Annotated in this window: 98 protein-coding genes, 1 tRNA gene and 1 pseudogene; 44 read left to right on the top strand and 56 right to left on the bottom strand. The window is 33.2% G+C overall.

Annotated elements, in window-relative coordinates:
• Positions 1 to 129 precede the first annotated feature (129 nt).
• The 3 genes from dprA (at position 130) to DFQ09_RS14240 (ending at position 8,617) form a co-directional block, all read left to right on the top strand.
• Entirely contained in the window at positions 130 to 1,233 is a 1,104-nt protein-coding gene (dprA, locus tag DFQ09_RS14250) for a DNA-processing protein DprA (protein WP_115811494.1), read from the top strand.
• An 811-nt stretch (positions 1,234 to 2,044) separates the two neighbouring features.
• Positions 2,045 to 5,329: a T9SS type A sorting domain-containing protein gene (locus DFQ09_RS14245; RefSeq protein WP_115811492.1), complete on the top strand. Its 3,285-nt coding sequence runs from the start codon at positions 2,045 to 2,047 to the stop codon at positions 5,327 to 5,329.
• Positions 5,330 to 5,422: 93 nt separating this feature from the next.
• A complete protein-coding gene (locus tag DFQ09_RS14240) occupies positions 5,423 to 8,617 on the top strand; it encodes a T9SS type A sorting domain-containing protein (RefSeq protein ID WP_115811490.1) in 3,195 nt (1,064 codons plus the stop codon).
• A gap of 90 nt (positions 8,618 to 8,707) precedes the next feature.
• Here DFQ09_RS14240 and trpS read toward each other — a convergent pair whose 3' ends face one another.
• Positions 8,708 to 9,676: a tryptophan--tRNA ligase gene (gene trpS / locus DFQ09_RS14235; protein ID WP_115811488.1), complete on the bottom strand. Its 969-nt coding sequence runs from the start codon at positions 9,674 to 9,676 to the stop codon at positions 8,708 to 8,710.
• A gap of 279 nt (positions 9,677 to 9,955) precedes the next feature.
• Between trpS and DFQ09_RS14230 the strand changes: the two genes are divergently transcribed.
• Complete coding sequence (locus DFQ09_RS14230) at positions 9,956 to 10,720, top strand: lysophospholipid acyltransferase family protein (RefSeq protein ID WP_115811486.1); 765 nt, start codon at positions 9,956 to 9,958, stop codon at positions 10,718 to 10,720.
• A 59-nt stretch (positions 10,721 to 10,779) separates the two neighbouring features.
• On the opposite strand, the gene DFQ09_RS14225 is transcribed toward DFQ09_RS14230, so the two are convergent.
• The 6 genes from DFQ09_RS14225 to DFQ09_RS14200 all read right to left on the bottom strand — a co-directional run bounded on the left by DFQ09_RS14225 (position 10,780) and on the right by DFQ09_RS14200 (position 18,482).
• Positions 10,780 to 12,363, bottom strand: a complete 1,584-nt coding sequence (locus DFQ09_RS14225) for a hypothetical protein (RefSeq protein ID WP_115811484.1) — start codon at positions 12,361 to 12,363, stop codon at positions 10,780 to 10,782.
• Positions 12,364 to 12,365: 2 nt separating this feature from the next.
• Complete coding sequence (locus DFQ09_RS14220) at positions 12,366 to 12,911, bottom strand: RNA polymerase sigma factor (RefSeq protein WP_115811482.1); 546 nt, start codon at positions 12,909 to 12,911, stop codon at positions 12,366 to 12,368.
• 24 nt (positions 12,912 to 12,935) lie between these two features.
• Positions 12,936 to 13,385, bottom strand: coding sequence for a hypothetical protein (locus DFQ09_RS14215; protein WP_115811480.1), 450 nt, complete (start codon positions 13,383 to 13,385; stop codon positions 12,936 to 12,938).
• Positions 13,386 to 13,485: 100 nt separating this feature from the next.
• Entirely contained in the window at positions 13,486 to 14,490 is a 1,005-nt protein-coding gene (gene recA / locus DFQ09_RS14210) for a recombinase RecA (RefSeq protein WP_040757350.1), read from the bottom strand.
• Positions 14,491 to 14,746: 256 nt separating this feature from the next.
• On the bottom strand, positions 14,747 to 16,051 hold the full coding sequence (locus DFQ09_RS14205; RefSeq protein ID WP_147298353.1) for a hypothetical protein: 1,305 nt from the start codon (positions 16,049 to 16,051) through the stop codon (positions 14,747 to 14,749).
• Between the two features lie 22 nt (positions 16,052 to 16,073).
• On the bottom strand, positions 16,074 to 18,482 hold the full coding sequence (locus DFQ09_RS14200) for a TonB-dependent receptor (protein ID WP_115811476.1): 2,409 nt from the start codon (positions 18,480 to 18,482) through the stop codon (positions 16,074 to 16,076).
• Positions 18,483 to 19,163: 681 nt separating this feature from the next.
• Here DFQ09_RS14200 and trhO point away from each other — a divergent pair.
• The 7 genes from trhO to DFQ09_RS19120 all read left to right on the top strand — a co-directional run bounded on the left by trhO (position 19,164) and on the right by DFQ09_RS19120 (position 26,252).
• Complete coding sequence (gene trhO, locus DFQ09_RS14195; RefSeq protein ID WP_115811474.1) at positions 19,164 to 20,231, top strand: oxygen-dependent tRNA uridine(34) hydroxylase TrhO; 1,068 nt, start codon at positions 19,164 to 19,166, stop codon at positions 20,229 to 20,231.
• A gap of 140 nt (positions 20,232 to 20,371) precedes the next feature.
• Positions 20,372 to 21,589, top strand: a complete 1,218-nt coding sequence (locus DFQ09_RS14190; protein ID WP_115811472.1) for a PSP1 domain-containing protein — start codon at positions 20,372 to 20,374, stop codon at positions 21,587 to 21,589.
• A complete protein-coding gene (locus DFQ09_RS14185; protein WP_115811470.1) occupies positions 21,573 to 22,076 on the top strand; it encodes a gliding motility lipoprotein GldH in 504 nt (167 codons plus the stop codon). The genes DFQ09_RS14190 and DFQ09_RS14185 overlap by 17 nt, the downstream gene beginning before the upstream one ends.
• 5 nt (positions 22,077 to 22,081) lie before the next feature.
• A complete protein-coding gene (locus DFQ09_RS14180; protein ID WP_115811468.1) occupies positions 22,082 to 24,439 on the top strand; it encodes a penicillin-binding protein 1A in 2,358 nt (785 codons plus the stop codon).
• Between the two features lie 92 nt (positions 24,440 to 24,531).
• The gene (locus DFQ09_RS14175; protein ID WP_115811466.1) at positions 24,532 to 25,233 is read left to right on the top strand and encodes a CoA transferase subunit A; all 702 of its coding nucleotides are present in this window, start codon (positions 24,532 to 24,534) and stop codon (positions 25,231 to 25,233) included.
• A gap of 2 nt (positions 25,234 to 25,235) precedes the next feature.
• On the top strand, positions 25,236 to 25,889 hold the full coding sequence (locus DFQ09_RS14170; RefSeq protein WP_115811464.1) for a CoA transferase subunit B: 654 nt from the start codon (positions 25,236 to 25,238) through the stop codon (positions 25,887 to 25,889).
• 237 nt (positions 25,890 to 26,126) lie between these two features.
• Positions 26,127 to 26,252 carry a hypothetical protein gene (locus tag DFQ09_RS19120; RefSeq protein WP_257018517.1) on the top strand — a complete coding sequence of 42 codons (126 nt, stop codon included), beginning with the start codon at positions 26,127 to 26,129 and terminating at the stop codon, positions 26,250 to 26,252.
• Here DFQ09_RS19120 and DFQ09_RS14165 read toward each other — a convergent pair.
• Positions 26,247 to 27,938, bottom strand: coding sequence for an ABC transporter ATP-binding protein (locus tag DFQ09_RS14165; protein WP_115811462.1), 1,692 nt, complete (start codon positions 27,936 to 27,938; stop codon positions 26,247 to 26,249). The genes DFQ09_RS19120 and DFQ09_RS14165 overlap by 6 nt on opposite strands.
• Positions 27,939 to 28,103: 165 nt before the next feature.
• Here DFQ09_RS14165 and DFQ09_RS14160 point away from each other — a divergent pair, with 165 nt between their 5' ends.
• Positions 28,104 to 32,102, top strand: a complete 3,999-nt coding sequence (locus tag DFQ09_RS14160; protein WP_115811460.1) for an immunoglobulin-like domain-containing protein — start codon at positions 28,104 to 28,106, stop codon at positions 32,100 to 32,102.
• A gap of 56 nt (positions 32,103 to 32,158) precedes the next feature.
• Here DFQ09_RS14160 and DFQ09_RS14155 read toward each other — a convergent pair whose 3' ends face one another.
• The 4 genes from DFQ09_RS14155 to DFQ09_RS14140 form a co-directional block, all read right to left on the bottom strand.
• Positions 32,159 to 32,872: a 3'-5' exonuclease gene (locus DFQ09_RS14155; RefSeq protein ID WP_115811458.1), complete on the bottom strand. Its 714-nt coding sequence runs from the start codon at positions 32,870 to 32,872 to the stop codon at positions 32,159 to 32,161.
• A 62-nt stretch (positions 32,873 to 32,934) separates the two neighbouring features.
• A complete protein-coding gene (locus DFQ09_RS14150; protein ID WP_115811456.1) occupies positions 32,935 to 34,074 on the bottom strand; it encodes a serine hydrolase domain-containing protein in 1,140 nt (379 codons plus the stop codon).
• 126 nt (positions 34,075 to 34,200) lie between these two features.
• Positions 34,201 to 34,689, bottom strand: a complete 489-nt coding sequence (locus tag DFQ09_RS14145) for a methylated-DNA--[protein]-cysteine S-methyltransferase (RefSeq protein WP_115811454.1) — start codon at positions 34,687 to 34,689, stop codon at positions 34,201 to 34,203.
• Between the two features lie 8 nt (positions 34,690 to 34,697).
• On the bottom strand, positions 34,698 to 35,816 hold the full coding sequence (locus DFQ09_RS14140) for a CNNM domain-containing protein (protein WP_115811452.1): 1,119 nt from the start codon (positions 35,814 to 35,816) through the stop codon (positions 34,698 to 34,700).
• A 136-nt stretch (positions 35,817 to 35,952) separates the two neighbouring features.
• Here DFQ09_RS14140 and DFQ09_RS14135 point away from each other — a divergent pair, with 136 nt between their 5' ends.
• The gene (locus DFQ09_RS14135; protein WP_115811450.1) at positions 35,953 to 36,681 is read left to right on the top strand and encodes a GLPGLI family protein; all 729 of its coding nucleotides are present in this window, start codon (positions 35,953 to 35,955) and stop codon (positions 36,679 to 36,681) included.
• 37 nt (positions 36,682 to 36,718) lie between these two features.
• Here the strand turns inward: DFQ09_RS14135 and DFQ09_RS14130 are convergent, their stop codons facing one another.
• The 5 genes from DFQ09_RS14130 to hemB all read right to left on the bottom strand — a co-directional run bounded on the left by DFQ09_RS14130 (position 36,719) and on the right by hemB (position 41,052).
• Complete coding sequence (locus DFQ09_RS14130; RefSeq protein WP_115811448.1) at positions 36,719 to 37,126, bottom strand: Lrp/AsnC family transcriptional regulator; 408 nt, start codon at positions 37,124 to 37,126, stop codon at positions 36,719 to 36,721.
• 216 nt (positions 37,127 to 37,342) lie between these two features.
• Positions 37,343 to 38,209: a hypothetical protein gene (locus DFQ09_RS14125; protein ID WP_115811446.1), complete on the bottom strand. Its 867-nt coding sequence runs from the start codon at positions 38,207 to 38,209 to the stop codon at positions 37,343 to 37,345.
• Positions 38,210 to 38,229: 20 nt separating this feature from the next.
• Entirely contained in the window at positions 38,230 to 38,925 is a 696-nt protein-coding gene (locus DFQ09_RS14120) for an Ig-like domain-containing protein (RefSeq protein ID WP_115811444.1), read from the bottom strand.
• A 129-nt stretch (positions 38,926 to 39,054) separates the two neighbouring features.
• A complete protein-coding gene (locus tag DFQ09_RS14115; protein ID WP_115811442.1) occupies positions 39,055 to 39,948 on the bottom strand; it encodes a hypothetical protein in 894 nt (297 codons plus the stop codon).
• 111 nt (positions 39,949 to 40,059) lie between these two features.
• Positions 40,060 to 41,052, bottom strand: a complete 993-nt coding sequence (gene hemB / locus DFQ09_RS14110; protein ID WP_115811440.1) for a porphobilinogen synthase — start codon at positions 41,050 to 41,052, stop codon at positions 40,060 to 40,062.
• Positions 41,053 to 41,163: 111 nt separating this feature from the next.
• On the opposite strand from hemB, the gene DFQ09_RS14105 reads away from it, so the two are divergent.
• The gene (locus DFQ09_RS14105) at positions 41,164 to 43,800 is read left to right on the top strand and encodes a DEAD/DEAH box helicase family protein (protein WP_115811438.1); all 2,637 of its coding nucleotides are present in this window, start codon (positions 41,164 to 41,166) and stop codon (positions 43,798 to 43,800) included.
• Positions 43,801 to 43,989: 189 nt separating this feature from the next.
• On the opposite strand, the gene DFQ09_RS14100 is transcribed toward DFQ09_RS14105, so the two are convergent.
• The 7 genes from DFQ09_RS14100 to hemA all read right to left on the bottom strand — a co-directional run bounded on the left by DFQ09_RS14100 (position 43,990) and on the right by hemA (position 51,463).
• Entirely contained in the window at positions 43,990 to 44,376 is a 387-nt protein-coding gene (locus DFQ09_RS14100; protein ID WP_115811436.1) for a YchJ family protein, read from the bottom strand.
• A gap of 76 nt (positions 44,377 to 44,452) precedes the next feature.
• Positions 44,453 to 45,355, bottom strand: a complete 903-nt coding sequence (gene hemF / locus DFQ09_RS14095) for an oxygen-dependent coproporphyrinogen oxidase (protein ID WP_115811690.1) — start codon at positions 45,353 to 45,355, stop codon at positions 44,453 to 44,455.
• Positions 45,356 to 45,998: 643 nt separating this feature from the next.
• On the bottom strand, positions 45,999 to 46,562 hold the full coding sequence (locus DFQ09_RS14090) for a GNAT family N-acetyltransferase (protein ID WP_115811434.1): 564 nt from the start codon (positions 46,560 to 46,562) through the stop codon (positions 45,999 to 46,001).
• Positions 46,562 to 47,332, bottom strand: a complete 771-nt coding sequence (locus DFQ09_RS14085; RefSeq protein WP_115811432.1) for an EI24 domain-containing protein — start codon at positions 47,330 to 47,332, stop codon at positions 46,562 to 46,564. Before DFQ09_RS14085 ends, DFQ09_RS14090 begins: the two co-directional genes overlap by 1 nt.
• Positions 47,333 to 47,405: 73 nt before the next feature.
• The gene (gene hemE, locus DFQ09_RS14080) at positions 47,406 to 48,434 is read right to left on the bottom strand and encodes a uroporphyrinogen decarboxylase (RefSeq protein ID WP_115811430.1); all 1,029 of its coding nucleotides are present in this window, start codon (positions 48,432 to 48,434) and stop codon (positions 47,406 to 47,408) included.
• A 208-nt stretch (positions 48,435 to 48,642) separates the two neighbouring features.
• Complete coding sequence (gene hemC / locus DFQ09_RS14075) at positions 48,643 to 50,223, bottom strand: hydroxymethylbilane synthase (protein WP_115811428.1); 1,581 nt, start codon at positions 50,221 to 50,223, stop codon at positions 48,643 to 48,645.
• Positions 50,216 to 51,463, bottom strand: coding sequence for a glutamyl-tRNA reductase (gene hemA / locus DFQ09_RS14070; protein WP_115811426.1), 1,248 nt, complete (start codon positions 51,461 to 51,463; stop codon positions 50,216 to 50,218). The genes hemC and hemA overlap by 8 nt, the downstream gene beginning before the upstream one ends.
• Before the next feature lie 210 nt (positions 51,464 to 51,673).
• Between hemA and DFQ09_RS14065 the strand changes: the two genes are divergently transcribed.
• Positions 51,674 to 52,573 carry an AraC family transcriptional regulator gene (locus DFQ09_RS14065; RefSeq protein ID WP_115811688.1) on the top strand — a complete coding sequence of 300 codons (900 nt, stop codon included), beginning with the start codon at positions 51,674 to 51,676 and terminating at the stop codon, positions 52,571 to 52,573.
• A 3-nt stretch (positions 52,574 to 52,576) separates the two neighbouring features.
• Here DFQ09_RS14065 and DFQ09_RS14060 read toward each other — a convergent pair whose 3' ends face one another.
• From DFQ09_RS14060 to DFQ09_RS14050, 3 genes are all read right to left on the bottom strand, one after another.
• Positions 52,577 to 55,249, bottom strand: coding sequence for a carboxypeptidase-like regulatory domain-containing protein (locus DFQ09_RS14060; protein ID WP_115811424.1), 2,673 nt, complete (start codon positions 55,247 to 55,249; stop codon positions 52,577 to 52,579).
• Positions 55,225 to 56,001, bottom strand: a complete 777-nt coding sequence (locus DFQ09_RS14055) for a GLPGLI family protein (protein ID WP_115811422.1) — start codon at positions 55,999 to 56,001, stop codon at positions 55,225 to 55,227. Before DFQ09_RS14055 ends, DFQ09_RS14060 begins: the two co-directional genes overlap by 25 nt.
• Positions 56,002 to 56,390: 389 nt before the next feature.
• On the bottom strand, positions 56,391 to 59,909 hold the full coding sequence (locus DFQ09_RS14050; RefSeq protein WP_115811420.1) for a TraB/GumN family protein: 3,519 nt from the start codon (positions 59,907 to 59,909) through the stop codon (positions 56,391 to 56,393).
• A 311-nt stretch (positions 59,910 to 60,220) separates the two neighbouring features.
• Here DFQ09_RS14050 and hemH point away from each other — a divergent pair, with 311 nt between their 5' ends.
• From hemH to DFQ09_RS13995, 13 genes are all read left to right on the top strand, one after another.
• Positions 60,221 to 61,258, top strand: coding sequence for a ferrochelatase (hemH, locus tag DFQ09_RS14045; protein ID WP_115811418.1), 1,038 nt, complete (start codon positions 60,221 to 60,223; stop codon positions 61,256 to 61,258).
• Positions 61,258 to 62,607 (top strand): MATE family efflux transporter, encoded by a 1,350-nt coding sequence (locus DFQ09_RS14040; protein WP_115811416.1) that lies wholly within the window; start codon positions 61,258 to 61,260, stop codon positions 62,605 to 62,607. The genes hemH and DFQ09_RS14040 overlap by 1 nt, the downstream gene beginning before the upstream one ends.
• 4 nt (positions 62,608 to 62,611) lie before the next feature.
• A complete protein-coding gene (locus DFQ09_RS14035; protein ID WP_115811414.1) occupies positions 62,612 to 63,160 on the top strand; it encodes a CopD family protein in 549 nt (182 codons plus the stop codon).
• A gap of 205 nt (positions 63,161 to 63,365) precedes the next feature.
• Positions 63,366 to 64,775 carry a sensor histidine kinase gene (locus tag DFQ09_RS14030; protein WP_115811412.1) on the top strand — a complete coding sequence of 470 codons (1,410 nt, stop codon included), beginning with the start codon at positions 63,366 to 63,368 and terminating at the stop codon, positions 64,773 to 64,775.
• Positions 64,776 to 64,830: 55 nt separating this feature from the next.
• The gene (locus DFQ09_RS14025; RefSeq protein WP_115811410.1) at positions 64,831 to 65,613 is read left to right on the top strand and encodes an enoyl-CoA hydratase/isomerase family protein; all 783 of its coding nucleotides are present in this window, start codon (positions 64,831 to 64,833) and stop codon (positions 65,611 to 65,613) included.
• Between the two features lie 160 nt (positions 65,614 to 65,773).
• On the top strand, positions 65,774 to 67,822 hold the full coding sequence (locus DFQ09_RS14020; RefSeq protein ID WP_115811408.1) for a tetratricopeptide repeat-containing sensor histidine kinase: 2,049 nt from the start codon (positions 65,774 to 65,776) through the stop codon (positions 67,820 to 67,822).
• Between the two features lie 97 nt (positions 67,823 to 67,919).
• The gene (locus tag DFQ09_RS14015; protein ID WP_115811406.1) at positions 67,920 to 68,576 is read left to right on the top strand and encodes a response regulator; all 657 of its coding nucleotides are present in this window, start codon (positions 67,920 to 67,922) and stop codon (positions 68,574 to 68,576) included.
• A 384-nt stretch (positions 68,577 to 68,960) separates the two neighbouring features.
• Positions 68,961 to 69,125 (top strand): hypothetical protein, encoded by a 165-nt coding sequence (locus DFQ09_RS18970; RefSeq protein ID WP_161624675.1) that lies wholly within the window; start codon positions 68,961 to 68,963, stop codon positions 69,123 to 69,125.
• A gap of 2 nt (positions 69,126 to 69,127) precedes the next feature.
• Positions 69,128 to 70,282 (top strand): DUF4369 domain-containing protein, encoded by a 1,155-nt coding sequence (locus DFQ09_RS14010; RefSeq protein ID WP_115811405.1) that lies wholly within the window; start codon positions 69,128 to 69,130, stop codon positions 70,280 to 70,282.
• Positions 70,283 to 70,863: 581 nt separating this feature from the next.
• Complete coding sequence (locus DFQ09_RS18965) at positions 70,864 to 71,037, top strand: hypothetical protein (protein WP_181897190.1); 174 nt, start codon at positions 70,864 to 70,866, stop codon at positions 71,035 to 71,037.
• Between the two features lie 312 nt (positions 71,038 to 71,349).
• On the top strand, positions 71,350 to 71,730 hold the full coding sequence (locus DFQ09_RS14000) for a hypothetical protein (protein ID WP_115811401.1): 381 nt from the start codon (positions 71,350 to 71,352) through the stop codon (positions 71,728 to 71,730).
• Between the two features lie 602 nt (positions 71,731 to 72,332).
• The gene (locus DFQ09_RS18960) at positions 72,333 to 72,497 is read left to right on the top strand and encodes a hypothetical protein (protein ID WP_181897189.1); all 165 of its coding nucleotides are present in this window, start codon (positions 72,333 to 72,335) and stop codon (positions 72,495 to 72,497) included.
• A 311-nt stretch (positions 72,498 to 72,808) separates the two neighbouring features.
• Positions 72,809 to 73,885, top strand: coding sequence for a PA0069 family radical SAM protein (locus DFQ09_RS13995; RefSeq protein ID WP_181897188.1), 1,077 nt, complete (start codon positions 72,809 to 72,811; stop codon positions 73,883 to 73,885).
• A 65-nt stretch (positions 73,886 to 73,950) separates the two neighbouring features.
• On the opposite strand, the gene DFQ09_RS13990 is transcribed toward DFQ09_RS13995, so the two are convergent.
• Both DFQ09_RS13990 and DFQ09_RS13985 read right to left on the bottom strand, forming a co-directional pair.
• Positions 73,951 to 74,508 carry a hypothetical protein gene (locus tag DFQ09_RS13990; protein WP_147298352.1) on the bottom strand — a complete coding sequence of 186 codons (558 nt, stop codon included), beginning with the start codon at positions 74,506 to 74,508 and terminating at the stop codon, positions 73,951 to 73,953.
• A 394-nt stretch (positions 74,509 to 74,902) separates the two neighbouring features.
• Entirely contained in the window at positions 74,903 to 75,460 is a 558-nt protein-coding gene (locus DFQ09_RS13985) for a hypothetical protein (RefSeq protein ID WP_115811397.1), read from the bottom strand.
• 343 nt (positions 75,461 to 75,803) lie between these two features.
• Between DFQ09_RS13985 and DFQ09_RS13980 the strand changes: the two genes are divergently transcribed.
• Both DFQ09_RS13980 and DFQ09_RS18955 read left to right on the top strand, forming a co-directional pair.
• A complete protein-coding gene (locus tag DFQ09_RS13980) occupies positions 75,804 to 76,676 on the top strand; it encodes an AraC family transcriptional regulator (RefSeq protein ID WP_115811395.1) in 873 nt (290 codons plus the stop codon).
• Positions 76,677 to 76,692: 16 nt separating this feature from the next.
• Positions 76,693 to 76,866, top strand: a complete 174-nt coding sequence (locus DFQ09_RS18955; RefSeq protein ID WP_179349838.1) for a hypothetical protein — start codon at positions 76,693 to 76,695, stop codon at positions 76,864 to 76,866.
• A gap of 6 nt (positions 76,867 to 76,872) precedes the next feature.
• Here the strand turns inward: DFQ09_RS18955 and DFQ09_RS13975 are convergent, their stop codons facing one another.
• The 5 genes from DFQ09_RS13975 to DFQ09_RS13955 all read right to left on the bottom strand — a co-directional run bounded on the left by DFQ09_RS13975 (position 76,873) and on the right by DFQ09_RS13955 (position 80,316).
• Complete coding sequence (locus DFQ09_RS13975; protein WP_115811393.1) at positions 76,873 to 77,535, bottom strand: HD domain-containing protein; 663 nt, start codon at positions 77,533 to 77,535, stop codon at positions 76,873 to 76,875.
• A 9-nt stretch (positions 77,536 to 77,544) separates the two neighbouring features.
• Positions 77,545 to 78,525, bottom strand: coding sequence for an acyl-ACP desaturase (locus tag DFQ09_RS13970; protein WP_115811391.1), 981 nt, complete (start codon positions 78,523 to 78,525; stop codon positions 77,545 to 77,547).
• A 20-nt stretch (positions 78,526 to 78,545) separates the two neighbouring features.
• Positions 78,546 to 79,283 carry a lysophospholipid acyltransferase family protein gene (locus tag DFQ09_RS13965; RefSeq protein ID WP_115811389.1) on the bottom strand — a complete coding sequence of 246 codons (738 nt, stop codon included), beginning with the start codon at positions 79,281 to 79,283 and terminating at the stop codon, positions 78,546 to 78,548.
• Positions 79,284 to 79,364: 81 nt separating this feature from the next.
• A complete protein-coding gene (locus tag DFQ09_RS13960) occupies positions 79,365 to 79,775 on the bottom strand; it encodes a BrxA/BrxB family bacilliredoxin (protein WP_115811387.1) in 411 nt (136 codons plus the stop codon).
• 136 nt (positions 79,776 to 79,911) lie between these two features.
• Positions 79,912 to 80,316 carry a hypothetical protein gene (locus tag DFQ09_RS13955; RefSeq protein ID WP_115811385.1) on the bottom strand — a complete coding sequence of 135 codons (405 nt, stop codon included), beginning with the start codon at positions 80,314 to 80,316 and terminating at the stop codon, positions 79,912 to 79,914.
• Positions 80,317 to 80,447: 131 nt separating this feature from the next.
• Here DFQ09_RS13955 and DFQ09_RS13950 point away from each other — a divergent pair, with 131 nt between their 5' ends.
• Positions 80,448 to 81,236 carry a TerB family tellurite resistance protein gene (locus tag DFQ09_RS13950; protein ID WP_115811383.1) on the top strand — a complete coding sequence of 263 codons (789 nt, stop codon included), beginning with the start codon at positions 80,448 to 80,450 and terminating at the stop codon, positions 81,234 to 81,236.
• Between the two features lie 286 nt (positions 81,237 to 81,522).
• Here DFQ09_RS13950 and DFQ09_RS13945 read toward each other — a convergent pair whose 3' ends face one another.
• The 7 genes from DFQ09_RS13945 to DFQ09_RS13915 form a co-directional block, all read right to left on the bottom strand.
• Positions 81,523 to 82,683 carry a metal ABC transporter permease gene (locus DFQ09_RS13945; protein ID WP_115811381.1) on the bottom strand — a complete coding sequence of 387 codons (1,161 nt, stop codon included), beginning with the start codon at positions 82,681 to 82,683 and terminating at the stop codon, positions 81,523 to 81,525.
• Complete coding sequence (locus DFQ09_RS13940; RefSeq protein WP_115811379.1) at positions 82,676 to 83,803, bottom strand: metal ABC transporter permease; 1,128 nt, start codon at positions 83,801 to 83,803, stop codon at positions 82,676 to 82,678. Before DFQ09_RS13940 ends, DFQ09_RS13945 begins: the two co-directional genes overlap by 8 nt.
• 99 nt (positions 83,804 to 83,902) lie before the next feature.
• A complete protein-coding gene (locus DFQ09_RS13935; protein ID WP_115811684.1) occupies positions 83,903 to 84,295 on the bottom strand; it encodes a VOC family protein in 393 nt (130 codons plus the stop codon).
• 74 nt (positions 84,296 to 84,369) lie between these two features.
• Entirely contained in the window at positions 84,370 to 85,143 is a 774-nt protein-coding gene (locus DFQ09_RS13930) for a metal ABC transporter ATP-binding protein (RefSeq protein WP_115811377.1), read from the bottom strand.
• A 266-nt stretch (positions 85,144 to 85,409) separates the two neighbouring features.
• Positions 85,410 to 86,321: a metal ABC transporter solute-binding protein, Zn/Mn family gene (locus DFQ09_RS13925; RefSeq protein WP_115811375.1), complete on the bottom strand. Its 912-nt coding sequence runs from the start codon at positions 86,319 to 86,321 to the stop codon at positions 85,410 to 85,412.
• A 77-nt stretch (positions 86,322 to 86,398) separates the two neighbouring features.
• On the bottom strand, positions 86,399 to 86,869 hold the full coding sequence (locus DFQ09_RS13920) for a thioredoxin family protein (protein WP_115811373.1): 471 nt from the start codon (positions 86,867 to 86,869) through the stop codon (positions 86,399 to 86,401).
• 13 nt (positions 86,870 to 86,882) lie between these two features.
• A complete protein-coding gene (locus DFQ09_RS13915) occupies positions 86,883 to 89,183 on the bottom strand; it encodes a TonB-dependent receptor (protein ID WP_115811371.1) in 2,301 nt (766 codons plus the stop codon).
• A 99-nt stretch (positions 89,184 to 89,282) separates the two neighbouring features.
• On the opposite strand from DFQ09_RS13915, the gene DFQ09_RS13910 reads away from it, so the two are divergent.
• Both DFQ09_RS13910 and DFQ09_RS13905 read left to right on the top strand, forming a co-directional pair.
• Positions 89,283 to 89,939, top strand: a complete 657-nt coding sequence (locus tag DFQ09_RS13910) for a metal-dependent transcriptional regulator (protein WP_115811369.1) — start codon at positions 89,283 to 89,285, stop codon at positions 89,937 to 89,939.
• 124 nt (positions 89,940 to 90,063) lie between these two features.
• Positions 90,064 to 90,873 (top strand): DUF6503 family protein, encoded by an 810-nt coding sequence (locus DFQ09_RS13905; RefSeq protein WP_115811367.1) that lies wholly within the window; start codon positions 90,064 to 90,066, stop codon positions 90,871 to 90,873.
• A gap of 373 nt (positions 90,874 to 91,246) precedes the next feature.
• On the opposite strand, the gene feoB is transcribed toward DFQ09_RS13905, so the two are convergent.
• From feoB to DFQ09_RS13885, 3 genes are all read right to left on the bottom strand, one after another.
• A complete protein-coding gene (feoB, locus tag DFQ09_RS13895; protein ID WP_115811363.1) occupies positions 91,247 to 93,346 on the bottom strand; it encodes a ferrous iron transport protein B in 2,100 nt (699 codons plus the stop codon).
• Positions 93,339 to 93,566, bottom strand: coding sequence for a FeoA family protein (locus DFQ09_RS13890; protein ID WP_179349824.1), 228 nt, complete (start codon positions 93,564 to 93,566; stop codon positions 93,339 to 93,341). Before DFQ09_RS13890 ends, feoB begins: the two co-directional genes overlap by 8 nt.
• A 97-nt stretch (positions 93,567 to 93,663) precedes the next feature.
• Positions 93,664 to 94,344, bottom strand: coding sequence for an SCO family protein (locus DFQ09_RS13885; protein ID WP_115811359.1), 681 nt, complete (start codon positions 94,342 to 94,344; stop codon positions 93,664 to 93,666).
• Between the two features lie 84 nt (positions 94,345 to 94,428).
• On the opposite strand from DFQ09_RS13885, the gene DFQ09_RS13880 reads away from it, so the two are divergent.
• The 9 genes from DFQ09_RS13880 (at position 94,429) to DFQ09_RS13840 (ending at position 104,733) form a co-directional block, all read left to right on the top strand.
• Positions 94,429 to 96,369: a M1 family aminopeptidase gene (locus DFQ09_RS13880; RefSeq protein ID WP_115811357.1), complete on the top strand. Its 1,941-nt coding sequence runs from the start codon at positions 94,429 to 94,431 to the stop codon at positions 96,367 to 96,369.
• 95 nt (positions 96,370 to 96,464) lie between these two features.
• Positions 96,465 to 97,808: an RIP metalloprotease RseP gene (gene rseP, locus DFQ09_RS13875; protein ID WP_115811355.1), complete on the top strand. Its 1,344-nt coding sequence runs from the start codon at positions 96,465 to 96,467 to the stop codon at positions 97,806 to 97,808.
• Between the two features lie 233 nt (positions 97,809 to 98,041).
• Positions 98,042 to 98,115 (top strand) — tRNA-Asn (locus DFQ09_RS13870).
• Positions 98,116 to 98,279: 164 nt separating this feature from the next.
• Positions 98,280 to 98,579, top strand: coding sequence for a GIY-YIG nuclease family protein (locus DFQ09_RS13865; protein ID WP_115811353.1), 300 nt, complete (start codon positions 98,280 to 98,282; stop codon positions 98,577 to 98,579).
• Positions 98,580 to 98,967: 388 nt separating this feature from the next.
• Entirely contained in the window at positions 98,968 to 102,189 is a 3,222-nt protein-coding gene (locus DFQ09_RS13860; protein ID WP_115811351.1) for an Eco57I restriction-modification methylase domain-containing protein, read from the top strand.
• Positions 102,190 to 102,314: 125 nt separating this feature from the next.
• Positions 102,315 to 103,316: a virulence RhuM family protein gene (locus tag DFQ09_RS13855; protein WP_115811349.1), complete on the top strand. Its 1,002-nt coding sequence runs from the start codon at positions 102,315 to 102,317 to the stop codon at positions 103,314 to 103,316.
• Entirely contained in the window at positions 103,313 to 103,453 is a 141-nt protein-coding gene (locus tag DFQ09_RS13850; RefSeq protein ID WP_115811347.1) for an AbiH family protein, read from the top strand. Before DFQ09_RS13855 ends, DFQ09_RS13850 begins: the two co-directional genes overlap by 4 nt.
• Positions 103,454 to 103,554: 101 nt before the next feature.
• On the top strand, positions 103,555 to 103,887 hold the full coding sequence (locus tag DFQ09_RS13845; protein WP_115811345.1) for an AbiH family protein: 333 nt from the start codon (positions 103,555 to 103,557) through the stop codon (positions 103,885 to 103,887).
• 45 nt (positions 103,888 to 103,932) lie between these two features.
• Positions 103,933 to 104,733, top strand: a complete 801-nt coding sequence (locus DFQ09_RS13840; protein WP_181897187.1) for an AbiH family protein — start codon at positions 103,933 to 103,935, stop codon at positions 104,731 to 104,733.
• 476 nt (positions 104,734 to 105,209) lie between these two features.
• On the opposite strand, the pseudogene DFQ09_RS19220 reads toward DFQ09_RS13840, so the two are convergent.
• A pseudogene (locus DFQ09_RS19220) lies at positions 105,210 to 106,276 on the bottom strand (Fic family protein).
• 473 nt (positions 106,277 to 106,749) lie between these two features.
• Positions 106,750 to 107,703, bottom strand: coding sequence for an NAD-dependent epimerase/dehydratase family protein (locus DFQ09_RS13830; protein ID WP_115811340.1), 954 nt, complete (start codon positions 107,701 to 107,703; stop codon positions 106,750 to 106,752).
• A gap of 171 nt (positions 107,704 to 107,874) precedes the next feature.
• Here DFQ09_RS13830 and DFQ09_RS13825 point away from each other — a divergent pair, with 171 nt between their 5' ends.
• Positions 107,875 to 108,402 carry a hypothetical protein gene (locus DFQ09_RS13825; protein WP_115811338.1) on the top strand — a complete coding sequence of 176 codons (528 nt, stop codon included), beginning with the start codon at positions 107,875 to 107,877 and terminating at the stop codon, positions 108,400 to 108,402.
• Positions 108,403 to 108,469: 67 nt separating this feature from the next.
• Here the strand turns inward: DFQ09_RS13825 and DFQ09_RS13820 are convergent, their stop codons facing one another.
• Positions 108,470 to 109,186, bottom strand: a complete 717-nt coding sequence (locus DFQ09_RS13820; protein ID WP_115811336.1) for a hypothetical protein — start codon at positions 109,184 to 109,186, stop codon at positions 108,470 to 108,472.
• 94 nt (positions 109,187 to 109,280) lie between these two features.
• Complete coding sequence (locus tag DFQ09_RS13815) at positions 109,281 to 110,090, bottom strand: Rossmann-fold NAD(P)-binding domain-containing protein (protein ID WP_147298351.1); 810 nt, start codon at positions 110,088 to 110,090, stop codon at positions 109,281 to 109,283.
• A 119-nt stretch (positions 110,091 to 110,209) separates the two neighbouring features.
• On the opposite strand from DFQ09_RS13815, the gene DFQ09_RS13810 reads away from it, so the two are divergent.
• Positions 110,210 to 110,695 carry a CBS domain-containing protein gene (locus DFQ09_RS13810; protein ID WP_115811332.1) on the top strand — a complete coding sequence of 162 codons (486 nt, stop codon included), beginning with the start codon at positions 110,210 to 110,212 and terminating at the stop codon, positions 110,693 to 110,695.
• 8 nt (positions 110,696 to 110,703) lie between these two features.
• On the opposite strand, the gene DFQ09_RS13805 is transcribed toward DFQ09_RS13810, so the two are convergent.
• The 8 genes from DFQ09_RS13805 to DFQ09_RS13770 form a co-directional block, all read right to left on the bottom strand.
• Positions 110,704 to 111,054: a hypothetical protein gene (locus DFQ09_RS13805; protein WP_115811330.1), complete on the bottom strand. Its 351-nt coding sequence runs from the start codon at positions 111,052 to 111,054 to the stop codon at positions 110,704 to 110,706.
• A gap of 40 nt (positions 111,055 to 111,094) precedes the next feature.
• Positions 111,095 to 111,739 carry a spermidine synthase gene (locus DFQ09_RS13800; protein ID WP_115811328.1) on the bottom strand — a complete coding sequence of 215 codons (645 nt, stop codon included), beginning with the start codon at positions 111,737 to 111,739 and terminating at the stop codon, positions 111,095 to 111,097.
• A gap of 37 nt (positions 111,740 to 111,776) precedes the next feature.
• Positions 111,777 to 112,043 (bottom strand): hypothetical protein, encoded by a 267-nt coding sequence (locus DFQ09_RS13795; RefSeq protein WP_115811326.1) that lies wholly within the window; start codon positions 112,041 to 112,043, stop codon positions 111,777 to 111,779.
• Between the two features lie 125 nt (positions 112,044 to 112,168).
• A complete protein-coding gene (locus DFQ09_RS13790; RefSeq protein ID WP_115811324.1) occupies positions 112,169 to 112,879 on the bottom strand; it encodes a DUF4488 domain-containing protein in 711 nt (236 codons plus the stop codon).
• 214 nt (positions 112,880 to 113,093) lie between these two features.
• The gene (locus tag DFQ09_RS13785; RefSeq protein WP_115811322.1) at positions 113,094 to 113,588 is read right to left on the bottom strand and encodes a hypothetical protein; all 495 of its coding nucleotides are present in this window, start codon (positions 113,586 to 113,588) and stop codon (positions 113,094 to 113,096) included.
• A gap of 54 nt (positions 113,589 to 113,642) precedes the next feature.
• Positions 113,643 to 113,861, bottom strand: a complete 219-nt coding sequence (locus DFQ09_RS13780) for a hypothetical protein (protein WP_115811320.1) — start codon at positions 113,859 to 113,861, stop codon at positions 113,643 to 113,645.
• A gap of 292 nt (positions 113,862 to 114,153) precedes the next feature.
• Complete coding sequence (locus DFQ09_RS13775; protein WP_115811318.1) at positions 114,154 to 114,516, bottom strand: hypothetical protein; 363 nt, start codon at positions 114,514 to 114,516, stop codon at positions 114,154 to 114,156.
• Between the two features lie 196 nt (positions 114,517 to 114,712).
• Positions 114,713 to 115,240, bottom strand: coding sequence for a DUF6933 domain-containing protein (locus tag DFQ09_RS13770; protein WP_115811316.1), 528 nt, complete (start codon positions 115,238 to 115,240; stop codon positions 114,713 to 114,715).
• Positions 115,241 to 115,343 lie beyond the last annotated feature (103 nt).

Genomic DNA, 115,343 nt, shown 5'->3' with positions numbered 1-115,343 from the left:
GAGTGCCAGGTTGAGCGCAGTCGAAACCTGTTTTAGTAGTTAATGATAAATAGTTTATACTCAGGCTTTTTAAGATAATAATATTTATATTCGTAACAGATGATGTTTTATTTAAAGTAGTAATGCGCAATGACAGATCAACAACTTATTTACGCTTTAGCCTTACAACACGTACCTAAAATAGGTGCTACAACGGCCAAGAAACTCATTAACCATTGCGGATCTGCTGAAGCGGTTTTAAAAGAAAAGAAATCTAAAATTTTAAAAATTGATGGTATTGGTACGGTTACGATTCAAGGTCTTTTTGATAAAACCCATTTAGAACAAGCCGAACAGGAGTTGAAATTTATTAAGGACAACAACGTCGTTACTCATTATTTTACAGAAGACACCTATCCCGAACGTTTAAAACATTGTATTGATGGCCCTATTGTATTATTTCAATCTGGGAATATTAATTTGAAGCAACAACGCATTATAAGTATTGTTGGGGCTCGTAAAATAACCACTAGTGGCATCGCCTTTTGCGAAAAATTTGTAGAAGCGATGTCTGCATTTAATCCCATAATTGTTTCTGGTTTTGCATACGGAACGGATATTACAGCGCAGAAAGCGGCTGTGAAGCATAATTTGCAAACTATTGGATGTTTAGCTCATGGTCTCAATCAGATTTATCCAAAAGTTCACAAAAAGTACGTTGCGGATATAGAAAACCATGGGGGCTTTTATACCGATTTTTGGAGTACCGATGTATTTGACAGAAACAATTTTTTAAAACGAAACCGAATTATAGCAGGTTTAAGCGAAGCTACAATCGTCATAGAATCTGCAGAAAAAGGAGGGAGTTTAGTTACAGCCGATATAGCAAATTCTTATAATAGAGAAGTCTTTGCTGTGCCAGGTAGAACCACGGACAGCCAAAGTGTGGGGTGTAATAATCTCATTAAATTTCAGAAAGCACATTTATTATCCAACCCCTTAGATGTACCTTATATATTGAATTGGGAATTAGACTCAGATAAAAAACCAGCGGTTCAGCAACAACTATTTGTAGAGTTAGAACCCGATGAAAAAATCATATATAATTTTCTAAAGGTGAATCACAAAACAATGCTAGATGTTATTGCCTTACGGTGTGAAATGCCAACCTACAAATTAGCCGGACTATTACTTAATATGGAATTGAAAGGTGTTGTTAGACCTTTGCCAGGAAAGTTATTTGAAGCCATCTAATTTTACTAAAATTTATCGGTCCGCAATTAGAATGTCAAACATTATACAATAACTATATATTATATTTACAAACATAAACCGTTGATTTTGAGCGGTGTTTGTTTATGGTAGATTTTTCCTTTTTTATCACTGATAAAGTTATAGTTCGTTTCCATTATTTATTTTGTTATTATTGGTGTAAATTACTACAAATTTACTCTTTATCGTATTTTTTGTGCTTTTTATCGTGATTTTATTTGTTTTATTAAAGTTTATTTTATAATATTTGCCTTCCCTCAAAGAATATTTATCCTTCCCTCAGAGACATACATTAAATAGTACGATTTCATCAAATGAAATTTATTTGTTAAGACTTAATAATGATACAACTTATGAGGTTCCAATTTATACATCTTTCAAAACAGTTGAATGCATTGCAATATGTTGTATCTGCCTTTTGTCTTAGATTTCGCTGTATTGTAAGGGTGAAGATTAATGATAATGTATATCTGGCAAAAGTCAAAACTAATTACTATGTGGAGCATAGAACGTCCTCTACTAAAAAAATATTAAATAATCTAAAAATAACTATTAAAATAAAGGCAAAAAAACGTATTTTTTTTGACCTTAAAACACACCGATTGTGTGAGTTACAATGTTAAATAGTGCACTTGAAGGGAAATTACCTACACATCAACTAATATTTTTTGTGTATCCCTTAGACTGCAGCATTTTTGCAGTGTTAAACCCAAATTTACACTGAATAGATATTTATCACTAGGCTTAGTCTTGATGTTAATGTCAGTTCAAAAGAATTATAATAAAATAACCTATGAATACAATTTTATCTTTCGTCTCATCTAAAAAAGTAATGACTACGTTTTTACTTTTTATTGGTTCATTATCTTTTGCTCAAATAGTTGTTTCAAATGTTTTTCCAACTCGAGTAACAAAGAGTAGTATTGTAACTCTTACTGGAGGTACTGGATTTACAAATTCTACAACTGTTTCTTTGTTCGGTATTTCCACTGGTTCAGTTAAAGCGACTCCAGATGGTACGGAGTTAAGTTTTCAAATTACTGCAGATAATACGACTAGTTTTCCAAGTGATTTAATAGTAGGAGGGCAAAATGTTTACATAGGCTCAGTTAGTTCAGCAAATAAAGTTAGAATTAATTTCATAGCTGCTAAGAAGAAAAGAAATGATGTGTCAACATCGGATTCTGAATATTTTGATTTAGTTACTGAAATTTTTACTAATTGGGATCACGATGGTCAAGGTTATTGGCGGTCTTCAAGCTATTTATATAATGACACATCTACTTACCCTAATGATTATCATGAGTTAATAGGCTTTACGTATAATGGAATAACTTATTCTACTGGAGTCGATGATGCTAAGCTTTCAAGTATAAGTGGTTTAACAATCGACAATGAGACATTTAAGGCATATTCTACAAACGGAATTACAGGAACAATTAATTCTGGAGCTAATTTTATAGCTACAGCCGATTTAGTAGATGGAAAGGTTAATGAGGGTTCGGTTATTGAATCAGCTAATATTTTAGATTTAACCGTTTTTCAAGTAATGATTGATGGAGTTAATGGTTTGGAGTTAGGTACAGGAGTAACTAACTATAATAATACGGCCTCTATTCGTTTTTTTAGTGGAAACGGACAAGTTGGTGCTATTAGTGATGGTATACCAGATTTATTAATTACTCAAATAGCAGATTCTGGTAGTTGGGATACTTATTATTACGCAGATGATGAGGGTAATGTTATAGGGACACCTATAAAATTGTATTTAAATAATTCTGAAAATAATCAAGGGAGATGGCAATTAGATTTATATAAACTTCCTAGTGGAGTAGATATTAATACAGCAGTGCCTCAATCTAGAACGTTTGGGAGTAATGAAAGTAGACTAATTAAATTGGTTGCCTTGAATTTAGAGGATTTCGATTTAAATGCTGCTAACATTGGTGCCGTAAAAAATATTAATTCTGTTGCAGGTGGTTCTGCAGATATGGCCTTTATTGCCTATAATCAATCAGCTTTTGATATTAAGGCGCCCATAGCATCACCATTGTTACCTAGGTTTGTTTGTAAAGCTGATGGTTTTACTGATATCACTTTTACTATTGAAGCAGGTATAGATGATGATGCAGGTGGCAGAATATATCCACCTAATATTAGTGATCCAGATTTAGATATGAAATACCAGTGGAAAAGGAATAACACAGACATCACTGGTGAGACAAGTAGCTCATTAACTGTTTCTGATGTAACATCTACGGAGCTGGGAACTTACAAGGTTCAGGTTTATAATAATAAAGGTGGGTCTATAATTTTACCTGTGACTATAAGTGAAGGAGGCACGCCTTATTATTGGAATGGTACAGTTTGGAGTTCTCCATATGAGACAGGGTCAGTTACAGTGGCGCCAAAAGAGAGAAGTCTTATTTATACTGGAGATTACAATAAGGCAGGAAATTTAGTAGGCTGTGACTGTTTAGTTGCTTCTGGTTCTGATGTAATAATTCCTGAAGGATCAAAGATGGTACTATACAACGAGTTAACTGTAGAACCAGAAATCGTAGAGGTTACTGATTTAGATGAAGAAGGGAATGAAATAATCCTTGTGAATCAGGTGCCTGCAGCAACTTTCACCATAGAAGATGATGCCAGTTTAGTTCAAATTAATGATGTAGAAAATAGTGGGAAAATTAAAGTAAAACGCGTATTGGATGCAAGTGAAATTAATCAATACGATTATGTGTATTGGGCGTCTCCCGTAGCAAATTTTAATATCTCAGGAATTTCCAATACACCAACATACCAATGGGATGTTGATGCCGTAAGTAATGATACAGGTGTAGGTAATTGGGTATCTGCGGCTAGCTCTATGATGACTCCAGGAGAAGGTTATATCGTTAGAGTGGCTAATAGTCAATTAAGTGGTTTTACAACCGAATTTTATGGGGAACCAAATAATGGACCGTTTAGTGTTGATGTTTTTAAATCAACGGGTAATTATCATGAAAGTAGTTGGAATTTGATAGGTAATCCTTATCCTTCAGCAATAGATGCAGAAACCTTTTTAACTGCTAATACAAATCTTGAGGGACGTGTAGATATATGGACGCATGATACAGGTCTGTTTGATGTTACTGGTGCAGCCGATCCATTTTACGATGATTTTGGAGTGAATTATGGGGATCAATATATTACTTTCAATAGTACAGGAACTTCAACTCCAGATCCATCTAACACATTTAATGGTAAAATTGCTTCAGGACAAGCCTTTTTTGTAAGAGTTGAGGATACGGCACCAAGTTCACCTTCTGTAACTTTTACTAATGCAATGCGCCATGATAATTATAAGGCTCATAATAACGATGAATTTTACAGAGGAACAGTAGATACTTCTGTAGCTCAAGAAAAGCAATTAGTATGGCTGAGCTTAGCAAATGAAGATAATCATGCTATGAGTACATTAATTGGTTATGTAGAAGGTGCTACTGAAGGAAAAGATAGACTTTACGATGCATATACTAATAACGAAGGCTTCAATTTATATTCTCTAATTACAGAAGACGAAAAATTAGTGATACAAGGATTGCCTTTACCATTTGTGGATACTAATACAGTGCCTTTAGGTGTTGAGTTAACACAAAGTGGAATTTATACTATTGCTATTGGTAACGTAAAGGGAAGTTTATTTGTAGATAGAGAACAAGCGATTTATTTAGAAGATACCTATACAAATGTAACTCACGATTTAAGAGCATCTCCTTATACGTTTACAGGGGAAGCGGGTGAATTTAACGATCGTTTTGTTTTAAGATATACACCATCTGTAACGCTTTCTGTAAATGAGAATTCTGCTTTAAATACTTTTGCTTATGTTAGTAATGCGATGTTTCATGTAAAGTCTAATAGTAACTTAGACGCTATTGAAATCTTTGATATGAATGGTAAACAAATTATAAACTACACTATAGAAGACAATACAAATTCATTCGATACACAATTTGCATTCGCAAATGGTATTTATATCGCGGCCATAAAACTAGATAATGGCAGTGTGGTAACTAAAAAGCTAATTAATTAATAGTTACAAACTCATTTAATTTTTCACAACAATTTTAATCTTTAAGGCATGTTAGTCTATCAACTAACATGCCTTATAACTAAACCTTAATGTATGAACTCAAAAATTACTTTAAACTTTAAAATGCTTAAATCCATTAAGTTGACGGCTTTGCTAGTGCTGTTAACAGTATCAAATGGCTTAATAGCACAAACAGAACTTGTATCTCAAGTTTTTCCAACACGGATTACAACAAACTCTCAAATTACAGTATTAGGTACTGGGTTTACAGAAAGTACCTCAGTTAGTATAAGTGGTATAAGTATTAATAATGCGAGTATTACTTTAGTTAGTGATACGGAAATGACTTTTAAAATTTCACATACAGGATCCGTTGATACTTCAGGTGAACTTATGTTAGCCGGCACTACAACAGGTCAAAACATGGAATACGTGAGTCCTACTCCAAAAACATTAAGAAATGGTACGGAGAGTAACGTGACTAAAATAACTGAAATCTTTACAACGTATAATGGGTTTTGGAGATCATCACAATGGAAAGCAGATCCTACCAATAATAGTTTAAAACCAAATACAAGTCATGATGTGTTGGCTTTTACTTATAACGGAGTAACGTATTCTACAGGTGTTAACGATCAGTTGCTTACAGATAATGGTGTTACGTTTAGTTCACAATTATTTTATGCTTATACCACTAATGGTGTTGACGGTATAACACACCCCAACAATTATTTAGCCATGGCAGATATGATTGATGGACAAGCGGGAGAAGGAACAGCAATAACATCTCCAGAAATTAGTGGAACTACCGTGTTCGACGTTATTACTGATGGTGTAAACGGTTTAGATATTGGAACTGGTATTACCAACTTTAATGCTACTGCTGATGTTGAGTTTTTTAGTAGTGGAGGGCAATTAGGAGCTTTGGAAGATGATATTCCAGATTTCTTAATTTCACAGATTGCTGCAGCGGGTAGTACAGATATTTATTATTATGCAGATGCTGACAAAAATGTTGTAGGGAGACCTATAAAAATAACCATTACAGAAGAAACTGATAATGACGGAGATGCATTATTGGCAAAATGGAGACTTGACTTATATAGCTTTTTACCTGGTGTTAATTACGGAATTGCGACTCCTACAGTAAGATCATTTTCTAATAATGAGGAAAGACCATTACGTATGGTAGCCTTTAAATTTGAAGATTTTCAAATTGATGATACTAATATTATTGATATCAACAACATAAATATGGTTGCTGGTGGTACTGCCGATCTTGCTTTTCTTGCCTATAATAGAGGGTCTTTTGATATAAAAACACCTGTAGTTACAGAATATCCATTAGCGAGATATGTATGTAATTTACCAAGTGATTCTAGTATTACATTTTCTGCAGTTGCAGAAGTTTCTGGTAACGCTACTGGTGCGCCAGAAGAAACATTATCTTACCAATGGTCTAAATACAATGAACCAATTCTTGGTGCTAATAGTAGTACATATACCATTCCTGGTAGCGTAGATGCAGAAAGCATAGGAAGCTATAAATTAAGAGTAACTAATGCTTTTGGATCTGTTGTAGTACCTGTAAGCTTATCAATAGGAGGAACTCCTGTATATTGGAATGGTTCTGAATGGCAATTACCTTTAGTTTATGAAAATGCAGGGATCGTAGTTGAGCCTAAAGATAGAGGTTTAGTGTTTTCTTCTAACTATAATAGCTCTGGTGATATTGAAGGTTGTGATTGTTTAGTACCTGCAGGTAGTAATGTAACCATCGATTCTGGATCTACACTTAAACTTTATGGTGAAGTCACTGTAGAATCTGGTGCGTCATTAACGTTTGAAGATGGTGCAAGTTTAATTCAAACTAAGATCGTTTCAAGTAACGAAAATAGCGGGTTAATTAAAGTGAAACGTAATGTTACAGATTTACATAATAACGATTATGTATTGTGGTCATCACCTGTAGCTAATTTTGATGTATCTAATGTTACAGCTCCACATACAGCTAATGCTTTTAATTGGGACGTAAATACACCTAATGCAAATGGTGTTTCTGGTGATTGGATGCTCACAAGTGGCACAATGAGCGCTGGTTTAGGCTATGCTGTAAATGTACCAACTGAATTTGTTTCAACTGGATTTACTGCTAGTTTTGTAGGAAAACCAAATAATGGTGATATTTCTGTAGATGTTTTTAAATCAACAGGAAATCAGCCTAACCCTGAAGCTAGACATAGAAACCTTATTGGAAACCCGTATCCTTCTGCAATTAGTGCAGATCAGTTATTAGCCGATAATACGCTATTAGAAGGTAATGTAAAACTATGGGCGCATAATACAGCAATCCCAAATACGACAACACCTTTAACGAGTTCTGCTTACCAAGATTTGAACTACAGCTATGGCGAGCAATATGTAAGCTATAATTTTACAGGTGCTAACCCACCAGAAAGTACAAATGGTTTTATTGGTTCTGGTCAAGGATTCTTTGTACAGGTTGATGAAGGTGCAACTGAAGGTTCAGTAACATTTACAAACGCTATGCGTTCTGATGATGCTGATGTAGCACATGATAATTCTGAATTTTACAGAGGAACAAACGATGCTCAAGATTTAGAAAAGCATTTAGTTTGGTTAAGTTTAATTGATGCTACAGATGTTTCTGCAAGTACTTTAGTTGGTTATGTAGATGGAGCCACTTTAGGAAAAGATAGACTTTTTGATGCCTATTCTGATAACAACGCAATGCGTATCTATTCTATGGTTAATAATGAAGAAATGGTTATTCAAGGTCGTCCTTTACCATTTGAAAATGCTGATGTAGTGCCATTAGGAGTTGAATTACCAGAAAATGGTATTTTTAAAATTGCTATTGGTGATTTAGATGGTAGTGTATTTGCGGATACTAGTGTAGGTATTTACCTTGAAGATACGGTTCTAAATACAGAACATGACTTAAGAGAATCTCCATATGCTTTCTCTGGAGTACAAGGGAAAATTAATGATAGATTTAACTTGCGTTATATAATGTCTTTATCAATTGATGACAATGAAATGTCTAACACTTTTGCTTACGTAAAAGATGGTATATTAAATGTAAGATCTGGTACTGTAATTAAAGATGTTAAAGTATATGATATCAACGGAAGACAAGTCGTTTCTTATGCATCTAACAGTCAGAATAATACGTTGAGTGAAAGCTTCCAGTTTTCTAAAGGTGTTTATTTAGCAACGATTACTTTAGAAGGTAATGTTACTGTAACTAAGAAAATTATTAATTAAGGATTAATTCACTTAATTGCTGAACTAAAAAGACCTCTATTAAACTAATAGAGGTCTTTTTTATTTGAAATTTTTAAAAACTAGAATTGATTAATACCCAACCTTTTTTCTAACACGTTGTAAAACGTCATCAGCAACTAGCTTTGCTTTAGCAGCACCTTTAGCCAAAGCAGCATCAACCTCTTTAAGATTAGTCATATAATAATGGTAACGATCTCTTTGCTTTTCAAAACGTTCTACAACCAGCTCGTATAAAGCTTGTTTAGCGTGACCATAACCGTAATTTCCTCCTTCATAATTGGCTTTCATTTCTGCAATTTGAGCATCAGAAGCTAATAAACTATAAATTGCAAAGCAGTTACATGTAGCCCAGTCTTTTGGTTTTTCGAGAGGTGTGCTATCGGTTTCAATCGACATTATTTTTTTGCGTAATTGTTTGTCTGGTAGAAATATATTGATAAAATTACCACGACTCTTACTCATTTTTTCACCGTCTGTACCAGGAATAAGCATACCGCTTTCTAATATTTTTCCTTCAGGTAATACAAAAGTTTCACCCATTTTAGCATGAAAACGAGACGCCACATCACGTGTCATTTCAATATGTTGTAATTGATCTTTTCCAACCGGAATAATTTCAGCATCATACAACAAGATATCTGCAGCCATTAACATTGGGTAGGTAAACAATCCAGAATTCACATCCTCTAAGCGGTCTGCCTTATCTTTAAATCCATGGGCTAAGGTTAAACGTTGGTAGGGAAAGAAACAACTTAAATACCAAGAGAGTTCTGTTACTTGTGGAATATCACTTTGTCTATAAAACACGGTTTTTTCAATATCTAACCCAAAAGCGAGCCAAGTTGCAGCAACAGAATACGTGTGGTTTCTCAATTCATCTGCATCTTTAATTTGTGTTAATGTATGCAAATTAGCAATAAATAAAAACGATTCGTTATTAGCATCGTTTGCCATTTCTATTGCTGGTAAAATAGCACCTAAAATATTTCCTAAATGTGGTGTGCCTGTACTTTGTATTCCTGTTAGTATTCTTGCCATAATATGACCTGCGAAAGCAGGTATCTCTTTAAATTAAACTTAATTAATAAGCAAAGGTAAATTTTTTAGTAGACTATAAGAAGGCATTCAGAACTCATTTGTATTTTTTGTGTTTAAGCGAAAATTAGGAATTTTAAAGTTAAATGAAGACTTTTTTTAGATTGCATAGCATGGCTACGGAATTATAGAAAAGACAAAATGTAATTTTAAAAGCGCAATTATTTAGCAAATAGAAAAAGTATAAATGAGTTCTTAATTTAATTAACTAGTTTTGGTGCTATGGCATTTTTTAAATATCCATTTTGGCTTTTATATCGTATTTGGTTCTACATTTTGGTAGCCATTCCGATTATTATAATGTTTCCTTTGTTGATTATTTCTATTTCTAGAGAGGAATGGTATCCGTATTTTTTTAAGTTAGCGCGTATCTGGTCTAAGTTTATTTTAATAGGAATGGGCTTTGGCTATAAAATCACAAGAGAAGAAACACCTGATCCTAATAAAAGTTACATGTTTGTGGCCAATCATACTTCTATGGCAGACATTATGCTAATGTTGGTGGCAGTTAAAAATCCATTTGTGTTTGTAGGGAAACAAGAATTGGCAAAAATCCCACTATTTGGATTCTTTTATAAGCGTACTTGTATCTTAGTTGATAGAAGTAGTTCTAAAAGCAGGCAAGCTGTGTTTTTAAGAGCACAACGCCGTTTAAAACAAGGAGTAAGTATTTGTATTTTTCCGGAAGGAGGAGTGCCAGAAGAACATATTTTATTAGATGAATTTAAAGATGGAGCGTTTCGTTTAGCGATTAACCATCAAATACCTGTAGTGCCAATTACGTTCTACGATAATAAAAAACGCTTTTCATATACGTTTTTCAGTGGAAGTCCTGGTAAAATGAGAGCAAAAATACATCAGTTTTTACCAACGAATGGTTTAGCTACGGCAGATACTAAAGCGTTAAATGAAAAATCTCGGACTTTAATTTGGGATGAATTGAGTCTTAGTGAGATCACAAAAAAAAGCCACCCTAACCAAGAGTAGCTTTTGTTATTATTGCTTTTTCATAGCATATTACTAGCAATAACCTAACTTAAATTAACCTAAAACTTAAAACTTAATCCTGTATACACCCCAATAAAGAAAGGTTTAAAATCTCCTGTTGTATTATTGAAGGTATTTATTTGATATTTAAATGTGGGTTCAAGATTTAGATTCCATTGTTTAGAAAGGGTGTAATCCATACCTAAACCAAAATTGGCACTAAAACTCGTATCATTAATATTGTTGGCCTCTCCAATTGAAGTTGTGCTTCCGTTGATATCGGCATAAATTTCATTTTCACTTAAAAAGAAGGTACTAAAGCCTCCGATAACATTAATTCCAAATTTGGTATCTAATAATCTATACTCTAATTCTAAAGGAATTTCTATAAAGCCAAAACGCTGATCTATTTCCCCTATAACTTGAGTATTGAATAATTCTGGTGTAGAAGACATATTCATCAGTTTAGCACTCATAAAAGAAACAGGCTGCGCGTCTGAGTTAAAAGAGATATTACTAAAAGAAGCGTCAAGACCTCTAGAAGCTGTTTCTGTCCCTGTATAAGCAAATACGTCTGAAGTAGTTTGATTAAGTTGAACACGGTTAACACCAGCTCTAATTTTTAGTTTTTTAGAAACAGAGTAACTACCAGCAATACCATAGCTTATATTAACATCCGAACTTTTATTGTTTTTATTAAACTGTTGATCTAAAGAAGAACCTTTGCCAAAGGAATTAAAATAAACAGGCGCAACATTTGGGGCGATACTCCACTTGTTTTGTTCATCTTCTTTTGCTTCTTTATCTATAATTTTGTTGTTTTCTGCAATAGCATTTTCAATGCTCTGTTGTTCTGGTATTTTAACTATTACATTCTCAGGTTCAGCATCATTTGTTTTATTTGTTTCAGAACTATCTGTTGCTGATTTTAATATTTTAGATGTTGAATTTTCTGTTAGAGCAGTGTTGCTTTCTTCAATAGTCTTTTTAATAGCAGATTTTTGTTCTGCTTCGGATGCCAATTGTGTTTTGCTACCTGTCTTTAAATTAGAATGAGACGTTTTAGTTTGATTAGCCACTTTTACATCTGTAGCCTTATCAGTAACTGAGGATGTATTGTTTTGCCTCTCAGTTGTATTTCTTAGTTCTTTATCAGTGTTATTAGCAACAGTATTCGATTTTTGATTCGAATTTTTAGGAGTTGTTAATTGATTTGATGGTTTCGTATTTTGAGAAGTTTCATTTTCAGAACTATTTACATTAGATTCTTGTTTTGTTTCAGAATGAGAATCCACAATCTGAGTGTTTTCGTCTGTAACTATTTTAAGATCGTTCTGGTTTTTAATTGATAAAGAATTTGAATTTTCTTCTTCTGATGTGTTGTTTGAATCTTCCGTATTGACAATAGGAAACTCTTGAGATTTATTGTCGTCTGAATTATATAAAGTGATACCAACAGTGAACAATAACGTAATTGCAGCTGCAACTCCTCCGATTTGCCACCAAAGTGCAATAACTCTGCGCTTTTTCTTTTTATTAGGAAGGCTTTCATTTATACGATCCCAAAGCGCATCATTAGGTGCGACCTCAAAATCTTTAAACTTTTCTTGAAAAAGCCGATCTATGTTTTTCTTATCACTCATTGTTATAAACTCTGCGACTTTGAACTCGCGTTGTAGGTTTCAATCTTTTCTTTTAAAATCAATCTTGCTCGTGCTAAATTAGATTTTGAGGTGCCTGTTGAAATTTGAATTAATTCACTAATTTCAACATGAGAATAGCCATCTAAAACATATAAATTGAACACCAATCGATATCTGTCTGGTAAGTCTTGAATAATTTTTAATAAAAAATCAATACTCACGTTATCATCATTGAGATCTACAGAAACATCTTCAATATTGTCTTCATTAGTAATATCATAGACTCCAACATCTTCTCTGTAGCGTTGCAATGACGTATTAATTGCAATGCGTTTTAGCCAACCTTCAAAAGAACCTTTATTCTTATACTGCCCTATTTTATTAAAAATAGTTAAAAATGCATCATGCAGGTTATCTTCTGCTTCTGCATAATTTTTAGAGTACTTAAGACAAAGCGAAAATAATTTACTTGCATATTGCTTGTATAATTGGCTTTGAGCTTGTACATCTTGTTTAATACAATTTTCTATGAGCTTGTCTAAACTCACATTAGTTAAGGGATTAATTAATAATTAGTCTAACTGGGTGCTAGTAGAAGTGGGTCTTTCAGCGAGAACAGGCACCTCTACTAAATAATAGATATCTTCTCCTTCCTCATCTACTCCCTGGTAAAATTTAAATAAATATGTTTCGTTTGCTCTGGTTTCAAAATTTAAAGTTACAGTAACCGATTCTTCTTCTTCAACACAAGAATTATCTGAGTAAACGGAATTAATTATAGCTACAACCCGTTCATTTTCATTAATATCGTAATAAAAATTATAAAATTGGTAACAGGTAGAAGGGCGATTGTAAGTTATTAGAATTTCATAGCGTTCACCAAAGACAAAATACTCTGGTATTTCAACACTTTCTATAGGTATAATTTCTGTGCCAATAAAATTAGTGTCATCATCAAGACTACATGACGTAAATATTGAGGTGAAAATTAAGGTTAAAACTAAAAGGGCATATCTTTTCATAATTAAAAATAATCAATTTCACCTTGTAGATGTGAAAAACGCAAAAGGGTTGCGTCTAAAACTAAAAAAATCCTGAAATAATCAGGATTTTTTTAATTTTCTATTTAGATTCTTTAATCAGCGTTCTAACTTTTGCTTCTAGTTCGTCCATAAGATCCGGATTATCTTTAATAATCATCTTCACGGCATCTCGTCCTTGACCAAGTTTTGTGTCACCGTAGCTAAACCAAGACCCACTCTTTTTAACGATTTCGTGCTCTACAGCTAAGTCTAATACTTCACCTACTTTAGAAATACCTTCACCATACATAATGTCAAATTCTGCCAATCTAAAAGGTGGAGCCACTTTATTTTTAACTACTTTAACTCTGGTCTTATTACCCATTACGTTACTATCGCTATCTTTAATTTGCGTAGATCTTCTAATGTCTAAACGTACAGAAGCGTAGAATTTTAAGGCATTACCACCAGTAGTCGTTTCTGGATTACCGAACATTACACCAATTTTTTCACGTAATTGGTTAATAAAGATTACGGTACAATTTGTTTTGCTAATCGAAGCTGTTAATTTTCTAAGTGCTTGAGACATTAAACGTGCATGTAAGCCCATTTTAGAATCTCCCATTTCACCTTCAATTTCACTCTTAGGTGTTAAGGCTGCAACAGAATCAATTACCACTATATCAATAGCACCAGATCTAATTAAGTTATCTGCAATCTCTAAGGCTTGCTCTCCGTTATCTGGTTGAGAAATAATTAAATTATCAATATCTACTCCTAACTTTTCAGCATAGAAACGATCAAAAGCGTGTTCTGCATCAATAAATGCAGCAATGCCACCTGCTTTTTGAGCCTCTGCAATAGCATGAAGTGTTAAGGTTGTTTTACCAGAAGATTCTGGTCCATATATTTCAATAACACGGCCTCTTGGATAGCCACCAACGCCTAAAGCAATATCTAATCCTAATGAGCCAGAAGGTATAGCTTCAACATCTACAACAGCTTGATCGCTCATTTTCATTACTGTTCCTTTTCCGTAAGCTTTGTCTAACTTGTCTAAAGTTAATTTTAAAGCTTTTAATTTTGCATCTTTTTCGCTACTCATATGTTCTTTTTTCTTAGAATTCTTCATTAAATAATTATTCAAAAATACCACTTATTTTAATTAATAACATTTCTCGTTTCAAATTACTACAAATGAAAGTGATGATTTTTTCGACTATTTAAGACTTTAGAAGACGTAATAGTATTAACTAACTCTTTTTGCCATAAAAAAAAACCAGAGTAAATACATACTCTGGTTTTTTCTATTGAAACAGTTAGCCTAATCTCAGGACTATAGGTTGACTATGTGTTTGGGTTTAGAATAACCCAATGTATGAGGCATCTGTTGTTCCTGTTTGCAAGGTCGCACCTTTAGTGTAACCATCTGCACTTGTAGAACTAGGGTCAAAAATATAAACATTACCTACACCTCCTAAAGAGGCTAAGGCCATATATAATTTACCGTCAATTACGCTAGCCCATTGGTACTGACGCAACCATAAATCTAATGGAATATTCATTTTAATAGCTGTTTTATTATACACATCAACACGTACAACATCCCAATTAGAACTTTCATTATCTCCTAAATCGGTATTTAAAACAGGAATATAGCCGATTCCGTTACCTACATAAAACCAACCTGTATTAGCTTCTGCATTATGACCTAAAAGTGATTTAATATCAAATTTACCATATGATGAATCATAAGCTCCATTACTAATTTTCATAATTGAAGCATCTCCAGCTGTTATTAATTGATAGGTATCTCCTAACTCATCTTTATGAGATACAGGTGTTCTGTATCCATTGGTAGAGCCTTGTGCTAATGTTGAGACAATACTAGTTTCGTTTTCTAAAGAAGGATAATCTACGACTAAAGTTTCTACATTGTCATAGACCATTGTGCCATTTTCACCAGTTAAAGCATCATAAAAATTCTTAGCAACACCATAGTATAATTTACCATTAGTGATAACAGGAGCATCAATACGAAAAGTATAAATACCTTCTGTAGAATTATCTTCGTTATAAGGAAACTCAAATGAGGCATTCTCTAAAACACTCATCGTATTTAAATCTACACGTGCTAAAGTCACTGTCGCTTTAGTTCTAATGTAAGGAGATGTTTCATCTGCTGGATCTTCATAGATGTTTTCTGTAGTTACATTGTGTAACATGGCGTAGTTATCATCTATTTTAGTCCAACGTGGATATAAAGTTCCCATAACAGCCTGGATATCGGTTGTTAAAAGTAGGTCGTAGTTTTGTCCGCTGATATAGTCGTATTTAGCAATATCTCCACCACCATAATTTAAATTATAAACAGTTTCACCATCATTAGAAGTGTATACACGTGCTGTACGCGTAGACGGAACCTCTCTACCAAAACCATTAAAAGTGAAGGTTTTATTAGGGTCATTAAGTTCTTCTACTGTAGTACCTTGTATATAGGTTTCAGATTCACCTGTAGGACTAGAACCAATCACCAAGTGGTACGGTCTGTAATTAGATTCTGAAGGCGTTGACGATGTAGTGTCATCCTCACTACATGAAAATGTTGCTAAAGATAATGCCGATACACAGGCAATATTTAGAATAGATTTAATATTGAAATTCATAATTTTTAATTTAAAATTGTTTTTATAAAATTGTAAATGAAATTTTGCCATAAAACCCTCTTCCTGGTTTTTGTAGCGCGTAATTGTCGAATAACTGATTGTTTAATATGTTCTTGACATCAAAACTTAGAGACACTTTGTTTTTAGGAAATGTGTAAGCAAAACCTGCATCAAAAGAAACTTGAAATGGAATCACTATTTTTCCTGAGCCACCAAGGACACTACTACCTCTAAAAAAATCGTGTACATATAATAAATTAGAATAGGTAGACAGTCTAGATCCTTTTTGAATAAAATCCTGTGTATTGAATTTTATGTTATAGTTCATTGTAAAATAAGGTGTGTTGGCTAGTCTTTCGTAGCTTGGAGTAATTGGGTTTCCATTTACATCATAGGTTACGTTATAATCTCTAGCATTAAAAAATGAAGAGTTGGCACTAAAAAAAAGCCTTTCCTTAAAATTATAGTTTAATGTAAAATCAACCCCTTCTGTGTATATTTTTCCAACGTTTGAATTTTCAAAAAATTCCTCATTACTACCTGTCGGAAACTGCATAATTAAATCGTCTGTGTCTCTAATAAATAGATTCGCTGTGATTCCAAACGTATGGGCTTTCAACTTTAAGTTATCATAGGTAAATCCTAGATTGTAGTTGTTGCTGTGCTCTGGTTTTAAATTCAATGCAGGATTTAAATTGGCAGCAACATTACCAAAGACTTCACTAGCTTCTGGTAAACGAATGGCTTTTTCTGCAGACCCAAATACAGTTAATTTAGGAGAGATTGAATACGAAATGGAACCACCAAAACCAAAATCGTTAGAAGTGATATTATTTTCTTCAATAATAATAGTTGAATTTGACGTGTTAGAAGATCGCGTTCGTAGTTTAGATGTTCTATCCATATAGTACGATTTTCCAAAAACTGAAGTTCTTAGTTTTTCATCAAAGGCACTATTTTCAAATGAAAGTGTTAATATCGATTTTAGATATTTGCGTTCTTCTTTTAGTGCATTTTCTGCAGCAGGAAGCATGGGGTCATCAGAATCTCGTGTAAAGGTGTTTAATAAATGATTTAACTGAATGGTGTTATTATCATTGATGCGGTAGGCCACATTGGTACGTGTGTTAATAGTTTCGTCAATATCCTTCTGTAGTGTTGGGTCGCCTGCTTCTGCGCCTGTTGCCCAAACATCAGGGTCATTGTAATAACTGGTAGGATAACCTAACCAACTGTACTGGGTTGCAATAGTATCTATGGTTTTTCTATTGAGACGCGAATACGATGCAAAAGCACTAACATCTAAGTTTTTAAGAACTTCTTTTTTTGCATAATCTAGACTATACATCTTGGTGTTCTGCTCTGTAAATCGGTTACCATATACAATTTCCATTGTGGCACCAGTTTGAATTTGTTGATCCATATTAGAAAGCAATACACCTGCTAATAATTTATCTGCCCAAGAAACGTTTGTATATCCAAATTCAGCTTTACCACCTTGAGATCTGTAGCGATCATGAAAACGTTTCGCTCTAATAAAAACATCAGGTGTTCCGGCAGAAAGCGCTACTGCAACTTGGTCTCCCCAAACTTCATAATCATTATCGGCATAGTTTACAAAGGCAGAACCTCTAGCCGTGAAGCCATTTTTGTTATTTCTGTACCCGCCATTAATATCTGTACGGTAAGTTCCAAATGATCCTGCAGAAACAGACGCTTTTAATTCATTTTTGGTAATATCATTTAGCACAACATTGATAGCTCCACCCATGGCATCATCAGATAAATGTGGAGGTACAACACCTTTGTAAACTTCAATACGTTTAATTAAAGAAGGAGGAATACTGTTTAATGAAAATGAGGGTCCAAAATTCCGAATTGGAACTCCGTCAATAAAAACTTTTACGGAATTACCAGTCATTCCGTTTAAGTTATAATGTGCATGAGATCCTAAACCACCAGACTGACGCACTCTAACACCAGCAGATTGATCTAACAACTCGTTAACTTGTATCGATTGAATTGCCGCTTCTTTGGTTTCTATAACATTAACTGCAAATCCTTTTTCTTCAATTTTTTGTTGAATGGTTTTAGATCTTACAACAACTTCATCTAAGGCTGAAACTTCTAAAGTAACATTAAGTTCTTGGTTTTTTGATGCTAAATCTACTGTTACGGTTTTGGGTATGTCATTTAAGGAATAGAAGGCTACAGTGTATGTTCCGTATGGGATATCTTTAAAGCTATAGCTACCATTTATATTAGAGTTGGTTTCTTTCGAGATGGCATTCCCATTTAATACAATAAATGTAGAAACAGCAGGGTCATTAGAATTGTATTTTACCTTTCCATAGAAACTTCCATTCTGACTAAAGCCAATGATGCTAAAAGCTAGGAATAAAAAAATAGAAAATATTTTGAATTGGGACACGATTAAAATTTTGGCAAAAATATCCTTATTTATATTTATTCCAAATAAAAATAGCCATTATTTTCATTTATTTTAATGATGCGATAAGAGCCTCTAAAATTATAAAGCAATATTTATTCTCTACTGATTTTTAAGATAACTGATTTGCTAGTTCTACGGAAGTCTATACGAGATAATTATGTGCTAGCTATTAATACAAAAAAAAGAAATCATATTTTTTAGTTTTTTTGACGCAACCATTTTACACTTTTTGCATCTACTAAATGAAAAAGGAAATGATTGCTATGATTACCCTTAAAAAGTTGAGTTATTTTTCTGCTTTTTAACATAAGCTAGTAAAGCATTAGGTGTTTCAGTTATCGTTTATTATCCCTCAGTAACTGATAAGCCGATGTAGATTAACTTTTTAATTTGTTTTAAGTTGGTAAGTTAATCTAGTAAAGCACTTTGAAATATTCAAGGTGCTTTTTTTGTGCTTATTTTGAAGCATTTTCAGTAAAAACAATACCTTTGTATTAATGGAATATAAGATTAAGATAGAAGTTGCTCGTTTTTAGAATGATCCTTTTAACTTAAGAATGATTGTAATTTAATTACAGTCTAGTCTTGTTTCTTTGCCCTTAAAGCGAAGCGGTCTTATGTCTTTTTATTTAATTCTTTAACCTTAAAAATTAGTATAGCATGCAACTGTACAATAACTTAAGTGCAAAAGAGAGAGCAGAACTTATTGAACAAGCCGGAAAAGAACGCTTAACAATCTCTTTCTACAAGTACGCCAAAATTAATAATACCGAAATTTTTAGAAATCACCTATTTCTTGCTTGGGACCAATTAGAGGTTCTTGGAAGGATTTACGTGGCTAATGAAGGTATCAATGCTCAGCTTTCTGTACCTGCAGAAAATTTTGAGCCATTCAAAAACCATTTAGACACCATTTCTTTTTTAGAAAATGTAAGATTAAATATTGCCGTTGAGCACGATAATTTTGCCTTTTTAAAGTTGAAAGTTAAAGTGCGTAACAAAATAGTCGCAGACGGTTTAAACGATGCATCTTTTGATGTGACTAATAAAGGAGTCCACGTTAATGCTCAAAAGTTTAATGAGCTTATTGAAGATCCAAACACCGTTTTGGTAGATATGCGAAATCATTACGAAAGTGAAATCGGCCATTTTAAAAATGCCGTAACACCAGATGTAGATACGTTTCGTGAATCTTTAGATTTAATTGAAGAAGACTTAAGAGAACATAAAGAAGATAAGAAACTTGTAATGTATTGTACTGGAGGAATCCGTTGCGAAAAAGCAAGTGCCTACTATAAGCATAAAGGTTTTAAAAACGTATTTCAATTAGAAGGTGGTATCATTAACTACGTGCGTCAAATTGAAGCTGAAGGTTTAGAAAATAAATTCTTAGGTAAAAACTTTGTGTTCGACGAAAGACGATCAGAGCGTATCAGTGATGATGTAATTGCGAATTGCCACCAATGTGGAAATCCTGCAGATTTACATACCAATTGTGCTAATGAAGCGTGTCATTTACTATTTATTCAATGTGAAGACTGCAAAGAAAAAATGGAAAATTGTTGTTCTACAAATTGTATGGAGATAAACCAATTACCTTTCGAAGAGCAAAAAACATTGCGAAAAGGGCAAGGTAATAGTAATGATATTTTCAAAAAAGGGCGTGCAGATCATTTGCCATTTAAAAAGGATTTGCGCAATATTTTTGAAACTATGAAACCTAAATAGGCCGTGCTTTCCTCCGTTATATTTGCTTCTGAAATAACAATGCTATAAGAAGTCCATAAATAGTTTTATCTTTACTCATTAATTATTTACGAATCCTATATCTAGGCTTTTATTAGTCTAGGTTTAATATATAAAATTTTATGGCTTGTAACAGTTGCTCAACTGGAGAAGATGGCCAACCAAAAGGATGCAAAAGCAATGGAACTTGTGGTACAGACAGCTGCAATAAACTTACTGTTTTTGATTGGTTAGCTAATATGTCACTACCAAACGGACAAGAACCCTTTATTGGTGTCGAAGTGCGTTTTAAAAACGGCAGAAAACATTATTATAAAAATACCGAAAATCTTACGTTAAGTATAGGAGATATAGTGGCAACACAGGCAAAATCTGGTCACGATATTGGTATGGTAACGCTTACTGGTGAATTGGTAAGTATACAAATGAAGCGCAAAAAAGTAAGACTTGATGACGCTGAAAATGTATTAAAAATATATCGAAAAGCATCGCAAAAAGACATCGACATTTGGTCTGCCGCTAGAGATAGGGAAGAACCAATGAAGGTTAAAGCGCGTCAATTTGCTATAGATTTGAAGCTGAAAATGAAAATTTCAGATATAGAATTTCAAGGAGATGGCAGCAAAGCTACATTTTACTACACAGCAGAAGAGCGTGTAGATTTTAGAGAGTTAATTAAAGTCTTTGCACGTGAGTTTAGAACGCGTATTGAGATGAAGCAAGTTGGTTTTAGACAAGAAGCGGCACGGCTCGGAGGAATTGGTTCTTGTGGTAGAGAATTGTGTTGTTCTACATGGTTAACAGATTTTAGATCTGTGAGCACTTCAGCAGCGCGTTACCAGCAATTATCTTTAAACCCTTTAAAATTGGCAGGACAATGTGGAAAATTAAAATGTTGTCTTAATTACGAGTTAGATTCTTATTTGGATGCGCTAAAAGCGTTTCCTAAAACGGATACTAAATTATATACTGAAAAAGGAAATGCGGTTTGTCAAAAAACAGATATTTTCAAAGGTTTAATGTGGTATGCTTATGAAGGAGAATGGATGAATTGGCACATCATTACTACAGAACAAGCTAATGAAATTATTAAGAAGAATAAGAATAAAGAAAAAGTAGCAAGTTTAGAAGAATACGCTGTAGAGCATATTCAAGACACTAAAAACGAGTTTGAAAACGTTGTAGGGCAAGATAGTTTAACACGTTTCGATAATCCAAAATCGAATAAGAAACGTAAAAACAATAAGAGCAATCAAAATAACAACAAAAACAAAACTCGAAATCGAAACCGCAATCAAAATTCTAATGCAAAGCCAAAGCCAAATGCTAAGAAAAGTTAATGGGTTATTTCTTGTAATTATCAGTTGTTTTTTATTCACAAGTTGCGACTCTAATGCTGTATTTGACACTTACAAATCAGTGCCAGACCAATGGCATAAAGACTCGGTAGCGAGTTTTAAGTTTAAAGCACCAGACACCTTAAAGAATTATAACTTATATGTTAATTTAAGAAATACTAATGCTTATAAATTTAGTAATCTATTTCTTATTGTAGACATTGACTATCCTAACGGAAAGGTTGTAAAAGATACTTTGGAATATAAAATGGCAGCACCAAATGGTGAACTTTTAGGTACTGGATTTTCAGATTTAAAAGAAAATAAATTATGGTTTAGAGGTTTCAATCAACCTTTTAAATTTAGTGAAGAAGGTGAATATACGGTCAACATTCAACACGCTATGCGAAATAATGGTGTTGTTAATGGCGTAGAGAATTTACAAGGTATAACAGATATTGGTTTTAGAGTAGAACAAGCTCAAAAGTAGTGAATATGGCAAAAAAGAAAACAACGAAATCTAAATCAGAAACATTAGATTTTTCAAAATATGTACGTTGGTTTTGGATAGTATTTTTAGGTGGCATCTTAGCTGTCGTGTTAGTGTTTTTATTAGCCTCTTGGGGAGTTTTAGGAGAAATGCCAGACTATACAAGATTAGAAAATCCTGAAACAAATTTAGCTTCAGAAATAATATCGTCTGATGATCAAACATTAGGTAAGTTTTATTTTGATGATAACAGAACTCCAATTGGTTATGAAGATTTACCAAAAAACTTAGTAGATGCCTTAATTGCTACAGAAGATGTACGTCATTATGAGCATTCTGGAATTGATGGACGTGGTACACTTAGAGCTTTTGTCTTTTTAGGAAGTAAAGGTGGTGCAAGTACAATTTCACAACAGTTGGCTAGACAATTGTTTATTGGAGTTAGAGATAAAGATAATACGACCAATGCTATAATTCAAAAAATACAAGAATGGGTCATAGCCATTCGTTTAGAGCGTCAATACACAAAGGAAGAAATTATTGCCATGTATTTTAATATCTATGATTTTGGTAATAACGGTGATGGTATACGTTCTGCATCTCGTATCTATTTCGGAAAAGAACCAAGAGACTTAGATGTTAAAGAATCAGCAATGTTAGTTGGTATGTTTAAGAATTCTTCTTTATACAACCCAAGACCACATAAGAATCCTGTAGGTGTTAGAAATAGGCGAAATGTTGTCTTAGCTCAAATGGCTAAATACGATTACATCACAGAAACTGAAAAAGATTCGCTTCAAAAAACAGAATTAGATTTAAATTATTCACCTGAATCACATAGAGAAGGGATTGCGACATATTTTAGAGAATACCTAAGGGGTTTTATGAAAGATTGGGCAAAGGATGATAAGAATAGAAAACCAGATGGTGACAAGTACGACTTGTATACTGATGGACTTAAAATTTTTACAACTATAGATTCGCGTATGCAGCAATATGCTGAAAACGCCGTAAATCAACACATGCCAAGGTTACAAGCTGAATTTGATAATCAGAATACGCCAGAGCGCAATAAAACAGCACCTTTCTTAGATCTTAGTACTGTTGAGGTTAATAAATTGATGAGTGACGGCATGAGACGTGGTGAGCGTTGGAGAATTCTTAAAAAACAAGGAAAGTCAGATAAGGAGATTGAAGCGTCATTTCAAAAACCAACGGAAATGAGAGTTTTTAAATGGATAGATGGTGATGCTAGTGAGATAGATACCATTATGAAACCTATAGATTCTATGCGTTATTATAAATCGTTTTTACGCACAGGAATGATGTCTATGGATCCACAAACGGGTCATGTAAAAGCTTGGGTCGGAGGTATGAATTATAGACATTTTCAATATGATATGGTGAAACAAGGAAAACGTCAAGTTGGTTCTACGTTTAAACCTTTTGTTTATGCTACGGCAATCGATCAATTACAGTTATCTCCTTGCGATATATTTCCAAGAGCCCCAATTACAATTGAAGCTAATAAATTTGGAAATCCAGAACCTTGGACCACTAAAAATTCTGATGGTAGCTATTCTGGTGAGCAATCGCTAAAAGACGCTTTAGCCAGTTCAACAAATACAATTACAGCGCGTTTAATGAATGAGGTTGGGCCACAACCTGTTGTAGAGATGGCTAGAAAATTAGGGGTTACATCAGAGATTCTGCCAGTTCCGGCTATTGCATTAGGAACAGCAGATATCAGTGTTTATGAGATGGTGGCAGCCTATTCTACATTTGCCAATAAAGGGGTTTACAATAAACCGGTGATGGTAACACGTATTGAAGATAAAAATGGTACCATTCTGTACCAATTTGTTCCTGAGAGTAAAGATGTGTTAAGTGAAGAAGTTGCTTATGTAACTGTAAATCTTATGGAAGGTGTTACAAAAGCGGGTTCCGGAGGACGTTTAAGATCTAAAGGGGTAGATAAGTACAATCAAATGTATAGAGAAGTCATGACGGGGTATCCTTATGATTTACAAAATCCAATTGCAGGTAAAACGGGTACTACGCAAAACCAAAGTGACGGTTGGTTTATGGGTATGGTGCCAAATTTAGTTACTGGTGTCTGGGTTGGTGCGGAAGATAGAGCTGCGCATTTTAGAACTATTACTTATGGCCAAGGTGCTTCTATGGCATTGCCAATTTGGGGGTTATACATGAACGCTTGTTACGCAGATGAAACCTTAGAAGTCTCTAAAGGACAATTTGAAAAACCTTCAAATTTAAAAATTGATATTGACTGTACAGCTAAAGACGAAGGAGATATTCTTGACGAGTCTGATGGTGTCGATAATATAGAATTAGATTTCTAGTGACCCAGAATGGTCATACCCTTCTTTTATGACTATTAATTATAAATTTAGGACTTAGTTTTGTATTTTTCAAAAGCAAAATTTTTCTAACTATGATTAATAAAAAAGTGGACAATATTTCTGAAGCCCTAAAAGGAGTCAGTGATAATATGACCTTTATGTTCGGTGGTTTTGGCTTATCTGGTATTCCAGAAAATGCTATTGCCGACCTCGTAAAACGTAATATAAAAGGACTAACCTGTATTTCTAATAATGCAGGAGTCGATGATTTTGGTTTGGGTTTATTACTACATCAAAAGCAAATCAAAAAGATGGTCTCATCTTATGTTGGAGAGAACGATGAGTTTGAACGACAAATGCTTTCGGGCGAATTAGATGTTGAATTAATTCCTCAAGGTACATTAGCGGAACGTTGCAGAGCAGCGCAAGCAGGATTTCCTGCAATATATACACCTGCTGGTTACGGAACAGAAGTTGCAGAAGGTAAAGAAACTCGAGAATTTGATGGAAAAATGTATGTGTTAGAACATGCTTTTAAAGCCGATTTTGCCTTTGTAAAAGCCTGGAAGGGTGATGCTGCTGGTAATTTAATTTTTAAAGGAACAGCTCGTAATTTTAATCCGGTAATGTGTGGAGCAGCAAAAATAACAGTTGCTGAGGTTGAAGAGTTAGTGCCAGTCGGAGAGTTAGATCCTAATCAAATTCATATACCAGGCATATTTGTACAACGCATATTTCAAGGTGAGATGTACGAAAAGAGAATTGAGCAACTAACGGTAAGACAAAAAGCATAGTTATGTTAGATAAAAACGGAATAGCAAAACGAATTGCAAAGGAAGTACAAGATGGTTACTATGTTAATTTAGGTATTGGTATACCAACATTGGTAGCCAATTATGTAAGAGATGATATCGAAGTCGAATTTCAGAGTGAAAATGGTGTTTTAGGAATGGGACCATTTCCTTTTGAAGGAGAAGAAGATGCAGATATCATTAATGCAGGAAAACAAACCATAACAACCTTACCAGGGGCTTCATTTTTTGATTCAGCAATGAGTTTTGCTATGATTAGAGGACAACATGTTGATTTAACGATACTTGGTGCCATGGAAGTGTCAGAAAATGGTGATATAGCCAATTGGAAAATTCCAGGTAAAATGGTTAAAGGTATGGGAGGTGCTATGGACTTAGTGGCGAGTGCAGAGAATATAATTGTAGCTATGATGCATACTAACCGAGCTGGTGAGTCTAAGTTGCTTAAAAACTGCTCATTACCATTAACAGGAGTAGGCTGTGTAAAGAAAATAGTAACAAACATGGCGGTTATAGAAGTAACATCAAAAGGGTTTAAACTTTTAGAACGCGCACCGGGAGTCTCTGTAGATGACATCAAAAATGCAACAGAGGGAGCGCTAATTATTGAAGGAGATATCCCTGAAATGAAATTGTAGATAATGTCATTATAAAAAATTAAAGCCGCTAATTATAGCGGTTTTTTTGTGAGTAAATTCCTCATATCATATGTTAAATGTTAAAAATAAATGTATTTCATCGATTTATAGTGTATTTAGACAGATAAAACAAAAATATGTTTCATATTGCAGTCCCCAAATAGACCTATTATTAACCTGATTTAACATAAACCGAGATTTACCTTTTTGCCCCAAATCTACCATAAATTCCTGCTTATGAAAACTCAAACAAATTTACCAGAACCTATTTTAAATGAAGATTACCAATTTTCAGCATTAGAAAACACTTTGGAGTTAGTCTCAAATGTTTTAAAATTAGCAAAAAGAGTATTCATGCTATAATCCTTTTGGGATAGCATGAATAAGTTTTTTTGTGTAAGCTTGCTTCGGAGCGCTGTAAATTAGATCTGCATCTCCAATTTCTTCAATTTTACCTTGATTCATTACTAATAACTGATCTGCCATATATTTTACAACGGCCAAGTCGTGCGAAATAAATATATAGGTAAACCCAAATTGGGACTTTAAATCATTCAATAAATTTAAAACTTGTGCTTGTACAGAAATGTCTAAAGCCGAAACTGATTCGTCACAAACTATAAGTTGCGGTTCTAAAGCAATTGTCCTTGCAATACCCACACGTTGACGTTGCCCTCCAGAAAATTCATGAGGATAACGGTCAAAAGCAGAGGCGTCTAGACCTACTTTTTCTAAAATATCAATTACTTTTTCTTTCCGTGCTTTATTAGAGGTTCCGATGTTGTGAACCGTCATAGGTTCTAAAATGGCATTACCAACAGTTAAACGCGGATTTAAAGAAGCGAAAGGATCCTGAAATATAATCTGAATATCTTTTCGTAACGTTCTCATGTCCGAACGACTTAAATTAGTAATATCCTTTCCTCTGTATAAAATGCGCCCAGCTGTGGCTTTGTCTAGCTGTAAAATAGCATTACCTAGAGTCGATTTACCACAACCAGATTCACCTACCAAACCTATAGTTTCACCAGGATACACTTTAAAGCTTACACCATCAACAGCATTAAATGAGAGGTCTTTAGAGAACCATCCTGTTTTTGAGAAATATGTTTTTTCAACATCTATAACTTCTAATAAAGGCTTCTGTGCATATAGTTTTTCGTGATTTTCTGCTCTTTCTAAATCTGAAACAATCGCTGTACTCACCTTATCAGTCATAAAATCTGAAATTGTTGGTAATTGTTTTAATCTAAATTCAGTTGAAGGGCGTGCTCCGATTAATGCTTTCGTATAATTATGTTCCGGATGATTAAAAATGGTATCTGTAGTGCCTTGTTCTACAATTTCTCCTCTATACATTACGAGGACACGATCTGCGAGTTCGGAAACCAAGGATAAGTCGTGCGAAATAAACAGTACACTCATTTTTGTTTCGGTCTGAATGGTCTTCAATAACTCTAAAATCTCTTTTTGAACCGTAACATCCAAAGCTGTAGTTGGCTCATCCGCAATTAATAGTTGTGGTTTGCAGGCAATGGCCATGGCAATCATGACGCGTTGTTTTTGCCCCCCTGAAATTTCATGAGGATAAGCTTTGTAGATCCTTTCTGGATTAGGAAGCTTTACTTTTTCAAATAGATTTAAAACTTCAGTTTTGATTTCTGAAGTTGATAATTTAAAATGTTGTTTTAAGATTTCTTCAACCTGTCTACCACATCGCATCGACGGATTTAAAGAACTCATAGGTTCTTGAAAAATCATCGCAATGTCTTTTCCTCTTTTAGCTTGAAATTCTTTTTCAGATAAACCAACGAGGTTTCCATTTTTAAATAAGATAGAACCAGAAGTGATTTTAGAAATTTGTTTTGGTAATAAGCCCATTAAAGCTAATGATGAAATAGATTTTCCGGAACCAGATTCACCAACAGCAGCTACAATTTCATTTGGATTAATATGAAAGGAAATATTCTTAATAATTTCTTTCTCAATATTATCCTTAAAAAAGGAAATTTCTAATCCATCAACTTCTATTAATTTCTCGTTTGCCATATGTAAATGTAGTTATTTTCTTCAATAGTACTGTGGTAAAACCGTAACCTAAAAAAAGCAGCTATATTTCAACGAAAACGTTTTCGTTAAATTGTGATTTTAACAAAATTTTAATACTTTCAAGAAAATTAACAAATAAATAATCATAAATAATCCCTATTTAGTATGAAAAAAAGGTATTTTAATGGTGTTTGTGTAATCGTATTAATGCTGTCTGTTCTATCAGCATATGCACAAACCGATTCTCAAAAAGAACAGATCACAAGTCGCTATGATAAACAAGCGATTAAAGAATTAAGCGAAAATTTTAGTAAGCTAGCTAGTGCCGAAAAGGATTTTGCTACACAAATGGCATTAGTTAATGGTTGGCCACTTATAATTAAAACTGAAGTTTCTTATATGGAACTTCAAAAAATCTCTTCAGAAGGAAAACCTATTTATTACAGCACATTTAATGTCGCTGCAGCAAAGTCTACAAGAGCGAATCATTTAAATTCTGGAGGTTCATTAGGTTTAAGTCTTGATGGTCAAAATATGATAGCCCATGTTTGGGATGGTGGTTTGGCAAGAACAACACACCAGGAATATGATGGGCCAGGAGGTAATAATCGATTTTCAATTGGAGATGGAACATCCGCGTTACATTATCATTCAGCACATGTTACCGGAACTATTATCGCATCTGGTGTTGTAGCAAATTCAAAAGGAATGGCGCCACAGGCCTATGCTGTCGGTTACGATTGGAATAATGATACGTCTGAGGCCTCTACAGCTGCAGCAAACGGTATGTTAATTTCTAATCATTCTTATGGTTATGCCGCTAGAAATTCAGCAGGACAAGCTCAATTGCCTAGTTATTATTTTGGAGGTTATATTACGGATTCTAGAGATTGGGATGAGATTATGTTTAATGCGCCAAATTATTTAATGGTTGTTGCAGCAGGAAACGATGGAAGCGATAATTCTGCAAATTCCTCGCCTCTCGCTGGAAATTCTTCGTATGATAAATTATCAGGACATGCGACAGCAAAAAACGGAATGGTTGTAGCAAATGCAAATGATGCTAATATTGATGCTAACGGAAATCTAGTAAGTGTAACAATAAATAGCAGTAGTAGTGAAGGACCTACCGATGATTATAGAATTAAACCAGATATTACTGGTAATGGTACTTCGGTATATTCTACTTACGAGTCTAGTAATACAGCATATAATAGTATAACGGGGACGTCTATGGCATCGCCAAATGTTGCAGGTTCTTTATTATTACTACAACAACATGCTAACAATGTAAACGGGAGTTATATGCGAGCAGCTACTCTAAAGGGCTTGGCGCTTCATACTGCAGATGATGCTGGTACTAGCGGACCAGATGCTGTCTTTGGTTGGGGTTTAATGAACACCAAGCGTGCTGCTGAAGCAATTACAAACAATGGAAATGCATCTAAAATTGAAGAGTTAACACTATCTAATGGACAGTCTTATCAAATTACTGTAGACTCTGACGGCATAAATGATTTATATGCTTCAGTTTCTTGGACGGATAGAGCAGGAACAGCGTCTACAGCTGTAAATTCTACTGCATCTAATTTAGTTAATGATTTAGATATTAGAGTGACTAAAGGAGGTACAAGTTATACTCCTTGGAGATTAACAGGAGTTACAACAAATGGACAAGGAGACAATACTAAGGATCCTTACGAACGTGTAGATGTAGCAAATGCTTCAGGAACGTATACGATTACAATTACGCATAAAGGCTCATTAACAGGTGGAAGTCAAAATTATTCATTAATTGTTACGGGCTTATCTGGAACGCCAATAGTTTGTAGTGCAACGACACCAACAGGTTTATCTATTGATGGATTTGGTTCTTCTACAGCTACGATATCTTGGGATGCTGTAACTGGTGCGACTTATGATTTGAGATACCGTCAAGTCGGAACATCAACATGGACAACATCTGCAGTTTCAGGAACATCAACATCTTTGTCTGGTTTATCTCCAGAAACGTCTTATGAAGTGCAAGTAAGAAGTCAATGTGCAGATAGTTCAACATCGAGTTATACAAGTTCTGTGAATTTTACGACAACCGAAGTGCAATTAAACTATTGTACATCAACAAGTAGTAATGTTAACGATGAGTACATTAGTAGAGTGCAATTAGGGACTATTAATAATTCCTCTGGCGCACAATTTTATTCGGATTTTACAAATATGTCAACCAATTTAACTCAAGGTCAAAGTTATACGGTAAGTGTAACTCCAACTTGGACAGGAACTCAATATAATGAGGGTTATTCAGTATGGATTGATTATAACCATGATGGTGATTTCTCAGATTCGGGAGAACAAGTTTTATCACAAGCAGCAACACAAACGTCACCTGTTAGCGCAAGCTTTACAATACCTGTAGGAACCTATTCTGGAGCTACAAGAATGCGTGTTGCTATGAGTTATGATGCGATTCCTACAGCGTGTCAATCATTTACTTATGGTGAAGTTGAAGATTACACCGTTAACATAATTGCAGGCACTACAGATACAACAGCGCCAGTTATTACGCTAAACGGAGCAGTAACAATTAACTTAGAAGTTGGAGGTACTTATACTGAGTTAGGGGCAACTGCAACTGATAATGTTGATGGCAACTTAACGTCGAGTATCGTCATCACAGGAACGGTAAATACCAATTCCGCGGGAACTTATACCAAATATTATAATGTAAGTGATGCAGCAGGAAATACAGCAATCCAACGTACAAGGTCGATTGTGGTATCACAGCCTGCAGACACCACTGCGCCAGTAATTACCTTAACAGGAGCATCAACAATTAATTTAGAGGTTGGAGACACTTATAATGAGTTAGGGGCAACTGCAACAGATAATAGTGATGGTAATTTAACATCGAGTATCGTAATCACAGGAACGGTTAATACCAATTCAGTAGGAACCTATATTAAATATTACAATGTAAGTGATGCCGCTGGAAACTCAGCAACACAACGCACAAGGTCTATTGTGGTAGCGCAACCTTCTACTGGTGATTGTTCAGGTGGTATTTCTACGTTTCCATATTCTGAAAGTTTTGAAAACACCTTAGGATCTTGGTCTCAAAGTTCTAGCGATGATTTTAATTGGACAAATAGAAGTGGAAGTACACCATCTAGTAATACAGGTCCTTCAAGTGCAGATGCTGGTTCTTACTATTTATTTATGGAATCGTCTTCACCTAATTATTCAACAAAAAGAGCGATTCTAAATTCTCCTTGTTTTGATTTAGGAAGCGCATCACAAGCGACTTTTACTTTTAAATATCATATGTATGGGACTTCTTCAATGGGAAGTTTAGCTTTAGAAGTGAGTGATGACAATGGATCATCTTGGACAAGTATTTGGAGTGAGTCTGGTAATCAGGGAAATTCATGGTTAACAGGTAGTGTGAATTTAGCTGCTTATGTTGGTAGTTCAATTCAATTACGTTTTAATGGAATTACAGGAACAACTTGGCAAGGTGATATGGCTATTGATGCTGTTAATCTTACTACAGGTGGAGGTTCAAGTTCATGCTCTGATGTGTCACTTTCAATTACATTTGATAATTATCCTGAAGAAACGGCTTGGAGTATAAGAGATGCATCTGGCAGTACAGTGGCTTCTGGAGGAACTTATGGTTCTCAGGCAGATGGTTCTACTTTAACTGTTGATGTAGGCTGTTTAGAAGATGGTTGCTACGATTTTATAATTACTGATGTTTATGGAGATGGTATTTGCTGTTCTTATGGGAATGGTTCTTATTCTCTAACAAATTCAGATTCGGGAGTAATTTTAGTATCTGGTTCATCATTTACAAGCTCTCAAACTACTAATTTCTGTTTAGGTAACGTGGGGGGGAATTCAACCTTAGATACTAATCCTGGTACAATCTCAGATAATCCAAACCAATATTTTAAAGTATATCCAAATCCTGTTAAGCAGACGCTTAATATTGATTTAGTTGGTTTTGAAGCACAAACGTTTCAAATTACAAATATGTTAGGACAGACGGTAGCAAAAGGACGTTACACCTCTGCGATTGATGTCTCTAAATTTGATAGTGGTGTTTATATGTTACAAGTAAACATTGGTGAGAAAACTAAAGTAAAGCGATTTATTAAGGAATAAGATCTTAATGAATTAGTTGAAAATGAAAAGTCCAGATTTTAAATCTGGACTTTTTTTTAGATATGTTTTATTTCATTGTCTTCAAGTAATTCGTCTCCTCGTAATCTTAAGAATATTTGAGCTACGGCAATCGTATCTTTTTCACAATAGACAACAATTCTGTCAATCTCTTTTTCTTTGTAATAGACGCGGTAAACTTCACTGCCATCAATATCATCTTTAGGTGAAGGAATACCTAAAACGTTAGTCAATAATTTTAAAGAGGTGTATGTTTTGTAATCACCAAATTTCCATAACTCTAAAGTATCAAGATGTGGTACTTCCCATGGCTTTTTGCCGAAGAGATTTAGTTTGTGTGGTAATTCTATATTGTGGATAATCATACGTCTAGCGATATATGGAAAGTCGAATTCCTTACCGTTATGGGCACAAAGTAAATGCTTATTAGAACTGAAATGTGAAATCAGTAAATTTTTAAAATCCTTTAAAATCTTGATTTCATCTCCATAAAACGACGTAACTCTAAAGGTTCTCGATTCACCTTCTATATTAAAATACCCAACGGAAATGCATACAATTTTTCCAAACTCAGCCCAAATGCCTGCTCTGTCGTAAAATTCTTCGGCTGTAAATTCTTCTTTGCGTTGATAGCGCGATTTAGCATCCCAAAGATCTTGTTTTGTTTTGTCTAAATCAGTGAAGTTTTCCGTTTCAGGAACAGTTTCTATGTCTAAGAATAGAATGTGTTCTAAGTTGAGTTTTGAAATCATAGGTATCAATTTTTAAACCTCAAAAGTTTAAAAAGCCTTAGAGATTTTAATTCTAAATAAGTCTATTTCTTCATCATCGCATAAGCTTCATCAATATAAACATAAAAATCCGAAGGGAAAAAATTAACTTTCTCAGGACTTCTATGATGTCCAAGTCTGATAATGATGACGTTATCTTCGGGAATTGTAATTACATATTGCCCTAAAATACCGATCATTGCAAAGGTGTGTTTATTGTTATAATCACTTACCCAAAAGCCATAACCATAAGGCTGACCTTTAAATCTAGATTGGGTTGACCTGGCTACAAAAGTAGAATCTAGTACTTGTTTGCCATTCCATTTTCCATGGTCTTTGTAGAGCTTACCAAAGCGCGCAAAATCGCGAGCATTACTAGAGATACAGCAAAAGGCTTTTGCTAATTTATTGTCGCCATCATCTAATTGCCATAACGCATCGTTTTCTGCTCCTAAAGGTTGCCAAAAACTTTCAGAAAGATAGGTTGCTAGTTGTTTTCCGGTGGCTTCTTTGATGACCATACCGAGTAGTTGTGTACTGCCACTTAAGTATTCAAATTCTTTACCAGGTGTTTTTACGACTTTCTGATTTAAAATTGTTTCAGCTAAATCATCATCATAATTCGCTCTTGCCGTAATAGAGAATGGACTTGTATAAGATTCTACCCAATCTAAGCCAGAAGACATAGACGATAAGTCGCCAACTGTTGTTTTTGTACCTTTAAATTGCGGGTAGAAATCACTAATGGGTTGATCTAAATTCTTTATATAGCCATCCATAATCGCCTTACCAAGTAAAGCTGAGGTGATACTTTTAGCCATTGAAAACGAATTGGTTTTAGAATCTTTACTGTAATCTTCAGCATAATTTTCATAGAAAATACTATCATTTTTTATAATCAAATACGCAATTGTACCATACTGATCATTAATTGCTTTTAACGCGTCTGTAGCATTTACGGAATTGTATTCTTTGTGCAATGGCCAATCATCCGTTGTTGTTCCTTTTTTAATCGTATCATTTTCAAAATAAGGGTAATCGTCAATAAAGGCTGTAGAATGGCCTGTGAAATAAACAACTCGGACACCTTTTAAGATGTAATCATAATCAAAAATATAAGCAGCAATAACTAATGCGACAATAATTCCGAGAAGCCATTTTAGTAGTTTTTTGATGAATTTCATGTGTTTATACGTATTGGTTTTTAATTGTCATAGGCTGTTCGCTAAATATGACTTGTTTATCTGAGACGTTTGCGAAACGCTCGTTTTGTAGGAGCAATTTAAAAATTAAATATAGTAAAATTCTGACTAAAAAAGTGACTGTTGTTTGTACTCGCTTTCATGATTAAGTAACCATTGTTTTCTGTATAACCCACCAGCATAACCTGTGAGGCTTCCATCACTGCCAATCACTCGGTGGCAAGGTATAATAATCCAAAGCGGATTTTTCCCATTGGCACTTGCAGCAGCTCTTATGGCTTTTACATCACCTAGTTGTTTGGATAGTTGTAAATAGGATATGGATTTACCAAAAGGAATAGTTTCCAATTGCTTCCATACCTTTTTCTGAAAATCAGTGCCTTCAGGATGTAGTTTTAAGTCGAAATTTTTTCTAGTAGTGTTGAAGTATTCTTTAAGCTGAATGACACAATCTAGTAAAGATTCATGAATAGGATTTGATAATTCTTCTTGTGTATCTACAATTGAAACCGAGGAAATACCATCTTCATTACCACTAATTTTTGCATGTCCAAGTGGAGTTTCAATATAGCAGGTTTGTAGAGGTAACTGTTCCAATAGAAAGTTTAGTTTTCTGGATTATCATTCTCAATGATACCCAAACGTTTTGCTCTAGATTCCCAGCTTCGTCTTGCCAAAAGTTGTAAGTCAGATACATTATCGCTTTCATCCATAATTTCTAATCCAAGCAGTGTTTCAATAACATCCTCCATCGTTACTAATCCACTTACGGTACCGTATTCATCTACGACCAAAGCCAAATGATTTCTGCTTTCTACGAGTTGCTCAAATAAGGTAGGAATTGGCAAACTACGATTCACAATAATAATGCTTCGTTTAATATCGGATAATAATTTTGAACCATTACCTAGTGCCATTTCTTTAAAAACTTCAGCCTTTAAAACTAAACCTGTAATATTATCAGATTCATCAGTATAAACAGGAACTCTAGAAAATCGAATATTAGAATTGGCTTTAAAAAACGTTTCAATTGTCATACTCTCGTTTTCAGTTTTCATAACTGTACGCGGAGTCATAATATCCTTTGCTTGTACTTCTTTAAAATTCAATAAGTTTTTAATGACTTTACTTTCGTTTTCTTCAAATACACCTTCTTCATGTGCAATATCTGCCATGGCGGCAAAACTTTCTCGGCTTAAAATACTACCATGACCTTTACCTCCGATTAGTTTTGTGGTTAATTGAAGCACCCATAAAATACCGGTCCATTTTAGTGGAAATATTAAAATATTTAAAGCTTTTGCTGTAAAATTAGATAATTGCCTCCAATAGGTGGCTCCAATGGTTTTAGGTATAATTTCTGAAGCAACTAATATTAGAATCGTCATAACCGTAGACACAACAGCAACCATGATATCTTCTGTAAACTCAAAACCTAAAATAGAGCGTTTAGTAGTACCATAAATTTCTACATAAGCGACTTTTGCCTGTACACCAACTAAGATGGCACCAACAGTATGTGCAATAGTATTTAATGTTAGAATAGCAATTAGTGGACGATCGACATCTTTTTTTAGTTCTTCCAATTCAAGCGCATAAGCTTTACCTTCTTTCTTTTTAATATTAAGAAATGTTGGAGTTAAGCTTAAAAGTACAGCCTCTAAAATAGAACATAAGAATGAAAAAAAGATGGATATGACAGCGTAAAAAATGAGTAAGCCCATTAATGTTTTGAAGTTTTTAGATGTACAAAGTTACGAAATGAATACTAATTTATGGTGCGCTATTTTTTTAGTTATTACTAAGTTATAGTTAATAATCAAAAAGAACAAGTTAAGAAAAATTTGTAAATTTAAAGTTATGAGAAATACAATTTTAATAGTCGTTTTACTAGGGTCATATGGCTTATCTGCGCAACTGAAAGGAAAAATAACTTATCGTCTCGAAATTATTAAGGACAGTATAGAGCAACCTTTTGAAAATAAGGAAAACACAGATGCTCAGAATGAAGTATTTGCATTGATGCACGAATCGCAACCCGTTGAAGGTTATTTGATATTTAATGATAGTATTGCAATTTATAATGTAGAGCCTAAAATTGATATTCCTGGATGGAATAATGGTAGTGATGGACTTATAATTACACCAAGTAATGTTAATCTTTCATGGATGATGGCTGGAGGAAGTACAACCTATTACAATGATTGGAGTCGCGATTATAGTATCACTCAAAATGCGATAATGGGTCCTGCCAAAAGAGTCATACAAAAACCAAAAGAATGGACCATTACGGAAGAATCTAAAGTTATAGATGGCTATACGTGCTATGCGGCAACCATAGATAAGCGCAGCGATAAGAAAGTGAAGGCGTGGTTTACTCCAGAAATTCCTGTAAAGCATGGTCCAAGAGGTTTTAACGGTTTACCCGGTTTAATTATGGAAATTGAAGATGTTATAAACTTATGGACAATTGTTGAAATGGATTTTGATAATCCTGAAGCTGAGGATATCATAGAGCCTATAGAGGGAGAACTCATAACTCAAGAAGAGTATGTAACGTTTAGTGGCAATCCTTTTGGGGATAACTAAATCATTAGAGGAGGAAGTCATCAATATTTAGATGGTACTAACTTTCTAGAATGAGACTCGTATTGGGAACTCCATATTGGGAGATGCGTTCTAATAGCGTTACTAATTCTTTGTTGCTTTTAAAATAAGCCAGAATACACAAGCTGTCTTCACCTGTAATGCGATCGCAACGTTGTACTTCGTCTAAATATCTAATTTGATTGTAGGCGGTTCTTATTGTACTAGATTGATGAATTTTCAGATTGATATAAGCCTTAACATTGACTCCGAGTTTTTCATGATTAAGGCGAAGTGAATAGCCTAAAATAAATCCTTTCTCTTCCAATTGTTTTACGCGTTTACCAACGGCTGGAGCAGATAAATCTACAGATTTTCCGATCGTAGCAAAAGATTCACGTGCATTGGTATTTAGCATTTTTATGATTCTCTCGTCAATGTCGTCCATTTTTAATTTCGAAATTAATTTGTTTGTTATTCGATTGATTCGAAATTAAATATAGGGAAATTAATTTGATTAGTAATCAAAAATGAAGGTTTGATAAGAGGGTTTATAGTGTTTTTTTTAAAAATAGCATCTATTACTAGCTTTATGTATTCAAAATAATTACGACATTTTGGGCGTAATTAAAAGGGATACTCTAATGTGATTTTGACGTATTTTCTATTTGATATCTAAAAATACTCCTGCACTAATTGATGGATTAGCGGCAATAATTTTTCCACTTAAAAGTGAACTATAATTTAATGAGACTCCTAATTTTTTAGTTATATAATAAGAGGCTTCTCCTCCGATACCTACATATTCAATATTATTAGCAAATATACTGCCCTGAGAATTCTGTGCATTTAGACTTCCGTTATGCAGCGATTGAATGGTGTTTAATCGTCCTATTAACCAAAATTTATTTTTAATTAGCTGTGTTCCAAACTCTATTCCTGTTGTAATTTGATCTGAAAAATCATTCGTTCTATTGTTAAAACCAAAATACGCTTTACCATAAAATGACTGATTATAAATGTTGAATGATTTACCTAAATTTAGCTGTACAAGTTGATTGAATTCTCCATCACCTGTCTGAAAACTTCCATCGGAACCTCCTTCACTTTTACCTGTTGGAAGTCCTAATGTAAATGTTGCAGATAAGGCCCAAGAATTTTTATTAAAAATACCATAGCTTATTCCTAAATCGATATCTCCAATAGAATTAACGGCTTCTCCTTCTGTAAGAACGTCTCCTGTTGTACCAGAAACAACATCGTTTTGAGTGGTTCTTGCGAAAAACGGAACATAGGCGATTAAATCCCATTTTTTGGTCAGTCCGTATTGACCATAAAAATTGAAGTTAAAATTTGTTCGGGTAGCGTTAGGATCTTTATCGCCTGTATCTGTATAGTGTTGGTCAGACTCTAAATACCAAGCAGAGACTTTGTAATAGCCTTTCCCTTTATCTTTTGTCCATTGTGCAAAAGAAAGTTGAAAACTGAATAAAATGATTGCTAGTGTTGCGACTAATTTTTTTATGGTCATTGTAATGGTCTAAAGATGAATTAATCTAATATTTCGCCAGTTCCTACTTTTACGCCAAAAGGTTGACACCAATAAAGTAAATAGGCATAATCATTAATAGCTGTATCGGGAATAGTATAAGTATGTGCGCCATTAAAGACACTAACAGGTCCTAGGCTATAAGCACCGGAAATGGAATTCGGATTATTGGTTAGGTATAAATAAAGTCCAGGTAAGCTTGTCGTTGCTTGGTAGTCGCTATTTACTGAGAGTAGTAAACTATTTGAGTTTTCTTGTTCTTGAAGCGTAAATGTACCTGTGAGTAAATAACTGCTCGTTGTAATTATGGTTCCAGATTTTACAACAGGTTCTGTGATGACAACTGTCCCGTCTTCAGTAATAGTGATTGAGAAATTTTCTTCTAAAAAAATGTCATCATCCTGAATGCTTGCAGATATAGTTGAACTGCCTTCAGATATTGCGGTCAATAATCCTGAAGAATTAATAGTAGCAATCGTTTCGTTAGAACTACTCCATGTTACTGTGGTTGCTTCTTCAATACCAATATTATTAAAATACGCTGTGTTAAATTGATAGGTTTCTAAAGCGGGTAATGAACTTATTGGATTGAGAATTCTTAACTCGGGTTCTATAAAATCAGTAATAACATCTTCTCCGATACAACTCGTTTGTAAAATGAATATTGAAACAAACCAAAACGCGTACTTTCTAATCATAGATAATAGATTTATAGAGTAGTTGTCTTTAAAATTCTATAAGCCTTACAAGTAGTGTTAAAAAAAACACGCTTATATTTAATATAAGCGTGTTTTCTAGTGAGTGGGTATTATTTGTTTTAACAATAATTAATCTACTTCTATAAATTTTTTTTGTTCAGTTAAGTGCACAAATCCTCCATTTTTATATTCAAATTCACCTGTATAAGCATATACTGAATCAATCTGACAGCAATAATAAAAATCTGTGGCATAGCCATATGAGAGTTTTTTAGAGCTGTTGTTGAAAGTTAGATATTGCGCTGTTTCAATAAAATGTTCTTGAGACAAGGAAAGTTTTCCGCTTGGATTATAAATACTGTCATTTTGAATCTCGTTGTATTTTGGGTAATTATAATCGAATCGGTGATAATTTATTTTATTGCTTTCAAGTGATATTAGAGTCGCCGATGTTGTTGTTTCGGAATAAACAGCTGCTGGTCTACCAAAGCTCTTTTCCTTTATTAGATATTTTCCATCTGGCATTAGATAAATGTTTTCAACATCTTTAAAATTTAAGTCATTTATGATTTGTCCATTTGCGAATACAATTTCTGAAACCCAATAAGGATTACAGTATGCACCACAAGATTCTCCACGTCCAACAACTATTTTAAACAGGTTATCTGGCGAGGTATAAATTCTACCTACAGTGATGCCCTTATCTCCATCAGAATAATCGGACAATAATTTTTTGATTTTTAAATTTGAAAAGTCAGCATTTATGGTATCTAATGTTGAAAAGGCTGATTTTCTCCAAAAACGAAGCAAATCTAAAGAGTCTTTATAAGATGTTTTAAAGTTTGAATGAATTTCATCAATAGGATAGTCCGCAAATTTATTATTTCTACTGTTTAAAGAATCTTCATTGGAGTGAATTTTAAAAACGGATGATTCTTCAATTTTTGATTTATTTTCATCTTTGCAACTAAAACATAAAGCCAAAATTATATATGCTAATGGTATTTTCCAATTCTTGTTCATGGCTTATTTTACTTTAGCAGCTTTTACAAGTGTAGTAAGCGATACCTGTGTATTTACGTATAACAGTTCTTTAGTTGATATTCAAAATGATTCGCTTTAAACTTAATTTATTTATCCATTTATAAGCTTTACCACATCCTTAGCAAAATAACTAGCAATAATATCAGCACCAGCACGCTTAATAGCAGTTACTTGTTCCATCATCACGGCATCATGATCTAACCATCCTTTTTCGGCTGCAGCTTTTAACATCGCGTATTCACCAGAAACTTGGTAAACTGCCACAGGCACATTAAAGTTGTTTTTAATATCGCGAACAATATCCAAGTAACAAAGACCTGGTTTTATCATCACAATATCAGCTCCTTCATTAATATCCATTTCCGTTTCTTTAATAGCTTCGTCTCTATTAGCAAAATCCATTTGATAGGTTTTTTTGTCCTTAGGAACATCTACCAAATCCACAGGAGCAGAATCCAAGGCGTCTCTAAAAGGACCATAAAATGCAGAGGCATATTTAGCAGAATAACTCATAATACCAACATCAATAAGATTAGATTGATCTAAAGCCTCTCTAATACCGATGATTCTACCATCCATCATATCACTTGGTGCCACAAAATCAGCACCAGCTTCAGCGTGAGAAATGCTCATTTCGGCTAAAGCTTCGACGGTTGCGTCGTTTATTATTTTTCCACCTTCAACAATACCATCGTGTCCGTAAGATGAATAGGGGTCTAAAGCCACATCGGTCATCACTAACATGCCTGGACAAACATCTTTTACGGTTTTAATAGCGCGTTGCATTAAGCCGTCAGGATTCCATGCTTCGGTTCCTTTGTTATCTTTTAAAATATCATCTACTTTAACAAATAGTAAAACTGATTTTAAACCTAAACTCCACAATAATTTCACTTCTTCTTTTAGTAAATCTAAACTGAAACGATAGTAGTTTGGCATCGATGCAATTTCTTCTTTTACACCTTTGCCTTCAACAACAAAAAGTGGTACTAAAAAGTCATTTGGTGTAATGTAAGTTTCTCTAACTAAACTTCTAATGGCTTCGTTGGTTCTTAATCTGCGGTTTCTTCTAATTGGGAACATGATTATATCTTTTGAGACCTGTCAGGTTTTAGAAACCTGACAGGTTTTTATTTATGAGTATAATGGTTACTTTTATCACTTACAAAGTTAATCAATAATACCCATTTTTAAGTGCTCAAATCCTTAGATGATTTAGAATTTATTTTTCCATGGAGAAGCTATCAAGCTGAACTTTTAAAGCATTTTAATAGTCATATTGCAGACAATCATTTTCATGTTATTGCACCTCCAGGTTCTGGGAAAACCATCTTAGGATTAGAAATCGTTAGAAAATTAGGAAAGAAAACATTAGTTCTTGCTCCAACATTGACTATAAGAAATCAGTGGGAAGACCGCTTACAATCCTTTTTTACTGAAAATCGCGATTTTAAAGCCTATTCATTCGATATTAAATCTCCAAGCGATGTTACGTTTTCTACCTATCAATCGCTTCATGCTTTTTATAAAACCTTTGAAGATAAAACCGACTATTACCAATTCTTCAAAAGCCATAATATTGAAACTTTAGTTTTAGACGAAGCCCATCATTTAAAAAATGCGTGGTGGAATTGCTTAATGGATTTAAAACGGAATTCTGAGTTTTATATCGTGGCACTTACAGCAACACCACCTTACGATAGCAGTAGAGCAGAGGTGTCTAAATATTTTACACTTTGTGGTGAGGTTGATGATGAAATTGCGGTGCCTGATTTGGTTCGTGAAGGAGATTTAAGTCCGCATCAAGATTTTGTGTATTTCTCAAAACCCGAAGATTTAGAGATTAATTTTATCGTCGATTACAGACGGAATATTGCTGATTTTAAAGATGAATTATTAAAGGATGAGGTGTTCATTAACTTTCTAATTGAACATCGGTTTTATAAAAATCCGAATTGGCATTTGGATGAACTCTATTCAAATACCGAATATTTTTCTGCGATTCTCATCTTTTTGTATGCCTGTGGCTTTGAAATTGATCATCAAAAACTAGAAGTTTTAGGGTTTGAAAAACAAGAAATGATTCAGTTTCCTGAGCTCGATTTGCATTGGCTTGGTATTTTGTTTCAGAATATATTAGTTTCAGACAGAGAACAATTAATTGAGCAAGAAAAGTACATTTCAACTTTAGAAAAACAACTAAGACGACTTCATGTTTTTGAACGAAATTCAGTCGATTTTATTGGCGAACAGCGACTCTATAAATCACTCTCAAACAGTCCTAGTAAATTAAAAAGCATCGTAAGTATTGTTACGGCAGAACGCGAAAGTCTTAATGCCGATTTAAGATGCGTGATTCTAACGGATTATATCCGAAAGGAATTTTTGAATATTAATAACGAAGAAATAGAAGACATCGATAAAATTGGTGTGCTTCCTATTTTTCAATATATAAGACATTTTTGCGATAAGCCTGAAGAATTGGCTGTGCTTTCGGGTAGTATCGTTATTATTCATCAATCGATTTTAAATGCTTTTGAAGCGATTGCTACATTGGGTGATTTTTCATTTTCACCATTACAAATTGATGCGTCGTTTTTGTTGGTTACAGCGAAAGGCAAACCGAAAAATTCCATTGTAAGTATTATTACTCAACTTTTTGAAGCAGGAAATATTAGAGTTTTAGTTGGTACAAAATCCTTGTTAGGTGAAGGTTGGGACGCACCATCTATTAATAGTTTAATTCTGGCCTCTTTTATCGGTTCGTTTGTGTCCTCTAATCAAATGCGAGGAAGAGCGATTCGGAAAGATGCAAATGCACCCAACAAAACCGGAAACATTTGGCATTTGGCTTGCGTGGATCCAACCAATTTAGATGGCGGAAAGGAAGTCGATACTTTAAAGCGCCGTTTTGAAGCTTTTGTAGGCGTTACTAACAGTACCATTCCATTTATTTCTAATGGTTTTGAACGCTTAAATATTCCAGATGAAATTTCGGTAGAATCTATTGAAGCTTTAAATGATGCCACATTAAATCGCGCCACAAAGCGTGTTTTAATTACGGAAAAATGGGACAATGCCATCGGAAAAGGCACAAAACTAACCAAAGAAGTCAAGATTTTACATTCAGGAAAACGACCTTTTAAAGCTCAAAAACAGATTTATTATTTTGATGCGCTTCGCTTTTTTGTAGTAGAACTATTATTTACCATGATGCTCTTTTATGTCGAGTTTATTTTACAAAGTTTCCATCTCATCTTACAACGCGGTGTTTTTTATTTTATATATGCGCTTTTAGCAGCCTTTGTTGGTGTATTTGGCTATAAACTTTGGAAAGCGGTAAAATTATATCTGCGTCATGGTTACCTCTATAAAAAGATTGGCAAAATGGGATTAGCAATTCTCGATACTTTGGATGAATTGGGGTATATCACTTCAGGTAGAACTAATATTAGTGTGAATTCTTATGTCTTAGGAAAAGGTGATGTGGTTTGCAATTTGATTGGTGCTAATGCGCTAGAAAATTCATTATTCGCCAAAGCCTTGAGCGAGCTTTTAGAACCTATAGAATCACCAAGATATTTAATTATAAAAACGAACCTTTTCAGAAAACGATTAGATGTAGAAAATTTTTATCCGGTTCCGGAATTATTTGGTGATAAAAAGGAAAATGCGGTAGTATTTCAAAAACATTGGAAACATTATTTAGGGAAAAGCAAATTGGTATTTACACGAAGCGTTGAAGGAAGAAAGCTGCTTTTAAAAGCACGATTGTTTCATGTGTATAATGCGTTTAAGGACGTCACCAAAGAGGTTATGGTTTGGAAGTGATGCTTTTTAAAGACCTAGCAGGTTTTAAAAACCTAGCAGGTCTAGTAGAGTTTTCAACCTTTATTACCGACTAACAAGGCCAAATTGTACTTGTTCAACAATCAAATGGTATAGCATAGTTTGATAATTTTAGACCTGCAAAGTTTTAGAAACCTGCTAGGTGAGGTTTGATTCATCCTTTTTAATTCTTTATTTACTCAAACCCAAATAAAACCATTGTCCATTTTCTTTAACGAAAGCCGATTTTTCGTGAATGACATCCACTTTTCCATTTTCAAAAAAATAAGCATTAAAGTTTACGGTACCTTCAGTATCGTTTTCAGAACCTTTGGTTGTTTCCAAAACTTCTAATCGAATCCATTGTACTGATTTTGCCCATTTTACAATCGCTTTTTTCTCTTTTGTTGGTCGTGTTGAGCCGTGGTGCGTTGCCATTAAATAATCACCATTTGCTAAAACAAAGGCAGAATATCTAGAACGCATGAGTTGTTCGGCTGTAGTTGTTTTTCCGTTGTTTAAGTGGAAAACTTCGCAGCATTCTTGATAGGTTTTATGGTTTCCGCAGTGGCAGTTCATAGTTAACTTTGTTTTCTTGATTATTTTAGACCTGCTAGGTTTTTAAAACCTGCAAGGTCTGACGTGGTGCCAACTGTTAAACCCAATCCACAGGATTTTGTAAAACATTAATCAATTTTTCTTCTTCACTTCCGGCTTCTGGTTGGTGGTCGTATACCCATTGCACATGTGGTGGTAAACTCATTAGAATACTTTCTATGCGTCCATTGGTTTTTAATCCAAATAAAGTGCCTTTGTCATGGACTAAATTAAATTCCACATAACGTCCTCTTCTAATTTCTTGCCAGTCGCGTTGAGGTTTGGTGTATTCTAATGTTTTTCGTTTTTCAACAATTGGTACATAAGCTTCTAAGAAACTATCGCCAACTTCGGTTACAAAATCGTACCAGTTTTGCATACTCATCTCGTCTGTAGCTTTGCAATAATCAAAGAATAAACCGCCAATACCACGACCTTCATTTCTATGAGCATTGTAAAAGTAGTCATCGCAACGCGACTTATATTTTGGGTAAAATTCTGGGTTGTGTTTGTCGCAAGCTGTTTTGCAGGTTTGATGAAAGTGTTTGGCATCGTCTTCAAATAAATAGTATGGCGTTAAATCTTGTCCACCACCAAACCATTGGTCTACAATATTTCCTTCTTTATCATACATTTCGAAGTATCTCCAGTTGGCATGAACTGTTGGCACCATTGGATTTGTAGGATGCAAGACTAAACTTAGACCACAAGCAAAAAAATCGGCATCCTCTACACCAAAGTATTTTTGCATACTGTCGGGTAATTTTCCGTGAACACCAGATATGTTTACACCACCTTTTTCGAAAACGTTTCCATTTTCTATAACGCGTGTTCTTCCTCCACCACCTTCTGGTCGGTCCCAATTATCTTCTTGGAATTTGGCTTTGCCGTCGACTTCTTCAAGTTTAGAGGTGATAGTGTCTTGTAATTGGTGTATGTAATTGAAGAATTTGTCTTTCATTGGTGACCTAGCAGGTTTTTCAAACCTAGTAGGTCTAGAATTATCGTTTTCCATATTTAATTCTATAGAATTTTTTTTGGTATGTGTTATTATGAAATTTTCAGAGTCATCAAAAAGTCCAATTATATATGATTTTTTTTGACTAATTAGGGCATCATTTTCAGAAACGTACGATTTAAAAGATGAAAATTCATAAGTTTTAAAATCGTTTACAATATTATGATTTTCGGGATTTTTATGAATATATAAAATGAGTTGTTTTAAATAATCTTCATTTTTTATCTGTTTTCTTTTAAAAGGTCGTTCTAATAAAGCACCTGTTCTATAATTCTGCTTGTTGTAAGCTTTGGTATAGGCATTAAATAAATTTGAAAATGCTTGATTAACTTCTTTGGTTTCTGAAGTTACCTCAATAGCAAAATGAAAATGATTATTAAGTAGGCAATAGGCTAGAATATTAACATTTGGGCTTAAATACTTTGCTACTAACTTTAAAAAATAATTCATATTATTTTCATCTTTAAAAATCACTTCGCTATTGATTCCTCGATTATAAATATGGTAGTAATTTTCTTCTTTTAGTAATTCCATCTTATTAGAAATTTAGTCTTGTTTTTAAGAGTTGAACTAGACCTGCTAGGTTTTAAAAACCTGCAAGGTCTTTGCGTGTGTTTTGTTTATATAATTCATACAACTCCATGTCCAAAGATTGTTCACCAATTGGTGTAAACTCATTAGCCAAAGTTTTTACCCATTTAAAACCATTTTTCAAAGCCACTTTTACGCTCGGTAAATTGTCTTTATGTGCAATAATTTGAAGTGTTTCTAGACCTAAATTACTAAATGCATGTTGTGATAGTTGATGGATAGCTTTAGACATTAAACCTTGCCCTTCAAAAGTATAACCAATGCAATAAGCGAATTCACCTTGTTTTATGGTCCAATCGAGTTCCTTGATGTAAATAAGTCCTGCGAGTTCTCTTGTATCGGAATGTTTTAACGTAAATAGAAACGTTTCTTTTTCTTCGAACTGCTTTATCATCTTCTCAACAAATAATTGAGATAGTGTTGGGTTTAAATTCTGCTCTAAAGTTTTTGGGAAATAACGATTTAGTCTATCTGCATTGGCAACACACAAATTACAAATTTTCCAGGCGTCTCCTTTGTGAATCGGATTGATTTCAAATGTATCGAATTTTGCAACCATTATACTCTGAGGCTATTTTGGTTTAGTGCTTTTTCCTGTTCTAAGAGCTTTACAGTATTCACAGAAGACGCTGTAACACTCAATGGTAAAACAAGAATAACACCGACAACCGGAATCAATAAAAAGAGCATAAAAACAATACCGTTTCCTATGGCAACTCCTTTGTGTCTTCCAACAAAATTAATGCTTTCTCTATATTTAAAATGACGTTCTAAAGTATAATCCATATTACCGAAACCAGCATAATAGGATTGGACTAAAAACAATAAGACAGATGAAGCGATATTACCAATTAACGGGATAAAATTTAAAAGCAAAATAGGAATTGTAACTAATAGTTCTTTGGCTAAATTCCGGATATTAATTCTTATACCACGCCACAGCTGGTCTTTAAACGATGTGTTTCTGTGATTGTGTTGTTCAATTCCTGTTAAATGCGCTTCAATTTTTTCTGAAACTGGACTCATAAATGGCGCAGATAATGCCATTATAATGTGTTTGTACAAAATTAAGCCAATGGCAATTACGATGATGCCTCCAATAAATGTTGAGATGGCAGTAAAGGTTTCTTTTCCCCAATCCCAAGGCCAAATACTGGCAATAAAACGACCGATATTATCTGATAATCCGTAAGCAGACAACCCAATCATTACAGCGGTTACAACGCTAATAAGTATAGGAATGGCGAAGTATTTCCAAAGTTTTAATTTTGAAATTAAAGCGAAGGATCCTGCATAAGCTTGGATCCCTTTTAATATGTTATTGATCATATTATTGTTTTTAGTTGACGACACTTAAAAGACGTTAAAAGGTGTTCTAAGTTACAATAATAGAGAATTAAAGTTATTTTGCTTTGTATTCCTTAACGGCATCGATAAATGCTTTGGCGTTTTCTAAAGGGATGTTTGGTAAAATACCATGTCCTAAATTAACGATGTATTTATCTTTCCCAAATTCGTTAATCATTTGAGTCACCATCTTCTTGATTTCAGCAGGTGGCGAAAATAAACGCGTTGGGTCAAAATTACCTTGCAAAGTGATATTTCCTCCTGTAAGGTAACGTGCATTTTTTGCAGAACAGGTCCAATCGATACCTAAAGCAGAAGCTCCTGATTTTGCCATAGAATCTAAAGCAAACCAACACCCTTTTCCAAAGGCGATAACTGGTGCATCATCTTTTAAAGCATCAATGATTTGTTGCATATATTGCCAAGAAAATTCTTGATAATCTACAGGAGATAACATGCCTCCCCAAGAATCAAAAACTTGTACGGCATTACAACCCGCTTTCACTTTTTCCTTTAAATAGGCGATGGTAGTATCTGTAATTTTCTGTAATAATTGGTGTGCAGCAATCGGATTTGTAAAACAAAACTCTTTAGCTTTATCAAAGTTTTTAGAACCTTGACCTTGCACGCAATAACAAAGAATAGTCCAAGGTGAACCAGCGAAACCGATTAACGGAATCTCGTCATTCAGTTTTTCTTTGGTGGCTTTTATAGCTTCGTAAACATAGTTTAAAGCCTCTTTTACATCTGGAACAATGACGTTATCGACATCTTTTTGAGAACGAATTGGATTTGGTAAGTAAGGCCCAAAATTAGGTTTCATCTGAACCTCAATATTCATCGCTTGAGGAATCACTAAAATATCTGAAAACAAAATAGCAGCATCCATACCATAACGACGTATTGGTTGAACCGTAATTTCACTTGCTAATTCTGGTGTTTGGCAACGTGTAAAGAAATCATATTTCGCTTTGATTTCCATAAACTCAGGTAAGTATCTACCTGCTTGGCGCATCATCCAAACTGGTGGGCGTTCTACAGTTTCTCCTTTTAATGCTCTTAAAAATAAATCGTTCTTTATCATGTTTCTGTTATTCCTGTAAAGACAGGAATCTATTTTTTAATTATTTTTTCAAAAAACACCCCTAAAGTCCCCTCAAGGGGACAATTTACAGATTTAAAATTGAGTAAACTGATAATATTATGTTCATTTTGAAAATAAGATTTTTATCATAAACCTCTAAAGTTTCATAGAACAATTGTCCCCTTGAGGGGACTTTAGGGGTGTAATACTATTTGTAAAATTCATTCACCAACTCAACAACACTCTCAACCAAAGGAACTTTAGCCACTCTCACCTCTTTAAAGTACTTTTTAGCTTCAGTAGCGGTTGTATCTCCTATACAAAATGCAATGCCTTTAGCTTCATTTTGTTGTAAAAAACTTTGAACTGTAGATGGACTATAAAACATAACTCCATCTAAATCACCTTCTACTTTCTTAGCATCAAGCTTCGTTTCGTATGCTTCAACTTCGTTGACTTTGATGTTGTTTTCGGATAAAATATCGGGTATGGTATCTAATCTCAAATTACTACAGAAATAAGTCACTTCAGCACCATCCATAAACTCAACCATGTGATTGGCCAAATCTTTAGCGTACTGCTCGTAATGCTTAACTTTTCCGATACGTTTTTCAACCATACGTTTAGTTTTTCGACCAACACAATAAATATTTTTGAATTGTAATTCTACTGCCGAAAAATTTGTAAGTAGCGATTCTACTGCATTCTGACTTGTAATAATAACGTTCTCAATTTCGTTACGAACAACACTCTTACTAAGTCTGTTGGGATTAATTTTAATATCATCGTTACTTTCAGCGACAACATCATCATGAAACATTGCTTTCTGATCGTTAGTTAATTGTTTCGTAGAATAAATATTAGTGATTTTGTCACCTTGCGTTAATTCGTCAATTAAAACCTTACCTCCCTTGCCAATAATATAATCAGCACAGAATTCTGCTACATTATGATGGTTTCCAAGTGGAACTACTTTAACCACTTCGATTTTTTTAGAGCCATCGGTACTTAAAAGAATCCCTTTAAAATTAAGTTCTTCTTCTTTGTTAATATAAGCAATAGCTCCAATTGGTGCTGTACAACCTCCTTCTAAACGATTCAAAAATTCGCGCTCAATAGTGGTGCAAATTTGAGTTACTTCGTCATTAATTTCTGTACAGATTGCTCTAGTTTCTTCGTCAGATTCTAAAGCTGTAATCATAATAGCTCCTTGTGCTGGCGCAGGAACCATCCAGTGTAGGTTAATTGAATTTTCGGGTGTGATATTTAAGCGTCCTAAACCGGCTCCTGCAAAAATAGCAGCATCCCAATCGTCATTATTTTCAAGCTTTTCTAGTCTAGAGTTCACGTTCCCACGCAAACCAACAATAGTATGCGTTGGATAACGATTTAACCATTGTGCACGTCGTCTTAAACTTCCTGTCGCTATAATGGCGTCTTTAGCTGATAAAAACTCTTCATTGTCTTTAAAAACTAAGGTGTCATTAATATTTCCACGTTTTAAAACTGCCGCTTGAATAATTCCTTTGGGTAAAATGGTTGGTACATCCTTTAAAGAATGAACCGCAATATCAATAATGCCCTTAAGCATGGCGATATCTAAAGTTTTAGTGAAAACTCCGGTAATACCGAGTTCGTGCAACGGTTTATCGAGAACTAAATCTCCTGTTGATTTTATCGGAACAAGGACGGTTTTATGACCTAAATGTTCAAGTTGAGATTGAACGGTTTTTGCTTGCCACATAGCGAGCTGGCTGTCGCGTGTGCCAATGCGAATTATTTTAGACATTATCGGTAGTTTCTAACTGAAATATTTTTTTGATGAGCTCTATGCTTTCATCTGAAGTATTGCCATCTTCTCTTAAGTGATGTGCAAATTGATTTGTTATTTTCTGAATCAAATTACTCGTAATTAATTCTGCCTGAACCTCGTTAAAGTCAGACATCTTTTTACGTTGTGTATTGAACTCAGAATTTTTAAAATCTGTTAATTTATGCTTTATAGCCTGGATGGTAGGTACAAATTTTAACGTATTTAACCACGCATTAAATTCGGCTGAAATTTCTATAATAATCGCTTCAGCATGTGGAATGTATGCTTTTCGCTTTTCTAAAGTATCATCTGTGATTTTTGCCAAATCATCTAAATGTACTAAAGTGATATTAGCATGTTCTCTAATGTCTTCATTAACATTCTTTGGAATCGACAAATCTAAAACCAATAATGGTTTTTCGGTTGAAATTAAAGATTTGTAAACCGTTGGATTTTGAGCGCCTGTTGCTACAATGACAATATCAGAAGCGTTAATTTCGTCTTCTAAATTCTCGTAATCTTTTACAACAAGGTTAAATTTACCGGCAACTTCTTCAGCTTTATCTTTAGTTCTGTTAATTAAAGTGATATGAGAATTCTTAGTGTGTTTAACTAAGTTTTCACAAGTGTTTCTTCCAATTTTTCCTGTTCCGAAGAGTAAAATATTCTTTTTAGAAATCTGCTCAACGGTATTCATAATGTACTGAACAGAAGCAAATGAAACCGATGTGGCACCAGAAGATAACTGCGTTTCGTTTTTAATACGTTTACTAGCTTGAATCACAGAATTCACTAAACGTTCCGTAAATGAATTTAATAAACCTACTTTTTTTGAGATTCGTGCACCAGCTTTAAGTTGAAATATAATTTCGAAATCTCCAAGAATCTGACTATCTAAACCAGAGCCAACACGGAACATGTGGTTTATAGCATCTTTGTTTTTGTGAACATAAGCTACATCTTGAAACTCTTCAATAGTACCTTTTGTGTTATTACATAATAATTGAATCAGTTGAAAAGGATGCTCGGCAAAACCGTAAAGTTCAGTTCGGTTGCAAGTAGAAACCACTAATAGACTTTCGATGCCATTTTGCTTAGCTTGCGACAACACATTGTGTTTAGCCGTATCACTCAAACTAAAATGACCACGCACTTCGGCATCTGCTTTTTGATAGCTGAGACCTATGGCGTAAAAATATTTGCTTTTATTATGCATGTGTTGCGTTCGCTCGTTTACCTGACTTTGGAAAGTAACAGCGCAAATGTAATTTTGATATTCAAATAAAAATAACGCTAGAAGAACTTAAAGTATCGATTGTGGTTTTTTAGGATTGTTTTTTACTAAAACATGATAATTATCATACTTTTGTAGTAAAACCAAGGGCTTTTTAGGCTTTTGTTTAGAATGAATCTAAATAATAACGAAATGGATTTAGAAAAAACTAACTCAGAAAGTATCGCTATAAGTACTTTTGAGGAAACACGTATTGAAGATGGCTTTTTTGTGTTAACCCATAAAAATGAAAATGACAGCCTCGAAATTCTTGAGCGTGAGATTGATAGTAGCTATATTCAGTTTCATTTTTGCACTAAAGGAAAAGCTGCTTTTAAGTTTAATCAGGGCAACTATACCTTGAATATTGATGAAGAAACGTCCTTGTTACTTTATAATCCAGAACGTGATTTGCCGATTCATTTAGAAATTCAGCCGCATTCTTGGTTGGTGTCTTTAGTGATTTCTATTAAGAAATTTCATGGTTTGTTTTCAGAGGATGCTAATTATGTCACGTTTTTAACGGACGATAATAGAGATAAAAAATATTATAAAGACGGAAAAATTTCGCCTTCAATGGCTGTAGTTTTGAATCAGCTCATCAGTTTTAACCTGAACAATTCCATTAAACCCTTATATTTTAAAGGCAAGGCTTATGAATTATTGAGTCTGTTTTTTAACCGAAGTGAAGATGCCGATATTGAACAATGTCCGTTTTTAGTTGATGAGGTCAATGTTGCCAAATTAAAAAAAGCAAAAGACATTATGATAGCAAATATGGCTGAACCACCAAGTTTGCAAGAGTTGGCGGATGAAATTGATTTAAGTCTTAAGAAATTAAAAGAAGGCTTTAAGCAGATTTACGGCGATTCGGTGTTTAGTTTTCTATTCGATTATAAAATGGAAGTCGCTCGTAAACTTTTAGAATCTGGTGATTATAATGTAAACGAAGTTGGACTAAAAGTTGGTTACAGCACAGGAAGCCATTTTATAGCCGCTTTTAAAAAGAAATTTGGGACGACGCCTAAGAAGTATATTCAGGCTTCGAGTTAGGTTTTAGAACCTATATTCTAGTTTTAACAGCACATGTCTTGGTAGCAACCTGTACTCTGCAGTAGAAGTGCCAATATCGCTTATTGAAAACGTTCTGTATGTTTTAGTGTTAAAAAGATTTTTACCGGTTAAGCCCAAAGACAGTTTACTTTTTATGAGTTGATATCTGGCATCAATATCTAAGAAATAATACGTGTTATCCGTTGTTTGTATATTTCCAAAATAATAACGTTCCGATTGTAATTGAACATCAAATTTGTCATTAAATACAAAGGTTAAGTCTAAAAAACTTTCATTGTTAGTATAAGCATTATCAATTGTAGTTTCTATTTTGTTTGTTGTCCATTTTGTGCCTATATGGTAGTTGAAGACACCTTTAAAACCTGAACGTAATTCTATGCCGTAATTATAATTATTAGAGGTTATGGTTCTTAGATCTGAATTATTTACAATGTTTTTAAATTCGCTTTTAGAGTAGCCTAAATCTAGTTTTAAATTAGAAGAGATAAACTTAAAATAATAATCGAGTTTAGAATTTATACTTATAAACTCTCGATCTTTTATTAGTATTTGTCGAGATTGGGTAAAATTTTGTTCAATATCTGTATTGGTAGAAAAGAAATCGTGATTTTTACTGTACAAAATAAATGTATTCGCAAAAAAGCGATCGCTCCAATTACCCAATTGATAATTAAACGAGATGCTAGAGGCATCTAATTGATTAAAATTACTAGTGCCAGCAGAAAACGATCTAAAACCGGTAAGCACAAAGTTGTTATATACATCTAAAATTTTTGCATTAGTGGTATTATAAGAATACGATGAAGTAATTTTGTTTTTATCATTTATTTTCCAATCCAGTCCAATACTAGGATTTGCAAAAAAAGGTTTTTGGCTCTCTGAGCTATTGCTGAAGTCTAATTGATTAAAAAGCTGATGTATGTTTAATTTTCCTGTGAGTCCAAAATCGCCTATTTTATAACGGTATTTACTTTTTAGGTATAAATCGTTAACCGTGTAATTGGTATTGTTTTGGTAACTTATGGGTTTGTCTAAAATAGTTTCATTTTCTAAAATTGAAAACTCAGTGTTTAATTTGTCTTTTCTAAATTCATTACCAAATTGAAGCTCTAGTAAGTTACCGTTAGGTTTTCTATCTAATAAATGTGCGCTTACACCTGCAAATTGCATTTGGTTAGTGCTTTGTTGTTTTACGTTGTTTGCATTGGTAGTATCTGGAAATAAATCTTGATAAAAAAATTGGTTGATACTATAATTTTGTGGTGATTTTTCTTGAATAAAACGCCCTGTAAGTAAAAACACTTTTTTATCTTTAAACTTATTGGTGTAATTAATTTTTTGATCAAATAATGTGTTTTGATGCTTTAGATTCTCTATTGTAGAATTTCCATTAAATATTAAATTAGAGCCATCATTATAATTACCACTATTAAATTTTGTGGTGGCTTCTAACATTTTGGTTTTAGAGATGTTGTAAGTTACGTCTAACTTGCCAAATGCAATTCTTTTTTTATTTCTAAGATTATAATCTTCAGTATTGGTAAAGTTGGTGTTGTCTATATTAACAACATCTATGCTGTTTCTAAAAAAATCAGTTTCATCCCAATTAAAAAAGCCTAATGTTTTTATTTTAAGTTTTTCAGTGGGGTTAAATATAGCATTTAATGAAAGCAGTTCTGCATTATTAAAATTGGTTCTGCTACGTTTAAAATTTAAGCTACCAGCAGATAAATGTAGTGAATTATTAACCTGTTGGTTGTCCCCAATACTGGCCGGCTCATTAAAACGGTAAGGCTTTATGAGTTGTTGAATATCTCCTGTGGTATCATAACCAACACTGTTGCTGTTGGCTAAAAAATAGTATTTATTTTTTTTGCCAAAATTCATAAGGTTACCTTTGAGTTGGTAGAAACTATCATTACCAATACTTAGTTCAGCATTACCAAACCAAATACGTTTAGCATCTTCTTTTAGCTTCAAATTTAAAGCTACTTTATTGCTTTCTTCAATGTCTTTTAGTAACCGATTGTTTGAGTAGCGTTTTAATACCTCAACCTCTTCTATAGGATAGGCAGGCATATTTTTTGACAATATTTTATAGCCTTTCTCAAAAAGATCGTCTCCATCAATCATAAGTTTCTCAATTTCTTGATTGCCTACTTTAATTGTGCCGTTACTACCTACATTTAATCCTGGAATTTTTTTTAATAGGTCTTCTACCGTTTGTTCTGTACCATTAGTAAAGAATCTAGTTTTAAAAAGGATGGTGTCTTTAAGGATAGAAATAGGTTTTTCTGCACGGATAATTACTTCTTTTAAATCTATGGGCTGCTCTTCTAAAACGATATCTAAGTTAAGATGGCTTTGATTTTTTAAAATAGTAATGGAAATGATTTTGGTTTTATAGCCAAGGGAGGAAAACGAAAGCTTAAAATGACCGTATTGGTTAGTGGTTAATTTATAGTTTCCATTTTGATCTAAAAATGTATATTCAATAGTTGAAGAGCTAAGAGAATCTTTTAGAATGATACTTGCTGAAGGAATTGAATTTCCATTTTTTTCTTTAATAAATCCTGAAATAATTGTTTGGGAATAAATGAGACCATTAAAAGTTAACAAAATAAATAGAATTAGTTCTTTTTTTCTTCTTCCCATTCAAATTTAATTTCAAAACCTGTTCTTGGTGTCTTCATTTGAGTTACTTGGACTCCTTTGGGGAGCTTGCTTGCCATTTTTTTAAACTGATTATCGTTGTTAAACTTTCTATCGGCGTATTGTTTTATTGTTAGTGTCTCTTTCCCTTTTAGAACAGGCTGCAAGTCTAAAGCAGTTTCTTCAGTTTGTTTGATTGAATTTACTTGCCAATGGTAACGTTTAGTTGTGTCATATATTTCCATAATTAGCCCTGGTAAACCACTAAATTTCCAAGGTCCGTAAGGTAAAGGATATTCTTCCGAATACCAGGCTATATAATTTCTACCTCTAAAGTATAAAGTTGCTTTTTTTAAAAGGTACTTATCAAGCATTTTTTCTTCATCATGAATTTCCCATTTCAATTGTGGGATATTTTCTTCTACTATAAATTGTTCAGAAAATAAATTTATTCTTGATATAAGCGTATCCTTATTAAAATCTTGATAAAAAACTTTTTTCTTTCCTGCGTAAAATAAATCATATTCCGTGTTTTCCTCTTCACTTTGTTTTATGCTAGATTCTGTATTTTTCCCATAAATGAACATGGACTTTTTTCTCGAGTTATCTAAATATAAAATGCCTTTTTGTGTGGTTGGTCTTTCGGTATTAAAGGAGATTGTATATTCTATTTCAACATCATAATTAATATTCTGTGCATACGTAATATGAGTAATGATATAAAAAAGGATGATTGAATAAGAAATTATTTTCATGTAATTTGAACGATTAAGGTTTATCAATCAAACGTTTTAATTCTTAAAAAATTAAATGAAGACTTTAAATAGATTTAGGGTGATTCGGTTTTCTATTTTGGGACCACGCCTAAGAAGTATATAACGGCTTCTAGTTAACTAAAAACATTATTAGTTTTGGTGTTTATAGACGTATAATGTTTTATTAAATAGCTAGCACTTCCTATAAAAGGTAAACATAAAATTATTGCCACCCAAATTAAAAACTTAAAAGTGCTCTCGTTTTTTGATGCTAAAACTAAGCTTGTAATAATTATTGAAACAAATATTAATAAAAGGACGATAATTTGAAATGGGGAAATCATTAGATTAAAATTTAAATTGTTATAGTCGAAAATACGAAAAAGAGTTTAATAATCATAATACCCATCACCACCAGTAGGCGTTACACGTTGTCTATCCTTATAAATTGCTAGGTTAAGAATTTCGGTATATTGCTCTTCGAGTTCCTTAGTTTTATCAACCATAGTACCATAACTTTCTGATATAGAATAATAATCTACAACCAATTGCTTTGGGTCTTTTGGCTTAATAAATGAAATATAATGTAAGGCCTCCAGTTTGCCAGAATACTCGTCATCCTTATCTATTTTAAAGAAATACATTACGGCATTTTTACCTTTGTCGGTCACAAAATCGCGCTTAAAAAGAAAGGCAATAGAATCTTTTTCTTTTTCATAATTAGCGTCCGATAAGAGTTTCGATTTGGCAAATTGTTGTTGATTAATACCAATAGATTTTAGTTTGCCCAATAATTTAGAAGCATCTAATTCTTCTAAAAGTAAATATTGGTTTTCTTCATCATCTACAAGCTTTTCAGTAAGTTGAGCCGGAATTGTTTCTTTGGCCTTAGTTAATAATACATAATATTTTACCAAGGCATTTATATCATCTACATTAAGCAATTTTGAAAAGAAATCTTTAGCTGTACGTTCTTCTCTATAAGGAAAAATGAGTCGTACATAGGTCGCTAAATTATGCGAATACGAATTGTAACCGTAATTATTATAGCTTCCTAAATTCCGCTTTATTTCCATTTTAGCGTCATTTATCAACTGATTTTTATATTTCTTATAGGTCTTTTGCTTTACTAATCCGCTGTCTTTTATCTTAGCTAGTAAAGTGTAAAGTGGTTGTTTGTACTCTTGTATGGTGCTGTATTCTAATATTTTAGGAAATAGCGAAGCTTTCAATTCTAAAGAGTCCTTACGATTATAATTGTAAAACATGCTGCCAACACTTCCTAAGGGTAAATCGCGCTCCATTAATTCTAAAGCAATGGTATATGATTCTTTGGTGTTAGAATCTAATAAGCCTTCTAAAATAGAGGTTTGGGTTTGTGGATCAGAATAACTATCGTGATAGAGTTGCTTTATAAAAGGCAGATTGTTCTTTAAGTCGATTTCGATGAGTTGTTCTACGAGGTACAATTTTATCTCTAGGCGTTCTTTATCAAATTCAAAATCCTTCAGAATTGAAACGATGTCTTTACTGTTGTGTTTCTTAAATTTAATAAGACCGTAAGATTCTAAAACAATACTGTCTTTTGTTCGTAAGGCTTCAAAAAACTGTTTGGTTTTATCTGTTAACACATTTTTCCCTAAAAGAGTGTCTTTAGGTGTAAATGACTCGTAAAATTCTGTCACAAATTTTGAAGGACCGCTTATAGAATCCACTAACGTTTTTAATTCGAAAAGCACTCCTTCCTTCAAAATATTCTTAACTAATACTTGCTTTGCACTTGAAGAATCTGTGTAACTAAAAGTATTGATGTAAATATCATCATCCGTTTTAGATGACTTACGATTGGCGATATGAAATGCTTTTTCGGCTTTATAATAACGTGCTCTGTAATTTACTTTCTCTTCTAAATCTTTCCAAAGGCTATCTACATTATGAAACATTTGTAAATCGTGAAACTTAGTCCTTGAGATGGAGATTTGCTCGTTAGCATAAGTAGAATAAACCGTTTCGTTTATGGTCTGCTCATAATCTTTAGCTTTTTTACCACCATTGTAATTGTAGTTGTATGGATTTGGTAAAGGTGCTTTTCCATTTGTGTTAACCGAAAAATGTAAAGAGGTATCTATCACTTTTTCGAATCCTGAATAATCTGTTTTATTAAATTTAAACGACTTAAAAAATGCCGTTTTATCGGCTTCATTTGTGCCCACATAACCCAACAGATAGTAACTACCATCCTTAACAATGGTTTTTAGATATAATCTTTTGTTGGTGTCTGCATCTAAAATGGCGTTAGATTCATAGGTTTTGTAATCACCTGCTTTAAAACCACCTTCAGCTTCAACTAATTTGTAATTTTTATATAAGGCATGGTGAAAATACTTAGCCTCAAAACTGTCTTCTTCAATATAAGTTAAGTCGTTTAAAACGGCTTCTTCAACAAAATAATAAGCTCCATCTTTATGACCTTCCACTAGCTTTTTTCCATAGTTATCCATGTTGCTAGAAATATAATATTTAGGAAAATCTACTTGAAACTTACGCTTAGGAGAGGTGAACAGTTGTGTGTCGTCTGAAGGAGTTTTCAATACTATTGAATTGAAAATCTTATCTTCATGTTTGAGTACAAAATCACTGCGACCCGCAAATTTTATAATTATAATTTCTAACGGTGTTTCATAAATATGGTACTTCTGAAACTCACCTTTTTTAGTTTTATTAACGATACTTATGCCGGGATAAGGTTGCGTTAATTCGTCCTTCTTAATAATATCTCCAGGAATGTCTTCATACAGCAAATGGTCAATTTCCTTAAGGCTAATGTTTTCTTTTTCGTTTGGTAAATACGTAAAACGACTAATTCTGTTAATGGTTAAATAGGCACCATTGGTCATGTCTGGATCTAAATAATATTTCTGTCCACCATAAGAAAACTCTCTAAGCTCATCGTAAGTATTGATGCTTAAAAATCCATCCGGACTACTGTGTTTTTTTAGTTCTGGTGTTACAAAAAGACTATCGAGTTTTGTTTTTTCTGTTTTACTATAATCTGTCTGATCCGACGTTAGTGCTTTTACGGTATAACCGCGTTGACGTAACATGTTAATCATGCCGTGTTCTCCTGGTAAATGTGCGGCACCAACTCCTGCAAATACAGATTTGGTAGGCATTAATTTTTCTAAAGAGATCACCATATTCTCGTTTCGAATATAGAGCATGTTTTCGCGGAAGAATTCGGTGTTAACACCAGCACCAATAGAATCGAGTAAGTCTAAGTTTCTATCGCGATATAAGTTTTCTTGAATTAAATACGCGTTCTCTTTAGCATACAATTTTTGTAACCAAGGGTCTAATTCTTTTTTATTAGCGTTATAAGCTGCTTTTGTGGTTAAGTATCTAGATTCTTCTAAATCCTCTAGGGCATATATTTTTTTATTGTTTTTCTTTCCCGCCTGAAAAATAAACATGTCCAAATACGTTTCTTCTTCAAAATTATCTGAAGAACTATTTTTTCTATATAAATAGGCGTTCACTGCATTATTATCCATACGCACTGAGCCTCTAATGGCCATTTCTTCCGGATGCGTTAGCTTAAAAAGGTTGGTGTAAAAATTATCATTATAATTAGTGTAGGCTGCCATTTGCCCAAGCATCATTTCGTAATTAAAACCTGGCCACGTGGTTGGGTCAGATTCTAGTGCAATACAATCACTTTGATCTAAAGCTTTATAAAACACATCGTCTAACCTAAACGCTACTTTTTTACTAACGTGCATGGTGCCATAGAGGTAGGACGGTTTTTCTAATCCGTTTCCTGTAATTTTCCAAAGTAAACTCTGATATTGTTGTTGTGAAAAGGCAACTATTGTAAATAAAAAGAGAAGTAGTGATAGGATTTTTTTCATGTGTTTGTGTTTGTTGACCTTTTAATTGTCACATGCAGTTCGCTATTAATTATATTTTAAATAATTAAATTTTGAACATACTCGGTTCATAATAAAATGTTATCAAGGCTTGTAAAGATATTTAAATCCTTTAAACAGACTTGTAGTTTAACTTAAACTCGATTAAAAACAAGTCATAAAACTATTTGTTTAGGTATCTATAACCTAAAAGTAGATAAAATATTTTAAGATGGTAGAATAAATAAAACCAATACAAACCATTATTAAGTTTTAGGATTAGTATCGTACTTTTGTAGTTGAAAATGTAAAGCATGTCAAAAGGAATTTTATTAGTTAATTTGGGCTCTCCAGACAGCCCAAGTCCTAAAGATGTTAAGAAGTATCTTGGCGAGTTTTTAATGGACGAACGCGTTATTGATGTGCCATTAGTGGCACGTACTATTTTGGTAAAAGGTATTATTTTAAATACCAGACCTAAAGCATCGGCTGCAGCCTATCAAAAAATTTGGTGGGAGGAAGGCTCTCCGTTAATTGTACTTTCAGAGCGACTTCAAGAAAAAGTACAGCAAAAAGTAGAGTATCCTGTGGCTTTGGCCATGCGTTATGGCAGCATGACGATTAAAAAAGGATTGCAAGAATTAGTTGATAAAGGCTGTACTGAAATAAAAACCATTCCGCTATATCCGCAATTTGCGATGGCAACAACGGAAACGATTGATGTAAAAGTAGATGAATTGGTTGCTAAACATTTTCCAGATATAAAAATTACACGAACTCCAGCATTTTACAATCGTGAAGATTATATCAATGTACTTTCTAAAAGCATTGGTGAAACCTTGAATGATTTGGATTATGACCATGTTCTTTTTAGTTATCACGGGGTTCCTGAAAGACATATTCGTAAAAGTGATATTACCAATGGTAACTGCCAAATGAACGGCAAATGCTGTTTTAAAATGGGGAGTAAACAACATGAGTTTTGTTACCGTCACCAATGCGAAATTACCACCGTAAATGTGGCTAAAAAGCTAGGTTTAAAAAATGGTACATATTCTACGACGTTTCAATCGAGACTTGGGTTTGATCCATGGTTAAAACCTTATACAGACCGAACAATTGAAAGAATGGGTAAGGCTGGTACCAAGAAAATGGCTATTGTAACACCTGCTTTTGTAAGCGATTGTTTAGAAACCTTGGAAGAAATTGCGATGGAAGGTGAAGAAATCTTCCATGAAATGGGTGGAAAAGAATTTACAGTGATCCCTTGCCTTAACGACCGCGACGATTTTGCTGAAGTCCTTAGCACTATGGTAGAGGAGTGGGCAACTGCTGAAACGAAAGCCGTATAATGGCAAATGTATCGTCTCAAGATCTAGGTAATGAGCCTATAGGCAAATTACTAATTAGGCAAGCCGTACCAGCATCTATTGGTATTTTGGTGATGTCGCTTAACATCTTGGTCGATACTATTTTTGTTGGAAATTGGATTGGCTCTACAGCCATTGCCGCCATTAACGTAGTACTACCAGTGTCGTTTTTTATTGCAGCATTGGGTATGGCTATTGGTATTGGAGGGTCTTCAATGATTTCTAGAGCTTTAGGTGCTAATAATACTATTAAAGCGCTTAAAACTTTTGGGAATCAGCTCACACTCACCCTATTGTTTACGGTGACGTTTGCTGTGTTTGGACTTTATTTTGTAGACACCCTAATTCCTGCTTTTGGTGGAAAAGGTAATATTTTTGAACCAGCAAAAGTATATTACGAAATCATTCTCTACGGTGTACCCATCTTAGGATTTGTAATGATGGGGAATACTGTCATTAGAGCAGAAGGGAAACCTAAATTTGCGATGTATGCCATGCTTATTCCTTCCGTCGGCAACTTAGTTTTAGACTATATATTTATTAATGTTTTAGATTACGGAATGGCAGGAGCCGCATGGGCTACAACAGGGTCTTATGTCGTGGCGTTTCTGTTTATATTTTGGTATTTTTTATCCGATAATTCTGAGTTGAAAATCAACTTTTCACATTTTAAATTACAGAAGTCTATTGTATCTGAAATTGCATCTTTAGGTTTTGTAACCTTAGCGAGGCAAGCTGTTGTAAGTGTTACGTTCTTGTTGGTAAATAATGCACTCTTTAACTTCGGAGGAGAAACATCGGTTACGGCTTATGCTATAGTTGGTAGGATGATGATGTTTGTATTGTTTCCGGTTTTTGGAATTACACAAGGCTTTATTCCTATTGCAGGTTTTAATTATGGTGCAGAAAAATATGAACGTGTTAAGGAGTCTATTTATACCGCCATAAAATATGCTACTATTTTAGGAACCGCAGTATTTATTGGTTTAATGTTCTTTCCCGAAACTATTACTAAATGGTTTACATCAGATCCTGATGTTATTAGAATTACCCCTAATAATATGAGATGGGCTTTTGCTGCGGTGCCAATACTAGCGTTGCAACTTATTGGTGCTGCCTATTTTCAGGCAGTTGGTAAGGCATTGCCGGCATTGTTACTAACCCTAACGAGACAAGCTATTTTCTTTATTCCATTAATGTATATCTTACCAGTATATTTTGGTGAATTAGGGATTTGGATTGCGTTTCCGATTTCTGATGTGTTATCAACCCTTGTCACTGGTTATTTTTTGAAAAGAGAGATTAATAAAACATTAGTAGATAAAATTTAATCGCATGGAATATTATAATTACATAAAATCATTACATCTCATTTTTGTAATTACTTGGTTTGCTGGCTTGTTCTACATTCCAAGATTATTTGTGTATCAGATTGAAGCCTTTCACAAACCATCACCAGAAAAAGAAATTTTAGGAAAACAGTTAAAATTAATGGCCAAACGTCTTTGGTTCATTATCACATGGCCTTCTGCAATTTTAGCCACATTATTTGCGCTTTGGCTACTGATTTTAATGCCAAGTTGGTTGCAACAAAGTTGGATGCATGTAAAATTGCTATTTGTGTTCCTATTATTTATCTATCATTTTAAAACTCATTTGTATTTTAAACAACTTCAAAATGATGAGGTTAAAGTCACCTCTAATTTTATGCGAATTTGGAACGAAGGCGCCACCTTTATTCTATTTGCTGTTGTTTTTCTAGTCATTCTGAAAAGTTCTATAAACTGGATTTTTGGAGTGCTCGGTATTGTAGTTTTAGGGGTTTTATTAATGCTAGGGTTTAAGCTGTATAAAAACATACGTTCTAAAAATCCGGAAGCATAGAATCGAATTCCAAAATCTAAAATCCAAATCTCAAATGGTACGCATTGGAATTTGAGTTTTTTAAAATTGGAATTTACACATAGTGTCTTTGGATTGATTATTGCTATATTTAAAACTTATATTTCAGAATTAAAACGCGTCCATTTTCTTGGGCATTTCAATAATGATACAACGTCTATCCTTACGAGCTCGAATAAATGTAGCCATGATACTTTTAGTACTTGTAGCCTCGGTTTTGATCGCTGCAGTAACTATTTATCAATATAGTGAAGAGGCGAAGGAGTACCATAGCGAACGTTTAGAGCGTAAAGAAAAAGCGATTAAGCAAAGTATTAATTTCGTTATCGGTGAAACCACATATCCTGTTACAACAGATAATATTCCGTTAATTTTTAAAGATGAAATTTTCGAAATTGATGCCATTCATAATTTACAAATTAACCTTTATGATTTGGATGGACAATTATTAAAAAGTTCAAAAAGAATCATTCAAAGAGATCCTTCCGATCTTTGCTTAGATGCTGAAATATTAAACACCTTATCTAATACTTTAGAACACCGTTACGTGGTGAAGAATAAGGTTGCCGGACAAACGTTTCAGTCATCGTATACGTACATTATGGACGAAAAGTTTAAGACTTTAGCTATTTTAAATTTACCCTATTTAGAAAATGATGATTTTTTTAATAAAGAGCTAAAGGAATTTTTAAAACGTTTAGCTTATGCCTATTTAGTATTGATTTTAGTCGCAATTGTCTTTGCTTATTTTATATCTAAATTCATAACCAAATCACTTCGGACTATTAGTGATAAGATGAATGAAACACGTTTAGAAAAGCGAAATACAAAGATTCAGGTAGATTCATCAAGTAATGAAATTTCAACGCTTATTAATTCTTATAATAGCATGATTGATGAGCTTGAAGCGAGTGCTGTGGTTTTAGCAACTAATGAGCGTGAGCAAGCTTGGCGCGAAATGGCAAAGCAAGTGGCCCACGAGATTAAAAATCCATTAACACCAATGCGATTAACGGTTCAGAGTTTTCAACGTAAGTTTAATCCAGAGGATGAAAACATTCATAAAAAAGTAGATGAATACAGCAATACGTTAATTCAGCAAATCGATACCATGAGTTCTATTGCCTCGGCATTTTCAAATTTTGCTAAGATGCCAGCTCAAAAAAGTGAAATGCTCAACGTGGTGCATATTGTAAAAATGGCACTCGATATTTTTAACGAAGAGTACATTGAATTCTATTCTGAAACTGAAGAAATTATTGCTAAATTTGATAGAACACAGTTAATAAGGGTGGTTACCAATTTAGTTAAAAATGGTATTCAAGCAATTCCTAATGATGCTAAAAATCCTAAAATTGTAGTACGTGTTTTTAGGGAAGGAGACAATGTAAACATTACGATTGAGGACAATGGTACCGGAATAGATGAAGAAACTAAAGATAAAATATTCGAGCCAAAATTTACGACCAAAACGAGTGGAATGGGCTTAGGTTTAGCTATGGTAAGAAACATTGTAGAAACTTATAGTGGAAGTATTACCTTTACTACGCAATTAGGAAAAGGAACCATTTTCACTGTAAATTTTCCTAAAAATTAATTTAATGATAATGTCACACTGAGCAGAGTCTGAGTGTCTTTTAAAACATATTTCAATGAACTACGAAAACATACTTTCAGATTATTCCAACGGAATTACAACTATTACCATCAACAGACTAAAGAAGTTGAATGCCTTGAATAAAGATACTATTCAAGAATTACATGATGCTTTTGATGCTGCAGATACAGATGAAAACACTAAAGTTATCATCCTTACCGGAAGCGGTGAAAAAGCCTTTGTGGCCGGAGCTGATATTAGCGAATTTGCAGATTTTAGTGTTAAAGAAGGAGGAAAACTAGCCTCACAAGGACAAGCGTTATTATTCGATTTTGTGGAAAGTTTAAGTACACCAGTAATTGCAGCCGTAAATGGTTTTGCACTTGGTGGAGGCTTAGAATTAGCGATGGCTTGTCATTTTAGAGTGGCAAGTAGCAACGCAAAAATGGGATTGCCAGAAACGTCTCTAGGAGTGATTCCAGGGTATGGAGGTACACAACGTTTACCGCAATTAGTTGGTAAGGGTAGAGCTATGGAAATGGTAATGACAGCTGGTATGATTGATGCTAACCAAGCATTAAATTACGGTTTAGTAAACCACGTTGTTGAGCTAGAGGAATTATTGCCGTTAGCAGAGAAGATTGCAAGTAAAATAATGCGAAATTCTTCTGTTGCCATCAGTAAAGCCATAAAAGCGATTAACGCGAATTACAAAGACGGAAAAGATGGTTACAAAGTAGAAATTAAACAATTTGGAAAATGCTTTGGAACAGAAGATTTTGTAGAAGGGACTACGGCGTTTTTAGAAAAGCGTAAGGCAGATTTTCTTGGGAAGTAACTTTTTTATAACGAACTAAGTTTATTATACCTCTGATGATTGACTGCTATTTAACGTCAATTGACAGAGGTTTTTTCTTGCAACAAATTAAAATTTAACAAAATATACGGTTTTACCGTAATGGGGCATCCTGTTATTTCTGCTTCTTTATTTTTAGAGAATGAAAAAGTATTTATTTTTCTTATTAACCATATTCGTTTTATTTTCTTGTAAAGAAGAAATAAACATAAGCAAAGAGCCACCTTTACCTAAAGAGGTGGATTCTTTGTTTAAAGTGGCGTATAATAATTCTTTAACTCTTGATACTAGAGAAGCAGCTATTAATAACATTGAGAATTATCTTAACCAGCGCCAGAACGATTCAACAAAAAGAAGAAACTATTTAAAAGTTGCTAATAGATATTTTAGTATAAATGATTATAATTCTTATTATGAAAGTGCTAAAATAGCTAACGAATTAGCCATAAAAGCACAAGATACTTTCATTACTGCTCGGAGCTATATGTATCTCGGGAAATATTTTTTACATCTAAACAAAAAGGATAGTGCTTTTTACTATAGTTATAAGGCCTCAACTTTACTCTCTATTATTAAAGATACTAAAACGCAGAGGAGCGCCCTTTTAAATTTGTCTATAATCTTACGGTCAGTAAAGGATTATACAAAAAGTGAGAAATATGTAATTGAAGCGCTTGAAGTATTGGAAAGTGATAATGATTATTTATCTAAATATGGGGTCTATAACACTTTAGGTAAATTATTTGCTGAAACCCGAAAATATGATTTAGCTTATAATTATCACAATAAAGCACTTAATGTAACAGATTATTTTAATGAAAAGCAAAAAACCTATCAATTAAGACTAAAGGCTCAATCATTATTAAACATTGCCATTTTAAAAATGGAGCAAGGCCTTTATAAGGAAGCAGAACCCTATTTTGAACAAACAGATAACATAGGTGTACTTTCTAAGCAGAACCCTTTTAATTATGCTTATTTATTAGAGAATTGGGCATACAATAGGCATAAATTAAAAAAAAATAAAGTGATGCCGCTTTTTAATAAAGCGCTGCGCGTACACGACAGTCTAAATTCGCCGTCTCGTAGTACAGGAGAGTTGCTTTTGGCTAAGTATTATAAGGATATAAAAAATAATGATTCGGCTTTTTATTTTGCACAAAAGGCATACTATACCACTAAGAAAAATGGACAATTAGGAGAGGAGCTGAAAGCCTTACATTTAATGGCACAAACCGATAGTTTAACAAAAACAAGACAATGGTACGAAACCTATTTAACCTTACAAGATAGTATTACTTTAAACGAACGCAACCAACAAGAAAAGTTTGCTTTAATTGAGTTTAATACAGAAAATTTAATAAAAGAAAAACAATCTGCTGAAAAACAAAGAGACAAAGCGGATAAAGGGTTTTGGATTGCAACACTATTGAGTGTACTCATTTTATTAATATCTCTTATGGTCTATATAAATAGAGCCAGAAAATTAAAAAACAAAGAATTACTTCTAGCTCAAAAGGAATTAGAAGCCAATGAGAGCTTGTATAACCTAATGCTAGAAGAGCAATTTAAAATAGAGCAAGGGAAGCATTTTGAAAAAAAACGCATGTCTCAAGAATTGCATGATGGAATATTAGGTAAGCTTTCAGGTATTCGTTTAAATCTATTTGTGCTTAATAAAAGAAAAGATGCAGAAACGGTTGAAAAGTGTCTACCATATATAAAAAGCTTGCAGGACGTGGAAAAAGAAATACGTGCTATTTCGCATAATCTGAGCGAAGACTTGTTTTCAGATCAAGTGAATTTTACTAAAATGATTTCAGGTTTGTTTGAAAATATTACTGGTGATTCCAAATTAAAACTCAATTTATATTTTGATGAATTTATAGACTGGAAGGTTGTATCTAATTCGACTAAAATTGAAGTATACCGTATACTCCAAGAGGGACTACATAACATTAAAAAGCATGCTAAAGCCAATACGGTTATAGTAAAGATGGCGCAAACCGAAACACAGATTGTTATTGAGCTTATAGATAATGGTGTTGGTTTTTCTAATACGACTAAATCAAAAGGTATTGGTCTAAAAAACATGAAGGAAAGAGCTGGTAAAATAAACGCGGAACTAAACATAGAGTCGCAGCCTAAGTTAGGCACAACGCTTTCAATTTCTATACCCAAAACGTTTTAATACTTTTTATAAAAAGGGATTAAGTTGATTCTAAAGTTAAGTATTGATTAATTTTTTTATATTTGGTTTTACACCTTTCTATTTTTAGAACTACTTTATGGAAGTATTGATTATTGACGACCATCCTATCCAAATAGATGGCTATAAAAGTATTTTGTCTTTAAGCGATATCAATGAGTTTCTTAATATTACGGCATGTTATAATTGTGAAGAAGCATATAAGATTATAACAACATCTCAGAATAAAAATCGTTTTGTATTAGCCATAATAGACTACAGCATTCCGCCTTATGAGGATCAAAATTTATTTAATGGTCAGGATGTTGCCCGTTTAATGCAAAGGTACTTCCCGGAAACTAAAATTGTTATTATTACTTCACATACAGAAGCTATAGTTTTATATAATATTCTTAAAAAAGTAAACCCTCATGGACTTTTGGTTAAAAGTGATATTGATGGGGAAGAGTTACTTGTCGCTTTCTCTGAAATTACAAAAGGGAATACTTATTATTCCGAAAGTGTAATAAAAGCTAAAAAAACACTTATCTCTAAAGAAGAGCTTTTAGATACGACTAATAGAAAAATCATTGAACTCTTAGCGCAAGGTATAAAAACAAAAAACTTACCTACGCATCTGGCACTTTCTCAAAGTGCAATAGAAAAACGCAAATCTACTATAAAAGATGTCTTAGGTATTACCAAAGGTAACGATGAAGATATTTTAAGAGAAGTACGCAAACTGGGCCTACTTTAACATATAGTACGGTTTTACCATAACATTACTTCTTTTTTACAAGTTACATTTACAAAGTCAATACGTTGCAACATATTTGGTATTGTATAACCTTAAATTTTTTTTGAAAATGAAAAAAGTGTTATTTAACATTTGTTATGTTATTGTCATTTAATGTGAGTCGATAGAAGAAATTAAATTATAAATTATGTTTAAGAAAAATATAATCCTTTTTTTTTAGGTATAGTTACGGTGATTGTTGGGGCAATGCTGAAAATTGGCGACAGTATTGATAACACTGATGTAATACTAGCAATTGGACTATTAATAGAAATAGTTGCAATTATAGGACTAATACTATTTTATAAAAAATCTAAAACTTAATAAAACTATATTCTCAAAAACATGAAACGATTTATTTACATCTTATTGATAGCTTTATTGGCCGTTGCATTAGTATCATTGATATTTTGGCTAATAACAGGAGAACTCAACTTAGTTGCACCAATATTTGGAGCAATTGCGTTCGTGATTTTAGCAATTAAAACATCAAAAAATAAAATACTATAACTATGAAAAAATCTTACATCTTAATAGGTTTTCTTGCTTTTACATTATTATCCTCTTTTTCTTTTAGTGAACTAAGTAAAGGACACTTTAGTATTAAGGGGGATATTTCTGGTTTTGAAGATAATACTAAAGTAATGTTGCTAAACGCTGAAACCAATACTGTTTTAGATACAGCGTTTGTTAAAACCAACCGTTTTGAATTTTCGGGAGAAGCAACAAGTGAACCTCAAAATTTTGTTGTGTACATACCTGTGGAAAACAATATGAAATACACCTACCTTTTTATAGCAGATGAAGATGTTACTGTAGAGGGCAGTATTGATGATTTTCCTAATAACTTAACTGTAAAAGGCTCTTTGCATCATAGTCTTAAAGCTGCGTATGATAAACGAGTGGCAGACTATGACAGAGAACTGAACACTTGCAAAACTAAAATTTTGGAGATGCAGCAACAGAAGCAATGGAACGATAGTTTACAACACGAGTATTTAGGTGAAAAAGGAATTCTAAATAAAATTGTTGCAAAAAAAACAGCAGAAGAAAAACAATTTATAGCTGATAATAGCGATACATTTTATGGGCTACAGATTTTGTATTACAAAAAAGCGAACTATAAAGATAAAGAACTAAAAAAGGTGTTTTCTAAATTTAGTAAAACACTTCAAAATACTAAAAACGGAATAGCAATTCAAGCATTCTTAGATCATCCTGAAATAAAAAAAGGAGACCAATTTGTAGATTTTGAGGCTTTGGGTAAAGATGGATCAACTAAAAAATTATCAGAGCAATTTGATGGCAAAAAATATGTTTTATTAGATTTTTCAACACCGACTTGTCCAAATAGTGTAAAAGCAATCCCTATGTTACAGAATCTTAATGAAAAGTATAGTGAAAGTTTAAATATTGTAACATTTTATACTGAAAATAAAATAGAACATTTTAATTATTTTTCTAATCCAGAAACAAGTCCTTGGGATTTTATGTGGACTGAAGAAGGTACAGAAGGATTCCCATATTTTAGATACAGAGTAAATAGCACACCGACGTATTATTTGTTTTCACCTAACGGAAAGCTCATAGAAAAGTGGTCGGGCTTTCAGCAGGGTTATTATGATGATACTCAAAGTAAAATAGAAAATCTTATTGGTAATAAATAACATGCTTTAGCTAAACCATTTTTTGACTTTAACATAGATTATGGTTTTACCGTAATACTACCTCTTTTATATTAATTAAATTTACAAAGTCGACACGCTGCAACTTAATTGATATTAAATTTATTGTATAAATGAAGATATTAAAAAAATTCCTAATTGAAAACACAGAACAAGTAAGTGGTTTATTAAAAGTACTTTAATGTTACGCCGTACTTCATGCAAGCAGTGCATGTGATAACTGTCATTAATTTAAAATAAGAAAATTATGAGTAAAAGTTTAATACTTTATATCGCTTTATTTATAAATCTGATTATAATGATTTATACATTATTAGAAATAAATAAAATAAAGGAATTTAAAAAAAATAAAAAGCACATTTTGATATATGTAACAATTTTTATTCCTGTTTTAGGTTTAGTTCTAACAAAAAATGAAAAGAAGTAATATTAAAATTTTTAACACAACCAATAGCCGCTAGGCTGTGGGTTGGTTTTGATGATGTTACTTCCCTTTTGGTTAGCTTTAACTATGGTACAATTTTACCTTAATACGTCCACTATTTTACAATAAAAAGAAGTTAATGAATCATCATTTTCATCAAACGATAAAAAAATGCTTCTTTATGGCGCGTCAATTACCAGGTATTATGCATTATTTTGCAAAAAACATCATAACGAAACAGCTTCTAATACATCCAACAATGATCTTAAAACATTTAGTTTCACTAAAAGACAATGGTGACAATGGGCTATAATTAGTGTCGCTGATATTGCTGGGAGTGTAGCAGGTTGAGGTGCATTTTCAGTAGCTACAGGAGCAGCAGCAAGCACGATAACGATTGCTATTATTGTTAAAGCAAAATAAATTTTTTAGGTTGTTAGTTGGTGATTTAATAAGATTATTAACTATTCACCTAATTTATATAAATCTATTTCAATAATTAAAACTAAAAACCATGAAAACAAGATTATTTATTATTGCATTTTTTCTGTTCAATTCTATTCTATTCGCTCAATCTAAATTTACATTAGGGTTTGATCTAAGTGAGCAGTTTATGTAAAAGGATGTGGGACTAAATATTGAAGGTTTGTTAGGCTACAACTTAAATTCAGATATAACTCTTGTTCTAAGTGCGTCCAATGCAACAATGGAAAATAAGGATTTAGACTTAAAATATAAATTAGATAAATATGCATTTCAAGTAAATTATGATTTCGGAAAATCTGAGACCTCTAAGTTTGAATCTATTTTTGGGTTTTCTTACGTTAATTTTGATAAGAAGCTGAATCTTGAAGACGATAATGGATTAGGGATTGATTTAGGTGTTCAAGTCTTATTTGGTTTAAAAAGCAAACTGCATTATGGACTTAGGATTGTTTCTACTTATAGCAGTATTGCTCCTGGTGGCATATTAAATGCAGGAGCAATTTTTAGATATAACTTATGAAATTTGAAGTCTGCTCGTTGTAGTGTTTAGCGTAAAATGCTTATGGTCAAAATTTTACATACAATAATTCAATCTTTGGTTTACCAGATCTATAGCGTTAAAAACTGAATAGATATGAAAGAATTATTTGGAGTAATAATAGCTGTAGCATTTGTGATTTTCTCAATTAGACAAATTATAAATTTTGAATCTGAATCTAGCTTAATAGAGTTGATAGTTTATTTGATTACTTCAGTTTTTTTCACGGGACTATTGATTTATTATATCGTAAAAAAAATTAAGTCTTAAAATTCAATATGCCATAAAAATTAAAGTTTTTGTTATCGTTTCCTACTTATTACAAGTTGTAAAAGCGTTTTAATGAATAATACTTTTGAAAGTAGAGGTGCTATTGGTAAAATAGCAGAAAGGTTGTTTTAAATAAATAAAATTATGAGAAACTTAAAAATAGTTTAATAATTGTTATAGTTATTTTAGTTGTTATAGCATTAGGTTATTTATTGGAATATTATGATTTCAAAAATATGCTGATTATTCTAGGTTCTGTTCTCATTGGTGGTTATGTTGGTTCGAGATTTATTACAAATTAATTATTAGTCCTTATGAAACGTTTAATCTACATCTTATTAGCAGCTTTATTAGCCGTTACAGTGGTATCATTGATATTTTGGTTAATAACAGGAGAGATTAACGTTGTTGCTTCAATACTAGGAGCAATAGTTGTTGTTCTATTATCAATTAAAGCCTCAAAAGATAAAAACTTTTAGAGCTATTATAATAGACAAAATAGTCTCTATTATTTTAAATCTAAACTCTGGATTTGTCCATGGACAAATTCAGAGTTTCATTATTAGTCAAAAGTTATAGATCTCAATAGGTCGTCTTGCATTAGTATCTTCTTTTAGTGCTCTAAATAATGCACATTCTGGTATTTAAGCTGTTATTTCTAGTTTTGAGTAAAACACCAAAGTAATTTAGTTAGATGCAAAAACTAATACGGTTTTGGATGCCATAGTTAATTAAGTTAAAACTACAACCTGTAGCCACGCTCAGTCAGCTTTCATACTAATTTTAGGGTATGATACATCCCAAATCAACTATAAAAGGCAGAGGCGCACAACAAAATACACACAATCGGTTTTTTGAGTTGTCTTACGAAATGCGAGACGATTTCTTAGAGTTTTGCCATAAAGAAGGTGAACTCTCGGACAATAATAAAACTCAATATCTTAACGTATTTCCTAAGACCATTGTTAATAAAGTAACGAGTCCAGATGTTGGTATGGCCTATTCCATGAATATGTATCAAGGTTGTGAACATGGTTGTATTTATTGCTATGCACGTAATAGTCATGAGTTTTGGGGTTATAGTGCTGGCTTAGATTTTGAACGTAAGATATTAGTTAAAAAAGATGCTCCTAATCTATTAGAAGCCCATCTAAAAAAGAAAAGTTGGAAAGCACAAACCATTGTTATGTCGGGTAATACAGATTGTTACCAGCCCGCAGAACATCAATTTGAGATCACTAGACAATGTTTAGCTGTGTTTTTAAAGTATAAACATCCTGTAAGTATCATTACCAAAAATGCTTTAATTTTAAGAGATTTAGATCTTTTAAAGGCCTTGGCAGAGGATAAGTTAATATCAGTAAATGTTTCTATAACATCGCTATCAGAAGATACTAGACGAATATTAGAGCCAAGAACAGCAACGATAAAACGACGACTTCAGGTTGTAAAAGAATTGAGCGAACAGGGTATTCCTGTAAACGTTATGCTGGCACCTATAATTCCTTCAATAAATAGTCATGAGATTCTGCCAATGGCAAAGGCAGTTTCAGAAGCTGGAGCTTTAAGTATTGGGCACACTATTGTAAGATTAAATGGAGCTATTGGAGAAATTTTTAGCGATTGGATAAAAAAAGCAATGCCAGACAAGGCTGATAAAGTATTACGACAAATTGAGGATTGCCATGGCGGTACGCTTAACGAAAGTAGGTATGGAGTGAGAATGCGAGGGGAAGGACAAATTGCACAACAGATTAATGATTTAGTGAAATTGGCGAGGTTAAAGTACTTTAATAATAAAGTGATGCCTGTATTAAATACAAAGCTTCATGAGCCTTTTAAAAATGGGCAGATGAAACTCTTTTAAACAAAAAAAAAGTGGGCTCTCTACAACCCACTTTTAACTAAATAAACTAATAAATAAACAATAATCTAAATCTTGAAGTTTTCAACAAACACACGACCATTTGCTCTGATTATAGCAGTGTATTCGCCTTTTAGGTTTTGGTCTAATTTGTAAATACGGTTTAATACGTCACTACCTTTTATAGTTTCAGAAAGGATAATGTCATTTTTAAAATATAGCTCTACATCCATTTCGTTGCTATCCATAGCTAATTTTGAAATGATAAGTTGAGAGTCATTAAGTCTAAAGACAGGCTTAAAAATCTTTTTACTTGTCGTTTCTAAAAACGTAACTTTATTCGCTTTTACTTTTATAGAATTTATATCTATTTCGAAATCTTTATTCACTTCAACAGTGTAAACACCATCTTGTAATTGTGAAAAATCATAAAGATTCTTTATGTTTCCGTTGTAATTAATACTACCACTATAAAGTACTACTCCTGCTGCATCTGATACAGAAATATGATCTCCCTTACTAACCAACTTAGAAGAAAGTATTATATCTGTTTTTGCGTTTGCATAGCTAGTTAGTGATCCTAATGTTATAGCTAATACTAAAATTTTTGTAAATACTGTTTTCATAATTTTTAATTTTAATCGTTTAAAAGCTGGACTTATAATTTGGGTCATAGCAATTTTTTCAGACTCCAGCTTTAAACGATTCAACACTGCAAATTTAGGGCAGTTATAGACGTGGTAAAACAACCATTTTGGCATATTTGTGTACTAAATTAACCTTAGTGGTTTGGCTCATTACTTTATGGGTTAAAATAACACATATTAATGGTAATCTTCTATAGCTTTATTGAGCGTGTTATACTTAAGTCTTTGATTACTGGTGTTTATTAGTCTCTAATACTAAAGCGACTGTAGATTAAAACGAATACTATATTATATAGGTGAGGGTAATAGTTTAAATCAAAAAAAAGTGGACCAATTAAGGGCCACTTTTAAAATAAATCTATTTAATTATAATCTAGATTTTAAAGTTTTTAACGAACACCCTGTCGTTAGATCTAACAATGGCAGTGTATTCTCCTCTAATACTATGATCTAGTTTGTAAGCTCTGTTTAAGACATCACTTCCTTTTACCGTTTCAGAGTATATTAATTCGTTACTAAAGTAAAGTTCTATTTTCATTTCTGAAGCATCTAAAGCTAATTTTGAAATCAATACTTTATCTTTTTCAACTCTAAATACAGGCTTAAAAATCTTTTCGCTTTTATGACTTATAAAGTTTACAGTATTGTTTTTAACTTCTACAGTATTAATATCAATTTCAAAGTCCTTATTCACTTCAATAATATATATACCATTCTCTAATTGCGAAAAATCATAAAGACGACTGATATTACCATCGTAATTAATAAGACCACTAAAGACTACTTTTCCTAAAGCATTAGTGACAGAAATTGTACTTCCTTTTTTTACATTATTAAAAGTCGGTAAAACTTTTAATGTGGCGTTGGCGTAGCTTGTATATGTTCCTAACATTACAGCTAATACTAAAATATTTTTAAATAATGTTTTCATGTGTTTTAATTTATTGATTTTTAATTGTCACATGCAGTTCGCTATTAATCATTTCTTTAATTGATATAGTTTTCAGCATGCTCGTTTCGTAATGTTTCATTTTTTTGGTTACAACTGAAATTTAAAAATTCACGTTTTTTTTAATAATCAGCTCAAATGATTTAACACTACAAATGTATAAGGTCTTCACCTTCAATAAAACAAGCATTTTGGTGTATTTATATGTAAAATTAACCTTATCCCTGTTTCAAATGCTGTATGTGGTTAAAATAGAATATATTATTGGTAATTGTATATAGGTTTTCATTTTAAATAGACTTAACTTTGCAGTAATAAATCTATTATGAATACAAGAAAACCTACATTAGAAAAAATAAGTCCCGAATTTGGTAGTTCTCTTAAAGTTAAAAAGAACGATGTATATACAGGAGAGAGTAAACCGTTTTGGCACTTTCATCCAGAAATGGAACTGGTATATGTTAACAAAGGCCAAGGTAAACGCCATATAGGAAACCATTTATCATATTTTAATAACAGTCAATTATTACTTTTAGGATCTAATTTGCCTCATAACGGGTTCACAGATCGTCTTACCATTAATGGAAGTGAAACTATTGTACAATTTAAACCAGAGTTTTTGGGTGAGCATTTTTTTGATATTCCAGAAATGGAGGATATCAATAAAATGTTTGAGCGTTCTAAAAAAGGAATTCTTTTTGGGATTAAAACAAAGCAAAAATTTGGGAAGAAAATTGAAAAATTAAACGAAAAAGAAGGCTTCAAAAAAATATTAATATTCCTTGAAGTGTTACACGGTTTAGCTAAATGTGAAGATTACACATTATTGAATGTCGATGGTTTTGCCTTTGAAACAGAACCACAAGATAGTGCTAAGATTGATGTTGTTATTAAGCATATAAATCAAAATTTTCAGGAGCATATTAGTTTAGATGAAATCGCTGATAAAGTAAACATGACGGTACCTGCGTTTTGTCGTTATTTTAAAAAGGTAACAGGTAAGACATTTACAAAGTTGGTAAATGAATACCGTATTGTGCATGCTACCAAATTGCTTTCGGAAAGTCAAAAGAGTATTGCAGACGTTAGTTTTGAGTGTGGATTTAATAATTTTTCGCACTTTAATAAACTATTTAAAGAGTTTACAGGTAAAAGTGCTTCTAAGTATAGAGGCCAGTTAAAATTAATGGTTCAATAATTTAATTGTGATAGTTATGGATGATAAAATAGAAATTGCAATAGTATACTATTCTAAAAAAGGCCAAGATATTTTAAATGCTGTAAACTCTAATAGCAATTTATCTGCAGATGAAATTATTCACTATGGCCAAGAAATGGCAGAGATTGAATATAAGTTAACTGCTTTAGAGGTGGCTAAAGAAAATTAATAGATTTTATTTTTCGCCTTCCCACTCGGCAAAAAACTGTTTCAGAAAACCTTCCATGTACTTGTGGCGTTCTAAAGCAATGCGTTGTCCTGTTTTAGTATTTAGCTGATCTTTTAACAATAACAATTTTTCGTAGAAATGATTAATTGTTGGCGCTTCTGAGTTTTTATAGTCTGCCTTAGTCATATTAAGATTAGGCTTTATATCAGGATTATAAAGGGCTCTATCTTTAAAACCACCATAATTAAAACAGCGCGCAATACCAATAGCTCCAATAGCATCTATACGATCTGCATCTTGGACTACTTCCATTTCTTTAGAAGTGAACGACGTATTTAAATCAAACGAATTTTTAAAAGACATGTTATCTATAATCTGAGTCACATGCTCTATAATTTCACTGTCTACATTGTGTTTTAATAGAAATGTACTAGCTATTCTAGAGCCGAGTGCTTCATCTCCGTTATGAAATTTAGGATCTGCAATATCATGAAGCAAAGCGGCTAACGACACGACTGTGATATCTACATTTTCTTGCTTAGCAATTAGTAAGCTGTTTTTGTAAACACGTTCAATATGAAACCAGTCGTGACCACCTTCAGCATTCTTGAGTTCAGTTTTAACGAAATCAATAGTAGCTTCAATGAGTTGCGTATCAGAAATTGTCATACAAAATTATTACGCAGGATCTACCCATTTAAATTGATAAGAATTCTCAGGAATCTTCATACGCTCAGACAAACGATACATTCTTGGAGGTAGTTTCATTAAGTAATCTCTTGCTTTTTCGGCTTCCTCATTAAGTCCGGTCATTTTTCCTATTTCCCAACGGTCAATTAGTTTCTGTAAGATATCTACATAATCGTTAGACGTATAAACACCAAGACGTTGTGCGGTGTTAGAAAATTCTTCGAAAGCCGTACCAATACTCTCACCAGATTCTCTTAAGAAATGTGCTGGCATCGCAATTTTACGTTTCATCATATCGTGAAAAGCCATCATCATCTGATTAGGGTCTACAGCAAAAATGCGCTCTACAAACTCAGAATACGCATGGTGGTGACGCATTTCGTCTCCTGAAATGATTTTACACATTTTAGCCAATTGCTTATTACCTTTTTGTTTGGCAATTTTAGCCACACGATTATGAGAAATATAAGTCGCTAACTCTTGAAAGCTTGTGTATACAAAGTTTTTATAAGGATCTCTGCCGGTACCAATATCAAAACCATCGCTAATTAAATACTGCGTAGTTTTTTCAATCTCGCGCATATTTACACGACCAGATAAGTACAAGTATTTATTTAAAACATCACCATGTCTGTTTTCTTCACCTGTCCAATGTCTTAACCAGGTAGACCATCCGTTACGTTCAATTTGATCTACACCTTCAACATCCATAAGCCAAGATTCGTAACTTGGTAAGGCTTCTTCGGTAATCATATCACCAACTAAAACCACCCAAAAGTCGTAAGGCAGTTCCTTAGATAATTCTCTAATCTCCCTAACCTCTTCGTAAAATGAATCTTTTGTAGGGTCTGGTAAGAAATCTGTAGGTTGCCAGATTTTCTCAACAGGAATTAAATATTTTTCAATCAGTGATTGTACATCTTTTTCGAGATGTTGCATCACTTCTAATCTTACGTTTTTTAGCGACATCTTAATGGTGTTTTTGGTAATTAATTCTCAATAGCAGCAACAATAGTTTGTTCTACTTGCTCAATTAATTCAGTCTTATCTGTAAAGTTAATAATTTCTAGGGGCTTATGAACAGTAAATTTCATATGATTTCCTATTCCCATTGGGAAATTCCCGTAGCGTAACATTTTCCATGAGTTATTAACCGTAACAGGAACGATAAGTGCAGAAGGCACTTTCTTGAGTAGCATTTCTAATCCTTTGGTTTTAAATGGTCTTGGAACACCATCTTTACTTCGTGTGCCTTCAGGGAAAATAACAGCTGCTCGTTTTGTTTTTTCAATATAATCTCCAAAGGTCATCATTGCAGATAACGATTGTCTCGGATTTTTTCGGTCTATTAAAACCGATCCTCCATGTCTTAAATTGTAAGACACACTTGGGATGCCTTTTCCTAATTCTTTTTTAGAAACAAATTTAACATGGTGTTTGCGCATATACCACATAATAGGTGATATATCATACATACTTTGGTGATTAGAAACTATAATTAGGGGTCGGTCTGTACTTAAATTATAGGGATTGTAAAATGAGATTCTGGTGCCCAAAAGATTAAGGCAGCGCATAATAAAAAATTGTAGCCAATCTACACTAACTTTAAGTGCCTTATAGCCAAATACATTAAAGCTAATCCATTGAATTATATGAAATATAACCAAGGTTAACCCAAAGCATAAATAAAATATAACCGAAAGCGGATAGGCTAGTATTTTTCTCATGTGGCAAAGGTAATCAATGGAATTTAGGAACAAAAAAACCACGATAAAAATCGTGGTTTAAATACTTAGTTTTTTTATCTTTTAGCAATGCTCGTTATAAGCATCTTTAAGATTCTCAGCAATTAATGCTGCAGGACGACCTTCAATATGGTGACGCTCTAACATGTGTACTAATTCTCCGTCCTTAAATAAAGCCATACATGGCGAACTTGGAGGAAAAGGAACCATGTGTGCTCTTGCTGCATCAACAGCTTCTTTGTCTACACCTGCAAAAACAGTAACAATATGGTCTGGTTTTTTTGCATTGTCTAAACTTGTTCTAGCACCTGGTCTTGCATTTGCTGCTGCACAACCACAAACTGAATTTACAACAACTAATGTTGTACCTTCTTTTGCAATAGCACTTTCTACAGCTTCTGATGTATGTAATTCTTCAAAACCTACTTTGGTTAAATCCTCACGCATTGGTTTTACTAATTCTGCTGGGTACATATCTTTATATTTTAATTAATCTTATTTTGAATTGCAAAGATAATGAAAAATAATAGGCAGTCGTTAGTCTTTAGTTCGTAGTTTAAATGGTACTATTTTGGTTTTCAATAGTGTTTAGGACTATTGAAAATTTAAGCTATCTACTAAATGTATATTGAAAACCATCAGAAATCATACCTTCATCTAAAATGAGTTGATTAGTGGTTAAACTTATAATTCTCAAATCGGTATTGTCAATAACTACACTGGTTTCATTAGATGTTGTTAAGACTTCATAACTATAAGTTCCAGAAGCATATCCACTATGTATAGCATTACTTGTATCATTATTGGTAACGGTAATTTCAGACGATTCATTGTTAAAATGCCATGTAATTATACCCGATTCAAAATCATCATCAACACCTGCGAAACCACCAGAAACATTGACTAAAGACCAGGTTGCATTAAGTGTTGGTTCTGAGTCTTGCTGTGCGTCGTCATCACTGCTACAACTTAGTGTAAGAAGCATTAAGGCTATAATATAAAAAGTGATTTTCATAATATTAAGGTATTGGTTATAGCTATAAGATACGACTTTGCGCAAATGGTTGCGTACAAAACGTAACAAATTACATTTTCATCCAACTAACATATAGTATATTTACAGCTTTAGAAAATCAAAAATATAATATGAGTTTTGCAAAATGGATTGGTGGTGCTTTAGGTTGGTCTTTTGGAGGTCCAATTGGTGCTATTATAGGATTAGCTTTGGGTAGTTTTGTCGATAATTTAACAGATAGTGGAACACCCTTAATAGGTGATCGTCAAGCGGGAAAACAGCGCGATACGTATCGAAAAACACCAAATTACGGTCAGCGTACAACGCGACCACAAACACAATCTGGTGACTTTGAAGTAAGCCTCTTAATTTTAGCGTCTATTGTTATTAAAGCAGATGGTAAGCAAGATCAACGCGAACTCGATTTTGTACGTCAGCAGTTTACCAATATGTATGGTAAAGATAGAGCGAATAAGGCTTTTGAATTGTTTAAACGCATTACCAAACAAAATATATCTACACGCCAAGTTTGTTTACAGATTAAGCAAATGATGGATCATGCATCGCGTCTGCAATTAATTCACTTTTTATTCGGAATAGCAAAAGCAGATGGTTTAGTTACTGAAGACGAACTACGACAGATTTATACCATAACGGGGTATTTAGGGATTAGTAATAGAGACTTTGAAAGTATCAAAGCTATGTTTTATAATAGCAGTGACAATGCTTATAAAATCCTAGAAATCGATAAATCAGTTTCTGATGCTGAGGTTAAAAAAGCATATCGTGGTATGGCTAAAAAATACCATCCAGATCGCGTTGGTCATTTAGGTAAAGAACATCAAGAAGGTGCGGAAGCTAAGTTTAGACAAGTGCAAGAGGCTTATGAGCATATTCAGAAGGAACGTGGGTTTAAATAAACCTATCGTTGATGATTGTTTGTCCTTAGTTGTTGGATAACAATATGATGTTATAAAAGTTTATTCTTTCCTTTCTTTTTCTTTCAATCGTTTTTCAATGTATTTAAAGTAGCGTTGTGTTTTATACTTGTTATAAATGAAAACACACAGGACGATAAATCCTATGATAAGTAATCCGTTTTTACCGGTGAAATAATTTAATAGGTTCATGAGATTTAAATTATTTAGGATCTGTCGTAGTTAAGCCTTGAAGCTTTCAATTGTAGTAGAAATAAATGCATGGAATTTATCCTCTAAACAAAAAGAAATCATCTTTCATATCTTCAATCTGTGCATCTTCGTTGGTCATAATATAGTCGATGGCTTTAGAGGTAAATTCATCTCCCTTTTTAGTTAAGGACACAATATTTTTTTCAATATGAATCATGTTATTTTTTTTCGCTAAATCGAGAACAGTTTTAGCACGTACTTTTTGCCAATTAATATGTTCTCTTAGGTGGTTAACATGGCGTTCTTCGAGTTCATCATGATTCTTTAAGTGTAATAAAAATGTGAGCAAAGACACTTCGGTGCGTTGCTGTTTTTCTCTGTACATTACAGCAATCACTCCTTTTGATGGTGCAAATAAATACACTAACAAAAATACTAAACCAAGAACCGTTGTGATGGAACCGGCAATAGAAGCATCTAGCCAATGTGCTACCCAATAACCGAAAATGGCACTAAAAATTCCGAAACCGATGGCTAAAGCCAACATCTTCTTTAAATCTGTGGTTAACAAATAGGCAGCAGCAGCGGGTGCAATCATTAAAGCGACAACTAATATAGCGCCAACCGCATCAAAAGAACCCACAGTGGTTACTGAAGCCACCGACATTAATCCATAATGAATAATCGCTGGTGAAAATCCTAAGGATGCCGCCAAACCTTTGTCAAAAGTGCTTATTTTCAATTCTTTAAAAAATAGAATTAAAAGTGTAATTGTGATGAGTAGAATGGTGCCAACGACCCAAAGTGATTTTGGCCCCACATCAGTTCCTGCAATGAGTAATCTATCAAAAGGGGCAAAGGCTAATTCACCTAATAAAACAGCATCGACATCTAAATGGACATCGTTGGCGTTTTTAGCAATTAGAATGACTCCAATACTAAACATAGCAGGAAACACCAACCCAATGGCTGTGTCTTCTTTTACTAATCCTGTTTTCTGAATGTATTCTACTAAAACTACCGTAATAATACCTGTTAAAGCGGCTAGTAGAATTAATAAGGGTGAATTTAAATCTTGTGTCACAAAAAAACCAACGACAATACCTGGTAAGATAGAATGACTAATGGCATCGCTAATCATGGCCATTTTTCTAAGGACTAAAAATGTTCCAGGAATGGCACAAGCAACAGCCACTAAACTCGCTATAAGTTGTATTTCAAGTTGTGCGTTACTCATCTTCAGTAGATTGTTTAGTGTACAAATTGGCTGCGGTTTCAAATCCTGTTTTGGTTAAACTCCACATATTTCCATCGAGTTGTACATAGTCCTTATCTACCAATTTTTGAAGTGTAGAACGTGTATAACCTTGAAAATTATTTAAAAGTTTTATGGCGTGTGGGTGTGAAATGTCTTCGTGTGTTTCTGCAATATGATGCATAAATGCTAAAGTTTTATGCAATTCTAAATCACGACGGTTTTTAATAAATCGTATTTGCTTAAACAACAAGCCACGACTTGGGGAAAATATAAATGAAAACATTACAAAAACTCCAGCCACTAAAACGATAACAGGGCCTGTAGATAAGTTATTCTGACTTGCGCTAATTGCAGTCCCGAAGACTCCAGAAAACGCACCAAAAATAGCGGCTAAGAATACCATAACTGATAAGCTATTTGTCCATTGCCGAGCCGCAGCTGCAGGTGCCAAAAGCATAGCGCTCATTAAAACCACACCAACAGTTTGAAGTCCTAACACAATAGCCAAAACAATAAATGTCGTAATAAGAATATCTATAAATTTAGTATTGAACCCAAGTGTTTGCGTGTAGTCGGCATCAAATAATAGGATTTTAAATTCTTTCCAGAAGGTGAGCATTACAATTAAACAGAGTCCTGTGACAATGGCCATTAGCCACACATCACTTTCTACTAAAGTTGCTGCTTGTCCGAAGAGGTATTTGTCTAATCCGGCTTGGTTAGCATTAGGTTGTTTTTGAATAAAGGTGAGTAGCAACATTCCGAATCCAAAAAACAAGGATAGAATTAAACCTAAAGCAGTATCAGATTTTAAGTGGGTTTTTGTGACAATACCTCTTATCCAAAACGTACCGATTAAACCACTAATTAATGCTCCGATTAATAATGTGTTACTGTCTTTGGCGCCAGTAATTAAAAATGCGATTGCAATACCAGGTAAAGCCGCATGAGAGATGGCATCTCCTAATAAACTTTGTTTTCTGAGTACTGCAAAACTACCAAGCATTCCGGTAACAGCTCCTAAAATGGCTGTTCCTAGTGTGATGGTTCGTAGCGTGTAGTCTGTGAAGACTAGTTTTATGTATTCTGTTATATCCACAATTCTTGCGAAAGCAGGAATCTCATCCTACTTTGTAATATTTTTTTCGTTTAGTTTGTAGGCCTCAAAGGTTTCTAAAACTTGTGAGGTCTGTATATTTTAATTCTTAATTGGTGTACAGATTTCAATAAGAAACCCATTAATATCTCTTAAGTACCCCACTTTTTGTCCCCAAGGTTTTTCAATTATAGGTTCATATTCTATGGCTCCAGCTTTTATCGCTTTATTAAAATCATCTTCAATATTTTCAGTTGTAAAAGCCATTTCAATTCCGTTTGGCTTTTCGTTTATAGAAAGTTGTTTAAAGCCTTTTTTAAAGTTTGAATTTCCTAAGGAATGAGACGCAAAAGCGATGGTGGTTTCTCCTGAAAGTAGCTCACCATAATCATGCTCTGGTGTGATGAATTTTTTTTGAAACCCAAAAGCGTTTTCGTAGAATGACATTGTCTTTTCAACATCTTCGACATATAAAATGGTGTATGCGTATTTCATGTTTTTTATTGCTTTCTTAGTTCTCATTAGAGTAAGCACTGCCAACCGCCAACTGAACAGTATCAACTATGTTTCTACTCCTGTATACTCACTTTATAATTAATACCATAAGTCTTCGTTAAGTTATCGTCATTGAAGATATCCTTTACAGGTCCTGTGGCAATTTTCTTCACATTTAAAAAGGTGACCCAATCAAAATATTCGGGTACGGTTTGTAAATCGTGATGCACTACAATAACCGTTTTACCTGCTTTTCGTAATTCTTTTAAGATGTTAATGATGGCAATTTCAGTGGTGGCATCGACTCCTTGAAATGGTTCGTCCATAAAATAGATAGAAGCATTTTGTACCAAAGCACGTGCTAAAAAAATACGTTGTTGTTGTCCTCCCGAAAGTTGACTGATTTGTCGGCTTTTAAATGCTAACATCCCTACTTTTTCTAAAGCTTCTAGTGACGCTTTTTTCTCTTTTTGGCCAGGACGTTTTATCCAACCTAGACTTCCATAGGTTCCCATCATCACCACATCTAATGCTGTTGTTGGGAAATCCCAATCTACACTACCTTTTTGAGGCACATAGGCTACGAGTTGTCTTTGCTTTTTATAAGGTTTTCCGTAGATAGTGACACTACCTGCAATCGGTTTTAAGATTCCTAAAATAGATTTTATAAGTGTGGATTTCCCTGCTCCATTCGGACCAACAATAGCCATTAAAACTCCTTCTGGAATTTCTAAATCGATGTCCCAAAGAACCGGTTTGTAGTTGTAGGCAACGGTAAGATCGTCTACTTTTACGGCAATTACTCCTGCGGAAGCAGGAGTCTTATTATCAATAGTTTGTTCTTTCATAATTTTAGTTCTGTTCATTTTGTCTTGATACAAAACGAACCAAAAAATCACAATCAAAAATTAGAAAATTGCTAAAGCATCACTCACTTTCAGAACTTCGTGCTTGAGGCTGCGCCTCGCATCTACGTTCCTTCGTTTATTATTTTTGAATTTTGATGTTCAATTCTCTGAATTGATCTAGGACATTCTTCTTTGCAATATTAGTTTTCAATCTCTTTTTACTTAATTTTTTTAAAATTGCCTTCACTGTAAACGGCAACTGAATATTATTTTAAAGCATTTACAATCGTATTTACATTATACTCAAACATACCAATGTAGGTGCCTTCAGGCGTTCCGGCATTTCCAAGGGCATCAGAATATAGTGTGCCTCCAATTTCTACATCATGTCCTTTAGATTTTACAGAAGCCTGCAGAGCTTCAATCGTTCGTTTTGGTACTGAACTTTCTATAAATATGGCTTTAATGTTTTTTTCGATAATAAATGTAGCCAATTTTTGAACATCTTGTACACCGGCTTCAGTTGCTGTTGATATACCTTGTAAACCAACGACTTCAAATCCGTAGGCTTTTCCAAAATAATTAAACGCATCATGGGCAGTTACTAATATTCTTTTTTCCTTTGGAAGTGTTTCTATGGTCTGCTTTATGTTATTCTGAAGTGCTTCTAATTTTACGATATAAGCATTTTTGTTGGCTTCATATTTTTGCGTGTTTTTAGGATCCTTTTCAGATAAGACAGCCGCTACTTTTTTTGCAAATTGTTCAAAATAATTAATATCGAACCAAACATGAGGATCATAATTTGAAGCAAAATATTCAGAACCTATAAGTGTGTTTTTATCTAGAGCATCTGAGAGTGCTATGGTTGTTTTTTGAGAACTCTCCATTTTTTCAAGGACTTCTACGAGTTTTCCTTCTAAATGTAAGCCGCTGTAGAATATGATATCTGCATTGACTAATTTAGAAACATCACCTTCGCTGGCTTTATATAAGTGCGGATCGACGCCAGAACCCATTAAGCCTTGTATATTAATCATATCTCCACCAATATTCTGAACTAAATCAGTAATCATGGTCGTTGTAGTCACAATATTCAGTTTTCCATTATCTTTAGATTCATCTTTGCACGCCGTAAAAATGAGCGTGATAGCTAAGAGGAAAATTATTTTTTTCATATATCTAAATATTTATTACGAAGGTACTAAAAAATGAGAAGAGTTAATCGGTTTTTAGTAGGATTCAAATCTGTTTTTTATTGATCTGAAAGAATTTTAGAAAGTTGTTTCACATTGAGGTACTGAAAGTAACGTGCTGTGGCTTGAAATTTCTCGTCTAAGAATACTAATGCAGGCAATGAAAATGGTTTGTTTTTTTGCCTTGCCATTAATAATGGAATTTGATGAATAGGGTTTCTTTTGTTTAAACGTTTGTTGATGAAAACCTGATTGCCGAAATATATAGTGTCCTTCGTTTCAACATTCATTTTAACAGCGTAATAATCTCTGTTAAGTAAATCAATAATTAGGGTGTCTGTAAAAACTTCTTTTTGCATTTTTAGGCAAGGTGCACACCAGTCGGCATAAAAATCAATGAATACTTTTTTAGGTTGTACTTGAAGAGACTCTTCTAATTGTTCAAAATTAAGCCAATTCACAGCCTTTTCGGATTGTGAAAAGACTGTGCTAGCCATTACTAACACTATTAAATTGAGAGAAATTTTCATAGTTTTTTATTTATTAAAGCGAACTGATAGAAAGTCCTAAGAAAAAGGTTCGTGGTGCTGCAGATCCATAAATATAGTTGCTATCACGATTTTTACCAGTATCAAAATCACTTTGGTAGCTATTGGTAATATTCTTAACACCTCCATAAAATTCTATGCCTGTGCTTACTTTTGGTAGATTGAATGTGTAACCCAAACGCAAACTCAATTCAGTAAACGTATCTGTTGTGTCGTATTCATCAACGGTTTGTCCTGTGCCATCTCCTGCAAAATGGGTAATATCCATTTGACCTGTATAGATTAAATTGGCACTTGCTGTAAATTGTTTTGTCGGTTTGTACGTTAACGTAGCATAACCATAATCGTTAGGTGTTCTTAAAAATTCGCGTTTAGTTTCTAAACCTTCAATGTTTTCAACCGCATCGTCAAATTTGCTTGACTGTATGGTGAATCCGGCTTCAACTTCAAAAACATAATCAAAATTAGCGCGTGCCTCCAAAGTGAATCCTTTTACGGTTGCGCCACTACCATTTCGCTTTTCAAAACGTTCTCCAAATTCATCTTCTCCTAGTGGAAATTGAAAAAAGGCATCCTTCAAGTGAGTATAAAACCCTTCAACTGTAAAACCAGCGATAAAATGTTCTGTGGCTTTGTCGTAATTCATTGAAGCGGTAAAACTGTTAGAGCGTTCTTCAATTAAGTCTTCTGAAAGTGAAATTCTAGAGATACCACCACCAGCAAAAGCAATATGTAAATCGGTGTCAAAAGCCTGTGGTGCTCTAAAGCCAGTTCCCCAACCTAAACGGAATTGTGTGGTTTCTTTTAGTTTATAGAGCAAAGATAACCGTGGGCTAAAAACAACATTGTCTACCAAATTATGATCGTCTAATCTGAAGCCTGCTAGAAAATTGATGTCTTCAGTAACTTCCCAATCATTTTGAACAAATACACCTAAGTTTTTTGTGGTCTGATCGATGAGGTAATTGTAAGACGTAATTTCATCCATAACATCATCATAAACATATTCTACACCAGCGGTTAATACCGTTGTTCCTTCTAAAAAATCATCGAATCTATTATTTAATTGAACGCCTCCTTGATGTGTGGTAACTTCGGAGATTCCGTAAGGTGGATCTGCAAAAAAGACAGTTTGTGCATCGGCATCATCTGGAATAATTCCGGTGTAATGGTCACGATCTGTACGCTGACCTCCATAGTATAAAATCAATGAATTTTTATCGTTGTTAAAGTTGATTTGATAATCTAAACTCGCCATAAGCACATGGTGATCGCGCTCTTCGGATTGTTGGGTTAAATAGGCCGGTTTATCTACCATTTCACCACCAAAACGGTACTCGTAAAGCTTACTTAAATTGACTTCTAATTTTGAATTTTCTGTAGGTAGAAAAAAAGCATTTACCCCAAAAGAGGTATTTTTTAGTTCTGGTAATTCAGAGAAATTATCGGCATTGGCGTCGTAGGCTGTTCGGGTTCGGTTACTTACAAAAAAGGTCGCGCCAGATTTATAGTCGTCGCTAACCACAGTGGCATTTCCATTGATTAAATTTTGGTCAGCGCCTCCGTTGATGTTCTGATAGGTATAGCTAAAGTTATAACCATCTTGTTTGGGGATTTTGGTAATTACGTTTACGGTTCCTCCGATAGCACTAGATCCGTAGAGTGCTGAGACACCACCACGAACAACCTCAATGCGTTCTATCATATTAACTGGGATTTGTTCTAAACCATATAGTCCAGTTAATGGGCTAAAAATAGGACGTCCGTTAATAAGGATTTGAGAGTATCCACCTTGAAGTCCGTTCATACGAATTTGGCTATAATTACACGTTTGGCAATCCATTTCAACACGCAGTCCTGGTTGAAAGCGTAAGCCTTCAGAAAGATCAGTGGCTACAACCTGTTCTAAAGTTTCGCTATTAATTAAATTCACGATAACAGGAGAATCTGTACGACGTTTTTCTGTACGTGTCCCTGTAATGACCACTTCGTCTAAATCATTTTTATTGATTAAATCGAACGAGACATACACATTATCAGTTGTGATAGAAACGCGTTTTGTTTCCGTTTTAATGCCTGTAAATGAAGCGACTAAAATATAGGTGCCCGCTTTTAAATCTTTTATGATAAAATTTCCATTGTCATCAGATAGTGTTCCTTTTGAATTGTCTTCAATATAAATATTGGCAAAAGGTAATGGTTGTCCATCCGAAGTTACTCGACCAGTAATTTCATAGGTGTTTTGGGCATTTATACAAGTGATTGAAGCAAAAAGTAAAAGCAGTATTAGTCTCATCTTTATTATTTTTTAAGCAAATATAAATATATTTTTAGATTAGTCTAAAAATATTTTAAGAAGTTTACTTTTTCTATATTTGCTTTACACGATAAAACTATGATTACACTAACAGAAGAAAATTATATTAAAGCCATTTACCATTTAAGCAGTAATGGCGAAAAAACGGTGAATACAAATGCTATAGCTTCTGCGATGCAGACGAAGGCATCTTCTGTTACGGATATGATTAAAAAACTATCTGAAAAGAATTATGCGGATTATAAAAAATACCAAGGTGTTACTTTAACGGATGACGGTAAGCGTGTTGCTGTAAATATTATTCGTAAACATCGCCTTTGGGAAGTGTTTTTAGTTGAGAAGCTAAATTTTTCTTGGGATGAGGTTCATGAAGTTGCAGAACATTTAGAGCATATTAAATCTGATAAATTGATTGATGAGCTAGATGCGTTCTTAGAGTTTCCTACGTATGATCCTCATGGAGATCCTATTCCTGATAAGGAAGGTAACTTTAAGCATATTGAAAAAATAGTTTTGGCTAAAGCTGAAGTTGGCTCTACTTATAAATGTGTGGGAGTGGATGATACGTCTTCTAAGTTTTTAAAATATTTAGACAGTAATCATATTGCGCTCGGTACAATAATAACAGTAAAGCATAAAGAACCTTTTGATAATTCTATAAAAATAGCTTTAGAAAATTCTGAAATTGTAGTTTCTCAAAGTGTGGCTAAAAATTTATACTTAAAGAAGATTTAATTCCGCTCTTGGTAAAAATCTCACTTAAAAAGCTAAACTTATCTTAAAATAATGAAGTCTAATCGTTGGTGTTCATTTTACACTATAATTTTGAAGTCATTCTCATTTAATAAAATTCTATAATATGTCTCATATGTTTAAGTCTAGTATCGTTTGTGTTTTGCTTGTAATACTTGCTACAAGTTGTAAAAGTGAAAAGAAAGAGTCAATTGAAGCAGAAACTTCAGAACCGATAGTAGAAAATAAGATTCTCACACCTGTAGAAACTATTGAAAAAGCTTATAACAAAGATGTGTTTTTATCTAACGAAGCTATTGAGTTAGATATGGTGGTCAGTTTTGGTGGTAGTGAACGCCTTAATGGAAAAATGACGTTTTTAACCAATTCAACAAAAGGAAAAATTGAATTGAACGATGGTACTTTTATTTATTATGATGGCGAAAAAGTATTCCATTCTCCAAATCTTACAAACGGTAAAGCAGCGCGATTTGATGCTTACACATGGATGTATTTCTTATTGTTTCCTACTAAGTTGAGCGACCAAGGAACTATATGGTCTGATGTAGAAAGTGCAAAACTTAATGATAAAACATACAATTCGCAACATTTAACGTTTGAAGCTAATACGGGCGATGCACCAGATGATTGGTATATTGTTTACAGTGATCCAAAAACCAATATGATGGATTATGTAGCTTACATTGTTACCGTTAATAAATCTACAGAAGCAGCGGAATCAGATCCGCACGCTATAGGTTACTCTAATTATAAAATGATTGATGGTGTGCCAATTGCACATAACTGGGAATTTTATGAGTGGTCTAAAGATGCTGGTTTAGGTAAAGTGATTGGTAATACGCTTATCAACAATGTGAAGTTTGTGACGCCAAATGCTGACACGTTTTCTATTCCTGCAGATTTTATAGAAAAATAGGATCAACTTACTTACTACTATTACTCTGTATTAAGGTTTTTAAGGCAAACAGGAGAATGATTTCTATACTTATATAGAAAATACCGTGAATGATTGTTAGGTCAAATAGTGCTACAAATACTAGGGCTGAAATAAAAAGACCAATACATACAAGAATACCACTGATGAGGTCTTTTAAAAACGTTGTTTTGTTAGATTTATAATCGAAAATGTAAGCGATTATGATAACGACTAATGACATCCACAGCCATCATCGCCGCCACAAGCTTTAGCTGATTTTTTCTTAGGGGACCAAATGTATTTTCGTACTAGAAAAAGTAAGGCCAATCCTAATGCAGCAAAAACTAATATGTTTTGAATTATTGTGTTCATATTATTTCAAGACTTGATAAGCGATTAAAGCAACAATATAAGCAAATCCACTCATAATTACTAATTGATACATAGGCCACTTCCATGAGTTGGTTTCTTTTTTCACAACAGCAAGTGTACTCATACATTGCATAGCAAAGGCATAGAACAAGAGCAATGAAATACCAGAAGCAAAATTAAATAATGGGCCTCCAAGTATAGGATTGACTTCGCCTGCCATTCTGTTTTTAATGGTTTCTTCTTCATCACTACCAACACTATAAATAGTGGCTAGTGTCCCAACAAAAACTTCACGCGCAGCAAAAGAACTTACGATGGCAATACCAATTTTCCAATCGTAACCTAAAGGTCTAATTGCTGGTTCTATAGCGTGGCCTGCAATACCAATAAAGGAATGCTCTAGTTTATGAGATTCTATTTTTTCGTTTAATTCATCTTCAGGTAAATTCTCTGAAGCAAATTTTTCGGTGACAATACTTTCCGCATTATTAAAATTATCGCCTGGTCCATAAGATGCTAAAAACCACAATACGATAGAAATTGCAAGTATAATTTTACCCGCGCCAAAAACAAAAGCTTTTGTTTTTTCTAAAACCGTTAGCGCCACATTTTTAAATAAAGGCAATTTGTAATTTGGCATTTCTACCACAAAGAAACTCTTACTTTTTATTTTTAATATTTTATTAAGAATCCAAGCCGAACCAACCGCGGCTCCAAATCCAATAAGGTATAAGAGCATTAAAGTTAAGGCTTGATAGCTTAATCCTAGTATGCGTCCTTCGGGTATAACTAAAGCAATAATGATAAGATATACAGGTAGCCTTGCCGAACACGTAGTGAACGGTGTTACTAAAATAGTGATTAAGCGTTCTTTCCAGCTTTCAATATTTCGAGTTGCCATAATTGCAGGAATGGCACACGCTGTTCCAGAGATTAAAGGGACAACGCTTTTTCCGCTCAATCCAAAACGTCGCATAATTCTGTCCATTAAAAACACAACACGACTCATATAACCGCTTTCTTCAAGAATAGAAATAAACAAAAATAAGAAGGCGATCTGTGGAATGAATATAACGATACCTCCAAGTCCTGAAATAATACCTTCAGCTAGTAGGTTTGTAAAGGCACCTTCTGGTAATGTGTTTTTTGTCCATTCACTTAAAGAGGCAAATGAACTATCTATAAAATCCATTGGAATGCTAGACCAGTCATAAATGGCTTGGAATATGGTGAGTAAAATAACCCCAAAAATTAAGTAACCCCAAACTTTATGAGTTAGAATTCTGTCTAGTTTTATGCGTAAATCTTTTGCCGATTTTAGGTCAATAGTTTGTCCTAATTTGAGTGTTTCGTTTATAAATTGGTAACGCTTTATGGTTTCCTTTTGTTGAAGTCGTTTTAAATCTGTTTTAGATTTGGTTTTAAAATCCTCTACGGCTTCAAATGTTTTTCTATCTGTTTTGCCGAAGTTTACATCTTGAGTTATAACTAACCAAAGTTTGTATAATAATTGATTCGGAAATGCTTTTCTTAAGTTTTCAAAATAAGCTTTATCTATAGTAGAGGCATCTAGGCAAGGTTCTGTAGAAAGTTCTTTATAGTGTGTTATGAGTTCCTTTAGCTCGTTAATCCCTTTGTTTTTTCTGGTGCTTATTAAAGCTATTTTGGTTTTTAATTCTTGTTCTAAATAATCAATATCTAAAGAAATGCCTTTGTAAGCCATTCTATCAGACATGTTAATAACAAGAATTGTAGGGATTTTTAAATCTTTGATTTGTGTGAATAGTAAAAGATTTCGTTTTAAATTTTCTACATCACTAACTACAACAGCAAGATCTGGGTAATCTTTATCGTTTTTGTTTAATAGTAATTCTATAACAACGTTTTCATCTAAGGACGAGGCGTTTAAACTATACGTGCCGGGTAAATCTATAATATGCGCTTTTACTCCTCGAGGCAGTTTACAAATACCTTCTTTCTTTTCAACGGTAATGCCAGGATAATTACCAACTTTTTGATTTAACCCGGTTAGGGCATTAAAAACAGACGTTTTACCTGTATTGGGATTTCCTATTAACGCAACATTGATTTGCTTACTCATGCGCAGTTTCAATTATAATGTGAATAGCAGTTTCTTTTCTAATGGCTAAATGCGTACCATTAATGTTAAGATACATTGGGTCTGCGAAAGGAGCAACTTGTACAAGCTCTACCAAATTACCAGGTAAACAGCCCATTTCGAGCAATTTTAATGGAATATGAATAGAAGACACATCTGTTATAGTGCCTTGTTGTCCGCGTTTTAATTCTGCTAATGTCAACCTCTCCTTATTTAGAATTGTTATAAAGAAGCAAATGTAATAGAAATTTGTTAGTGTAAAAAGTAAGACAATAGTTATTTATAGGCTTTAACTTATTTTATGATCCACCAAAATATTTTAAAGTCTCAATATCTTGCAGAAGTAGCTCAATATCTTCAGGATTTGTACCGTCATAAAAACCTCTTATTTGACGCTTTTTATCAATCAACATAAAATTTTCTGTATGTATCATGTCAAATTGATCGCCATTACCATCAGTTTTTACGGCTAAGTAGCTCTTTCTGGCCAGTTCGTAGATTTGTTTTTTATCTCCAGTAACTAAATTCCATTTTCGATCTATAACCCCTTTTTCTATAGCGTATTTTTTTAGTTGCGCTACGCTATCAATTTTTGGAGTTACAGAGTGAGAAAGTAACATAATATCATCATCATTAATAATTGCCTTCTGTATTTGTTCCATGTTTTTGGTCATTATCGGGCAAATCGTTTGGCACGTCGTAAAAAAGAAATCTGCAACATAGATTTTATCTTCGTAATTCTGTTGTGTTATCGTTTCTCCATTTTGATTGGTTAAACTAAAATCAGCAATTTTATGATATTTTAATTGGTGTTGAATAGTGCTGTCTACTAACTCTTCGCTCACCATTCCGGGCTGATAAATAGGAAGTGTATGTTTTACATTTAAGACGTTGTATATTATTGCGATGATAATGATACAAAGTATTGAAAAAAAGATTCCGAAGTTTTTATACCCTTTAAAAAATGAAAGAAATGACATTAAGATTGTATTAAAGATAGTTGAAGGGCAAAAATACGACTGAATCTCAAGAAAAGCTTTATTTTTAACATTAAAACAAGTGCTATGAAACGATTTTTAGGATGCCTAATCTTGGTATTGGCTATGCAAATAAATGCCCAAGATTATAATGAAACATTGAATGCTATTCGCTCTGCTGAAGCTAACACAGCATTACGTCAAATGATGAATGCACAAAACGCTAATACAGGAAATTACGATGTTAAATACCATAGGTTAGAATTAAATATAGATCCGGCTGTAGCTGCAATTTCTGGTGATGTCACTACCTATTTCGAAGCTAAAGAAGCACTGACAGAAATCACTTTTGATTTGTCGGATAATATGATGGTTTCTCAAGTGTTGCAACGTGGTAATAGTTTAAGTTATATTCAGAATTCGGATGATGAATTGGTCATTACCTTGCCTGCCACACAAGCGCAAGGAGTTTTAGATTCATTAACGATAAGTTACGCGGGCAACCCTGTGAGTTCTGGTTTTGGTTCTTTTGAGCAGACCACTCATGGTGCCGACAATGATCCTGTTATTTGGACGCTTTCTGAACCTTATGGCGCTAAAGGTTGGTGGCCGTGCAAACAAGATTTAATAGATAAAATTGAGAATATAGATGTTTATATTACGACACCAGTATTAAATCCGTTAAACAAAACGTATGTGGCCGTTTCTAATGGTTTAGAGCAAAGCCAAGTGGTTGTAGGTTCTGAGAAGACGACTCATTTTAAACATGGTCATCCCATTCCGGCTTATTTAATTGCCGTAGCTGTTACTAATTATGAAGTGTATTCGCATGTGGTACCAAACAATGGTAACCCTTTTGATATTATAAATTATGTCTATCCGGAAGATATTAATTATGCTCAAGCAAATACAGGGATAACTGTAGATATTATGAATCTTTTTACAGATTTATTTGAAGAATATCCCTTTGCAGATGAGAAATATGGTCATGCACAATTTGGATGGGGAGGAGGCATGGAGCATACCACAGTTTCCTTTATGGGATCTTTTAACAGAGGACTTATTGCACACGAGTTGGCACACCAATGGTTTGGTAATAAAATAACATGCGGAAGCTGGAAAGATATTTGGTTAAATGAAGGCTTTGCAACATATTTATCTGGCTTGGTGATTGAAGATTTAGATGGAGAGGCTAATTTTAAATCGTGGAGACAGCAAACCACGGCGAGTATCACATCTCAACCCGGAGGTGCAGTCTATCTTACAGACCAAGATACCACAAGTGTTAATAGAATTTTTAGTAGCCGTTTAACTTATAATAAAGGTGCTATGGTATTGCATATGTTAAGACGTCAGTTGGGTGATGTTGATTTTTATCAAGGTCTTAAAGCGTATTTGGCGACACCAACTTTGGTTTATGATTATGCTAAAACACAAGATTTTATTGCTGTTATGGAATCATCTACAGGGCAAAATTTAGATGAGTTTTTTAATGATTGGCTTTATAACCAAGGCTACCCAAGTTATTCAGTGAACTGGAATCAAGATGACAATCAATTACAACTTATGGTATCGCAAACCCAAAGTGATGCGTCAGTGTCTTTTTTTGAAGCAGGATTGCCAATTAGAGTGATAGGAACTTTGGGCGAATCTTTAGATCTAGTTTTAGACAATACGACCAATAACGAACAGTTTTTTGAAACCGTTAATTTTACAGTACTGGAGGTGTTAGTCGATCCTGATTATCATTTAATCTCAAAAAATAATGCCTCAACTTTAAGCACGTCAGATTTTGAATTACAGGACCAAATAACTATTTATCCTAGTCCGGCATCATCTGTAATTCATATTGTAAAACCAGAACATATGGAGATCGAAACCATTAAAATCTATAATAGTTTAGGCCAATTAGTATTACAGCAGAATTGGACACCTCAGGTAGATCTAAACACTTTGGCGTCAGGCTTGTTGTTTGTACAAATTCAAACCAAAGACGGAGTGATTAATAAAAGAATTATAAAAAATTAACTAGGCTGTTGTTTTAACGTATTGCTAAGATTTTTTTAAATATACGTTTCATATAAATACCTTACTTTTGCAAATCGAAATTTGAAAAAAACTACATGGAATTTATTATAAAAATATCTCAATTTTTACTTAGTTTATCCTTACTTATTGTTTTGCACGAGCTTGGGCATTTTATACCAGCAAAGCTTTTTAAAACTAAAGTTGAAAAGTTTTACCTCTTTTTTGATGTGAAATTTTCACTCTTTAAAAAGAAGATTGGTGATACCGAATATGGTATTGGTTGGTTGCCTCTTGGAGGTTATGTGAAAATTGCAGGAATGATTGATGAAAGCATGGATAAGGAGCAAATGGCATTGCCACCGCAACCATGGGAATTTCGTTCTAAGCCAGCATGGCAACGTTTAATTATTATGCTTGGTGGAGTAACCGTGAACTTTATTTTGGCCTACTTTATCTACGTGGTTATTTCGTTTACATATGGAGATACAGATGTTACTACCGACAGTATGAAAGATGGCTTCTGGATAGAAAACAATCTGCTTTTAGATGTTGGTTTTAAAAACGGAGATAAAATATTAGCTATTAATGACGAAAAAGTTGACACCTATTATGATGTTAGAAAAAACTTAGTAAATGGCGAAAAGTACTCTATAGTTAGAGATGGTGAACATAAAGAAGTTGTACTTCCAAAAGATTTCTTGGGTCAGTTATCATCAGCAGAAAGAAAGAACGGCACCTTTAAGCTACGAATTCCGTTTATGGTGGGTAGTGTGCCAGATACATCATTAAATAAAGGAGCGAACTTAGAAAAGGGTGATGTTTTATTATCGGTTAATGGAAAAGATCTACGTTACTTTGATGAGGTAGAGTCAAGAATGTTAGCCTATAAAAATCAATCTGTAGAAGCAACATTTTTAAGAGGTGAAGAAAAAATAAATACAAACTTACAAGTCAATGCTGAAGGTAAAGTTGGAATTTTCCCGGCATCACATAATTCAAGGTTTGCAGAGCTAGGGTATTTTAATATTATTCATAAAGATTATACCTTCTTAGAAAGTTTTGGTGGAGGAGTAGATAAATTTAAAGAACAGGTTTCTGGGTATTTTGATCAATTAGGAAAGATTTTTACACCAAGTACAGGTGCTTATAAAGGCGTTGGTGGATTTAAAGCGATTTTTGATGTGTTCCCTGACCAATGGATTTGGCAAGATTTCTGGGGTTTAACAGCCTTTTTATCTATTATGTTGGCGATACTTAATTTATTACCAATACCAGCTTTAGATGGTGGACACGTGGTGTTTTTACTATATGAAATGATTTCTGGACGTAAGCCAAGCGAAAAGTTTTTAGAGCGTGCACAAGTTATAGGGTTCTTTATTTTAATCGCTTTAGTGCTGTTTGCCAATGGTAATGATATTTTTAAAGCCATCACGAATTAAATATTTTAAAATTTTTTAAAAAAAATTATTATTTCGTTTTGTAGTAATGAAAATACTGTATATATTTGCGCTCGCTAACGCGAAAAAACACATACTTTAGTTCTGCTAATAATAACCAAATAGAAAGAACGATTGATTGTTAATTGAGCCTCGAAAGCTTTTCGAGATTAATTAGAGTCTAAGAAAAGAGAAGTTTAGTGCCTTCTAAAACACACTAAAAAAAGGAATTTTATTCCTCTTTAGCTCAGTTGGTTAGAGCATCTGACTGTTAATCAGAGGGTCCTTAGTTCGAGCCTAAGAAGAGGAGCAAACAAAGCCATTACGAAAGTAGTGGCTTTTTTGTGTTTTATAGTAAAGACTAAATCCTATTGTTTGGAGAGTCAACTGTGTAGATTAGGTATCCAACCAAGTAATGGCGTAAAGGGGCTGTATAGGAAAGCAGAAGAATAATTGTTATACCTTTAAAGAGATATGAATCATTGTTGCTACATTCTTCATTCCAAAAAACTTTTGCGTTATTATGTGGGTTACAGTTCGAATTTAGATCTTCGACTAATTTTTCATAAAAACTCAGAATCTAGAAAATATACTTACAAAGCCAAAGATTGGAAACTCTATTATAAAATTGATTGCAATAGTAAAAAACAAGGAATTGCAATTGAAAATCATATTAAAAGGATGAAAAGTAAGGTGTATATTGAAAATCTTTTAAAATATCCTGAGATTACCATTAGGTTATTGAAGAAATATGAAGAGTCACCAGGCCATTAATCAGAGTCCCGAAAGCTTTCGGGATTAGTTCGAGCCTAAGAAGAGGAGCATACAAAGCCATTACGAAAGTAGTGGCTTTTTTGTGTTTATATGTGTTTTGTTTATGTCTTGCTTTTAGATCCATTATAGTCTTGTTAGGTTTAACTTATACACTATCCATACACTATCCATACATTAGCTATAGTACAAACATACGCACATGGATTAGCTACGGAGAATAAACTGTTGTAGCGTCATTATACGTTTTAGAGTGTATTTAGTAATAGCTCTTATGCTTTGTGTTTTAACTGTAATACTGCTGGTTAGATTTTAAAGTAAATACGGTAATCCGTAATCTAAAATCAATATATATTCCTATTTTTAAAAGTTCAATCAATTTACGTTATTAATGTCATTATATCAAGCCTCTGTATTAAAGCAACATCTTAAACTTCAAGACGAAATTGTTATTACTAAAGCCTATAAAAAGTATGCTAAGTATTTTTTAAATCCTACCATACAAGACAATATTCGTAGCTCTAAAGAAGAAGAATATCAGGGTATATTTTTAACGGAGTTATTTGTCAACCTATTAGATTATACTTTAAAACCTAAAGCAGATTTTAATCTTGTAGCAGAATACAAAAACCAAAATAATGCACGTAAAGCCGATGGTGCCATATTAAATAATGATATAGCAATAGGTGTCATAGAATTAAAAGGAACAAATACCAAAGACTTAGAAAGTATACGCAAACAAGCTTTTGATTATAAAGCCAACCAAAAAGGCTGTGTCTATGTAGTAACTTCTAATTTTGAAAAACTACGATTTTACATCAATGATGCTACAGAGTTTATAGAGTTTAATTTGTTTGAACTCACACTAGAACGTTTTTCTTTATTATATCTCAGCTTACAGAAGGATAATGTTCTAAATAATGTGCCTTTAAAGATAAAAGAAGCTTCAATTGTTATAGAGGAGCAAATTACTAAGCAGTTTTATAAAGATTACTCGCTATTTAAAAGAGAATTATATAGAGATTTAGTAAAGCGAAATGCTAAACCATTAAAGAATTCGTCATTGCGAGGAACGACGCAATCTCAAGAACTAACCGAAGAAGAAAAAGCAGAACAGCTCAAACTCGAAAAAAATGTTAAGCTAACCCTCTTTAAAAAGTCGCAAAAACTAATAGACCGTTATTTGTTTATATTTTTTGCAGAAGATAGAGGCTTATTGCCGCCAAACAGCACGCAACAAATATTAGATAAATGGAAAGCAGATGTAGATTTTGGCGACGATAGACCATTATACAACCTGTTTAAACAATACTTTAATCATTTAGATCAAGGAAGAGCAGGAACGTCTAAACGCGCAGAAATTTACGACTATAACGGTGGTTTGTTTAAAGAAGATAAAACCTTAGATAGTTTAGACATTGATAACGATTTACTATATAAACACACCAGTAAATTAGCAGCCTACGATTTTGAAAGCCAAGTAGATGTTAACATTTTAGGACACATTTTTGAAAACTCATTAAACGAAATTGAAAGCGTAAATGCCGAAATAGAAGGAGGCGATTTTGATAAACAAAAATCCAAACGTAAAAAAGATGGGGTTTTCTACACGCCAAAATACATTACAAAATACATTGTAGAAAATACCATTGGTAAACTTTGCGATGAGAAGAAAACCGAACTCGGCTTTAAAGAAGAAGAATATTTTAAAGGACGTAAAAACAGAAACAAAGCAACAATAGCTAAATTAGTAACCATCCTAGATGATTATAGAGATTGGCTATTGCAACTTACTATATGCGACCCAGCATGTGGCTCTGGTGCATTCCTTAACCAAGCTTTAGACTTTTTAATAAAAGAACACACCTATATAGATGAGCTGAAAACTAAAGTTTTAGGAGGTGGTTTACAATTCCCAGATATAGAAAACACCATTTTAGAAAATAATATTTACGGTGTAGACTTAAACGAAGAATCTGTAGAAATAGCCAAGCTCTCTCTTTGGTTACGTACAGCACAACCACGACGTAAATTAAACGATTTAAGTAGTAATATTAAATGCGGTAACTCTTTAATAGATAGCAAAGCCGTTGCAGGCGATAAAGCCTTTAATTGGGAAGAGCAGTTTCCTAAAGTATTCAACCCGTCATTGCGAGAAGGCACGACGAAGCAATCTCTTGAAAAGAAACGTGGTTTTGATGTAATTATTGGGAATCCGCCTTATGGCGCTAGTTTAACGAAAGTTGAAAAAGAATTTTTAAGGAACAAATTTAAAAAATCCTACTCTGGATTTGATAGCTATTTTTTCTTTTTTGAAAAATCTATTGATTTAATGCAGCCTGAAGGATTTTTAGGATTTATAACGCCAAATACATTTTTAGTGGTTGAGAGCGGAACACCATTAAGAAATTACTTAATAATGAATACTGAGATTATAAGTTTATTAGAAACTTATAATGTTTTTCCTGATGCAGTTGTCGAACCTATCACAACTATTCTCAGAAATAGTGGAATTACAGAAAAGATAGATGTTTTTTTAGTTAATAGAAAAAATAAATTTTCAGGAATTAATGAACCATCAACAATAAGAAAGACACAAGTATTAAAAAACGTTATGGACGAAAACACGTCTATAATAAACTATAAACTTGATGCAGAAGCACAAAACTTGTTGAAAGTAGTTTATCAAGGGGCAAAAGTAATGTCAAATGTTATATCGGTTAAAGCTGGAGTAAAACCTTATGAAAAAGGTAAAGGCACACCAGCACAAACATTAGAAACATTAAAAACCAAACCTTTTAACGGCCTTGTGAAAAAAGATGAATCTTGGCAAACTTGCATACGTGGTACGAACATTAGAAGATATTCCACTACAATAAGTAATGAATACATTTTATACGGTCCTTGGCTTGCTGCTCCAAGAAATTCAGAACTATTTTCTGAACCTAAAATATTTATGCGACGCACTGATGATAATTTGTTTTCTAATATAGATACTTCTGGTGCAATTGGAATTAACTCAGTCCATTGTATTCAAAAATTGAAAAACAATAATGAATTTGAATTATCAATTATATTAGCTCAGCTTAATTCCAAGTTGCTAAACTGGATATTTCGTACTCAAAATTTTCATATGGTAGGAAAACCAATGGCGGAAGTGAAAACTGTTTTCATACAAAGACTTCCTTATAAAAAATTCGAAAAAATTAACGAATCAAAAATTGATGTTTTTGTAAAAGAATGCATTGAATATAACTTAAATAATATTAAACTGGAAAATAAATTTACTAATTACCTATTTCAAAAATTCTCGTTAATTAAGGTTTCTCGTAAACTCGAAAACTGGCAAGATTTAGATTTTGGAACATTTATAAAAGAGTTGAATAAAGCTATTAAAGCAACCAATAAATTGCGTATTAAAGAAGGAAAGGAAGTCGTTGCCACACTAACCAAAAAAGATGAGTTTGAGTGGTTAGACTTCTTTGAAGACAACAAACAAAAAGCACAAGCCTTACAAACCCAAATTAACCAAACAGATGCAGCAATTGATGCTATGGTTTATGAGCTGTATGGGTTGACTGATGATGAAATCTCAATAGTTGAAAACTCTTGAGATTCACGAACACTTAAACAATAGAAGCGAGGTGAGATAAATTAAGATTATGGAAAACAGTTAGTCATTGCGAGTTTACGAAGTAATCTCTTACCATTTGAAAAAGAAAGTTAAAAAGGATTAAAATGCAAAACAACCAACAAAATATAATAATTTATAATACCGCAGATGGTAAAGCATCTGTAAGTTTATATACAAAAGATGGTAATGTTTGGATGAATCAAAGTCAACTTGCAGAACTTTTTGACACCTCTAAACAAAACATAGGGCAACATATAGCTAAAATTATAGAAGACGGGGAGTTACAAGAAAATTCAGTTGTAAAGAATTACTTTACAACTGCCACAGATGGCAAAGAATACAGCGTTACTTTTTATGCCTTAGATATGATTTTGGCTATTGGATTTAGAGTGCGTAGTAAACGGGGTACGCAATTTAGAATTTGGGCTAACCAAAATCTAAAAGAATATATGATTAAAGGGTTTGTAATGGATGACGAACGCTTAAAAAACCCCGATGGTAGACCCGATTATTTTGATGAATTACTAGCTCGAATACGAAGCGTTAGAGCCTCAGAAAAACGCTTCTATCAAAAAGTAAGAGATCTCTTTGCATTAAGTAGCGATTACGACCCAACAGACAAAGCTACACAAATGTTTTTTGCAGAAACGCAAAATAAATTACTCTATGCTGTAACTCATAAAACAGCAGCAGAATTAGTACTAGCAAGAGCAGATGCAAAAGACCCTAATATGGCATTAACAACTTGGAAAGGTAACCAAGTAAGAAAACAAGATATATTTATTGCTAAAAATTACTTAAACGAAGATGAATTAGATTCCTTAAATAGATTGGTAGTTATCTTTTTAGAAACAGCAGAACTAAGAGCAAAAAACCGTGTAGATATTACAATGAAATTCTGGAAAGAAAATGTAGATAGAGTACTAGAATTTAATGACCAAAAAGTATTAAAAGGCTTGGGGCGTATTTCTAATAAGCAAATGGAAGAAACAGTAAGAAAAATATACGCAGAATTCGATACCAATAGAAAAATTGAGGAAGCTAAAAAAGAAGATGAAATAGAGTTAGAAGCAATAGAAAAATTACTTAAAAATAAAAGGGAATGAAGAAAATAGAAAAAATCTACAACAAACTAATCTTAATAGGAAACGGTTTTGATTTAGCTTTAGGTTTTAAAACGTCTTATAATGATTTTTTGTTTTGGTTACTAAAATCTGAAGTTGAAAAAATTAGAATCACTTAAAGTAAGCCCAAATAAACCAAACAGATGCAGCAATAGACCAAATGGTTTATGAGTTGTATGGCTTAACTGAGGATGAAATACAAATAGTGGAGAATAGTTAGATGAAAGATAGGCACTTAAAAAAAGAAAAAGTTATTAATAAGCTGTTTTTGGTTGGCAATGGCTTCGATTTAGCTCTTAATTTAAAGACAAAGTATAGTGATTTCTTATTTTGGTTATTGAAAACTGAAGTCATTCGTGCAATAGAAGCGTATCCTAAATTAGTAAAAGCCGAAGGTTATACTTTATATAATAGGGATTATTTGAAGAGGGAGCAAATTTATGTTTATGGTTTCTCAAAAAATGAATTATTTGATGTGTTGGTTCATTCAAAAGTTAAAGATTTACCAAAAAAAATTGACGAATGTGAAAACCTAACTATTCTGTTAGATTAGCTTAAAACATTTAAAATTAAGATAACACCAGTTAATGAGGGTGCATTGTTCACCAATATTTTAGAATCAAGTACTCATAGCTGGATTGATATTGAAGCTATTTATTTTAAGTTATTAAAGGACTTGTTTAAAAGTGAAATTAGAGAATCGATAGTAAAACTTAATCGAGATTTGGTTTATTTAACACAATTATTGAAAGACTATTTAACCCAATTAGATATATCTAAAACAACAGATAAAACTGTAAGCCAGAAATATATAAAACAATTTATTAGTCCAATCGTTCCAACAGATGTTATTTATCCAGTAAATGAACACATAATTAAATCCGATAGATATTATTTTTTAAATTTTAATTACACCAAAACGCTTTCAAATATTCTTTTAAGCTTACCAGATGAATACTTTAAAAATTATGGTAACGATATAGACGCATTTGTATCTTACATTCATGGAGATATAGATAGAGAAGAAATTGTATTCGGTTATGGTGATGAAATGGACAAAGATTATAAAGGAATTGAGGACTTAAATGATAATCGTTTTTTTGAGAATATTAAATCGTTTAAATATAATAAAGCTTATGAGTACCGAGACCTATTAAGATTTTTAAATTCTGGTGAATATCAGGTGGTCATTTATGGTCATTCTTGCGGCTTGTCAGATAGATTATTACTTAACGAGGTCTTTGAGCATGATAACTGTAAATCAATAAAAATATATTATTACGATGAAGCCGAGTTTACTACTAAAACTATGGATATCTCTAGGCATTTTAATAGTAATCAATTAATGCGTCAAAAAATAGTTGAGTTTAATGAAGAAAATAATATACCTCAAACCTAAAGTTATGTTTAATTAAATATTAGACTCGTAGTATAAAAACCATAAGAAGTAATGAAAAATATAGTGATTTATAGCAAAAATATTGCAAAGTGTTGTACATTTACAACAATAGTACACACCACGCTACCCATAAGCACAGCGTCCCAGGGTGTGTCTTTTGCTTTATATAGGTTTTTGTTATTGGTAAACTAGACGTTTAAATTTTAATAGATGTTTGATACAAAAATCAATTAACACGGATAATATTAAAAAGAATACATTTCTTAGTTCCAGCCAAAGAAGCTAAGACATACAAAGCCATTACGAAAGTCGTAGCTTTTTTGTGTTTTATAGGTATCTGAGAAACCAAACATAGGTTATGCATTTCTGTTTTTTGAATTACACTTTTTCGTGGTTTTTACAAAAAAAAAGAGACTCTAAATCCTTAATGACTCTATGTTGATAGGGTTTAAATTCCGTTAGATTACATGCGTAATTTACCTTTTGGTTAGTGTGTTAAATAATTTTTGGTTGATATAATAGTTGCTTTTGCCAATTTTAACTTTATTTAGTAGGCCATGTTTTGCTAATGCATTTAAATAACTGCTAGCTGTGTTTCTATGAACTCCTAGCTCTTTTTGAAGAAAGTCTATTTTTGTGTAGGGGTGTTTAAATAAAATGTTGATTAAGTCATGGCTATAAAAACTAAACTCTGACCTAATTTCTTTTTTATAGTCATCCATTAGTATTTTTATTTTATTAACCACCTTAATAGTTTCAAGTGCAGTTATTTCTACACCTTTTAGCATCCATATTATCCATTCTTCCCAAGCGTCTTTTGTTCTTACCTCTTGCAATAGTCTATAATAATCATTTTTGTTTTTAATAATGTAGCTACTTAAATATAGAACTGGAATATCTAGTAGTTTTTGCTGTACCAAATACAACATATTAATAATTCTTCCCGTTCTTCCGTTGCCATCATAAAAGGGGTGAATACTTTCAAACTGGTAATGTATAATAGGCATCTTTATTAAGCTGTCTATCTCATGAAATTCTGGACTATTGATGTAAGCTTCTAAATTCTCTAATAAAGACTTTATCTCATTATAATTTTGAGGAGGTGTAAACACCACTTCATCCGTTCTAGGATTCTTTAAAACCGTTCCTGGAACTTTCCTTATCGGATGGTTAGGTGCTATTTTTTTTTCTGTATTTTAATAATATCATTAGTGGTTAAAAGTCCTTTTTCTTTAATAATAGTATAACCTCGTTTTAAAGCATCAGCATAATTTTTAGCTTCTTTAGCAGCAACTGAAGTGACTTTTTCATCTACAGCAGCTTGGTATAGTTCATCATCTGTGGTTACTATATTTTCTACTTCATTACTATCTTTAGCTTCTTGTAGAGACAGTGTATCAATAAGAATTTGAGAATTTGGAATCTTTTTAACCTCTCCTTTTAATTCACCAAGCGCTCTACTAGCCTTTGTTAAGGCTTTTAAAATTGCTACTGATTCGCAATTTATTTTGGGAGGTAATGGGTTTATGGTTATTTCTGCCATCTTTTATAGTCTTATATACAATATTTCGCGTTACGTTGTTAACAACATCTAAACATGCACAACAAAACACATATTTTTGTGCATATGTTGTGCAACATGCACAAGGTTTTTTTAATTTATGTGTTTAAAATCTAGTTGTGTCTTTCGGTGTTTTTTTTATACACAATAGTAAGAGGAGCAAACAAAGCCATTACGAAAGTCGTGGCTTTTTTATGTTTTATACTTTCTTAAAGATTTTCAAATTTATAAATACGTCTACTTGGTGTTTTCATTTTAAAAGAAATAGAATGCTTATAGTCTTGGAATCTGTCTTCAGAAAGAAATCCCCTTGAAACGGCGTAAAGGAGGAAGTTAAAGCCTAAATAAAGCGAACTACATTAGTTTCTATGAAAAAGTGACAGAAGTCCTAATGGACAAAAAAAATCCCATCTAACGACGGGATTTCTAATGTTATAAATTAAAGCAATAAACTTTTAAGCCTGATACTTTTTCTTTAACTGCGTTAACATTTCAGAAGTCATTTTTTTAAGATCAAAATCGTGAGACCAGTTCCAGTCTTTTCTTGCTACACTATCATCAATAGATGACGGCCAGCTATCTGCAATGGCTTGTCTAAAGTCGGGTTTATAAGCCATTTTAAAATCTGGCATTTCGGCTTTAATGCTATCTGCAATCTCTTTTGGAGTAAAACTAATCGCCGATAAGTTGTAAGATGATCTTATGGTTACATCCTCAGCAGGAGCTGCCATAATTTGAGTGGTTGCTTTAATAGCATCATCCATAAACATCATCGGTAAATTGGTGTCTTCTGATAAAAAACTCTCGTATTTGCCTTCTTTTATAGCTTCGTGATAAATCTCTACAGCATAATCCGTAGTACCACCACCTGGCATCGCCTTATGACTGATAATACCTGGATAGCGAATGCTTCTTACATCTACACCGTATTTATCGTGGTAATATTGGCACCAGCGTTCGCCAACTTGTTTGGTAATACCGTAAACGGTCGTCGGTTCGCTGATGGTGTGTTGCGGAGTGTTTTCTCTAGGAGTTGTTGGTCCAAAAACAGCAATACTACTTGGCCAAAATACTTTTTTAATTTGTCCGGATTTGGCTAAATTAAGCACATGAAATAATGAATTCATGTTTAAATCCCATGCTTCCATTGGGTACTTTTCGCCTGTAGCACTAAGCAAAGCTGCCATAAGGTAAATGGTATCTACTTTATGATTAATACAGCAATCTTTAATGGCATTAAAGTTTTTAGCATCTAAAATTACAAAAGGTCCAGCGTTTACCAATTCTAGTTTACGTGTGTTAATATCGCTAGCAATAACGTTATCTACACCATGGAGTTCTCTTAACTTAGTGGTTAGTTCTGTTCCTATTTGCCCACAGGCACCAATGATTAATATTTTTGAAGACATCTACTCTTTTTAAATTATCGCCAAAAGTAATAAGAATTTAGGCGTTGTAATATTAAAGTTTTCAGAAAAAGGTGGTTTTAATTATGAATTACTCAACTTTGTTTCAAATGCATATACTAAAGCCTAAAAAAGGATAGTTTAGTATATTTACATTCAAATTAAAAAATACTTATGAAAACCAGATTTGTCCTTTTATATTTATGTGGTATTATGGTTATGAGTTGTGGTGAGGATACCAATACCACCCAAGTATTGGAGACAACTGATAATACAGAACAGAGTGCAAAAATTACGGCTAAAACTATAGAAAGTATAGGTTATAAGGATTATGCGCTTAGTAGTGAAAGTGAAAGTGCCGTTGTAACTTGGGAGCGGTATCACGAATTAGCTACGCAAATTAGTTACTTAAAAAAGGCTGATTTTTCGTTTTTTAATGGAGATATAGAACTCTTAAAAAAGTTTACCGAAGAATTTAAAACGCAAATGCCAGACCAGTTTAAAGTAAATCCTATTCTATCTCGAAATGCTATTGTAGAAACAGATCTTTTAAAGTTGAATGAAAATTTAACCTTAGATAATATTAAAAGAAGTGAAAAATTATTAAGTATTAAAGCGCTATTTGTATCTTTTTCTAATCTTAATTATCAGATTAATGAAAAGCTAGAAAGCGATTTTTACGATAAAATTCAACCAGAATAAAGTATAGAACTAAAAAAAAATGCAGCTCATTGAGCTGCATTTTTTTTATAAAATTTATTGCTGTGTTTTAGTCTTTTTTCTGGGCTGCAGCTTCTTGTGCACGTTGCGCTTTCTGAGCCTCTAAAGCTTCTCTACTAATTTTTGCTAAATTAAAATTAGGATCAATGGCCAATGCATCGTTCATTAATTTTAAGGCTTCATCAATATTAGCAGTTTTATTTTCTGTAAATCTTAAAAGTCCTTTTAAATACATTAAAGCGGCTTTCAAGGATGTTTCATAAGGTTGTTGCTTTTCGTAAAAAGCGCGCTTCATATCGTCTGTAGCGTTAGCCAAAGCATAGTCTATGTTTAATCTTGCGCCAGTCAAATCATTCATTTGAATTTTCATGTCAGCCAATTCATAAGCTAAATATGCATTTGGTGCACGTTGGTAAAGCACTTCAAAATGTTCTAAAGCCATTTTTGTTTGATTAAGATTTTTTAATGCCAAAGCCTTTACTTCAACATTCATATCAGAATCAGTTGCATTTTTTTCTACACCAATTGTGTTTAAAGCTTGCATATATTGCCCTTCGGAAAGGTAGATGTATGCTAACGTATCTTTGCGCGCAATAGAAGGTTCTAAAACATCGAGATGCGTCATCGCATTAATTACTCCTTGCTTATCACCTTGCTTTTTCATTTGGGCGTAATACGCTTCAAAATGTTTTTTTAACTCTGTATTAGTTTGTGCAAACATACTTACTGAGAATAACATAAGAATTGCAATTGTAATCGTCTTCATTTGTTCTTTAGTTTATTGTTCTTGAATAATTTTAACTTTAAAGTGCTAAATCTATAAAAATTAAAGAGAAATGGTCTTAAAAATCTATTAATTTCTATGGTGCTACTTTAAAGCTGTAATTCAAAAGTTGTACCACTAATTTAGATTCTATAATTTTTCCTTTGCTTTTTTCTACACCATTAAAACTTGGGGGTGTTAAGTTCTTGCGTTCGCATTGTTCTATATAATAATCCTTTTTGTTAGGATGTGCAGGATACGCTGCGTTTAAGACCACGTTCCAAAGGCCATTTTTTAGAATCGCCATTATAATACCAATAGCATCGGTTTTGTGAATTAAGTTAACGGGCGCTTCGGGATCTGAAACATGAGTTTTTCCTGATAAAAATTTAGCAGGATGACGCTCGTCGCCTACCAAACCGCCAAACCGTAAAATTGTGGTATTAAAATTTGAATTGGCTTGAAGCATGTGTTCAATCTCAATCAGTTGTTTGCCACTATCTGACGTGGCATTTGGTGTTGTTGCAGCTGTAATTACAGGAATGTCGTCTTCATTCTCAAATACTGAAGTAGAACTTATATATAATACGTTCTTTATAGCATGTGCTTCAATTTGAGGCATTAAAAGCCGTAGTTCTGCGACATGATTTTTAGTGGGATCTTTTCTTAATCCTGGTGGAATATTAATAATTAGCGTATCACTTCCTGTTAAAAATTCAGAATAAGAGCCTAAAACTGCCGTTTCACTTAAAGTAATTAAAAACGGATTTATATGATGAGTCTCTAATACTTGTAACTTCTCTTTAGTAGTTGTAGTGCCGTTAACGGTATAATTATCTTTAATTAATTCTTTAGCCAAAGACAGACCTAGCCAACCGCAACCCATGATGTTTATTTGTGTTTTCAAGAAAAATAATTATAAAGGTTAAAAATACGGAATATATAGCTTTTTAGTTTTTGATTTTTTTAAATGGTTAATTTTCAGTATTTTTAAGATTAACTCTAACCTTAAAAAATGATAACGTTATGGCTATAAAAAGTTTTCAAGGAGCTCGTAAGCAGCAAAATGCTAATGAGCCTACACCATTAAAAGTGAAGGATTATATGAGCACAAAACTCATAACGTTTAGACCAGAGCAAACTGTACAAGAGGTTGTTGAGGCTTTAATTAGACATAAGATTTCTGGTGGTCCTGTGGTTAATGATAAACAGGAATTAATTGGTATTATTTCTGAAGGAGATTGTTTAAAGCAACTTAGCGAAAGCAGATATTATAATATGCCCTTAGCCCACGATAATGTAGAATTGCGTATGGCTAGAGATGTTGAAACCATTGATGGTAACATGGATGTGTTTGATGCGGCCAACAAGTTTTTACAATCTAAAAGACGTCGTTTTCCTATTGTTGAAAACGGGAAACTCATTGGGCAAATTAGCCAGAAAGATATTTTAATTGCAGCGTTAGAGCTTAAAGGCGAGAATTGGAATAGTACAACGAAGCGAGGGTCTTAATTACGCTATCAATCATCGCGTTTTACCAAAGCATAATACTCTCCCTCTAAAGGTAAATACCCTTGGTCGTACACAAAATAATAAATGGTGCCTGCTTTGGTCGTATACGTGCTTGTAAAATAATTAAAATCGAAGCCTTTCTCTACTAGTTTTGCTCTAGAGCATTTCATCTTCTTGTTGGGATTGAGCGCTTCTAGAATTCTGTAATTTTTTCGTAATCGGTTATTGGTGTTTCTAATGAGATTTTTAGAATCTTTATTTAACCTGTTGTTTTGCGTATTTCTACAGCCATCACTGCAGTATTTTTTATCTACTCTACCAACGATGACGTCACCACATTCTGGACATTTTTTTCGCATAACTTCAAATTAAGTACTTACAATATACTAAATTATAATGTTATAAAGAACTGGTAATGATAATGGTATTAGTGTTGTTTACTTTTTTGTATATGTCTACTTTATAGACTTTTGTTTTTAAGTAGTCTACTAAGTTTTCAACTTTAACCATGTCTGATTCTTTTACCGAAGCATTAAAAAGCAATGTCCCTTTTGACGATTTTGAGTTGAGAACGTTATCCCAAAATTCAGTACTTAGAAATTTATCTGGCACGGAAAGATCGATGTAAAGATCCACGATGATGAGATCAAATGTTGTGGTATTTGTCTTTACAAATGTAAAAGCATCTGCACAATGAATTTTTAAATGTTGGTCTTCAATGATTCCAAATTCTGATTTGGCGATGTCTATAATAACAGGATCTAATTCAACAGCTTCAATAGTGTTATTGTAATTAAAATCTGTTCGAAGTGTTTTTATAACGCTTCCGCCTCCCATGCCTAAAACTAAAATAGACTTTACGTTAGCGAGTTCCGTTTTTTCTAATCCATATTTTAGAATACGCTGTAAAGAACCGTAACTGTAATTGGCATTTTCTGAATTGAGATGCTTTTTGCCATTATACCACGTAATTTCTAGTTTTCCGCTGTACTTAGATTCAATAGTTTTTGTAACAGGATAAATGTAACTGAGCAGTTGCTTCATAGTTACTAAAGGTAGTTTTATTTCGTTGCGTTACGATTTACTCTGCGTCTTTATTTTTATTGTATTTGGTGTGATTGATATTTTTCTTTTCTAGAATAGCATAAAACTTTCGTGGAGATATTTTTAAGTCTTTGGTGATGTCACTTACTTTCTTCTGTCCTTTTTTATAGAGTTTTAAATTGTCATTTACTTTTTTGTTGAAATAATAGGTTTTTAGTTTGTCAACTACTTGTAGCTCTGTGAGATTAGATTCGCTAGCATAGTTTTCTAGTTCTGCTTTTATATTTGATAAATTATTTTTCATGAGTATTATTTTAGATTTTAGGGATCCAAGATTGATTAATGATTTACTAAATTATAAAAATAAATGTTAGTTCTGTCAATTTATAAAGAAGAAGAACATAATAGAAGGCTATCTGTGTTGTCTTATTAAGATCTTAAGCTCCAAATTTCGTGTATAGGATCTCCTTTGCTCGAAAATCCGGTGTGAATCCATTCACCATCTAAAAGCTTAAAGTTAAACTCTAAAGACATGCCGACTCTAGAATCATCTTTTGAGAAGAACTCAATGTTTTCTGTATACACTCCGTTTATGGTGGTGTACGTTCCGCCTCCTGTGCCCATAAATTGTTTGGTTTCGGTGTTGTAAGCAATCCATTGAAAACGTGTGCCAGATACTATTTTCATTGTTTTTCTCGGTCTACTGGTATCGCGTGTTTCTGTTTTTCCATCTCTTACTCTGCCAGACATTAACCAAGCTCCTTGTAATTTTCCCGGAGCACCATTGTCTATTCGATTAAATTTTAACTTGCTATCAGGGATTTCTAATGTATTATCGGTAATATTAATTTTAAAGCTTACTTCGGTACCAACGACTTCAGAGTTATCGGTGTCGAATTCTGTTTTTTTTGCTAACATATCTCCTTTTAGAATCCACGATCCGCCGTTGCTATGAATAAACGTTCCGGTGGTCGCATTATACGTGGTTAGTACTTGATAGCCCTCAGTAAAAATAACCACGGTTTTTAACTGGTCTCCACTTTCTGAAGTGCTGTAGTTTTCCCAAGCGCCAACGATACTTTGAGCTTCAACTCCAAAAGAGATTAATGTGCAAATGAGTAATACTATTATGTTTTTCATGATTCTAAAGTTTATGACGTGTTATGATTTTATTTTCAAATTATTTCGGATGAATTTTATACTAAATTTAGTGAATAAATTGATGATAGCTTATTATGTGCAAATTTGCTTAAATTGTTATTGAAAAAAAATAGATAGTAATTCGGTAATAACTTTTGTGAATTGGCTTATGCCGGCAATTAATTTGTATTATGCTAATTCCGAATTGAGTTCTTTATTTTTTAATTGTATTGACTTTATAAATATCGAAAATATTTTCATTTAAATTAATTTCCTTCAGGAGTTGATACGAGAGAATATTTTCAGGATCTATTATTCTAAAGACTTCTTCTGTAACTATTTTGTCATCAATTATGTATATAGCTTGCGAAATGTCGGCTGCATGTAAATAGGTGAATTTTCTTATTATTACAATTCCATTACATGCAACTTCCCCGAATAATTTACTAAAGCTTTTAGATTCTTTTTCTACATAACTAATTGAATTAGAATTAATCTCTTGATAATCGGGTAGAGATAAATCTAAATTAGATAATGTGTTTAAAGGCTTGCCATCTAATAATATCAAAGGATTTTCATTGACTAATCCTTTTGTAGATAAACTTTCAATATACTCTAAAAGTGTTGTCGAATTATCAATGTTTGTCTTTTTTGCTTTACAAGCAATTAATAATACGATTATCAGTGTGTAAAGTATGTATTTTATCATAAGTACGCATCCATTTTTATAAGGGTTCAATTTGTAACCGTATTAAAATCAGGCTTAAATATTCTGCTCTTTTTGTTTACGTAAACTATTCTTTAGGCCTATGGATCCAATAATAATCAAAACTATAAATGCTCCACTGATCATATAATTGTTCACACCAAATTTATCAAAGTCAGTTTTTCCTAAATAAGAGATTAATAAGATTAGGGGACCTATAATTAATAATATAGCTGCGTTTTTTTGCGCTTTTACTTTTTTGACTTCGCTATTCATATTTAATTAATGCTAAAGTGTTTGTTTAATGTTCGTTGTGAAGTTAAGCAACTAGCTTAGCAAATACAAATCGAATAGAAAATCCGTGATAATTTTTGTAAGTAGGCGAGAACTAGCAACTTCTTATATTTACGAAATTATTAAATAATAAGCGCCATTGTGTTATGGAAGCTACAGGTTAGTATCATTATTAATTAGCGTATCATTTGCTAAAACCAGATATCAAAGGAAAGCGTGAAAAATTAATACGATTTTACTTTTTTTTGCCACAGTATTTTGTTTTGATGCGTTTTTATTTTAATCTAAATCTTGATAAAACCTCAAATACTTCACTCGCTTTTTTCTGTTCGTGATAGTTAAAGTGAATATGGTTAAATTCAACGAAACCTCTCATTCCGTGATAAGGATAATCAGGAAGGCAAATCAGCAATGGTTCTTTGGGATTTTGTTGTGTCAAAACGGCTATTGGTTCATTAATAGCTACGCTCCAAGTTGCTTTTCTTCCACTTACTTTCGGCAGATAATTAATATTAAAAATATATTTTAAAATTTCAGTTATTGTCCAATTTGGTTCTATTTCAATTTCCAAAAAATGAGGTGCATCAATATCATCTTCCTGCGCGACGCTTTCACGTGTCAATTTAATTTTTTTCATATTCAAATTATGATTTCTGTGAAATTTAAGGTTGTTTTTTCGTTTCAGTCAAATGCGTTACAGCAGTTTTGTATAAGAATAGTTGTGGGTTTACGTACGAGAATTTTCCGTAGTAAAATCAGATGTTACAAACACGTTACGCCCTTTGATTAAGTACTAAATCGCAATTATTTTTATACATTGTTGTCTACCGTTTTTATTCAGTTAGTATTTTTTTTATTTCTTCAATCGGATTTGTATAATCAGACATTTTTCTTCCTTTTCCAATGTGAATTGAACTTGTATTCAGTCGATTGGTCAAATCTTTAATAGGCATATTTTCTAAATTGCCAAACTCACGTTTCCACCAGTCCAAAGATTCTAAATTATGATTTTGAAAACCAGTAGTACTTCGGTCATTATCAGTCGGCAGAAAATCAATTCTGCCAATAATTGAATTCAGATTTTCAAAATTCGTTATTATTCCGTCATAAATTAGTTGGCTTAAAAGAGCATCTTTAAAAATTTGTTCAATTTTAATCAGGTCAGGTGATTTTATGTCAATCAGAATTACATTGTATTTGGTCAGTCCGTTTGTGATTAACCAGCATTTTTTTCTGTCAACATAAAATACCGTAGCGTTCCACTTTTCAAGAATTCCAGAATCCGTATTTTGGTCAGTTGTGATAAGCTTTTTAACTAATTTCTCTAGTTTTTTAGATGTATGTATTTTAGTTCGTCTCAAATGGTGTGCAACGTGTTTCTTTAGTTTGTATTAAATATCTTTATATAGAAAAAGAGGAGAACTATAACGTGTTTTAGATTAGTGATCCCTAACACGTACGAGT

This window comes from Winogradskyella pacifica, assembly GCF_003386275.1.
Lineage (GTDB): Bacteria > Bacteroidota > Bacteroidia > Flavobacteriales > Flavobacteriaceae > Winogradskyella > Winogradskyella pacifica.
The sequence above is the reverse complement of the archived record's forward strand: the minus strand, read 5'-3'. Positions and strand labels throughout refer to the sequence as shown.

Coding starts and splice junctions, on each gene's coding strand:
- dprA (WP_115811494.1), top strand. CDS start 130: ATGACAGATCAACAACTTATTTACGCTTTAGCCTTACAACACGTACCT.
- DFQ09_RS14245 (WP_115811492.1), top strand. CDS start 2,045: ATGAATACAATTTTATCTTTCGTCTCATCTAAAAAAGTAATGACTACG.
- DFQ09_RS14240 (WP_115811490.1), top strand. CDS start 5,423: ATGAACTCAAAAATTACTTTAAACTTTAAAATGCTTAAATCCATTAAG.
- trpS (WP_115811488.1), bottom strand. CDS start 9,676: ATGGCAAGAATACTAACAGGAATACAAAGTACAGGCACACCACATTTA.
- DFQ09_RS14230 (WP_115811486.1), top strand. CDS start 9,956: ATGGCATTTTTTAAATATCCATTTTGGCTTTTATATCGTATTTGGTTC.
- DFQ09_RS14225 (WP_115811484.1), bottom strand. CDS start 12,363: ATGAGTGATAAGAAAAACATAGATCGGCTTTTTCAAGAAAAGTTTAAA.
- DFQ09_RS14215 (WP_115811480.1), bottom strand. CDS start 13,385: ATGAAAAGATATGCCCTTTTAGTTTTAACCTTAATTTTCACCTCAATA.
- recA (WP_040757350.1), bottom strand. CDS start 14,490: ATGAGTAGCGAAAAAGATGCAAAATTAAAAGCTTTAAAATTAACTTTA.
- DFQ09_RS14205 (WP_147298353.1), bottom strand. CDS start 16,051: ATGAATTTCAATATTAAATCTATTCTAAATATTGCCTGTGTATCGGCA.
- trhO (WP_115811474.1), top strand. CDS start 19,164: ATGCAACTGTACAATAACTTAAGTGCAAAAGAGAGAGCAGAACTTATT.
- DFQ09_RS14190 (WP_115811472.1), top strand. CDS start 20,372: ATGGCTTGTAACAGTTGCTCAACTGGAGAAGATGGCCAACCAAAAGGA.
- DFQ09_RS14185 (WP_115811470.1), top strand. CDS start 21,573: ATGCTAAGAAAAGTTAATGGGTTATTTCTTGTAATTATCAGTTGTTTT.
- DFQ09_RS14180 (WP_115811468.1), top strand. CDS start 22,082: ATGGCAAAAAAGAAAACAACGAAATCTAAATCAGAAACATTAGATTTT.
- DFQ09_RS14175 (WP_115811466.1), top strand. CDS start 24,532: ATGATTAATAAAAAAGTGGACAATATTTCTGAAGCCCTAAAAGGAGTC.
- DFQ09_RS14170 (WP_115811464.1), top strand. CDS start 25,236: ATGTTAGATAAAAACGGAATAGCAAAACGAATTGCAAAGGAAGTACAA.
- DFQ09_RS19120 (WP_257018517.1), top strand. CDS start 26,127: ATGAAAACTCAAACAAATTTACCAGAACCTATTTTAAATGAAGATTAC.
- DFQ09_RS14165 (WP_115811462.1), bottom strand. CDS start 27,938: ATGGCAAACGAGAAATTAATAGAAGTTGATGGATTAGAAATTTCCTTT.
- DFQ09_RS14160 (WP_115811460.1), top strand. CDS start 28,104: ATGAAAAAAAGGTATTTTAATGGTGTTTGTGTAATCGTATTAATGCTG.
- DFQ09_RS14155 (WP_115811458.1), bottom strand. CDS start 32,872: ATGATTTCAAAACTCAACTTAGAACACATTCTATTCTTAGACATAGAA.
- DFQ09_RS14150 (WP_115811456.1), bottom strand. CDS start 34,074: ATGAAATTCATCAAAAAACTACTAAAATGGCTTCTCGGAATTATTGTC.
- DFQ09_RS14140 (WP_115811452.1), bottom strand. CDS start 35,816: ATGGGCTTACTCATTTTTTACGCTGTCATATCCATCTTTTTTTCATTC.
- DFQ09_RS14135 (WP_115811450.1), top strand. CDS start 35,953: ATGAGAAATACAATTTTAATAGTCGTTTTACTAGGGTCATATGGCTTA.
- DFQ09_RS14130 (WP_115811448.1), bottom strand. CDS start 37,126: ATGGACGACATTGACGAGAGAATCATAAAAATGCTAAATACCAATGCA.
- DFQ09_RS14125 (WP_115811446.1), bottom strand. CDS start 38,209: ATGACCATAAAAAAATTAGTCGCAACACTAGCAATCATTTTATTCAGT.
- DFQ09_RS14120 (WP_115811444.1), bottom strand. CDS start 38,925: ATGATTAGAAAGTACGCGTTTTGGTTTGTTTCAATATTCATTTTACAA.
- DFQ09_RS14115 (WP_115811442.1), bottom strand. CDS start 39,948: ATGAACAAGAATTGGAAAATACCATTAGCATATATAATTTTGGCTTTA.
- hemB (WP_115811440.1), bottom strand. CDS start 41,052: ATGTTCCCAATTAGAAGAAACCGCAGATTAAGAACCAACGAAGCCATT.
- DFQ09_RS14100 (WP_115811436.1), bottom strand. CDS start 44,376: ATGAACTGCCACTGCGGAAACCATAAAACCTATCAAGAATGCTGCGAA.
- hemF (WP_115811690.1), bottom strand. CDS start 45,355: ATGAAAGACAAATTCTTCAATTACATACACCAATTACAAGACACTATC.
- DFQ09_RS14090 (WP_115811434.1), bottom strand. CDS start 46,562: ATGGTTGCAAAATTCGATACATTTGAAATCAATCCGATTCACAAAGGA.
- DFQ09_RS14085 (WP_115811432.1), bottom strand. CDS start 47,332: ATGATCAATAACATATTAAAAGGGATCCAAGCTTATGCAGGATCCTTC.
- hemE (WP_115811430.1), bottom strand. CDS start 48,434: ATGATAAAGAACGATTTATTTTTAAGAGCATTAAAAGGAGAAACTGTA.
- hemC (WP_115811428.1), bottom strand. CDS start 50,223: ATGTCTAAAATAATTCGCATTGGCACACGCGACAGCCAGCTCGCTATG.
- hemA (WP_115811426.1), bottom strand. CDS start 51,463: ATGCATAATAAAAGCAAATATTTTTACGCCATAGGTCTCAGCTATCAA.
- DFQ09_RS14065 (WP_115811688.1), top strand. CDS start 51,674: ATGGATTTAGAAAAAACTAACTCAGAAAGTATCGCTATAAGTACTTTT.
- DFQ09_RS14060 (WP_115811424.1), bottom strand. CDS start 55,249: ATGGGAAGAAGAAAAAAAGAACTAATTCTATTTATTTTGTTAACTTTT.
- DFQ09_RS14055 (WP_115811422.1), bottom strand. CDS start 56,001: ATGAAAATAATTTCTTATTCAATCATCCTTTTTTATATCATTACTCAT.
- DFQ09_RS14050 (WP_115811420.1), bottom strand. CDS start 59,909: ATGAAAAAAATCCTATCACTACTTCTCTTTTTATTTACAATAGTTGCC.
- hemH (WP_115811418.1), top strand. CDS start 60,221: ATGTCAAAAGGAATTTTATTAGTTAATTTGGGCTCTCCAGACAGCCCA.
- DFQ09_RS14040 (WP_115811416.1), top strand. CDS start 61,258: ATGGCAAATGTATCGTCTCAAGATCTAGGTAATGAGCCTATAGGCAAA.
- DFQ09_RS14035 (WP_115811414.1), top strand. CDS start 62,612: ATGGAATATTATAATTACATAAAATCATTACATCTCATTTTTGTAATT.
- DFQ09_RS14030 (WP_115811412.1), top strand. CDS start 63,366: ATGATACTTTTAGTACTTGTAGCCTCGGTTTTGATCGCTGCAGTAACT.
- DFQ09_RS14025 (WP_115811410.1), top strand. CDS start 64,831: ATGAACTACGAAAACATACTTTCAGATTATTCCAACGGAATTACAACT.
- DFQ09_RS14020 (WP_115811408.1), top strand. CDS start 65,774: ATGAAAAAGTATTTATTTTTCTTATTAACCATATTCGTTTTATTTTCT.
- DFQ09_RS14015 (WP_115811406.1), top strand. CDS start 67,920: ATGGAAGTATTGATTATTGACGACCATCCTATCCAAATAGATGGCTAT.
- DFQ09_RS18970 (WP_161624675.1), top strand. CDS start 68,961: ATGAAACGATTTATTTACATCTTATTGATAGCTTTATTGGCCGTTGCA.
- DFQ09_RS14010 (WP_115811405.1), top strand. CDS start 69,128: ATGAAAAAATCTTACATCTTAATAGGTTTTCTTGCTTTTACATTATTA.
- DFQ09_RS18965 (WP_181897190.1), top strand. CDS start 70,864: ATGAATCATCATTTTCATCAAACGATAAAAAAATGCTTCTTTATGGCG.
- DFQ09_RS18960 (WP_181897189.1), top strand. CDS start 72,333: ATGAAACGTTTAATCTACATCTTATTAGCAGCTTTATTAGCCGTTACA.
- DFQ09_RS13995 (WP_181897188.1), top strand. CDS start 72,809: ATGATACATCCCAAATCAACTATAAAAGGCAGAGGCGCACAACAAAAT.
- DFQ09_RS13990 (WP_147298352.1), bottom strand. CDS start 74,508: ATGAAAACAGTATTTACAAAAATTTTAGTATTAGCTATAACATTAGGA.
- DFQ09_RS13985 (WP_115811397.1), bottom strand. CDS start 75,460: ATGAAAACATTATTTAAAAATATTTTAGTATTAGCTGTAATGTTAGGA.
- DFQ09_RS13980 (WP_115811395.1), top strand. CDS start 75,804: ATGAATACAAGAAAACCTACATTAGAAAAAATAAGTCCCGAATTTGGT.
- DFQ09_RS18955 (WP_179349838.1), top strand. CDS start 76,693: ATGGATGATAAAATAGAAATTGCAATAGTATACTATTCTAAAAAAGGC.
- DFQ09_RS13975 (WP_115811393.1), bottom strand. CDS start 77,535: ATGACAATTTCTGATACGCAACTCATTGAAGCTACTATTGATTTCGTT.
- DFQ09_RS13970 (WP_115811391.1), bottom strand. CDS start 78,525: ATGTCGCTAAAAAACGTAAGATTAGAAGTGATGCAACATCTCGAAAAA.
- DFQ09_RS13965 (WP_115811389.1), bottom strand. CDS start 79,283: ATGAGAAAAATACTAGCCTATCCGCTTTCGGTTATATTTTATTTATGC.
- DFQ09_RS13960 (WP_115811387.1), bottom strand. CDS start 79,775: ATGTACCCAGCAGAATTAGTAAAACCAATGCGTGAGGATTTAACCAAA.
- DFQ09_RS13955 (WP_115811385.1), bottom strand. CDS start 80,316: ATGAAAATCACTTTTTATATTATAGCCTTAATGCTTCTTACACTAAGT.
- DFQ09_RS13950 (WP_115811383.1), top strand. CDS start 80,448: ATGAGTTTTGCAAAATGGATTGGTGGTGCTTTAGGTTGGTCTTTTGGA.
- DFQ09_RS13945 (WP_115811381.1), bottom strand. CDS start 82,683: ATGAGTAACGCACAACTTGAAATACAACTTATAGCGAGTTTAGTGGCT.
- DFQ09_RS13935 (WP_115811684.1), bottom strand. CDS start 84,295: ATGAAATACGCATACACCATTTTATATGTCGAAGATGTTGAAAAGACA.
- DFQ09_RS13930 (WP_115811377.1), bottom strand. CDS start 85,143: ATGAAAGAACAAACTATTGATAATAAGACTCCTGCTTCCGCAGGAGTA.
- DFQ09_RS13925 (WP_115811375.1), bottom strand. CDS start 86,321: ATGAAAAAAATAATTTTCCTCTTAGCTATCACGCTCATTTTTACGGCG.
- DFQ09_RS13920 (WP_115811373.1), bottom strand. CDS start 86,869: ATGAAAATTTCTCTCAATTTAATAGTGTTAGTAATGGCTAGCACAGTC.
- DFQ09_RS13915 (WP_115811371.1), bottom strand. CDS start 89,183: ATGAGACTAATACTGCTTTTACTTTTTGCTTCAATCACTTGTATAAAT.
- DFQ09_RS13910 (WP_115811369.1), top strand. CDS start 89,283: ATGATTACACTAACAGAAGAAAATTATATTAAAGCCATTTACCATTTA.
- DFQ09_RS13905 (WP_115811367.1), top strand. CDS start 90,064: ATGTCTCATATGTTTAAGTCTAGTATCGTTTGTGTTTTGCTTGTAATA.
- feoB (WP_115811363.1), bottom strand. CDS start 93,346: ATGAGTAAGCAAATCAATGTTGCGTTAATAGGAAATCCCAATACAGGT.
- DFQ09_RS13885 (WP_115811359.1), bottom strand. CDS start 94,344: ATGTCATTTCTTTCATTTTTTAAAGGGTATAAAAACTTCGGAATCTTT.
- DFQ09_RS13880 (WP_115811357.1), top strand. CDS start 94,429: ATGAAACGATTTTTAGGATGCCTAATCTTGGTATTGGCTATGCAAATA.
- rseP (WP_115811355.1), top strand. CDS start 96,465: ATGGAATTTATTATAAAAATATCTCAATTTTTACTTAGTTTATCCTTA.
- DFQ09_RS13865 (WP_115811353.1), top strand. CDS start 98,280: ATGAATCATTGTTGCTACATTCTTCATTCCAAAAAACTTTTGCGTTAT.
- DFQ09_RS13860 (WP_115811351.1), top strand. CDS start 98,968: ATGTCATTATATCAAGCCTCTGTATTAAAGCAACATCTTAAACTTCAA.
- DFQ09_RS13855 (WP_115811349.1), top strand. CDS start 102,315: ATGCAAAACAACCAACAAAATATAATAATTTATAATACCGCAGATGGT.
- DFQ09_RS13850 (WP_115811347.1), top strand. CDS start 103,313: ATGAAGAAAATAGAAAAAATCTACAACAAACTAATCTTAATAGGAAAC.
- DFQ09_RS13845 (WP_115811345.1), top strand. CDS start 103,555: ATGAAAGATAGGCACTTAAAAAAAGAAAAAGTTATTAATAAGCTGTTT.
- DFQ09_RS13830 (WP_115811340.1), bottom strand. CDS start 107,703: ATGTCTTCAAAAATATTAATCATTGGTGCCTGTGGGCAAATAGGAACA.
- DFQ09_RS13825 (WP_115811338.1), top strand. CDS start 107,875: ATGAAAACCAGATTTGTCCTTTTATATTTATGTGGTATTATGGTTATG.
- DFQ09_RS13820 (WP_115811336.1), bottom strand. CDS start 109,186: ATGAAGACGATTACAATTGCAATTCTTATGTTATTCTCAGTAAGTATG.
- DFQ09_RS13810 (WP_115811332.1), top strand. CDS start 110,210: ATGGCTATAAAAAGTTTTCAAGGAGCTCGTAAGCAGCAAAATGCTAAT.
- DFQ09_RS13805 (WP_115811330.1), bottom strand. CDS start 111,054: ATGCGAAAAAAATGTCCAGAATGTGGTGACGTCATCGTTGGTAGAGTA.
- DFQ09_RS13800 (WP_115811328.1), bottom strand. CDS start 111,739: ATGAAGCAACTGCTCAGTTACATTTATCCTGTTACAAAAACTATTGAA.
- DFQ09_RS13795 (WP_115811326.1), bottom strand. CDS start 112,043: ATGAAAAATAATTTATCAAATATAAAAGCAGAACTAGAAAACTATGCT.
- DFQ09_RS13790 (WP_115811324.1), bottom strand. CDS start 112,879: ATGAAAAACATAATAGTATTACTCATTTGCACATTAATCTCTTTTGGA.
- DFQ09_RS13785 (WP_115811322.1), bottom strand. CDS start 113,588: ATGATAAAATACATACTTTACACACTGATAATCGTATTATTAATTGCT.
- DFQ09_RS13780 (WP_115811320.1), bottom strand. CDS start 113,861: ATGAATAGCGAAGTCAAAAAAGTAAAAGCGCAAAAAAACGCAGCTATA.
- DFQ09_RS13775 (WP_115811318.1), bottom strand. CDS start 114,516: ATGAAAAAAATTAAATTGACACGTGAAAGCGTCGCGCAGGAAGATGAT.